This window comes from Bacillus sp. AFS031507 (assembly GCF_002584635.1).
In the GTDB taxonomy this organism is placed as follows: Bacteria; Bacillota; Bacilli; order Bacillales; family Cytobacillaceae; genus Neobacillus.
In genome coordinates, this window is record NZ_NUOW01000011.1 from 1 (window position 1) to 115,343 (window position 115,343).

Genomic DNA, 115,343 nt, shown 5'->3' on the forward strand with positions numbered 1-115,343 from the left:
AGTTTCTTAATTGAAACTAATTTTTTTGTTTGTTTGCACGATTTTGTTTGTTTAGTTTTCAAAGAACAATTCATTGGAACAACTTTTACATCATACCATTTTCTCGCATTCATTGTCAACAACTAATTTACTATTTTTTAAGGAAATATTAATAGTTTCGAAGACAAATTTAATATCTTATCATTACCCAATCGCGTTGTCAATAAGTTTTATAAAATATTCATCATCTCGCTGGCAACTTTTATATCTTAACACCTACAACAAAATAAAACAACTAAAACTTTTCCCAACTTTAAGTTAGTCATCTTTGCGGTTTTATGAGTTGATTAATTTTTTTAATATTATGATAAAATTAGTTATACATTTTTTATAGAAGGGTGCGCGGAAAATTGCTGTCATATATTATAGTAGTTATCGTATTGTTTCTCATTCCAGGTCCAGCTGTTTTACTTACCATTTCTCAAACCGCTCAAGGCGGGAGGAAATCTGGCATCATCACCGGCATCGGGATTGCAGTCGGTGATTTAATCCATACGATTGCGGCCGTGCTCGGACTTTCAGCCATTCTAATGACCTCGGCTCTCGCCTTTGAAATCGTGAAATATCTTGGTGCCGCTTATTTAATCTTTTTAGGGATTAAGTCACTCCTTGAAAAAGCAAAAAAACAAGAACAGCCGGCTCCAAAAAAGAACAACACAGCCACATCGTTTCGCCAGGCCTTGTTAATAGAATTGCTTAATCCCAAAACGGCTCTTTTTTTCTTAGCCTTCTTACCACAGTTCGTTCATAACAATGGGACCCCTGTGGTCATTCAACTACTGATTCTTGGACTCACTTTTGTGTTAATGAGCATATTGTACACCACCTTGCTTGCCTTCCTAACTAGCACCATTGGTAAAAGACTTTTCGCAAACAAGAACAGCCGGCTTGCGCGCTGGCAAGGGAAGGTTGTTGGCTCAATCTATATTGGCTTAGGTGTGAAGTTGGTACTAGAAAATCAAAAATAAAATGGACCTGAACAAGCGGTACAGACCATGTATCGCTTTCCTTATGTACTTAGAGCCTTTTTCTTGATCTTTTCCCAAAAACGCTTGATTCAACGTGATAATATCTTTTGCAACATTAGTAATGAAATAGTCCTCATCCTCTTTAACTGCCCTTCCCGTAACATGCCATTCCTGAGAACCTCGTATACGCTGGACCATGACGCGGATATCAAGAGGACATTCATCAATGCTTGCTAACGGAATCTCCTCTTGGACAATATAGGGTTTTCTTTTAAACTTCTTCTCTATATGTTTTTTAAAATAGGATGAAAGAAATCGATTTTTCTATTTCGTTATATTCGACTATTCCCTCTTCAGACTAGCCCGCATAGGATAAATGGAAACTTGCTTACTAGCAAGCCCTTAAGTGTCTTAAATGTCTATAAATGCGTGATAGTCTACACTATCATCCAATGGAAGGGGCAATTTAATGAAGATACTTGTTACTGGCGGAGCCGGATTTATTGGTTCACATATCGTTGATTTGCTCATCGACGATGGCCATCAAGTAATAGTGATCGATAATTTAACTACTGGAAATAAGGAGTTTATTAACAGGAAGGCAACATTTTATACACTGGATGTATGTTCACCTCAATTAGAAGGAATTTTTTCAAAAGAAAAACCGGAATATGTCATACATCAGGCAGCACAGGTCGACGTAGCCAAATCGATTCAAGACCCCGTTTTTGATGCTCAGACAAATATCCTTGGTACGATTCGATTGTTGGAATGCTGTCAGAAATTCAAGATTAGGAAAATCATCTACGCTTCTTCCTGTGCTGCGTACGGTGAAACGGACGACTCCAGCATTCAAGAGAAGTTTACGACGCAGCCCATTTCCTTTTATGGAATATCCAAGCTTACCCCGGAATTTTATCTTCAACTCTATTCACAATTTTACGGACTTCCCTTTACAATCCTTCGCTACGCCAATGTTTATGGTCCGCGTCAAACTCCAAAAGGCGAAGGCGGTGTTGTTGCTATCTTCATGCAAAAGGCATTAGCAGGGGCGCAATCGGTTATTTATGGGGATGGGGAACAAACAAGAGATTTTGTTTTTGTCAAAGATGTCGCATCTGCCAATTACCTTTCACTAACAAGAGGAACAAATGAAATTATCAACGTTGGCCTTAATCAAAAAACAAGTATTAATAAGCTCCACAAAATCATTTCATCCATGGTTGATAATCCTGTTTCTCCTTTATACCTTCAAAGGCGGAGTGGGGACATCCAATACAGCCAGTTGAATAACGGAAAAGCAAGACAACTATTGGACTGGAAACCTCGCTATGATTTGCTTAGTGGTTTGACAGAGACAAAGAATTTTTATGAGAAAAATCGTACCAATCAAAACTAATTGCCTTTTTTAAAGTAAAGAGAAACAAAATGATAAACAGTAAAGTAACCGTTCTGATCCCCATTTATCATCCAGGTGCCTATATAATAGAAGCATTGTGGCTTCATCTATATTGGCTTAGGTGTGAAGTTGGTGCTGTAAAATCAAAAGGAAATAAGGTATTCAACTGAAAAAGCGATATTATTTAATGTATCGCTTTTCTTATGTGGAATTTTATTATCTCTATCCTGTGATATTATGAATAACTTACCTAGTTCCCTTCCCCACGCTCGGACATATTATAACTTATATAAAAAAAATTCGGAGTTGGTGATCATTTGAAAGTAGTAATATTATGTGGTGGAAAAGGATTAAGAATGAGAGGACTAACAGAAGATGTCCCAAAAGCTTTGGCAAAATTAAATGGTAAGCCAATCATATGGCATATAATGAAGCTTTTTAGTCAGTATAATCATACTCACTTCATATTGCCGCTAGGTTACAAAGGAGACCAAATTAAGGAGTATTTTATGGATTATCCGTGGAGAGATCATAACTTTGAGCTTAATCTTGGTGATAATAAATACCGCTTGTTAAACGAGACTGATTCTTGGAAGGTAACCTGTGTTGATACAGGCCTAGATACGATGACAGGTGCAAGGATTAAATTTGTGGAGAATTATTTAGATGAAGATACCTTTCTTTTGACATATGGAGATGGATTAGCCGATATTAATTTGGAAGAATTAGTAAAGTTCCATAAAGAAAAAGGAAAAGCAGTTACTCTAACTGGAGTTAAAAAGAATAGCCAATATGGAGTTTTAGCAATTGAGAATGGAATAGCAGTAGATTTTACTGAAAAGCCTGTGTTAGATATTACCATAAACGGGGGATTTTTTGTTTGTAATAGGAAGTTTTTTGATTATTTAACTTCAGATCCTAATTGTGTATTGGAGGATGAGCCTTTAAAAAAACTGATAATCGATAGAGAACTTGCCGTATATGAGCATAACGGATTATGGCTTTCTATTGATACCCCCAAGGATTTAGAAGAAGCAAATAAAATCTGGGCATTAAATCAAAGGGGGCAATAACTAACATAATATAACATGATATTTTAAGATTTTAATAAAAAAGGGAGAATGTATATGGTAAGCAGCAATATTTTAGGAAACGGTGGGATTAAGTTATTCCCTAACTTAAAGAAATTGGATTCGGAGATCCAAAGAACAGATAATAATTTTTGTGTAATATCAGGGAAAGAGTATTGCTTGAAAGTAATTGCCCTTCATCATTCTTTACAAAGGCATTGTCAGATTTTCAATCTTTGGATTTGTTGTATGGATAGCTTTACATTTATGCTTATGAAGAAACTTAACTTAAAAAATGTACACCTCTTACAAGTTGAAGTTATTGAGGATGATAATCTTCGCAAAGTCAAACAGGATCGAAAGCCTAATGAGTATTGCTGGACCATCAAAGCCCCGCTAGTGGAATATTTATTAACTACCTATGACATTAAAAAGATGATCTATTGTGATGGAGACTTATATTTTTTCTCTGACCCTGTGTCGATACTAAATGAGTGGGGCGAACATTCTGTTTTTCTATGTCCCCAAAGGGATCTCGATTGGGTAGAACAAAAGTATGGAAGATTCCAGGCAGGCTTAATTGGATTTAAAAAAGATCAATATGGAATGGAAAGCTTGAAATGGTGGAAAAGTCGATGTTTAGAATGGTGTAGCCATGAAGAAAAAAACGGACAATATGGTGATCAAAAATATCTTGATAATTTCCCGCTTTTTTTTCAAAAAGTCAAAATTTCAGAGCATCTAGGAATTGATGCTGCTCCTTGGAACAGTATTTATAATAACAACTATAAGATAACAAAAAATGACCAGAGTATCTTGATCGAAGATGATCCGCTTGTAGTCTTCCACTTTGCCTGTCTTACAATCTATGATAGTGAAAAATTTGATTTATGGTCTCTTGGTAAATTAAAGATTCAGACCACTATTATTAATGAAATCTATGTTCCTTATTTAGACGAAATCAAATCTGTTATGAAGGAAATCAATGCGGTCGAGCCAGATGGGTTAAGTAATTGTTTAAGTAAACAGCCTTATACAGAAGCAAATACATTTTATAACTATACGCCACTAAGAAGAGTAATGGATCAATCTGATGAATACTATAACTTTGCGATAATTCTCAGCAAAGATTTCTTGATTAAAGGACTAACCCTTTACTATTCCTTAAAAAAGAAAATAAACAATTTTCATATGTGGATTTGCTGTATGGACCATGTAAGCTTTGAAATAGTGAATCAGCTAAATCTCACTAATATTTCCATTCTTCAGGTAGAGGAAATTGAAGATGAAGAGCTTCTTAAAGTAAAAAATGAAAGGACCTTACAAGAATATTGCTGGACCATGAAGGCCCCTTTATGCCAGCATATTTTAAGCAACTATGGTGAGGTGGATCATATCATCTATTGTGATAGTGACCTGTATTTCTTTTCAGATCCAAAACCGATCCTTGAACAATGGAACCAATATTCTATTTTTCTGTGTAAACAAAGAGGTTCACAAGAGCTTGAACGGATACACGGACAATATCAAGCTGGGCTAATAGGATTTAAAAAAGAGGAAAACAGCATGAAAATCCTAAACTGGTGGCGGGAAAAGTGTATAGAGCGTTGTTCTTCTATTTATGATAAAAAATATGGAACATGGGGGGATCAGAAATATTTAGATGCAATTCCTCATTTGTTTTCTAATATTAAAGTAAGCGATGACCCAGGGATAAATGCGGCTCCGTGGAATTTAGTCATGATGAATAACTCCTCTGTATCAAAAAAAAAGAAGACAGTAATCGTGGATGATTCTAATCTTATTGTCTATCACTTCGGAAGCATGTTGATGATAAATAAAAAAAATTTCGATTTATGGAAGCTTGAACCATTATCTTTTGATAGTTCTATTATCGAAAACATATATCTTCCTTATATCCTTCAATTAAGGAAGACTTGCCGGAAATTAAAGAAAAAAAACAATTTGAAAAACCTAACTCCATTTTTCGCCTCAATTCCGGATGATTATCAATCAAAAAATCCCTTTTCCATTTAATACCACACTTCATTTATTTTAACAGACTACCCTAATAATTTTCCAAGATATCTTCCGATTGATGTAAAATCACGATGAGAAAGGAACATTATGAATACACTTTCTTTTGAAAATAAAAGAGTTTTAATAACTGGAGGATATGGCTTTATTGGTTCACACTTAATCAGAAGACTGCTTAAAGAAAAAGCCCAGGTGGCTGTGCTGGTACGTGAAACATCTAATCCTTGGCGAATCCAGGATATTTTAAGGGATGTTAAGGTTTTGATAGCCGATATACAAGATGGTGGCGAAGTTTTACATTCAGTTGTCCAATTTGCTCCTCATTATATTTTCCACCTTGCTGCGTACGGAGTCAATTCTCGGCAACAAAACTACATGGATGCACTTCAAATAAATGTACTTGGGACAATAAATATCGTACAAGCAGCAAAAGTGGCTGGCTGTGATAAATTGATTAATCTAGGAAGCAGCTCAGAATATGGTAATAAAAAAGGAGCTATCCATGAGGAAATGGCTTTAAATCCATTAGACATTTATGGAAGCACAAAGGCAGCCGCTTCGATCATCTCCCATCAACTCGCATTGGAAAGCAGGATACCGATTGTTACTTTACGACCATTCGGTGTTTTTGGAGAAGGTGAAGATACCCATAAATTATTTGGTTATATTATCACGAGCTTACTTAAAAACCAAGAAGTAAAGCTTACATCATGTGAACAATTTAGAGATTACTGTTATGTTGGAAATCTAATTGACGGCATGCTCATAGCTGCACATCAGCCTTCTGACCAAAATGAAATATATAATATTGGCAGTGGAGAAATTTATCGATTAAAACATTTTGTTTCCTTGATTTATTATCATATGCAAGCAAATCAAGAACCTGTTTATGCTACCATTCCAGACAGAATTAACGAAAGAAATCCTCTGCCAGATATAACCAAAATAAAAACTCGGCTTAATTGGAACCCCCTAATAACGCTAGAAGAAGGAATAATAAGAACAACCAACTGGTATAAACAAAACCGCGATCTATTTATTTAAACAATTAACTAAAAGAAGGAGAGGGTGACAATGTTAAAAAATGCAGACCTACTATTTAAAGATAAAACTGTTCTAATTACAGGACATACTGGCTTCAAAGGAGCTTGGCTTGCAATCTGGCTGAACGAATTAGGGGCTAATGTAATTGGGTATTCGCTGGACCCTGAAGGTGAAAAGAACCTCTTTGTTTTATCAAAATTAAATAAAAAGATAATAGATATTCGTGGTGACATTAGAGATTATGAAAAATTAAAGAGTGTCTTCGACCAATATAATCCTGAAATTGTTTTTCATTTAGCTGCACAGTCCATTGTGAAATACTCATACGACCATCCAGTCTACACATACGAAGTAAATGTTATGGGGACCTTGAATGTGTTAGAAGCAATACGGAAAAGCGATACAGCCAAAGTAGGAATTATGGTTACTAGTGATAAATGCTATGAGAACAAAGAGTGGGTTTGGGGCTACCGTGAAAATGATGCCATGGGAGGGCATGACCCATATAGTTCAAGTAAAGGATGCTGTGAATTATTAATTTCTTCCTATCGGAATTCATACTTTCCGGTAGAAAATTTTGAAAAACATGGGAAAGTGATTGCTTCTGTTAGGGCTGGAAATGTTATTGGCGGAGGTGATTGGTCCTTAAACAGAATCATTCCAGATAGTATAAGAGCATTAGAATCGCATCAAGATATTGTCATACGATCTCCAAAATCTATCAGGCCGTGGCAGCATGTGATTGAACCACTGGGAGGTTATATCACGCTTGCAGGAAAAATAATTGAAGATGGCCCTCTCTTTTCAACTGCCTGGAACTTTGGACCTGAAACACACAGTATCATTACAGTAGAAGACCTTGTTAATAAAGTACTAATCCATTGGGAAAGTGGAAGATGGGTACCAGAACATAAAAACTCTACTTTACATGAAGCAAAGTTATTAAGCCTGGATATTAGTAAAGTTAAATATGAATTAAACTGGAATCCTAGGTGGGATATTGATATAACAGTAGAAAAAACAATAGAATGGTACAAAAAGTATAAACAGACCAATGTATATAACTTGTGTGTCAAACAAATCAATGAATATTGTCATCTTTAAGAGCTTTTCACCTTGTCTTTTAAATGATGACAACTTTTTTTGTTTAGGCGGTGCCGCCAAACCGCTAGATCCAGCCTTTTTTCTCGGCAATGCCGGAAGCCTCGGTTCGGTTTTTGGCGTCTAACTTGTGGATGATTTCGCAGATGTAGTTGCGGACGGTTCCGGATGATAGGTAGAGTTCGGAGGTCATTTCTAAAACGGTGCCATTATGATTGGAGAGGGCAAGCCCTCCTTCAAAAAGGTGAGGCCAACATAATGATTAGGAATGGTATTGTCATCAAAAAAAGGTGACAAATGTCACCTCTTTCGCGAGAATATTCAAAAAAATTAGATCAAAATATAGACAAAGAAAATAAACTGACAACAATAGTAGTAATTGGCTGGGTCAAGGATATTAACATGGTTATCAACATTAATTACTTCTATATCCACACCATATAAGAAGATATCAACAGATTTCAACCATTTATACACAGATTATGTGGGTAACTTTTTCTTTTCCATAAAGAACTTTCCAATAAGTGAATTTATCCACATATTCCACAGTATTGTCCACAAAACTAACAGATTTACCCACAATCCATCTTTATCTATCCACATATCCCATATGAACTATCCACAATTGTCATTACAAAAGGCCTGGGATCAACTCTAGGCCTTTTGTAATCACTTGCTTGAACTCTCATCGGGATTGGGATTTTCGTAACGTTCAACAATCTCCTTCAGTTCACCCGTGTCCCCTTTTGCATTTATAATCTCAAACAGTTCATTTAAACCTTCACTAATTTTCTCATCATCCTGCTTCATTCACTTTACCTCCTCTTTTATTCATAGGATGACCCTTGAGAAATAAAACTATGTTATTTAACGATAGCTGCCCTTAATTTATTAATCCCAAACTCCAAATACCCCTTTAAACAGGTCAACATATACACCCAGCCTTCTTTATTATCAATCAACTGAGCAACTAACTCATCATCATCTACGCTAAAACCTTCTTCAATCACTTCAATAATGGTACTTGTTTGATCCAATTCTTCCAGAGAAATTGTTACACTATTCCCTTCTCCATCTGTCCCCCACCGGAAGACGATTTTCTTATTTATCTCGACTTCGATGACTTCAATATCGACTTGTGCATCGTATTCTTCATATCTTAATGTGACTGTTTGGCCCTGCTCCCATCTCGAACTTGATGAGAACCAGAAATTTTTGATTTTCGAAGGGTCTACGAAGGCTTCAAATACTTCATTCGCTGGTTTTATTATTTTAAATTTTGTCAGATTGTACATTTCGAAATCATCCCTCTTTTACTATGGTTAATATATGTAATGGTTGTCCTATTGTTTTATTTTATACCTTTTAGTCTATAAAAACATAAAGGCCTGTACCAACTACACTGATACAGGCATTTTTTTTTAATATGATTTCGCTTAGATTTTTAAACCAAACTCGACAACTTTACTATTATGATAGCTTGCTCTAATCATAAACTTGGCTCTCAATTCTTCATCCAGGCAATCTTGCTGTAACAGCGCGTTGTGTCTGTGCTGGATTAAATGATAATAATATTTTCCCTTTAAGAACATTTTCAACACAAAAAATCCTCCTCAATAGTCATTTACATAAATCGACGGAGTTTTCGTGTTCGGTAACTGGCAAGCATCGTCGTTAAACCTTAGCCCCTTTAGTTTTGCGTCACCATTTTTCAATGGCTTTGCCGTTTCGTACGATTTATGTGTTATTAAAAATATATGCAACTGAATAATAAAATAAAAGTGTCTTTGTACCTACACTCACTTAATAGTTAACTTCCTTCTGTCGTTATACCTTGGATCGCTGCCAATTGATTCTACCAAACATATCGATGAAACATCCTTAGATTCACAGCCGTTTTGAAATCATCTTGGACAGAATTTAGAATGACGTTTTAAAGTCTCTAATCCTGTCCATGATGTTTACTGAAGTGAATTTTAAAAAAAAGGAAGTTAACTATGTTAAAAATACGTTTCGTCTTTTTGACTCTTATGGTGTTTGCAATCTCTTTGACCGGCTGCACTGGAAAATTTCATTTTATGCAAGACGATGGAAAATTGGATAACAATTCCTCAACTGGTGCAGGAGGTCAGCAACAGGATGCTAACGTCCCAGTTGGTTCCTCCCCAAAGGTGATCCCTGTTCTTGTTAATAAGGACAATAAACTGCCCGCTAATTATCAGCCAAGTGATTTAATTTACCCTGACATCCCATTTACGTTCGTACAGAAAGCAGAAAAGCGACAAATGAGGGCCGAGGCAGGTGCGGCGATCGAAAAATTATTCGCAGGCGCAAAACAACAGGGTGTGCATCTGTTAGGTGTTTCTGCCTACAGGTCCTATGCTTCCCAAACAGCTTTATTTAATTACTATGTTGATAAAGATGGATACGAAGCAGCCCGAACTTATAGTGCAGTTCCCGGAACGAGCGAGCATGAAACTGGCCTGGCTATTGATGTGACCGGTGGAGATGGAACATGTGCGGCCGAGGACTGCTTCGAAGGAACAAAGGAGGCAAGCTGGCTCCAAGATCATGCAGCAGAGTACGGCTTCATCATCCGCTACCCGAAAGGTAAAGACTCGATCACCGGCTACCAATACGAACCCTGGCACCTGCGCTATGTCGGCAAGGTAATCGCCAAAGAAATCATGAGCCGCGGCATCACACTCGAAGAATACTATAATGCCACAGTTGTGAATAATTAATTGATGTGGTGCTTTTAATGTGGTGTCAGGCACCGTAAAAAGCAGAAGCGCCCGTTTAGCTGGTTTTCGGTGCCTCGATTTTCTGGTGCCTGACACCGAAATGGTTCGCGCATGTGTAAGAGTCAAAAAGGCCCTCACTACAACCGAAGTTGCAGTGAAGGCCTTTTGTATTTATTTCCCTTTTATTTCTAATAATTTCAGTCGAAGATCGTTTTCCATCGAAGCTAGTTCCTGTTCGGCTTGGCGGCGCTTATGGCGGCCTTCCTCTTGGATTCGCATTGTTTCTTCAAGTGTCGTGATTAGGCTTTCCTGAGTTTTCTTTAAGGTTTCAATATCAACGATGCCGCGCTCATTTTCTTTCGCCGTCTCGATTGTATTGGTTTTTAGCATTTCTGCATTTTTCAAAAGGAGTTCATTGGTTGTTTTCGAAACCTGTTTCTGAGCCTCGACTGCATGACGCTGTCGTATTAACGTTAACGCAATCGCCACCTGATTTTTCCATAACGGAATCGCCGTCATAATCGATGATTGGATTTTTTCCACTAGGGCTTGGTTCGTGTTTTGAATCAAGCGAATCTGCGGAGCACTTTGAATGGTAATTTCCCGGCTTAATTTTAAATCATGGAGACGCTTATCTAAGCGATCCGCAAATTGGATCATATCGTTAACTTCTTGAAATTTCATTTGGTCATTGGTTACTTCGGCTGCTTTTTTCAGCTGTGGAATTGTCTTTTCCTGCATTTCTTCAAGCTTGATCTCCCCAGCGGCAATATAGACATTAAGGGCATGGAAGTATTCCTTATTCGTCTCATACAACTGTTCAAGCAATTTAATATCCGACATCAGGACATTTTTGCTGCGATCGAGTTTCACACTGATTCGGTCAATTTGGGCGCCTGTTTTTTGATATTTTGAGAGCACTTCTTGAATCGAACCTGAAATTTTTCCAAACATACGAGCAAATAAGGATGGTTTCCCATCCTTCAAATCATCCGGATTCACTTCATCAAGTCTCTTCATTAAATCACTGATGATTTGCCCGATTTCACCCACATCTTGTTTCTGCACATGCTCTAGCATCGTATGCGAGAAAGATAATAACTTACCTTGGGCTTGGGTACCATATTGAATCATCGACTGATGGTTTGTTGGATCGATTTGTTCAGCAATCTGATACGCCTTTGCGCGATGTTCTTCTGGTATCACATCAATTAATTTAACAGGCCTAGCCTCACTAGTGTGCTGGACCGGATTTTTTGAAAGCTCTAGTTTATCCCCAAACGGGTCTGCAAGGATATCATCTAATAAGTTACCAGCTTTATTGGGTTGGATTGGGTTGTTTTCGTTCATTTTAGCCACCTATTTTCTTCCGGGAATTTAGCGTCCTTTTGCTTATTAAGGGTATGCTTTGCGACATCAATTTCAAAATTCAAGTGATCGATATCATCGGAAATCACTTTATATAAATCCTCTTCCAATACCTTGGTTAGTTCATTTAATGTATGACGTGTTTCAATAAGGGATTGGCCCATTTCCATGTTCTTTTTCGGCTGGGAGGATAAGAAGCTATATTTCTCGGTAAGTTCAACGATTGAATCTAAATGTGAAAAATAAAACTGCTCAGCCTGGTAAAATCGCTTCGGCTCTTTGGTTGTCATCTTGTGTATTTTTTTTGTAATTCTAAGGAGGTCAAGTCTTTGTTTTACGGACGAAATATCACGAATGGTAAAAAGGTTTTTATTTAAGCGATTGATTTTCTGTTTGGCTTCCATTAGGTTTTTCCGAATGTATCGATATTCTTTTCTTGATATCTGATGCTTTTTTAAAAAGCTTCTATTCATAACGATGGAAAGGATTAAATGGGTAAGAATCCCCCCGGTAAGGGCAATGCCCGTTGACGGCCAAAATGCTTGACCCAAAGGAAAAAAGCAGACCAGCCAGGTTACCACTGTTAATGGGACAGCTACAAATGAGCGAAGAAGAAACGACAAAATCGGGTTCATAATAAATCGACTCCTGAGTTAAGACATCTTTATATTCCTACGAATGAATGCAATGGAATGTTTCAATTTCCTCAAAATATAAACCAAAAAGAAAATTATTTCCATTTACTACTTCAACAATACACGAAAAAACTCCTGCCTGCCATAGACCTCAAACGGAAAGAAATCTAGGTCTTGAGACGTATTTTTAGATTGTGTCATATTTTTTGGTTCTTTTATGGTGTGAGTTATGGTGTGAGTTATGGTGTCATTATGGTGTCAGGCACCGCTCGTGGACAATTGCACCATTTGTCCACGCACAGTGGACAATATGTTTTGGGTTTCCATTCTTGTCAAGTGCGATGCCTTTATGAGGAATCCCAATTATCTAGGCTTCTGCCCAAGAGTCTATTAATACGACGCATAGGATAGATACGATAGTGAGGAGAGAGGAGAATATTATGTATAATCCTTATAATATGCCTATAGATTATCAAAGTGGATTGAACCATCTAATTTATAGTAGACAATATCATGGCGGACAGCATCAGCATCACAGTGGCGGGCAACATCATCATGGCGGCGGACAACAGCACAGTGGGCAACATCACTATGGCGGCGGACATCAGCACGGTGGGCAACATCACCATGGCGGCGGACATTCAGGTTTTAATCTTGGATCATTGGGATCTAGCTTGCTTGGGCTTGGCTTAGGTTATTTAGGAGGAGCCGCGCTAGGAAATGGACCTAATCCGGGAGGATATGGGTTTGGCGGCGGTTATGGCGGCCTCCCTGGATACGGTGGATTCGGAGGATACGGCAGCGGTGGCCCCGTTCAGGGATACAACCCTTATGGGCCAGGTGTAGTTGGCGGATTAGGCTATCCTGGTGTGGGCACGCCAGGTTACCCAGGATCAGGACCTAATATGAACATGTACGGACAGTTCCAACCAAACCCTGGTATTAATAGTGGCTATGGGTCATGGTCTCCTAACGAATATGGGATCCCAAGTGTGAATCTAAGTTTGGCACATACTAAATTCAATTCACCTCAAGGATTAAAATACTCATAAATTAATTAATAAAGGGAAGCCCAAATGAGCTTCCCTTTATTAGTATTTGAGTTCCAATCCATACATTACTAGATTAATCCCCCTGTAACCACGTGGGGATAGACACTGAAAGTGAAGGGAATGATTTTAGTAATTAATAGGAACTTGATAGCCTTTATCATGCTTTCTAGCAAAATCCTCTGGATTTGCAACAAGGTATAGGATACCTTCTATAAATCCTATAATTGTAGGAACATATGTCCAGCAGAATAACAAATAAAGAATCCCATACCTGGTCGGCCGAGATAAAATTATGGGTCCCAATACCACCGAGTAGAATACCTAAGATCCCCGCGGTAGTTTTGTTTTTAGTATACCTAGCTGCAAAGACGCCCACTCCCAGAATTATGAATTAGAAAGTTGATATAAGATTAAAGATTAAAAAAGCAGGAAACCATAGAGGCAACCCGCTTTTTAAAAAGATATTATCGTTCATATAGTTCAAGCGGCAGCCCATCCGGGTCCGAGAAGAAGGTGAATTTCTTGTTTGTTACGGGGTCCACACGCACGGCCTCCACATTCACTTGAAACCTTGTCAAATATTGGACCGCATCTTCGATATCATCTACTTCAAAGGCTAGATGTCTCAAACCAGCTGCTTCAGGATAGCTTGGCCGGACAGCTGGTTCCGGAAAGGAAAACAACTCAATCTGATATTGACCATTCACTTCCAAATCCAACTTATAGGAATCTCTTTCCTCTCGGTAAACTTCATTAATAGGCTTCAACCCAAGGATTCGAATATAAAAATCCTTAGATTTTTCATAATCCGAGCAAATCACCGCAATATGATGGATCTTATTTAACTTCATCTATCCACATCCCCCTTAATAATCATCACTCAAACCAAATACCTCTTGTCTGCTCAAATAGACAAGAGGTTCTATTATCAACTTAACCGTCCACCCTACACAGACAAAACCCTAAAAGTGTCCACGGCTGGTGCCTGACACCACATCTTTCCCCCCAATCTATTCGCCAAAATCCGTTGGGCGTTCTCCATTTTCAAAGTGGTGAAGGATGGCTTTGACGATTCGCTCGGAGGCGAACCCATCTCCGTAAGGATTGGAGGCGTGCGCCATTTGGTCATGTGCGGCTTGGTCTGACAACAGCTCATCTGCAAGTTGAAAGATGGTTTTCTCATTGGTTCCAGCCAGTTTTAATGTACCCGCTTCAATTCCTTCGGGGCGCTCGGTGGTATCACGTAAAACTAGCACCGGTACACCCAAAGATGGTGCCTCTTCCTGTACACCGCCTGAATCGGTCAAAATCAGATAGGCCCTTGCGGCAAAGTTATGGAAATCGATCACATCTAAAGGCTCAATCAGATGAATTCTCTCGTTTTCTCCCAGTACTCGATTGGCAATTTCACGAACCACTGGATTCATATGGACCGGATAAACCACCTGAACATCGGCATGCTTTTCGACCACACGGCAAATCGCACGGAACATATTTTCCATTGGTTCTCCCGTGTTTTCCCTTCGATGGGCCGTCATGAGAATTAACCGGTCATTCCCGAGTTTGTCTAAAACCGGATGAGAATAATTCGCTCTCACCGTTGTTTTTAGCGCATCGATGGCCGTATTTCCAGTGATATAAATAGCCTTTTCTCTCTTATTTTCCACCAAAAGGTTTTGCTTCGATTGGACCGTTGGCGAGAAATGGAGATCGGCCAAAACACCTGTCAACTGGCGGTTCATTTCCTCTGGGTACGGGGAATATTTATTATGAGTCCGGAGTCCGGCCTCCACATGACCAATCGGAATCGAGTGATAGAACGCAGCCAAGCTTGCCACAAATGTTGTTGTCGTATCACCATGGACCAGCACAATATCTGGCTTGACGTCGGCAAGAACTTGATTGAGCCCCTCTAAGCTACGCGTCGTAACATCCAGAAGAGATTGCCGTTCCTTCATTATATTTAAGTCATAATCAGGCGTAATTTCAAAAATATGCAACACTTGGTCAAGCATCTCGCGGTGCTGCGCTGTCACCGTCACAATCGGTTTAATTCTATCAGGATATTTCTCTAATTCTTTTACCAAGGGAGCCATTTTAATTGCTTCCGGTCTCGTTCCAAACACAGTCATTACCTTCAATTGATTGTCCATAGAGGCCTCCAACTATATCTTCAGTCCAATATCATTTACATTCACTAAACATGATACCAAAGATTATACATTTATGAAAAAACAATCCTCCCTGTTCTGTCATTAAAATTCCTCAACTATCAATGACGCCTTGTAATTATCTAAAAATTCATATGTACAATATTACTTTTTTCATAAGGGCGAATATATTGCAGAGTAAATTTTTAAAATATCCAACCTAGGAGTGAATTATATTTTGAAAAAAAGGGCCCTTTTTACCATCCCTATCACCTTGCTACTCATCGCAGTAATGGTGGCTTCCATTTTCCTCATCAATCTCAAACCAGCCGCTGGGAAAATCGCTCAAGCCCAAAAGCTCGCTGAATACTCCAAACCGGCAGTCGTTCGAATCATTGATTATGCTGTTGTCCAGTGGCAATTTAATAATCCCAATGATCCCGAAGTCATCGCCATATTGGAACAGCTAAAAAATCAATCCGTAGTGGGCGGCTCAGGTTCAGGGGCGATTATTAGCTCTAACGGCTATATCGTTACCAATGCTCACGTCGTTGAAGCGACTCAACAGGAAGACGAGGATATTGCCAATGCTGCGTTTGAACAACTGGTAACGATCATCGCGGACTATTTTAAGGTAGATTATGAAACAGCCTACAAGTATATGGTCCAGTATACACAATACACTGGAATTGAAAAGGTTCTAAAAGTAATTTTACCAAGTGGGGATGTACTTGATGGCGAGGTTAAAAGCTATGGTGCTCCTATTAATGAAGGAAAAGATGTCGCCGTTCTAAAAATTGAAGGGAAAAACCTGCCGACTCTACCGCTTGGAGATTCTGATAATATCCAGAACCAAGATAATATTTGGGTCAGCGGCTATCCTGCTGCGGCCGATTCTGATTTATTATCGCCAGATTCGTCGTTAGTTTCTTCCATGAATGCAGGCCAAATTTCTGCAACCTCCAAGAAAACCGAACAAGGAAGCCCGGTCATTCAAATTAATGCTGCTGCCACTCATGGGAATAGCGGTGGACCGGTCATCAACGCAAAAGGGGAAATTATTGGCTTGCTCACCTTTAGGGGCGACACAGTCAACGGCCAAGAAGTTCAAGGCTTTAATTTTGCCGTTCCTGTTAATACCGTTAAAGAATTTGTCAACCAAGCGGGCGCAAAAAATGCGAAGAGTGATACGGATAAGCTTTATCAAGAAGGACTTAACCTATACTGGGGCGGCTACTATAAGCATGCGTTAGAAAAATTTGAGGCAGTCCAACGGATTTATCCGAATCATTCCGAAATTAAACAATATATCGCGAACTCCGAGAAAAAGATGGGCAGCAGCAAGACGCTCTGGTCCGATTATGCGACTATCTTCTACATCGTTGATGGTGTTGCCGGATTGCTCATTATTATTCTTCTGTTGTTCACGTTTGCCTTTAGACCGAAACAGCAAGCAGTTGCTGCGGCACCGGCAGCTCCAAACCCAACGCCAATAGCCCCACAGCCAACTGCACCTGAAAATACTCTAACAGACTTAAATAACGATGGAAAAATCGACGTTCAAGATATCCTACTCGCCCTTCAAGAGGCTCAGAAGAAGCAGAAAAAAGACGAGGAATAATGTGGTGCCTGACACCAATATACCTCGATAAAACCTATAGAAAAATGGGATGTAGTTGACACTACGTCCCATTTCTTTAAATAAGAATCCATTTCATTAAGGGAGAGCAGATGTGATGAACTATCTGGACGAATAATTGCCTGCAGCCATGAGGTATGATGAAGCACATTTATCCATTTACGGGTTAATTGGCGGTATGGCCGTTATGGCCCTAAGCCTGTTATTATTTATATAAGGATATGCTGATGGGTGTCAGGCACCCTGTGAATTTTTCACATGGTGCCTGACAACCATCTATTCTATTAGGAGGTGAAGCCAAATGATTTACTTTTTTCTAGTCTTATCCTATTTGATTGGGAGTATCATGTTTGGATTTCTGGTTACGAAAGCTCTCTACTGTAAGGATATTCGCCTTCATGGGAGTGGAAATGTAGGGGCGAGGAACGCAGGACGCCTTCATGGAAAAACGGCCTTTGTATTGATATTTCTAGGGGATGCTCTAAAAGGTGGCCTCGTCATTCTGCTGGCTCGCTATTTTGGATTTTCTGACCCCGTTCAATTTGTTGGTTTAGGCATGGCCATTTTTGGCCATCTGAAACCAATTACCCTGAACTTTAAGGGAGGGAAAGGGATCTCAACTTTTATTGGCGGAATAATTATGTTTGAACCACTGCTTGTTTCCGTTATTATCTTAGCATTTCTAGTACTCTATCCTTTTACAAAGAGCTTCACTTTTTCAGGATTAGGTGCATTCCTGTTCATTCCTCCTTTTCTAATAATCATCGACCATGATTGGATAAGTTGTGCAATTGTATTGTGTATCTTAGTATTCATATTCCTGGCCCATTGGAACAATATCAAGGTAAGACTGAAAAAATAACATCAGATGTCCATGATCCACCCCACACGGACATTTTAGCGATTTTGTCCACGGATGGTACCTGACACCAACTGATGAATTCAACTGATGTCACTAACTGACCTCTGTTCACACTTCATTTAACTGAACAGCTTCCCAAATACTTTGATCTGTTATGGCAGGGCTTGCTTGCAGGTCAGAGATGGTGCGGGCGATACGGATGATTTTGATTTGTGTGCGGTTGCTCCAACTCTTCTTTATAGCGAGTCGTTGCAATGTAGATTGCTGTGTGTCTGTCAATGGGCTTGCCCTTAATAGCATTTCGTAAGGGATTCTGCTATTGCAAACCTCCATTCCATAACGATCATATTGCCTGTTCCTTGCTTCCTCCACTCTCCCCCGGACAATTTTTGAGGACTCTCCTGCCGTTTCAATCGCAGCTGCATTAAAATTAATGGGTCCTAAGGAGAGATTAATATCAAACCGATCCCTGAGCGGACCTGAAAGCCTATTTTGATAGGCGAGTATCTGCTTCTTCGAACAGGTGCAATAATGTGAATTTGACCCTTCATAGCCACATGGGCATGGATTCATTGCCGCTATCAAAATAAACGACGCCGGATATGTAATGGTCGCATGGGTGCGGCTAATCATGATCAACCCATTTTCTAATGGCTGGCGCAGCATATCTAATGTTTTTTTCGAAAACTCACCAATTTCATCGAGAAACAAAACACCATGATGTGCTAACGATATTTCGCCTGGCTTTGGGTATTGTCCGCCCCCGATTATAGAAACACCTGAAGCTGAGTGGTGCGGATTTCGATAGGGAGGCATATTGGAATGAGAAAAGGAATTTTGACTCAATTGATACAAGCTGATTACCTCAAGTAGCGACTCTTTTGTTAATGCTGGTAAAATGGACGGGAAACTTTCAGCTAACATACTTTTCCCACAACCTGGTGGTCCCGTCAGTAAGACATGGTGTTCTCCAGCCGCAGCTACCTCTAAAGCATGTTTCGCTCCTGTATGACCAATAATTTGCTGCATATCCAAAAAAACAGTGTTGGTGAACCGCTCATCATCCTGCTTTTTATTAAAAGGAGGAATCCATTGACCAGAAAGATGTCCAATCGCATCCTGTAAACTAGAAACATAGATGATTTCCAATGGCTTAAGGTCTAATACCGGCAAACCCTCATCAAAAGGCATATAAAGCTTTTGAATCCCCAGCCTCTTTGCCGCAAGTACAGCAGGCAGCATTCCTTCGACAGGCTGAATCGATCCATCCAACGATAATGATCCCAGAAAACCAGTATCCTCGGGGACGATTACCTCCAGTTCATGCAAACTTTGCAGTACAGCAATCGCCATCGGAAAATCAAACATAGAACCGTACTTTTTTTGATCCGCTGGTGATAGATTAATAATGATTTTCTGACCTGACAGGTGATAACCTAAGGTTCGAAGCGCAGCAATGATTCGCTCCTTTGATTCTTTTACAGCCGCATCTGGCAATCCAACAATTTTAAACGAATCGTTCCCTACATAAGAGCCAACCTCGACATGCACCCGGTATCCTTCCATCCCTTTTAAGCCGATACTCGTTACTTTAGCCCACATGTCTCTTCCTCCCTCTTAATCATGTGAATTTTTCCATCTTCCCAAAAGAACCTGTCGGTTGGTAATGCCTTTAAATAATTTTCATAGTGTTGTATTGGTGGGGTGGGAAAATATGAAAGTAGTGTTTTTGGGGCAATCAGAGGGATACTTTCTCCAAAGACATAGGCTCGGCAGCTGCTCCAAGGGTAATCCTCAGGTTTTGCCACCATTCCTGCTGAGTGGGGATTTAAGTGAATATATTTACTCACGTCTATCTCATATTCGGGAGAATTGAGGAGCTCGGCACCATAGCGCTTATCGAATACATGACCGGAGAAATCGTACTTTCTATTAAAATACTTTGCAAATTTGGTGTTGAGATTTTTCATGATAATACTCAAAGGGGTTTTTATCGTTTCGAGCTGTAGGTGGGTATGATTTGTCATCAAGCAGTAGGTGTGAAGGATGAATGGGTAACTTTCTCTTGTTTCTTGAACTATAGCTAGGTACTTCTCAAAATCTTCATCTTCGAAAAATAGCGAACTTTTCCTAATTCCTCTAGTGGTAACATGATACCTTGCGCCTTCAAACCAAGGCCGGACACTGCGAACCATTGCAATCACTCCTTATTTAGTAAATTGATAGAATACAGGTGGGGAATCGAGGTAGAAAATGAGGTCATCCGAAGAGAGCATTCCCCATAAAACAGGAACAGCAAATAGTAACCACTAAAACCTTTCGACACCCTCTCCAAAAATCCTGCACAATTCACCAAAATTCACCTCATTTATATAATTCTAGGTATTAATGACTGTCTATCCAAGAAGGACAAATGTCCACGATCGGTGCCTGACACCATTCTCTAAAAAGATGTATAAAAAGTCTTAGTTTGTAATATTTATTTTGTATGGATTTATAATTCTTATTTTCAATATGGGGGGATGTCTCGCGGTGAGAGTAATTCAATGGCTGGTGGGTGCATTGCTTCTTGTGTATGGGATTTACCTTATTTTTGGAGTGAAGGAGTTCTTTGGAACCTTAGCAATAATCGCTGCTTTTTTTATTTTTCCTAGTTTAGGAAATGGAAGGAAAAGTTCCTACAGCAATGATCATGTACATTATTACGAAAGTGATTCAGACAGAACTGATGTCGAACGCAAATCCGACGGTGACGGGGATTCGAGTGGTGGCGGAGATTCAGGTAGAGACGGCGGCGGCGGTGGAGATTAATCCTCACAGAATGCATCATTGAAAAGACACCCTTGCCTTAGAGACAAGGGTGTCTTTTTTTGAAGACTAAACTACTATCTGCATGGGAATAGCAATCAAATCCAACCAAAGGCATGAAGCAAGAGGTTACTTATTTTTAGTAAAATAATATAAAAACCATACGGCATGATTTTGCTCATCTGTTGCCGCTCTTCGAAATGCCTCTTTTATAGTTGGGTCCGAAGTTCCATCAGCTACTTCCATGTAAAAATCCACCGTTGTTTGCTCATCTTGTAACGCAAATTCCAATCCATTTAAATAAACCCCCGGACATTCCTCCCTGATTTTCGGTTGTGGCTTTCGGCCAGTCAGCCTTGTATAGATCTGATCAAATTGTTGATAATGCTTTGATTCATCTTGGCGAATTTCAAGGATTCGACTTTTCTCCTTCTCATTGGGTGCCAAATTTGCTAACTTTTCGTAACAATTTATGGCATTGTACTCACCATTAATTGCCTTTTCTAGCTCTCTTATCAACTTATTATTTTGTCTATATAAGGCATCGTAGTAATTAGTATATGGGTACATTGTAGAACCTCCCGATTATTCTCATGGATATCCTACGTGTGAGAAGATGACTGGGTGCTTACTATCCATTACTTTTTTGGAAAAGTAAAATGAAAATATCAGCTGTGGTGCCTGACACCGTTTAGTATGGAGCACTTTTAGAAAGAATGGTAAAAGTGCTCCCTTCAAAAATAAGCGGAACTTCTAAACGAAGATCCTGCTATTTTTATTGATATTAGCTTACGAAACTGCTTATGCCTTAGAAACGAGACAAATTTTCAACCCTATTTTAATGATAGTTAAACGGCCAAAAGCTCCCTCAAAAATTTTAAAACGGAGGTTCTTACATGAAAAAGAAGTTATTGGTTTTATCAGCGTTTATAGCATTGCTCCTAAGCGGTTGTTCACTGCTAAATGATGCGAAAGATACGCTCACGTATGTAAATGATGCAAAGGATTACTTAGACAAGGCGACAGCATTTGCAAATGAAGCACCCTCTGTTGCTCAACTTGCCGTTGGAGATAAGCAAAGTGCAGCAGATTTCCAAAACATGCTCCAAGATATGAAACAAGAAATAAATGCATTCAATAAACTTCAAGCCCCAAACGTAGCTGTTGATTTACACCAGCAAATTGTCGACCAAAACAACAAACTTGCAGCCGGAATTGACGTGTATCTAAAACATATGAAGAATGGCTTACTCGATCCTTCTGTCCTTGAAAATACAGAATTATTTCAAAGCGTACAAGATATAACCAATATCCTTAATCAAATCAAAGAGCTTGGGCAATAATAAATTGTCCTCTCGGGTTCTCGTATATCCAAAAAGGCGGTCACATAGAACTTCTACGTGACCGTCTTTTTATATCCATTTATTCAAAATCGATACATTGTTTATAAGACTTGATTACCTATAAAAATAGCTCGCCAGATGTGTTCATAACAAAGAATTTGATGTTATGATAGTACCAATCTTAGAAATTCAAGTTAAAAACGAAAGGAGATTGACTAAGCTATGGCTTCTTTTATAGATGAACGAGCTGGTGTTTTTCATGCGGTTTGTTCGCTGGATTGCCCGGATCAGTGCGGATTACTTTTACATAAGGAAGACGGGAAGATTATCAAAGTGGAAGGCGATCCCGAGCACCCGGTCACCAAAGGTCATATCTGTAACAAAGTTCGGAATATGACGGAACGGATTTATGATGAAAACCGCCTAAAATTCCCGTTGAAACGCATAGGCGCGAAAGGCGAGGGTAAATTTGAACAAATCAGCTGGGAGGAAGCCATCCAGACGATTACTTCCAGTTGGAAAGAGTTGATCGAATCCGATGGACCGGAAAGCATTCTTCCTTACAGCTTTTATGGAAACATGGGCAGGCTTAGTGCCGAGGGAATGGACCGCCGATTCTTCCATCGCCTCGGTGCATCGCGGTTAGATCAAACCATCTGTTCGGCTGCTGGTTCGGTAGGCTATAAATATACGATGGGCGGCAGTTTCGGCATCGACCCAGAGGATACGATCCATTCCAAACTATTCCTTTTTTGGGGTATTAATGCAGCGAGTACTAACATGCATCAAGTCGCGTTAGCTCAAAAAGCCCGCAAACAAAATGGCGCCAAAATCATCGTTATCGATGTTCACAAAAATCAAACTGGTAGATTAGCAGATTGGTTTATTCCGATATTGCCTGGAACCGACAGTGCTCTCGCTTTAGGGATGATGCACATCTTATTTGCTGAAAACCTGGTCAGCCAAGACTTTTTACAAAAATATACCGTCGGATACGAAGAACTGCGCGAACATGTCGACCAGTACGACCCGATCACGGTTTCTACTATCACGGGTGTACCAGTAGAAGATATTTATAAGCTTGCACGAATATATGGCGAAACGTCACCATCCTTTATTCGTATCGGCAATGGACCACAGCATCACGACAATGGCGGGATGTTCGTCCGGACGGTCGCATGCCTTCCTGCCCTCACTGGACAGTGGCTTGTCCAAGGCGGCGGCGCGATCAAAGGAAATTCAGCCTATCTTGCTCCGAATACGGCTCACTTGCAACGACCGGATTTATTAAAAAATAAACATACCCGCGTGATTAACATGAACTTACTCGGTGAGGCATTACTTTCACTAGACCCTTCTGTGAAATCACTTTATGTGTACGGTTCGAATCCTGCCGTGGTCGCACCTGAGTCTACTAAAGTCCGAAATGGGTTAGCGCGGGATGACTTATTTACCGTGGTCCATGATTTATTTTTAACAGAGACAGCCAAATACGCGGATATCGTTTTACCAGCGACATCCTCCTTTGAAAACAAGGACATCTACACATCGTATTGGCATCATTACATTCAACTGCAGCAGCCCGTTATTGCACCATTCGCTGAGTCAAAATCCAATGTCGATGTGTTCAGGCTACTCGCAAAGGAAATGGGCTTTGATGAACCGCTTTTCCAAGAGACAGAGGCAGAAATGATTTCCCAGGCCCTTGATAATCCGCGCAATCCTTATTTGGAAGGAATTAGTTACGAAGCTTTAGTTGAGCAGCAATTCATGAAAGCGAAGGTGAAAGCAATTTTTCCTGGGAACCTGCCAACCCCTAGTGGAAAAATTGAATTATTTTCACAGAAGATGCAAGAGGATGGCTATCCCCCATTGCCAACTTACGTACCATTAGTAAACGACGGGGATCATCCGTATCAGTTTGTTCCTGGCCCGAATCATAATTTCTTAAACTCTACCTTTTCCAACAATCCAAAGCACATCAACTTGGAAAAAGAACCAAAGGTGTATATGAATCATAAGGATGCTTTCACGGCGGGGATTGTAGATGGAGATACGGTCCGTGTCTGGAACGATCGAGGAGAATGCCAGCTAAAAGCGGCTGTCGGAGATCATGTTCTTCCTAGAGTAGTCGTTACACAAGGGCTGTGGGCAGATTCAGCTGACTCAACAAACCAAACAGCAACAAAACAGTTAGTAAACTCCCTCACCCCGGACCGAATCGCCGATATGGGCGGCGGTGCCACCTTCTTTTCCGGACGGGTAAGTGTGGAAAAAATATAAATAGTGCCTGACACCCACAATGGGTGTCAGGCACTCGTCTTACTAGCCTTATAGCCATGCCCGATCATCTCATGGACATTATGGACGGTGACATAGGCGTTTTCATCTACTTCCTTAATAATATTTTTCAGTTGGACGATTTCCTGCTTATTGATGACGATATAAAGGACTTCTCTGTTCTGACCCGTGTAACCGCCTCGTCCGTCAAGAACTGTTAATCCACGCGACATCCGACTGGTGATATTGGCCAAAACCTGTTCAGGAGAATTGGAAATAATCATCACTGCTACCTTTTCATCGAGTCCTTCGACAATGAAATCGATCGCCTTCGCTCCGATGAACACAATCAACAGCGTATACATCGCTTTTTCCAAACCAATGATGAAAATCGAACCAACCACTACTAAAATATCAATAATTAGCATGCCTTTCCCAATGCTCCAACCTAGCAATTGGTTCGCCAATCTCGCTAATATTGTCGATCCTCCCGAGGTCCCTCCCGTCCGGAAAATCAATCCCAACCCAGCTCCGACAAGCAAACCAGCAAAGATTGAGGCTAAAAACGTATCCTCAGTTAATTGATGTCCAATATCCTCGGTTAAAAATAAACATAGCGAGCACGCTGCAATCGAAATCAGCGTATAGACAAACGTTCTTTTTTCAAAAAATTTATAACCGACCACGAGCAACACTGCATTCAATACAAAATTTACGACACCTGGCGACCAATCAAATAAGTAATGAGCAATAATCGTAATCCCTAGAATTCCGCCCTCTGATAGATGATTCGGGATCGTAAAATAATTGACACCTACCGCAAAAATAAGTGATCCTAGCAAAATATATGTAATATCCTTCAACGTTTTCTTCATAAAAAAGAACCCCTTAACGAAATTTATATCCTTATCTTAACCTAGTAAATAATAACCATCAAACTACAAATTAGGCCAAAAATCAAGATAAAAAAATACTTCAAGAACATTAAATTCTCACTTCATTTAATCTATAACAACTGCCGCTCCGCCAGGAACTAAAATAAAAAAAGCCCTGCCTACTTATGTAGACAGAGCTGCCAATTAATATGTTTGTTTCTGATGCCAATTCCACGCATCTGCAATAATTTGTTCCAGATTCCGTTCAGCCTTCCAGCCTAGTTCGCTAAGAATTTTTTGAGAGGAAGCGACAAGCATAGCAGGATCTCCGGCACGGCGGTCAGCCATTTCTACGTTTGCCTCCACACCGGTAACTTTTTCACATGTTTCAATGACTTCCTTAACAGAGTAGCCAAGACCGTTGCCAAGATTATATACCTCAGCCGATTTCTTCCCTGTTAATAACGCCTCAAGTGCGATGATATGGGCACTGGCTAAATCAGTCACGTGGATATAATCGCGAATACAAGTACCATCAGCTGTATCATAATCGGATCCGAAGACAGATACTTTTTCCCGCTGGCCTAACAGTTGTTGAAGGACAATCGGAATTAAATGTGTTTCTGGGTCATGACTCTCGCCAATTACTGCTGATTCGTGGGCTCCTGCTGCATTAAAGTAACGTAAGACCACATAGTTCAATCCATAGGATTTTGAGAAATCAGACAGGATTTGTTCGATCATCAGTTTGGAATGTCCATACGGATTAATCGGTCTGGTTGGAGTTGTTTCATCAATCAACTCCACATCAGGAATTCCATAGGTAGCTGCAGTGGAAGAGAAAATAAAGTTTTTTACGTTGTTTTTCATCATCACTTTTAACAAGGTAAGTGTGGACGCCACGTTATTCTGATAATATTTCAAAGGATCCACAACAGACTCCCCTACCAAACTAAAGGCAGCAAAGTGCATAACCGCCTTGATGGGATAACTTTTGAAGATCATTTGTAAATCTTCTTCATTGCCAAGATCACCTTCGACAAAAACGGCTCGGCTATCAACTGCTGCGCGGTGACCAGTCGATAAGTTATCGAGAACGAGAACCTCTTCTTTTTCTACTAATTCCTTTACAAGATGGCTACCAATGTAACCTGCTCCGCCAACGACGAGAATCATATTCATTTCCCCTTAGCTAGAATTTCAATTACCTTTTTTATTATAGCATTTTGACGAAAAAACGTATATTTTGCGTTAAAGTAGAAAAGTGTCAGGCACCATGTGAATTTTTCACATGGTGCCTGACACCCTGACTGTTAAGCTACTTGGCCATCGTTTTTACGACTTTTTCTCTTTCTATCGGCTTTGAGGACTTTTAAGGATAGGTAAATGCCTGAACCGGTTAGGAAGATCATCGCTAGTGCAACTAGGTCGACCAGCCATTTCACATTGGTCGTGCCGATTTTCCCTTCATGAAGACCTCTAATGATACTTGTGATCGAACTCGCTCCGCCTTCTCCCCCAGGGCCGCCAGCGCCCATGCGTCCAGGGAATTGACCAGTTGCGTTTGTTCCTGTTTGTCCTTGAGTTTGGCCGTTTGTCTGAGTTTGATTGCTAGCAGGATTCTGCGATTGAGTTTGCCCAGTTGTTTGGCTTGAGTTTGTGGTTGCACCTTGTGGGCCTACACCTTGATTAAATTGACCCGGCTGGAAATTGCCTCGATTTCCTTCCATTTGTGTCTGACCGATTAACCACGGCTCGTTCATTAACAAACCCGTAATTGACTCGATTAGGATAAAGATAGAACAAATTAAACCAATCCATAAATGGGCTTTTCTCGTATTTTTCATATAAATTCTCCTCATTTTGTTATATTTTTATAGATACTCTCTTGTAAATTGCCGCTTTGACCTACTAATTTTTTAATAAAATCAAGTTTATTGGTAGCGAAGTGCTTGGATCGGATTCAGTTTGGATGCCTTGTTGGCAGGGAATACGCCGAAGACGACCCCGACCACAAGCGAGAATAGGAACGATGATAGAATCACGGTTGGGGAGTAAGCGATGCTTAAACTCATCAGTGATGAAACAACCTTTCCTAATCCTAATCCGAATAAAATTCCAATCAATCCACCCATTGAGCTTAAGACGACCGCCTCAATTAAGAATTGCAGGAGCACATCACGTCTTTTCGCGCCAATCGCTTTTCTGATTCCAATTTCCTTCGTCCGTTCTGACACGGACACAAGCATAATATTCATGATGCCGATCCCGCCGACAAGCAAGGATATACTTGCAATTCCTCCAAGCATCATCGTCATTGTGTCGGATACTGAACTCATCGTGTCCATCACATCCTGCTGATTCGTTACGCCATAATAGTCACTTTTGCCGGGATACATACTGGCCAGTGACAATTTAACCTCATTCATGACGAAATCCATTTGATCTTCGCTTTTGCCTTGCAAATAAACGGTGCTTATTGTCGTACTGCCAACTAAACGCTGACCCGTGCTTAATGGGACGATGACCACATTATCCCCGCTCTGCCCGAGTGAACTCCCTTTCGAAGCTAATACCCCGACAACTTTGAACGAGGTGCCAGACACCTGGATATATTGGCCAATTGGATTCTCTGTGCCAAAAAATGTCGCAGCGGTATCCGAGCCAAGAACAACAATCTTTTGGCGGTATTCTACGTCCAGATCGGTAATAAAGCGACCTTGACTAACCTTCGCATCACGTACCGTTGAATAAGCGGCGTTTGTTCCTGTTAAGGTAATCTGTGAGGAGGTCCGCTCCTTCTTCACATAAACACGACCCGAAACAACCGGTGCAACAGCTTTGACTCCATCAATATCACTTAACTCATTAATTTTATCCTCGGTTAATTCAATGTCCGTACTATAGGTATTAACGGTCAAAAGGTTCGTTCCCAATTGATTGATTTGACTTGTGACGTTTTTCGCTGACCCTTGCGCAATCGACACCAGCACAATGACAGACGAGACCCCAATAATGATGCCGAGCATCGTCAAGACAGCCCGGAGTTTATTGCTTCGAATACTCCGAAGGGCCATCTTAATAGATTGCATGATTCCCAAGTAGTACACCCCCATTCTCAAAGAGCTGGCCATCCTGAATACTAACCATTCTTCTTGCTTGTTTCGCTATCTCTAGATCATGCGTGATTAAAATAATCGTATGTCCTAATTCATTCAATTCCTTCATTAAAAAGAGAATCTCCTTGCTCGTTTTACTATCCAGTGCTCCTGTTGGTTCATCGGCGAGGAGAATCGCCGGCTGCCCAACAAGCGCTCTCGCAATCGCAACCCTTTGCTGCTGACCCCCTGAAAGTTGGGTCGGAAGATGTCCGGCACGATCCTTCAAGCCCACCTTATCCAATCCGTCTAAAGCGCGCTCGCGCCTTTCACGCGTTGACACACCGGCATATAACAATGGCAATTCTACATTTTCGAGTGCTGTGAGCTTATTTAATAAGTTAAAGTTTTGAAAAATAAACCCAATCTTACCATTACGAATGGTCGCCAAGCTGTTATCGTCCATTTTTCCAATATCTTTGCCATCTAGGTGATAGGTACCCTTATTGGGTCGGTCAAGGCAGCCGAGCATATTCATTAATGTCGATTTTCCCGATCCCGATGGGCCAATAATCGCTAGAAACTCGCCCTTTTGAATTTCTAGTGAAACATCATTGAGAGCATAGACGGTTTCACCGCCAAGTTTATAGGACTTCATCATATTTTTTATCTCAATAATTGGGGTACTCATTAATTGCCACCCTTTCCACTCGTGCTAGTTTGTCCCTGTCCACCACCACTTGGAGGCATTCCACCGCCAGTCATTGCTCCCATTCCGCCCATGCCGCCTTGCATCCTGCCGCTTTGATTGTTAGAAGAACTACTAGTTGCAAGAGCAGGTAATTGAATCGTTTCGCCTGCCGTTACCCCCTCTGTAAGTTCTACATAATCATCAGTCGAAATGCCCGTTTTCACGGTCTTTTGCTGGCTAGTACTGCTTGCAGAACTAGCCTCGGTAGAAGTGGCAGTCACAACAACATACTTCTCATTATTGCTTGTATACACCCCATCCACTGGAACGTAAAGAGCATTTTCCTTACTTTCGGTGAGGATACTTGCTTCTGTACTCATCCCAACCTTTAAGTTTTTAGGTTGATCGATATGAATGGTGACATCAAAAGTGGATGTTCCGTTTGCAGAGGTTCCTTCAGCTGCAATATCCGTTACCTTTCCTGTAAAAGTGGTGTCAGGATAGGCACTCACAGTTATACTAACGGTTTGTTTCTTTTTAATCTTAGTAATGTCTAGTTCATCCACCTGAACCACTGTTTGTAAATCCTCGTAATCAGTAAGATGAGCGATAACCTGTCCATTTGTAACCCGTTCTCCATCAGTAACGGAGACGGTTGTAATCTTACCATCTGCTGGGGCCGTAATCGGGTCACTATCATCTGTGAAGGTAATCAACTCATCTCCCTCACTTACGGTGTCCCCTGCAGAAACTAACACTTCATCAATTTCATCATTATCGACCGTCGATTTAATGTCTTCACTAGTCACTGGTGCAACGGTGCCAGATCCACTAATCTTCACTTCGAGTTTGCCTTGTTGAACAACGGCGGTTCGAGTTTGAGCCGTTGTCTCCGTGCTGACTGTTTTCGATTTATAGTATTGAAACCCAACCAAGCCAATCACCAAAACACTTACGAAAATCCAAATCAACTTTTTCATTCCTATATACTCCTTTTGCTCCCTGCTGCATTACCCCTCCGACACCAGGGAAGTTTTTATTTGATGAGCCTATTATCTTGTCGGTTCCTTAACTTATCCTTAAGAAAAAAATGAAGGGTGTCAGTCACCATGTGAAAATTTCACATGGTGACTGACACCCAGCTTAGAGATGTACAATATTTAAAAATTAAAAAAGCCTTAATTCCTTGTACATAACGGAATTAAGGCTTTTTCATGTTGATTATTCTTAGGCCAATCTAGATAAGGTAACAAGTGTTTGTTTGAGTAATTGTTCCTAATTTACTTTAATGGAGACCGAATTGCTTTTATTACCAGCCTTATCTTTAGAAAAAATTGTCAAGGTAGTACGTTTTTTCTGAGCTTTAATTTTGACTTTGTAATTTCCCTTTGCATCTACAACTGCGTTGCTTACATATGTTTTTCCATTATAAACATAGACAATTGAGCCAATTTCAGCTTTTCCTGTAATAATAGTAGTCTTAGAGGTTACTTTATTTACTGAAGGTTTAGCAGGGGCTGTCTTATCAACAACTTTAACACTCTTTGCAGTGCTTACATTCCCGGCTTCATCCGTCACAGTAACCTTTATTTCTGTTGCCGCATGTTGCTTAGCAATTACAAATTTATAATTGCTATTTTTATCAACAGTGGTACTCTTTTGATATTTTCCATTTACATAAAGCTTAGCCGTTGCATTCGCTTCTGCTTTCCCAGTTACAGATGTTGATTGGTCAGTTACTTGGTTAACTGTTGGAGCCGCAGGAGCTGTGAAATCTGGCATATTTGTAAAGGATGGAAGGCCAGAGATATAGCCAACACCGCCTGTCTTATCAATACCGATTCCTTTTTCCATTGCTTTCTTTAACTCTTCTTTATTAACAGCAGTAATAGCTTTTCCGTCTAATTCATCGCCTGGATGTTGGAAATTACTCATAATATAAGAGAAACCATTACGATCATCGGCAGCGAACAATCCTGTGGATTCTGCTCCCGCTGGGTTTGATAAAACACGTGTTAACTCTTTCGAATCGACATTATAAGCCCAAACAAAGTTGTTCGTATGCTTGCTGCTATCTTCACCAATAAATAATGTCCTCATTTCTTCAGAGTAGCTCAAGTTGTCAGGGCTGGCTACTTTGTCGACATTCGCTGTGTTACCGTAAGCATCAGCAGCTGGAAGATCTTCCCCTACAAGTAAACCGGACATAGATGTAGCTACATATTTACTAAGAATGCCGCGCCCGCTGTTATCTTTTTGACCGCTCTTTAAATCTAATTGATATGTTGCACCGGACTTAATTTTAGGTAATTGCATATCATCCGCAGGATCTTTTCCTGTGCTGTCTTTTTCCATGCTACCACTTTGATCGGAAATAGCGATATACACCTTGTTATCTCTGGCGTTATATGTGACACCTTCCATTTTGTTGAATTCAGTAGTGGCACCAATGTAAGCTGCATAACGGCGTGATTCAAGAAATGCTGCCGCTTTTTCCATACCAGGCTTAAGTTTTACATATTCTGTTTGACCATAGGAATATTGTTTAATCGCTTTAAAACCTGGTTGCGCTGTATCAGACGTTTCAAAGATGTCACTGAATTTAATATCGTTGTCAATGATCGCTTGAATTTCCTTATCATTGGCATGTCCTAGCTTAACCCATTCTAAATTTCCTGAACCGCCATTTTCAGCCCCAGTTTGGACGAATTTAGCAGCGTATAATGTACCAGCTGATAAATCTTTCGCTTTATCGGCTACATACATGAACATACCAGTATTTGCACCGTCATCACCAAAGTAAGCTGTACGATTGTCAGGCATCATTTTCATTAATTCATGAGAGAAGCGGCCAAGACTGTAATGTTTTTCTACTTTTACTTTACCGTTTTTCTTTACTTGGATTTCTGGAACGTAGCCATAGAAATATGGATTTGCTTTTAATTTATCCCCGAAATAAAGCTGTGAAAAGCTTTCAACGGAAGTTCTTGCCGATGACTTCGCGTCAAATTCGTATTTGCGGGCATCTGGCTCATACTCTTCCGATCCTAAATGAGTATTCCATGGCGAGAGGGAACCATTACAAGGAATCCAAAGTCCATTAACATCAGAAAAATCAATTTTCTCAACTTCTTTTGGTGTTAGTTCACCCGTCTTCTTATCTTGGTCTAACGTGGTTAAGGACATGGAAGCAGGAACAATTCCATAAGCAGAATTACCAGCTGCATCTAATGTTTGATATTCATAATGTGTAACCATGTAAAGCTTTCCGTTAATCGGATTTAATAAGCTGTTTGAATCAGGTGCATCCGAAACAAATGGAGTTGGTTTTCCAGGAACACTAGTATCCATGATGGGATCTCCATAATAATCAATCGGTGTACCGGCAGGAATTAATTCACCTTTATTAACTGCGATTTTATCTTCCGATTTAAAAAGTCTTTTGTATGATAGTGGGAACGTTTTTACTTTTCCATTGCTGTATTTTACATCAACAGAGGCGCTTGTATACGTATCTACCATTTGATCGATAGTAGTTGGGGCAGGCATTCCATTAAATTTAACAGAGTCAACCTTGACTTGGCTATTACCTGCAGCAAATGCTGGTGTGACGGCAGGAATGGTTAACGCAAGTGTTAGAGCGACAGCAGCACCTTTTGTTACCATGCTATTCTTATTCATTGGGATCCTCCTATATGAAAGTTTTCTATCATCTACTAAACATTTAATGACTGAGCTAATTTTTAAGGTTCTTAGAAAATAAAAGTAGAAAGGAATGGTTACAATCCTATCTACTTTTATATCAATCTTGTCCATTATAGAAAGATCTTAAAGATCTTTTTGATTACCTTTTTCGTCACGTTCGACTGTCATTTCTGTTACAGGCAGGTAGCCTTGTTCTTTTAATAAATTGTTTTGAACATCATCACTCATCATATAATCGAGGAATGCCTTAGAAAGCTCATCTGGCTCACCTTTTGTATATGAATGTTGATAAGCCCAAACTGGGAATTCACCAGATTGTACATTTTCAGCAGTTGGTTCAACACCATCGATGGCAAGAGGTGTAACAGATTCGTCAGTAAAGTATGAGAATGCTAGGTAACCAATGGCACCGTCAGTTTCATTAATAATCTTTTTAACTGTGTTTGAAGAATCTTCGGTAATTCCTTCAGCAGGTGTTGCACCGTCAAGGGCAAACTTATTGAATACAGCACGAGTTCCTGAAGAGTCCGGACGGTTTACAAGAACGATTTTTTGATCAGCACCGCCAAGTTCTTTCCAGTTTGTGATTTTTCCAGTGAAAACTTTAATTAAATCAGCTTTTTTAATATCTTTAATCCCTACTTTAGGGTTAACAGCAGCAGTCATACCAACAACAGCTACTTTATGGTCAACAAGCTGATCAGCTGGGACACCTTCTTTTTCTTCAGCAAAAACGTCTGAGTTACCAATTTGAACGGATCCTTCAGCAACTTGTGATAAGCCTGTACCAGATCCACCCGCATTTACTTGAATATCAACTTTAGGATTATTAGCCATAAATTCTTCAGCTGCCGCTGCCACTAAAGGCTGCATCGCCGAGGAGCCGGAAATACTTAATGAGCCAGAAAGTTCTTTTGTTTCTTCAGTCTTTGCTTTTTCTTTCTTCGCAGTTCCTTCTGTCTTTTCTGTAGAAGCTGCGCCTCCACAAGCAGCCATAAAAACCATTAACGCAGCTAGCAATGTAAGTAGGCTTAATTTTTTCAAACTTTTCATCTCGTTAAATCCCCCTATGAATTATGTTGTTGTTTACGTGTTTTAGATTAATCCTTTTTTGTTAACTGAGTATTAATGGTTTGTATAGTTTTGTAAAGATATCATGTTGTTTGTAAATTTGAATTGCTAGTTTTCATTCTTTCTTAAAATCTACCTTTCTTTCATTATAATAAAAATATCACCGGCCTTCTTAGGCAGGTGATATTTGCTTTCTAGTATTTTAAGCTGATAACGGGTGCTGCTTAGTCTTTATTTTTCTGACTTTTTCACTCAGCCAATCGTACATAATCGGGATCACCACGAGGCTAATCAGAGTCGAGCTAATCATGCCACCCACGACCACAACACCAAGAGTTTGTGAAATAATCGTATTCCCGTTACCTGAGAAAGCTAAGGGAAGCAAGGTTAAGATTGTAGTTCCTGCAGTCATTAACACGGGTCGAACCCTTGTAGAGGTTCCTTGCAGAATCGCCTGCTTGGGTTCCATCCCTTCTGAAAGGTTACGTTCAATTTTATCGACAAGGACAATTCCGTTGGTGACGACAATACCAGCGAGCATCAATATTCCAATCAATGCGGCCAGATTCCACTCCATTCCGAAGAGGGCCATGCTCCAAACCGATCCTATTAACGCCAAAGGAATGCACACGATGACCGAAACCGGTGCATGCCAGCCGCGAAAAACTGCACTTACAATCATCAGGACTAGCAAAAGAGACAGGGCCAGAACAAGGCTCATCTCAATCACCATTTGCTTGACTTGCTGAGAGATCCCTCCAAGCGAATAGTCAATGCCAGAAGGCAGGTCCAAACCTTTCATTGTTTCATTTACTTGTTTTGTAACTTTTCCAATGTCGCGAGTAATAATATTTCCCGTCACGGCAGCAAATGGACGACCTTCCCGCTCACTGATCACCGTTTGGGTACTGGTCTCCAAGGTTGTAATTTCCGCCAACGACACCTTTGAACCGTCCTTGGCAGTAAACATTTCATGGCCAATTTTTGATAGAATCGTTTTTTCAGGATCCGGGTCACCAGCTGCAACTAGACTTTCCTGATTGTCTAACCGAAGGGCAATTGGGGTAGTCAGGTCACCGGAGGAAACATCCATCCTAACGTCTTTAGGTAAATAGCGATCAATCCGATTAAGAACTTCATCGACATTTATACCCAAGCGTTGAATTTCTTCCTGCTTAAGTGAAAGATAATGTTTCATTGATTTATCGGCATCATTTGCCGCTCCTTCAATACTTAAACCAGGGATCATCTGAAGTTTACTTCTTACCATAATGCTAGCTTTGGCAAGGTTTTGCTGGTCAGCCCCGGTTAAAATGACCTTTAAGCGGGAATCATCTCCAGAAATATTTTGATTAGAAACGGTATAGACGGCAGATGTGGATAATCTGCCAAATTGCTGGCGCATTTTTTTTACAAATGAATCGATGTCGCTTTTATCTTTGATTCCAACTGAAATATTGGCGATATTCTGCTTTTGCATCCAACCGCCGCCTTCATCAAAGACATCATCAAACATCGGTGTAAATGTCGAACCGAGAGTCGAAGTGTAGGTATCTACCTCAGGATCATTTTTTAAGATGGTTTCGATATTTTTTACTTCCGCATCCACATCAGATAGCTGCACACCTTCAGGGAGCTCGACCTGGATGGCTATATCCTTTGAATTTCCTCTTGGAAAAAAGTTAACCGGCAGAAATACGGCTTCTGCTATGGTGATGGCAAAAAGCACCACAGCAAGTCCTACTACCACTTTTCTCCTCAGAAATGCCCAATGAAGAAGGTTTTGCGCCCTTTTCTCCATTTCTACCGACTTATTTATTGGCGATTTCTTCCATAATAAGTGAGCTAACGCTGGGACGACAATAATAGAAACGGCAAGAGATGTCACTAGGGCGATGACAACTGACCAGGCAAATCCAGAAAAAGCCGAACTAATCATCCCTCCGATGATACTAATTGGAAGAAACACAGCAACGGTGGTTGCAGTGGAGGAAACAATCGCTGGGATCATTTCCACTACCCCGCTAGCCAAGTTCCGAGCTGATATCTGTCCGTTGTATTTTTCCATTTGTTTCCTGTACATATTATCGATGACAACGATCGAATCATCTACGACTCGGCCCATCGCAACAATTAATCCAGAAATGGTTAAGATATTCAAACTAACATCCATCGCTTTTAAGATCGCTGTTGCACCAAGAAGGCAAATTGGCAAGGATAAGGCAATAATCAATGTCGACCGGACATTCCTGAAAAATAAAAATACACAGATGATCGAGAACAAAATCCCCAATAACCCCTCTTTAATCAGACCCTTCAAAGCAGCGTTTATGTCTTTTCCTTGGTCCAAAAGAATAGAAAGATCGACTGTTCCTGACTTGATTTCTGGTATTTCTTTAATCCTTTCGTTGATTCGTTCAGTCACATCGGTAATGTTTGAAGAAGGTGTCTTTAAGACATCGAGCAGAACACTCGGCTGCCCTGCTGTTCTAGAAATCGTCTGTAAGTCAACAATACTGCTCTCAATGTCTGCTACTTCCTGTAAACTTACTGTGATCCCCCCGCTAACAGGAATCTTTACACTTTTTAAGTCATCACTATTAAGAGTCCAATCGGTCACACGGATTGGCATGGAGATTTGGCCATCAGGTCCGCCCTTTTCTTTGATGGTTCCCTGCGGCCATTCTGGATGAATGGAAGCAAGAGCATCTTGTACGTCTTTTATGGTTAACCCATATTTTTGGAGGGCATTTGCTTTCAAAGTCAACACGTATCCGGAAGTCCCTGCCCCGGTGACACGTACTTCTCTTACTCCTGGAACACGCTTGATTTCATTGGCCACTTGATCTTGAATAGATGTACGTAATTGATTTTCATCAATTTTTCCGGCATTACTCGTCAAGCTTACTCGCATGACCGGAAAAGAGTTTGTACTGACCCGTGTAATCAACGGAGGTTTCACACCGTCCGGCAAGTTAATTTTATCAACTACCGCCCTCACTTCAGTTTCTGCCTTTTCCATATCGGTGTGGCCTGGAAAATAGAGGCTCGCCATTAAACCGCCATCAAATGAGTTTGTTTCCAGATAATCAAGCTTATCAACAGATCCGACCGCTTCCTCAACCTTTGCGGTAAGGATTTGTTTGACCTGATCAGATTGATATTGATCGGCTTGAATCGTTACCATTAGGGCAGTATTGTTGATCGGAGGTAAGTAATCCCGCTGCATCTGCACAGCAGACATGGCACCCCAGGCGATAATTAGAACCACACATGTCAGGATCAATACGGACCGTTTCATCGATCCTTCAATAAATCGAATCATTATTTAAACCATCCTTTTAAAATAGTAATTTTTATAATTGCAAAAATAAAAGGGTGACTCATAGTGTCTGGTCTCACTGACAGAATACTGTATTAAAAGGGCGAATTTACAGCATTTTATGAATGGTGCCTGACACCCTGCTTTAGGGTCACCCTCCTTACATTATTTAATTATTCTTTTTTTCGCCTGGATAAGGTTTATCACCTTTTGCAGCTTTCCATAGAATCTTGTTCAATTTTTCCGAATCGGCATGGTCAACTCCTGAGAAATCTAGTTTTTTAGATTCTTGAGCCATCGGTGCCGTTTCTCCATTTTTACGATCAAGTGGATAGGTTGGTTCTTCAACCTTAAATGTTGAAAAGTTAGGTTTCTGGGTGAACGAATTGACCATTGGCACCGCTGATGCATCAAACTGTGTCATAGGTTTCATGCCCAAAATCATTTCCATCGTACGAAGCATGGACGTTGTATCATATAATGTGCTGTCTACGCTGCCCGTTTGTGTGTAAGGGCTGATAACAAGTGATGTAGTCCGGTGAGCGTCCACTGAATCCCAACCATTCTGTGCATCATCTTCGGTAACAAAAATAGCAGTATCCTTCCAATAAGAAGAGTTACTAACCATATCGACAAGCTTACCAAGCGCATAATCGTTTTGTGCCACCATGGCTTGTGGGGTTAACTCACCCGGTTTTGTTCCAAGTGTATGGTCGTTAGGCAGGCGAACGATTTGCAGCTGCGGAAGATTGCCGTTATCTTCGTATTGCTTAAATTCTTCAGACCACGCCTCCAAGCGGGTAAGATCCGAAATTTTAAGATTATAGGAAGGGTAGTCAGGGTCAAAATTATTGCCCATGCTAGCTTCAGCTGCTACATATTTTCCTGTATTTTTGTCATAATTGACGAATTCACCATAGCTTCTGAATGATACACCCGAGCGACTTGCATTCGTCCATAAGAATCCCGCTTTTGGATAGGCCGCTTCATTGCCTCCTTCAAAGTCATAGCCGCGGTTACGACCTGAATAGTTTGCAAGCCAGTTTTTCTCTACATAGTCGTTGGACTGTGCAGCGGTAGACCAGTTATGTCCCTGAGCACTGATTTCAGCATTCGCATAAAAATTGTCTAATAAAACGAATTGATCGGCCAGCTTATGAATATTCGGTGTAATATCTTTACCAAATATGGTTAAGCTCGGGTCGCCATTTCCTTTTTCCATATCACCAAATACTTGGTCATACGTACGATTTTCCTTGATAACATAAATGACATGCTTAATCGGTGATTCTAGTCCTTCAAAGCGCGGGATTGGGAATTTTTCGCTTCCACTGAATCCTGTTGGTTTATATACTTCATTATTCTTTTCTACTTGTTTCGTATATTTCTTCAGCTGTTTATCATCCGGAACATCGATAAAAGACATGGTTCCTTTCATCATATTACCGATGTACTGGCCTTCTCGGTTGGAACCAGCACCAAGGCCCTTGGCATTCAAAACCATCAATTTGTCATCATGTAAATAGATACCACTTGGATACCAGGCAGTTGGAATTAACCCCTTCACTTCACCTTTTTGCAGATCAATGACCGCAACGTCGTTATTTCCACCGTTGGTAACGTATAAAGTTTTGCCATCCTCGCTTAATATTAGAGCATTAGGCTGGCTTCCCGCAGGAGCATTTTTATATGGGCTAAGCGAAATGGCTTTGATTTCTTTTTGTTGTTTCGTGTCGATGATTGAAACGGAATCGCTGTCGGAATTGGATACATAGATCATGCCGTTCGCTGCATTTTCAATAATCGCATTCGGATGCAGCCCTACTGGAATGGTGCTTTTGATCGTCAGCGTTTTTGGATCGACCACACTGATGCTGCTTTCACCCCAATTGCTGACATAAAGGGATTTCCCATCATTGCTCATTACAACTGCATACGGATGCTTCCCAACTGCGATAGTTTTTACGATTTGATTTGTGGAAAGGTCAATTTTTGAAACGGAATGATTTAAATTATTCGCAACAAAGAGTGACGTTCCATCCTGTGAAACGGAAATTCCAGCAGGATAAAAGTTTGTTTTGCTGCTATCTTTAAGCATAATTGGAGATTGTTCAGTTAACGTTCCATTTTCAAATCCATAGACACGGATCTTGTTATTCCCTCCTGCTGAGGCATAGACTGTTTTTCCATCGCTGCTAAATGCGACCCCAAAATAGAGGGATTCAGGAGATTTGTATGGGATGGTCTGTACGACCTTCTGGGTGCTAACGTCAACCACTTGAAGCGATTGTTCACCTTGTCCATCATTGGAAACGATAAGATAGCGGTGATCCGGGCTTAATACACCACCCATTGGGAAATCACCAAGCGTCACTTGTTGACCAGACGGAGTAACGGGCCACCCATGAGAGGTAACAGCCGTTCCATCTGCCTTAGGACCGACAAATTGTGTGTAACCTGCATAGGCTGACGTTGAACCTAGAAGCAAAGTAGCCAGCGATGCTGCCAGAATCTTTTTGCGTTTCATAAAAACATCTCCTTATTAATATGTAGTCCTTACACGCTCCATCCTACTCCCGCTTTGTAAATTAGAAGTTACGTAGAGTTAAAGAAATATAAAGAAAAATAGGAAAATTTTAGTATTGTCTTTCTCATTTAGTAGTTTTAACTCAGTCGACATCTGTCTATATGCCCCTGTAAAATAAGTAAAAAAACAAGGTGCCTAAAAGTTTAGGTCACCCTGTTAGCTACTCTTATTAATCCAGTAGAAATTTCGTTTTTACATACGAGTTTCCCAGTTAGAGCATGATTTATTGTAAATTTGGTTACTTTTTTATTATTTCCCTTATTTTCCTGACTCTTGATCAGTTCCGCTGTCTGGGGAACCAGTATCGCCTGAATCTTGATTTTGCTCTGTATCCGCATCTGTTTTTGTATTGCTACAACCTGAGGCAACTCCTACCAACATGAAAGACGCCATTAACACTAACACCCAATTTTTTAGATCCTTCATTTTTTCTTCCTCCTTGATTGTTTCAAATTTTAGTACAATCTCATGATATAAAAATCTGTGAGAAAAAGAAGAAGAATCACTCATTCTTTACATTTATTAACAGAGTATTTACAATTTTCATAACAATTTAGCGAAATATTAAAATAGATTAGTCCATTTCGCCCTTTCTTTATTTCATTCCATCCATTGTTCCTATAATGACATACACCAGCGTTAACCTATTTCACTGCTTTTACAAAATTGACAATAAATTTACATTTAATAAATACAGACTTAATAAACAATCGATATGATATCAATAGTAATAATCAATTCCACAGAAGGAGTTGTGAAAATGTTAGAGATGTTCATTAGATTGGTTATTTTAACTACCTATTGCACTCTTCATTGTCCTTAAACTCTTTATTCGAATAAACAAGAAAAAGCCTCTGCGATTGCAGATGCTTTTTCTTGTTTATTAATTAGCTTGATGGCCAGATAGATTCTGCCCATTCTGGGTGATCGATGAATGGATTGCGGTTGCCTTGAATCGATTCAATGACATCATTTCGATGCTTTTCAAACGCATCCGGCGGATCCATTTTGCTCCATTGCAGAAGAACGGATTTCTTGCCATGGAATGGTGTTGGGTACGTATTCACTTTGTCAGCTAACTCAAGGTTAAGCTCGCCTCCGTCACCTTCGTAGCGGACATCCATGTACATAAGCATTCTAGCAATATCACCCTTTACGCGATTAGGCGGCTCAAATGAATCACTATCATAAAAACATTCAGCACATTCACCTTGAGGGTTACCACCGTTATCAAAATCCAAATGTCCGCGTGTACTATTTACAGATGCGTCAGTTGGTCGTAAATGGTGGATATCCGTTCCAGGTCCAACGCTTGTTCCAAAATCACCATGAGATTTTGCCCAAACATGTTCACGATTCCAGTCGTTTACACCTGAACCAAACGTAGTTTTAGCTTGCGAACGGTTCGTATAAAGCAGGATGACGTTGTTTGGATTGTTTGGATCTTCATCGGTTTTCTTTAACGCTTCTGTTACTTGCGCATACGTTAATTTTGTTTGTGTTTTTATGATATTGTGTAAAGAAAGCTTCAGTTCAGCACCTGTTTTTCCAGCAGCTGCTTGGTAATAAGCTTCCACAGTATTAGCTGGTACAGCCGTTACCGTTATCGTAAATGTTGCACTAACTGTTTTTGTTCCATCATTTGCGGTTACCGTCACATTGACAGTACCTTCTAGTGGAGTTTGAACTGTTAACGATGATCCTTGAACTGTACCAGCAGTTGATGTGTACGTTAAAGCATTGCCATCTGGGTCAGCAAAATAGCCGCTTAAATTCACTGAAACCGGTGTGCCGACTTGAACTGAAACATTTGGCAAAGCTTTAGAAACTACGGGCGCATGATTCACTTTTGGTGGTGATGCGATTGGAGAAGGAAGAACCACTCCGCTCGCATTTGTGAATTTAATGCCAGATGTATCGACGCCGTCTTTCACTGTCCATTTTTGAACCTGCTCGACGCCTCTAATTTGACTGATATTCGCATTATCAATGACTACTTCTTTTACCACTAAGCCGCCAAGATCAATAACTGCACCTGGTGCGGTTGGGCTAAGAATGACCGTAGTAGTCTTTAAGCCTTCGCCAGAAAGCTTCGCGTAAGAACCTTTTATGACAATACCTTCTGTAATGATAGAGTTTGCACTTACAGAAATGTCAGCACCCACATTGTTTACCGTTAACTTCTTCGTTTTGAATCCGTTTAAGTTGTAAACCTTTGTTGATTCTGGTGGTGTCACTGGTGGTAAGACTTCTGCAGCCTTTAATTGCGTTTGAATAATCAATGGGTCATGGTCACTTGCACGGCCATGCTCTTCCATGAAGCCAGAGTTTATGTGCAAGATATCGACCGTTGTATTAGCTGCCATATTGTTGGACACTAAGATTTGGTCTAGTTCTTGTGCATTCCCTTGGTAAGAGTAATTATAACGCTCATTTTCAGGAACAAAGTCAACCATATTAGTCAATTCATTCCCTTTTGCTATTTCTAGCGTTTTCGTGAATTCAAAATCATTAAAATCTCCTAGTAAAACAACGTTTGCGTTTGCATCTTTTGCTTTTACATCTTTAACGAAGTTATTAACAATCGTCGCAATCTTATGACGTTGAATTTCACTGCTTAATACCGGCGGCTGAGTTTTCCCGAATAACGGCGAATCGCCACCCTTAGAGTTGAAATGGTTGGCTACCACGATCACACTTTGGCCTTGGAAATCAAATTGAGCTGCCAGTGGTTTACGGCTTGCATTAAACGCGGCATTTGTTGGATCAATCCGTCCCGGGTTTAATGTCAGTTTCCCATTTTCAAAGCCGACTGCTTGTGTTGAAGTTCCTTTTGGTGCTCCTGCAGTTAAAGAAACGCGATCTTGATTGTAGAGGAAGGCGACACGAATGTTCCCGCCTGGTGCCCCGCCATCTTGATTATTGACTGGTGTGATCTCTGTATAAACATAGGTTGGTCCACCGAGAGCGACGACCTTGTCAATAATTTTTTGCGCACTTTGTGCACCATCTACCGAACCATTATCGGTTTCACCATTGTTATCTTGGACTTCATTTAAGCCGATAATGTCAGGATTTTTCATCTTTGTGACAATCGCATCGGCAATTTTTGTTACCTTTGCATCTGGAGTAGCGGTTGAGAAGTTCTCAACGTTATACGTTCCAATTGTTACCTTGTCTGTTGCTGGTGTAATTTTTGTAGCTGGACGAACGATTGGTGTTTCTGTTAACGTTGGAAGACTTGATTCTTGAGCCATCAATTTATAGTTACTGTAACCGTAGTTCACAACACCCTTAATTGCTCCCCTAAAATAGTCGCCCATTTTTGCACGGTAGGATTTATTGGCTGTTGAGCCATTTCTTACATCAACCCCAATTCGGTCGGGATTCGTGTCAGTTGCTGTAATACGTAAACCGCCAGGATTCACGTTGGTTGAATATGTTCCAGGAACAACCCAAACTAATCCGTCTTTTTGCAGCGCAATAACTTTCCCGTCGTCTACTTGTGCATACATACCTTCAATGCTTTCCCAGAAATCAATTGCATCTTCCTCAGGATCAAAGGCTGCAAATTGGTCATTATCAATGATTTCTGTTGGTGCAATGCGATCTACACCAAGTTTGATTGGTGCTGGTACTGGAGCTGTTCCAATTCTAGTAATCGTTGCAGCTTCGATTTCTGTAATCGTTAAGTCAGTAGTTGTTTTCTCCGCGAAACCTTCGCCGTAGAATTCGGTTACTTTTCCTGATACTTTCACACGGTCACCAATGGATACACCATGTGCTGTTTTAAATACCAAGATCCCGTCTGATGTACTATTATCACCGTCACCCACTAAGTCTTGGATGAAGAAGCGGCTTGTTCCATCAATATAAGTAACGACACCTTCTACATCCGATACTGTTTTACCGTTTAATAGCGAGTTGTGTGATTTGCCTTGGATATCATAGATATGAATTGGGCCATCTTGAATGATATAATCAAAGGTCGCAACCGCACTATTTGTCATTCCTTCTTTGACTGCCACAGCTTTAATCGTTGTTGCCTTACTTATAACAATTGGCTGTGTAAACGCTGGGCTAGTTGTGGTTGGTTCACTGCCATCAAGGGTATAGTGAATCGTTGCCCCAGCTGTACCTGTTGCTACGGTTACTAATGTTCCTGTATTTACCAATCCAGCACCTGGAGTAGCAATAACAGCTTGTACGATGCTTGAATCTTGTAAAATATCGCCTTCGTTCCGTGGAATTATTTGATAGACACCATTAAATGCACTAAGAACTCCGGTAATCGCTTCATAAGTTGTACCTGTAGTTAACATAGTTGAACTTGGTGGACGAACTTGGAAGCTTGTTCCATCCACATCAGTTACTGTGTAGTTTCCACCAGAAAATGCCCCTACTGTTACATTTTTTACTGTTACTAGTTTTGCTTCTTTGCTTTCTTGTAACTGAACCGCAGTTAACACTTCTGCTGCAGGAACTGCTTCTTTCCCAGTAACAATAATATTTTCATGATTGGCTTCAATTTCAAGCAACGTAGAAAATTCCGTTAATTTACCAGATACAGTGATTTTATCGCCTGGTAGAATCGTGGTGCTATTAGTCGGTGTATAAGCCACAATTCCAGCCGTAGCATCTTGGAAATAAATTGCTCTGCCTAGTACGGCGGTAACTACACCGCTAGTTTGAACGTTTGATTGTAACGCAGCTGCTCTAACTTCAGCAATGGTACTTGCTTGTAGAACTGTATAAGCAAAAGTTGCGACATCACTGTTTTCTAAGTTAGCTTTTACAGCAATTGCTTTGATTGTCTTGTCTGCACTAATATCTATTGGTGCTGTGTATTCAATGCTTGCTGCTGTTGGTGTAGTGCCATCAGTTGTGTAGTGAATTTTAGCGTCTGCTGTCGCTGTTGCTAAAGATACTTTTGTTCCAGCTGCCACTGTACCTGCAGCAGGTGAAGTTGTTACGTTAGCAACCTTTGTTTCTACTGGAGTAGACTCACCATCCATGGTGTGGCTGCCAAGGTTTGTAAACACATTAACACCCAAGCTATCCCATTCAGTAACTGGATCAAATGCGTCATTTGGGTTACTATCGCCAGCTGTAACGGAACTTTTGCGGACGATCGTTTGGTCCAATGTTTTGACCGTTGTTCCCCAAGCAGTACCAGGATCAATTCCTACTTGACCGATAACATCAATAATGGTCCCGTTATGTTTTAAAACAACCGCATCATCACCATTCCAGTTGATAATGGTTTTACCAGCGTCCAATAAGTTTGCCTTTGCGACGATAGCCGCATCCGCATCACTACGAGAAATGACAAATGTTGATCCACTTGCAAGTGTTGCAGACGGATCTGAGGATAAAGACATTTTAAAAGTGGTTGTAGTCGCACCATTACTATAATTTTCAAGTGAATATTCGCTTAATTTAACAGCAGCGCCTGTCCCATTGTAGAGCTCAAGTGCCTTGTTAAAGCTGGTGCCTTCAATATATTCAGAGATAAATAGATCAGTGGCCTTAGTGGCTGCGGTGGCAGAGTTAATAGAAAGGTTTGGTAATACTATACTGATAAACATGATTGCCACAAGTATAATATTTAATTTCTTCTTATTTTTTCTAGACAAATCCTTGCACCTCCTAAATGGGTTCGATGATTATTTGGATCTTTTTTAATAGTTGTAAATTCCTCCAGCAGTTGCACTGGAGGAATTTACTAATTAATTATCTTCAAAGATTGTGTCGCCTTCAACTGTTACAGTTGATAACTCAACATTAGTGCCACCTCTTAAGATAAGGTTGCCTTTTACTGTTGCGTATTCAAGTTTTGTAACACCTGTTACATCAACAATAACATTGCCAGTGTATATCTTCGGGCTGGCTTCTGTTCCGCTGAATGTTGCTGCTGGAACTACTTGTGGAGCTACGTTTACAATACGTCCTTCAACTTTTGCAGTAACCATTTTATTTGGCTGTGCTTCAATAAAGTCCCTAAACATTTCCCAATCCACAAAGCCAGGCTCACTTACACGTCCCTCTCCATAAGCTTTAGCAAACATTGAGAATCCGTCTCCACCTTTAGCAGTAAAAATGTTGGTTGCAACAAAATAGTTTTTAGTAAGGTCTAGAGCAGTATAGCTTCCATCTTGACTTTTTACTTCAATTGTTTGAACTTTTTGGCCGACTGGTTTCGTGCTGTCATAAGTGAATTTCAACCCTGAAACTTGTAAGAATCCACCAAATGCAACTGGAGCATCCTTCACACTGTACTCAAGGGCAGCTTTAATTTCATCACCTTTTAAGTCCATGATTCCTAAAGCGTTACCGAATGGTAATACTTTAAATACATCTGCTAATGTAATGTTTCCAGCAGGAAGAGTTGTCCGAACTCCGCCACCATTTTGTAGGGCAATCAACGTGTTAGGATTGATTGTTTTTGCTTTTGCAAGCATACCGTCAGCAACAAAGTTACCAAGGTTAGTTTCTATTGTACGTGCAAGAGGATTCCCACCCTCTAATGTAACAGCAGCTGTACCAACGATAGTAGCTTTCTTCGCATCAATTGCTGGCTTATATTTTGTATTTAAGATGTTTGCTATAGTTGCATCTTCCGCGAACGTAGCAATGTCAAGAAGTTTGCCAGTTGTTTCAGGAACGATTACTTTACCTGCCGCATCAAATGTTACATCCAATGTTCCGAGGTACTTGTTGTATTCGTTGGCTGAAACGATAGCTGTTGGCTCAACGCCTGATGTATCAAAGAAAGGAGCATCAAGCTTAGTATGAGAGTGACCTCCAACAATGACGTCGATTCCTTCAACTGCCCCAGCTAATACTTTGTCATTGTCCCATACTGGTGAGTCATCAAAACCAATGTGTGTTAAAGCAATAATTTTGTTAACGCCTTGTGCTTTTAGGGCATAAACAGATTTTTGTGCCTCTTGGATATAATCTTCGAAAGTAACACCTGCTCCTGGACTAGAAATAGTTGGAGTCTCAGCTGTTGTTAAACCAAAAATACCGATTTTTTCACCATTTACAACTTTGATTATGCCGTTGTAAATTTCGCCGCCCAATGGTCTATCAGTTGTTACATCGTTATGGAAACGGGATTGTAAATTTGCATCATTTGTAAAGTTTACGTTTGAACTTACAAACGGGAAATCTGCTTCTTTTACAAAGTTCGATAATACTTTGGTACCCATATCGAACTCATGGTTACCAAATGTCATTGCATCATAACCTGCTAGTTCCATAAACTCTAAATCTGCTAATCCTTTATACTCATTAAAATACAATGTTCCAGAGAACACGTCTCCAGCATCAAGTAATAATGCTGCAGGTTTTGTGGCACGGACCGACTTAATCGCGGTCATTTTTTTCGCCACATTATCAAGGTTTGCATGGGTGTCATTTGTGTGCATTAAATTCAAAGTGAATTTTGGTTTTGCGATTGTGATCCGTCCTTCAACTTGAGCATTAACCGTTTTGTTTGGCTGCGCTTCAATATAGTCTCTGAACATTTCCCAATCCACAAAGCCTGGCACACTTACACGGCCTTCTGCGTAAGCTTTAGCAAACACTGTGTCGCCGTTGCTGCCTTTAGCAGTAATGATGTTTGTAGCAACAGAATAGTTGTTAGTAAGGTCTAGTGCTGTGTATGTACCATCTTTACCTTTTACTTCAATGGTTTGAACTTTTCCACCAAATGGTTTAGTAGGGTCGTAAGAGAATTTCAAGCCTGAAACTTGCAAGAACCCGCTAAATGCAGCTGGTGCATCCTTCACACTGTACTCAAGAGCTGCTTTGATTTCTTCACCTTTTAAGTCCATGATTCCTAATGTGTTTCCGAATGGTAATACTTTAAATACATCAGCTAATGTAATGTTTCCTGCACGAAGAGTTTTCCGAACTCCGCCGCCATTTTGAAAAGCAATAACAGTGTTAGGGTTGATTGTTTTTGCTTTTGCAAGCATACCGTCAGCAACGAAGTTACCTAGGTTTGTTTCCCCAGTACGTGCAGGATTTCCACCTACTAAATCAACTGCTGCTGTACCAACTACAGTAGCTTTAGCTTTTTTCGCATCAATTGCTGGCTTATATTTTGTGTTTAAGATGCTTGCTACAGCTTTATTCAACCCGTTTACAGACAATGTTTTGTCCAAGTTCGCAGCTGTTCCTGAGGTAGCTACTAGATTACCCTTACTGAAATCCCACTTCGCCAATGATACAGGCTCTGCAGCCGCGCTTACACCAGACGGTAACACAATCGCTAACAGCAAAATAGCAGTTAATGCTAAGCTAATCCACTTTTTCGACCTGTTTACTAATTTATTCACAGATAAATTCCCTCCAAATTTAGATTACTAATCTTTGAAAATCACGAGCAGACTACTAAGCTGTAAAACTCTTACAGCTCCTGACTCTCCCTCACTTTCCATTAGTAAATATTTTACTACCATTATTTTATATTCAAATTTGTCATAATTCTATATATTTCTAGAATCTACAAAATTTTACATAAAATTAACAAAAAGGAACCCGAATTTTAGCTGAATCTTCTTAATGCAAATACCTAGCATTACTGACTCTTCCACAAATTTCACCAAGTTAAAGTGGAAAGCGGTATAATTTTTAAAGCAGATTCTTAAGAAAAATCGAGCAAATATATACCAGTTATTAGATAGTCCTATATAACTAGTTACCTTCACCAAAGGATCATTTGCTCAGGCTAATTGTCAAAAAAAATGAATAATCACTTCACTTTCATTTGAGTTAAAAAGCTTCCTCCTATAAAATCAATAATATGAAATATAAATTTGGAGGCACCCGATGAAATTAAGTAATGAAGAACTCGAAATATTAAAACTGATCGAAGAAAATCACAAAATCTCAGAAGAAACAATTGCCTTAATGGTGATGAGCAGCGAAGAAACCGTAAGAAACACCATAAAAAAATTAGAAGAAGAAAAAGTAATTGTCAGTTACCCGGCCTTAATCGATTGGAGCAAAGTCGAGGGGCAGGAAAATATCATTGCGATGATCGATGTTAAAGTAACACCGAAGCGCGGAGTTGGATTCGATGAGGTCGCCGAAAGAATTTATCGTTTTCCAGAGGTAACATCTCTTTACCTCATGAGTGGTGCCTACGATTTATCGATCACCATTGAAGGTCAAACCATGAATCAAATCGCGTCCTTTGTATCGGAAAAACTATCAACGATTGATAATGTCATTTCAACCACAACCCATTTCATGTTAAAGAAATACAAACATGATGGGGTGATTTTTGGCGGCGGCGATGAGAAAGACAGGAGAATGGTGATTACACCATGAGAAAAGATTACTCCCACTATATATCTGAAACTGCTAGAGAATTACAGCCATCTGGGATCAGGAAATTCTTCGATTTAGCTGCCGGTATGAAAGACGTGATTTCTTTAGGCGTTGGCGAACCAGACTTCATTACGCCTTGGAACATTAGAGAGGCCGCCATTTTATCGCTGGAACAAGGTAATACCGCCTATACCGCGAATCCAGGCTTACTAGAATTGCGGCAGGAGATCTCTAATTATCTCGGAACAAGATTTGCAGTCAATTATGATCCAACAAACCAAATCATCGTAACCGTTGGTGCTAGCCAGGCAATTGATCTTGCCTTTCGTGCGATTTTAAACCAGGGTGATGAAGTACTGATTGTTGAACCAGCGTTTGTTTCTTATGCTCCTTTGGTTTCGATTGCCGGCGGGACACCAATCGCCATTTCTACCTCGCCTGCGAATGGTTTTAAATTAACAGCCGAGCAGCTAGAAGGGGCAATTACAGAAAAAACGAAAGCCATTTTGTTTTGCTCGCCCAACAATCCAACGGGCAGTACCCTAAACAAAGAAGAACTGAAGGAAATTGCCGCAATTGTTGAAAAACATGATTTAATTGTTATTTCCGACGAGATCTATGCGGAATTAACCTATGAAGAAACGTATACAAGCTTCGCAACGATTGAAGGCATGTACGAGCGGACGATTTTAATCAACGGATTTTCAAAAGGCTTTGCGATGACCGGCTGGAGATTAGGCATGCTCGCTGCCCCTAAGGAATTTGTGGAGGTCATGTTGAAAATTTTTCAATATACGACGATGTGTGCTCCGACCATGCTCCAATACGGTGCTATTGAAGCACTAAGGAATACTTTTCATGAAGTAGAAGCGATGAAACGAAGCTATCGAATGAGACGGAACTATGTCGTGCATACCTTGAATAAAATCGGCTTGGACTGTCACACACCTGGGGGAGCCTTTTATGTCTTTCCTTCGATCAAAGCAACTGGCCTCAGTTCCGAACAATTCGCCGAAGAACTACTGATGAAGGAGAAAGTCGCAGTCGTGCCCGGCAATGTGTTTGGAGAAAGTGGAGAAGGTTATATTCGCTGCTCCTACGCAGCCTCCATGCCACAGCTGCAAGAAGCCCTGAAAAGAATCCAGAGATTTATCGAGTCAAAGGGCATCTACGGCGAAAAACGAACAGAAGAAATAAAACTAAACCAATAAATCACATCCTTAAAAGCCCAATTGCTGTATCGTCCACATACAAGCAATTGGCTTTTTTTCATGTTTTAAGTGGTGCCTGACACCAATATTTTATAGGCATATTTTGTTAGTGCCTGACACCGCTTTTTTATGACAGACCTTCCAATCTATGCTAAAATACTCGAGGTAATGGTAAAAAAAGGGGTGAACTATTTGTGGTCCTTTTCAATCAATCTTTTTAATAGAAAGAATAAGAATTCTTCTCCGAATCAAGAGTTTATTCACAGTAACTACGATGTATTATTTGAGCGAATTAAGCTCGTTTCTTATATGTTAATCTCTACTTATCCTTGTTTTTTCATCGTTGATTTTTTCCTGTTTAATAATCTGAGCAGCCCTACATTTAAATTCAATCTTTCTGCCATTCACATCATTGGTCTTATCATCTCCCTTATGTTTCTATTCATTTATCATTTTTATAAAAATATTTCGAAGGGGTTCGTTGTTACTAGTTATATCCTTTTCTATTTATTAATCGGGGCAGCCTCTTCTATTAATAGTCAATTATTTATTGGAAATATATACTCCTATATCATTATTTTATTAGGAGTTGCCGTCTTCTTCCCTGTACAGCCTAGAAACGTATTGATCCTGTTTTTGAGTATACATATATTTTTCATTACAGGTTTATATCTTATCGAACATGAGCACTTCTCATTTTTATCAAAGTTGATTAATTCAACCGGTACCGTCATCATTTCTTTCATGATTGCCCTATCATTCTATTCATTTCGTAAAAATGATTTTTCAAACAAAATGAAACTAAAAAGGAATGAGGAAAATTTCAGACGTCTTTTCAACCTGAATCCGAACCCGATCATCCTTAAAAAGCTAGAGAATGATGAAATTTTGCTGATGAATAAACACGCCATTGAATACTACCAGCTCCAGGGTAACGATATGACTCAAATAGACGGAAAATTCTTGTTTCAAAACATCGGAGAAAAACTCGACATTCTGAAGCGGCTGAAAGAGCAAAAAAGTATAAAAAACTTTTGTGTGGAGCAACAAATCACTCCAGATATCCGGAAATGGGTCATATTGAGTTTAGAATTGATCGATTACTTGGACGAAGCTTGTATCCTGATCGGAATCACTGACATCACCGACCTGAAAAAAAATGAGGAAGAACTCTTTAAACACGCTTCATATGACATGCTTACCGGAGTGTTAAATCGAAGAAGTGGGATGGAATTGCTTAGCAAGCATATGAGCGGCGAGGCAGAATCTCAAGAATTCATTATCTGCTATATTGATATTAACGATTTGAAAATAACCAATGATCTTTTCGGCCACTCAACAGGTGATGACTTAATTAAGACTTGCTGTGACACGATTAACCATCATATTACGAATGTGGATGTCTTATTCCGCCTAGGCGGGGATGAATTTATCATTGTCTTCTTCCAAAAGCAGATGAAGGACGTCCGGCAGCTGGTGAAAAACATTAAGTGTGGGTTCGAGGTTATTAATGTTACCAATCAAAATCCTTATTCAATTTCTGCTTGTTACGGTTTTTATCACTATAAACCTGGAACCGAAATAACGCTTGAAAAAATCCTCGAACTGGCCGACCAGGAGATGTACAGAGAAAAGTTCGTTCACAAAAGTAAAATCATGGGTTCCACTCCCAACCCTTGCTTGGAAAAGACATTTATTTGAGCTTACCAAATTTTTTTATTAGAGAACCACCCGTTCGCTTTGCATATAAGGCACGGGATGGTTCTCTTTTTTAGTCCTCTGAAGTGCATTTTGGTGTCAGGCACCATCATATCTGTTACAAAAATGAAACAAATTAAGAGGAAACTCTTGAATTTTCATCTAAAAGCGAATAATATAGTTTAGGTCTTATTAAAACGTTCGTATTTTGGAGGAACAACTATGTTTAAATTAAAAGAAAATCATACCAATACAAAAACAGAACTGCTTGCAGGGATCACCACCTTTTTTACGATGGTCTATATTGTCGTGGTAAATCCAGTCATTCTTGCCGATGCAGGGGTTCCGTTTGGGCAAGTGTTCACCGCAACCATCATAGCCGCAGTCGTCGCCACACTATGGATGGCGCTTTTCGCAAACTATCCAATCGCCATTGCCCCAGGCATGGGACTTAACGCCTACTTCGCCTATTCTGTTGTCGGCGGCCATCAGGGGATAACCTACCAAACTGCCTTTGCTGCTGTTTTTATTGCTGGTGTTATCTTTGTCATCTTATCGTTAACTCCCCTTAGGGAAAAATTAATTGACGCCATCCCGGAAAACCTTAAACACGGGATTACTGCAGGAATTGGTTTGTTCATTGCCTTTATCGGTCTGCGTCTTACAAAAATCATTACAGCACATCCAACAAACCTTGTCGGTCTCGGCGACCTTCATTCAGCTTCCGCCCTTTTAGCGCTAGCAGGACTGGCGATCACACTTGTATTAATGGCGCTTCGAGTCAACGGGGCGATATTTTTTGGAATGGTGATTACCGGGCTCATCGCTTTCTTTACGGGCCAGCTGGAATTCAGTAAAGGTTTTATGTCGCTGCCCACTCTGCCAGAGGGACTAATTATTGCTAATCCAGTGACAGCACTGACTGACGTAATTCAGCATAGCCTTTATGCTGTTGTCTTCTCTTTCATTCTAGTGACCATTTTCGACACGACGGGTACGATGATTGGTGTCGCCAACCAAGCCGGTTTAATGAAAGGCGGCAAGCTGCCGAGGGCCCGCGAAGCCTTACTTGCCGATTCAATTGGTACGGCAGTCGGGGCAATGTTTGGGACGAGCCCAACAACAGCCTATATTGAATCGTCGTCAGGGGTAGCAGCAGGAGGACGAACTGGTCTAACTTCCCTAACGGTTGCGATCTTGTTCATCCTGTCCGCTTTCTTTGGTCCACTGGTTAGTACGGTTTCCGGGATTTCTGCGATTACCGCACCGGCATTAATCATTGTCGGCAGTCTAATGATGGGAAGCATAGCAAAAATCCGCTGGGACGAGTTAGATGAAGCCTTCCCTGCTTTTTTGACCGTCTTGAGCATGCCGCTCACATCAAGCATCGCAACAGGGATCGCACTTGGTTTCATCAGCTACCCGCTTTTAAAGTTAGTTAAAGGGAAGTGGCGTGAAATCCATCCATTGCTATACGTGTTCGCAGTCCTTTTCTTCATCCAATTAGCATTTTTACAGCATTAAACAATAAAAAGCGGAAGCGCCTGGTTCAGGGGCGACAGGCATAAGACGAGCCGGCGTGAAGGTTGCTTTTTAACCTTCAGGACGGCTTGACTTATGACCCCGAGCCCCTAGGCGCTGGAGCTGGATTCGGAGAACTATCCAAATTTATCTTCAGTAATTTATTCCCATCCAAAAAAGAGTGTCAGGCACCAATTTGGTGCCTGACACTCTTTTTATGTTTCCTATTTTTTAGGAAGATCAAGTGCTTGGTACGCCAGTTGATACTTTCCGCCGTCTGCCACTTCTGAATGGTACAATGCCTTTAGGGCAGTATTTTTCTCAAGCCCGTGTTCTACTTTCAACTCTTTTAAACGTGTATGCAATTCTTTATTATCCTTAATTAGCTGCTGCATTTGTGATTTCAAATACTTCATAAGATGATTAACTCCTTTCAGAAACCAAATCCGTTCCCCAAGTATAGCATTAATCAACTTTATTTAAATAAATCATCCCATATTTATTTTCTCTGACCGTGTCCTTTTTCCTGACTTTTTTCTATATAGAGTGTAATAGGAGGTGGCGGTTTCGGTCACTTAAGACCTCTCTTTCTTACCGAAAGGCTGGTACAATTACATTTTCGGTAACTAAGAGAATCAACCGTTGGTGACATCCTGCATTAATTACTGTGACAAGCACCCGAACCTATTGTCGATACTGACATAGCATGTATATATAATCAATTTTTAGAAATGGAGAGGATGTAATGAAGCTTTATTTAGATCCAGGTCATGGTGGACAAGACCCAGGTGCCCAAGGTCATGGATTAGATGAAAAAGATATGACGTTAGCTATCGCGCTCAAACTACGGTCCATTTTACAAAATGATTATGAAAACATTGACGTGAAAATGAGCAGGAGCAGCGACACCACAAAAAGCTTAAGTCAGCGATCGAGTGAGGCCAATGCATGGGGCGCAGATTTTTTCTTAGCCATTCATATCAATTCCGGACCTAGTACCGCTTTGGGCTATGAAGACTTTATATACAGCGGCTTATCTGACACTTCTAAGACAGCCCAATATCAAGATATCATCCATGCCGAAGTCATGAAAGTGAATCAACTGAAAGATCGCGGCCAGAAAAAGGCTAACTTCCATGTGTTACGTGAATCAAACATGCCAGCACTGCTATCGGAAAATGGATTTATCAGTAACGATCACGACGCCGCATTAATGAAACAGTCTTCTTGGATCCAAAAAGTAGCTCAAGGTCACGCCAACGGAATTGCCAAAGCCTTTGGCCTAAAACGGAAACCAATCAATCAGCCGAAACCAGATTCCGGAACGCTTTTCAAAGTAATTGCCGGTTCATTTAAATCAAAAGAAAATGCGGACGAGCGAGTAGACCAACTCAAGGCAAAAGGAATCGAATCATTCGTAGATACGACAAAAATAGCGGGCGAAACATGGTACCGAGTTCAAGCTGGAGCCTTTTCCAATCGAGAAAATGCCGAAGACCGCTTAGCTGAAGTTAAAAAAGCCGGAATCAACGATGCTTTCCTTGTTGCGGAATAAGCAGGCATTTAATGTGGCATTTATGGTATCACAATTATGGTGTTACATTTATGGTGTCAGGCACCAACCGCGCACACTTGTCCGCCAAGGGAGGACAACCCTCTCGAATGATATTACCCCACAAAAGTCCCCCTAATGACAAATAGATAGGGGGTCTTTTGTAGGGTTTTTCTTCTTTAACTGCTCAGATTGAAGCCATTGGATTGGATTTGCCATAACATATATATGAAACGTATTTTAAATGAAATGGAGGAGTAAGTATGAAGCTATATTTAGACCCTGGTCATGGCGGTGATGATCCCGGAGCCCAAGGGAATGGTCTGGATGAAAAAGATATTACCCTAGCTATTGCGCTTAAAATACGAAATACCATCCTAAAGGATTATGAAAATGTTCAAGTTAAGATGAGTCGTACAAGCGATACCACCAAAAGCTTAGCACAGCGCTCAAGCGAAGCCAACGCCTGGGACGCAGACTTTTTCCTGGCTATTCACATCAATTCTGCTGACAGTTCAGCCCAAGGATATGAGGATTTTATTTACAACGGCGCCTCTAACTCAAGTAGAGCAGCCACAGTCCAAGATATCATTCATGCCGAAGTTATGAAAGTGAATCAGCTAAAAGACCGCGGGCATAAAAAGGCCAATTTCCATGTAATAAGAGAAACAAATATGCCAGCACTCCTAACGGAAAACGGCTTTATCAGTAATAAACATGACGCCCAATTGATGAAAGATTCATCCTGGCAGCAAAAAGTAGCTCAAGGCCATGTCAACGGAATTGCAAAGGCCTTTGGTCTGAAACGCAAAGCAACGATGGAAACACCGAAAACAACAACTACACCGAAATCAACTCAATCTAGTTCAACAACTGTTTACACAGTCTATGTCGGATCATATAAATCCAAAGAAAATGCACAAGACAGGATAGCTGAACTGAAAAAGAAAAACATTAATTCTTCAATTGTTACCACTAAAATATCTGGAGCAACCTGGTACCGAGTGAAAGTAGCAACCTATACGACCAACGCAAATGCAGAAAAACGTCTCAAAGAAATCGAAAAAGCAGGATATAAGGATGCATTCATAATTATTGAAAAAGCCAGTGCAACGACTACTAAATCAGCTACTCAAAAACCAACAACAGCAACAGCAAGACCAGCCACAACCACCAGCAAAGAAACGAATCTGAAAGGCGGCACGAACACGAAACCAGATCCAGCTCCAGCCAACAGTACAAAAGAACTCCCCATCATCGCCGACCCCGGTCAATTTACCATTTTCGGTCCGACCTTCCTAACTCCGGAACAGATGAATCAATTTGTGAAAAAGGTCAATCCTAACGCGCCGGAATTAGGTCAATTTTACCAAACATTAGGAAAATATTACGGCATTAGAGGCGATGTCGCCTTTGCACAAGCCATCCACGAAACAGACTATTTTCGGTTTACCGGAGTCGTCAACCCTGAACAAAACAACTACTCAGGGATAGGAGCAACTGGAGGAGACACTCGCGGAGCAAGCTTTGAAAATCAAGAAGAAGGTGTACTTGCACAACTTCAACACTTGTATGCGTATGCGACAGCGAAGCCACTTCCAGATCAATATCCATTGGTTGATCCCCGCTTTCATCTAGTCGACAGAGGATCTGCTCCAACATGGACCGCTTTAAACGGAAAATGGGCTGTTCCTGGTACAACATACGGGCAATCCATTCTAAATCTCTATGAAAAAATGATCCATTCCGGATAATTAATGGCTAGAGAAGCAGCAACTCCAGCATCTTCCCAGATTGTCTCCCCCATTTTCAATGACATACTTGGATGATTTCCCCAAACGAAAGACCTTTTTTATTTTTAGAAGAGGTCTTTTCCTTTGCCAGATAGTTAATTCCGCCCCCTCGTTCCGGTATATTACCGAAGAAACGAGACCACAATGATATAAAAAGGGAGGTCCACCATGCGCGGAATATATATTTTATTATGGGCAGCAGCAATCTTGATTTTGACCTGTACCGCCGATTTTTCTGAATTAATGGCATCTGGCAAAGTCCGCTTTGAGTGGGTCGGTCATCCAAACTTTTCTGAGTTGCTATTCCCCTTACCGCCCGAGCTCAGCCGCGGCTTCCTGCTTCAAAAATGTGGTCATGCCTTTGCCTTTCTCATTCTAACATTTTTACTGCAAACTAAATTCCATTCAAAAGCATTCATTCTAATTCTAGCAATTGCCTTTGCTTTGCTAACTGAAATCCTCCAATTATATTTCACTCGTGATGGAAGAATGTTTGATATCGGATTCGATCTAATCGGTATTCTTTTTGCATCAGGGACAAGGAGTCTACTTACGGTGCACCAATCAAGGCAAACCGGGTTATAATGGAAGTTATTTATGTTAAAAAAGGCGAAAACCAATTAGTTGGTTAACACCCTTGTTAAAAATTTAAATTCATAGCCTTTATAAAAGGGAAGTTCCAAAATGATCAACCCTCGATTTTGATAATCGGTTTACTTTTAGGATTTAACCATTTAATTACCTTCAATAGATCATTTTCAGAGATAGCCGTGCATCCCAATGTATAACGAGTGTTAATTATATACTAACATTAACACAGAATTTATAATGATTTAAATAGAAAAAAGCAGCCCTCAAAGTGAAGGCCGCATTACAAAACAATTATTCTATCAAAATGGCACTTTTTTATAGTATCTCCTGGTTGTTAGCGGGTGGTCCCTTTGTTGTTCTAAATGACAGCTGACTCTCTCAAGTAAAGCCGCGCAGACAATCGGAGAGACAAAACTCCTTAACCCTTCCGAAATGACAGCTAATTCATAATCCTTTGTATCAAAAACCGTTAATTCCTTCGTGTAATGCTCAGCAAAGCGTTCGACTCTCTCTGTGAGCGGACGGGATTTATCCTCCCCTTTTAGTAGAATAACACTCGTATCTTCCTCCACTAATTCCAATGTACCGTGGAAGAAATCGGACGCATGTACCGGCCGTGTTTTAATCCATTGCATTTCTTCTAAAATACACATGCCATAATAATAGGTTTGACCCCAATCGATACCTGTCCCCGTAAGGATATGGTATGGGGTCTCCTTATGTTTTCGGGCAAACTCGGCAGCCCTAGGTTCAACTACTTCCTTTACTTTTAGAAGTGCACTTGGTAAATGCATCATTTCCTCGACAAATTGTTGATATTGCGGGAATTCATTTCGCTTATACATCAAGCGGAACGCTAGTAAATAGGACTGGATATAAAACGATTCACAGGAGGTATCATCTGCCGCATAATTGACAAAGGTATAATCGGTTAAATTCGCTAACGGTGTAGCAGCATGACCCACTAAGCTAATCGTTGTCGCACCCTTTTCCTTACAGAACGCCGCCGCCTCGACGGTTTCTTTGGTGGTTCCAGACAAAGAAGGCAAAATAACTAATGAATCTTCATCTAGATGTTGATGGTCCATCACTATTAATTCCGGAGCGATTTCCGTAAACACGGGTAAAGTGGAATGAGTTTTTAAAATATATTCAGCCGGGTACATGAGGATAGCCGCTCCGCCAGTACCGACAAAGAATACATTTTTCAAACCTCTTTCCATCACCGAATCAATCGCCTGATCAAATTCATACTTAAGAGACAGTGCTCCATTTTGGATTGCTATATATCTTTCCACATCAAAGTTGAACAAACATCCCACCTCCTAATACGCCATTTTACGGTAATATCTGCGAATCTCTAATGGATGATTTCTTTCCCTTTCAAGGTAAACGCTGATTCTGCCTGTCAGTGCCCAGTTAAGGCATACGGCAAAGTGCTTTCTGAATTCGTCACTAATCCCTTCTAATGGATAATCCTTTGTATCTAAGATGAACAATTCCTTTGTGATATTTTCTGCAAATCTTTCCACACGCTCCACCAATGGGCGAGTTTCATCTTCGCCTTTAAATAGAATGACACTTGTGTCTTCCTCAACCAGTTCCAGCGTTCCGTGGAAGAATTCAGCAGCATGGATGGATTTGGACTTAATCCATTGCATTTCCTCTAAGATACACATGGCGTAGGAATACGTATTCCCCCAAAGGTTCCCCGCCCCAACCAGCATATGGTAATCTGTATTTTTGTGCTTAATAGCGAATTGCTCAGCACGGGCATCGAAATCCTCAAGTGCATGAACGATACCTTGTGGTAAAAGGGCAATTTCTTTGGCAAACTGATCATATTGCGGAAATTCATCATTGTTATGAATAAAACGGAAAGTAAGCAATTGCAAATGAATAAAGAACGTGTCAAAGGAATGCTTTTCATGACCAGTTGAGATGCAATAATCAACGGCTTCAGCCAATGGATTGCCAAGTTCAGCCACTAAACCAATCGTTGTTGCCCCCTTGCTCTTACAGAACTCGGCAGCAGCCACGGTTTCTTTTGTCGTTCCAGTAACAGAAGCAAAGATACAAACCGAATCCTTTGTCAGGTGGCGATTATTCATCACAAGGAGTTCAGCCGCAATCTCAGCATGAACCTCCAGCGATGAATTTGACTTTAAAATATACTCATATGGATACATCATCGCAATCGTCCCACCGGAACCGATCAGAAAAATATTCTTAAAACCTTTAGCCGAAATACCATCCACCACACGTTCAATCTCTTCTCTCTTCGCAAGCGCCTCTTGCCCAACTAACTGTAAATATAAATCAACATCAAATTTCAACATCAAACATTACCTCCAAATTAAAATTAGAATTTTTGGGAACTACAAATTTATAGAAACATTTGGTGCCTGACACCATTCATGGACATTTGTCCTCGTGTCACGAACAATTAGGACCATCCCCCAACTGTCCACCCACAGCGGACAAATAGCTAAAGTGTCTTTCTTTGGTGCCTGACACCAACAATGAATCGCACCAACAATGACTCCAACAATGGTATTAGTAAGGCACCTTCCACATGTATCTTCTGGTGGTTAGTGGGTGGTTGCGGGCTTCGGCTAGTTCTTCGGCGTATTGGCGCAGGACGGTTTGCAGGACGAGTGGTGCGATATAGCCTTTGACACTTTCGGCCACTCCTGTTAGGTCAAATTCCTTCGCATCGAGAACAACTAGTCTCTCGCCATATTGTCGGGTGAATTCCAATGAACGTTCTTCTAATGGACGAGTCTCGTCTAAACCTAACAGCTGAATCACTGAAACGTCTTTATCCAATACTTCAAATGGCCCATGGAAATACTCCCCGGCATGGAGGGCGTGGGAATGAATCCACTGCATTTCCATCAGCAGGCAAATCGCAAACCAGTAGGCAATCCCATAATTGGCGCCGCTCGCCATTGTGTAAATCACCTTTTCATCCTTATAGGACCTAGCAAATTCCTTGGCCGAGGCTAAAAACTTTGCTTTCTCTTTTACAAGTATCTGGTCTAAGTTCTCTAAGGAGGCAACGACCTCAGCAAACTTTTCATTTCCTTCTTTAATAGCCAGAAGGCCGAAAACAAGCTCCAACATCACAGCCTGCGCCTCGTTCACAAACTTCGCTTCTTTTCCATCTTCATAAACAATGACATATTCAGATACTTGGGCAAGCGGTGATTCCGCATCAAAGGTTAATGAAACCGTAATCGCACCTTTTTCCCGTGCGAAGCGGGCTGCCTCGACCGTCTCTGGTGTTTTTCCAAAGTGCGAGCACGAAATCACCAACGATTTCTCATTGAGTTTCCGCGGGTTACGATGCACAAACTCATTGGAACTATAAAGATCAGAATCAATGGTTTCACTTTCACGGTCTAATACGTATTTACTTGCATACATGAGGGAAGAAGAGCCCCCGCAACCTACGAAATAGACACGATCAATCGCCCGTTCTTTAAAAACATCCAAAGCCTTTTGTACGTCAGCTAACATTTGTCATCCTCCTTTATTTATGGACTTTTACGGTTGAAATTTCTTTTTGCGTATATTGGAGCCTTTGATATGTACCAAAACAAATCAAGGCAAAACCACAGATAAAAATACAAGAATACAGCAACACCAAGGACCCAAACCCATCGTATAGCAGCCCGCCCAGAAAAGGGCCGATGGTTCTGCCCACATTAGCTGCACCACTCACTAAACCTTGATACATACCTCTTCTATTGAGGGGTGCCAGTCGATCCGCAATCGCTGGCACGGCCGGAAAAATAAGAATTTCTCCGATTGTCATAATCACCATCCCCGTTACAAACCCGCCATACGACTGGCTGTGTGACAGGAGGGCGAAGGTTAACATAAAGAAGATCACACCGAATAAAAGCTGCCACTTGACCGGACGCTTCAGTCGGGCCATGAACCACTGGATCAAAGGCTGCCCAAACAAGATCAGTAAACCGTTGATGGTCCACAAAGCACTATACGCTGACAACGGAAAACCTAACTGGTGCATATAATTAGAAATACTCGTTTGCCATTGGATATACGTAACCCAACAAAACATAAACCCTAAACAAAGAATGAATAACGAATGGATGCTTTGCTTCGTAGGACGCACTTCTTTTTTTGGCGTCAGGGGCGTATCCTTTTTTACAGTTGCTTCATAAACGGGTTCCCTCTCATCAAGAGCAAACCAAACGATGAAAATAAACAGGAGGTAGGTGAACCCATTCACCCAAAAGACGTATTGAAACGAAAACTGGGCCACGATTCCCCCTAAAGACGTACCTACCGCGACACCAAAGTTTAGAACGAGGTAAATAAGATTGAAGCTTTTTATGCCGCCTTCCTTCCACACCACCCCTGCAAGAGCATAGATGGGAGGAAAGATTGTACCTATACCTAATCCAAGTAGAACCATCGAAAGAATATACATCGGCCATGATAGACCAATTGAGATAATGAAAATAAGACTCGCTGATGTTAGAACCGCTAGGAGAAGCGTTCGTTTCCCGCGGATGCGGTCATACAAATAGCCGCCAAGAAAACTGCCAACAATTTCAGCCCCGGAATGAAGCATTAAAACAAATCCCGCTTCAGATAGCGTTTTGCCCATCCCTTGGGTCATGTAAATGGTATGCAAGGGCCAAAGAAACGCCATCCCTGTTGAATTGACCAACATCGCCAGTAATAAAACTTTTAAATTCCTGGGATAACTCCTCCAAATAGACATAGGATAAAACTCCTTTTATCACTGAACTAGTCACCCAATTCGGAACAATTCCCTCCACTTTTACACTAGAAAGGGTGCAAGACTTCGTAACGATTTTTCAACCGCCTGATTTGGATTTATCAAGTATTGAGAAGAAGTAAACTCCAACGTAAGAGCGCGATTGTAATTGTGGTCACCTAAGGTTTTCATGTATTTTTCCAATGGCAGGCTGCCGTCTCCCCAAGCTAAATGTCCACCCGGGTCCCCATCAATAAAGTGGATATGGACAAAATCCTCGCGTAATTCTTCAAAGTAGCTGGCTAGCGCTTCTCCTTCAACCGCAAGCGGATTGGTATCGACCATTCCCTTCAGAGCAGGTGAATGGATGGAATCGAGCATTTCTTTTAGATCAGGCAAAGTATTAATCAGATTGGACTCGATTTTTTGTAATGGCTCCAAGGCCAGAACACTTCCTTGTTTCTCCGCATAGGCGGTAAGCTGCTCTAATGAATCTTGGGTCCGGCTCCAAGCTTCCCGTCTGCTTTCATTGCGGTACCCCCACCCGGCCGTTACTAACACCATCGGGGCTTCTAATTCAAGCGCGGCATCGATTGACTTTTTAAAGTAAGCCACACTTCTTTCACGAATCGCTGACTCCTTTGCAGCAAGATTAATAGGGTACATACACTGTTCAGGTGTAAAGCAAACGACCTCGAGGTCACGCCGGGCAATCTCTTTCTTAATGGCGCGGATTGCAGTTAACGATAAATCCTCCACATATAGGTGCGGTTCTGCACCCCACAGTTCAATTTTTTCAAACTCATACTTCTCCATCGCATCTAAAAAATAGTCCAGCGGATAGTGCAGATAGTGAAAATTCATCCCAGTTATTTGTGACCGTTTGATTTTTCCCATCCAATACCTCCTACGTAGAATGTTTGTTAACATCCTAATATCTACCAAAATAATCATTTGGTATATACCATTCAAACCAATCGTACAAAATCCAAGTAATTTGAAAGCGAATAGGGAAGGCCAATCAACCTTCCTATTCTGTTCCATCACTTTTCAAAAAATCCATCCATTCAACACAGGACTGACTGGGAAGGAAGATTATCCTTTCACACTGCCAGCAGACAGTCCGCGGACAAATTGCTTTTGGAAAACGATATAGGCAATAATCATCGGCAGCGCTGAAATGGCCAATCCTGCCAATTGAATCCCAAAGTTTGTATTCAACTGGCTTCGCAAATTCATCAGCCCAACTGGAATGGTCCTCAGTGCTGAATCTTCCACAAATACTAACGCGAACATAAATTCATTCCACACGTTCATCCCTGTTAATAAAGCACACGAGGCAATGATCGGTTTACCCATCGGAACAATAATATGCCAATACACCTGCCAAATATTACACCCATCAATAATGGCTGACTCCTCAAGCTCTTTAGAGATGGATAGAAAATAGGACCGCATTAAGAAAATCGCAAACGGCAATTGAAACGCAACATATGGAAGGATTAACGCCCAGTAGGTGTTGTAAAGTCCAACCGCCTGCAGCAATTTGTACAGTGGAATTAAGCTGACCTGCGGTGCCAGCATCAAACCACTTAGGATGAGCAGCAGAAAAATGTTCTGCCCCTTAAACTGAAAACGACTTAACCCAAAGGCGGCCATCGACCCAAGCAGTAACACCGATACGACGGAAGTGACTGTTATGAACACACTGTTTAGGAAAAATTGACCAATCCCTGCATCCCATGCTGCCTGATAATTTCCCCACAGCCATTCCTCTGGCAACGACCAGGTATTCAAGAAGAAATCTGCATTTGATTTTAATCCACTCAGGCCAAGCCAGATAATTGGATAGATGATCACCAATGAAAAGATCCCAAACCACACAAGAACAGCAGATTGGAAAATTCGATCCTTGACCTTCCTGACGGTAAGCTTTGTACTTCCTGTCCCGATTTCTTTCATTTCATTTGTTTTTACTACTGGCGGATTATTTTCCATCGCCCTTACGCCTCCTGTCCTGATTTGCCTATTTTCAGTTGAATTAAGGAGAGGGTTAAGGTTATGACAAAGATAATTGTCCCAATCGTGGATGCATAGCCCATTTCATCATTTCGGAATGCAGCCCGATAAAGCATCGTGCCTAAAACCTCGGTTGAACGACCAGGTCCCCCATTGGTCATCACATACACCTCATCAAAAACCTTGAAGGCACCGATAACCGTAATCACCGTACCGACAAGAATCATTTCCTTCATTTGTGGCAAGGTGATATAAATGAACGTCTTTATCTTAGAAGCGCCATCAATCATTGACGCTTCATAATATTCAAAAGGAATTTTTTGCATGGCAAGCAAGAAAAGCATCGTCATATAACCGGTATACTGCCATTGCGAAACAGCTACAACCGCATAAATCGCCGTCTTACTGTCACCCAGCCAAGATAAGGCCCATTCTGATTGACCGATCGCTTTTAACACCCCGTTCACTAAACCAACTTCTGGATTATAAAGCAGCTGCCATAACAACCCAACAACAGCAATCGAAATAACGGAAGGGATAAAAAAGACGGTCCGGAAAAAGGGCTGAAATCTTCTAATCAATTTATCTTCTAAAACCGCGGCAATAATTAAGCCCAAACCTACCTGAAAAACTAACGAAATAACCGCGTACAGAGAATTATTTTTCAATGCAGTAAAAAAGATTGGATCCTTGAAAAGTCTGCCATAATACTCTAAGCCAACAAATACTCTTCCAGCCTCAAAGGAATTCCACCGAAACAAACTGTTATAAAGATTTAATACGATCGGTAAAAATACAAAAAACAGGATGAAAAGGAGCGCTGGCATAATAAATAGTATAGCGGTTCGACTGCTTCGAAATGTTTTTGTCATCCCCAACTCCTCCTAGGAGGGGGTAAGCAGTTCCCTGCCTACCCTTTCTCAATAATTAAATGTATCGTGTCTTAACTTTGAAAACTGTCTAGCTGTGGCGCTTTCGCTTTTCTTATTCCACTTCACTTTGTACTTGCTTAGCTACTTCTTGAACTTCTTTGATAATTTGTTCTGGGGTTTTTGACCCGTCAAGCAACAGCTGGATATTGGATAAATACACATCTGCTACCTTGGCATGGACGTCTGTGTCGAGCCATTCGGCCATACCTTCCGCCTTCTTCATGTAATCCACACCTTCAGCTACTTCCTTCAGAGCCGTATCCGGGTTAGTGGCCCCATCAATCGGACTTGGCCAGCCAATTTGCTTCACAAGCTTCAAGGCATTTTCTTTACTTGTTAAGAACTTCAAGAATTTAATTGCTTCTTTCGGATGCTTGGTTTTCGAAGAAACGATAAATCCATCCGGTGCACCAGTAATGAAACTTTGACTGCCCTTACCCTCTGCAATGGACGGCATTGGGAAGAAGCCCCAGTTTCCTTTCATATTATTCTCGACCGTTTGGAACTCTTCTAATTCCACATAGAAGATCGCTCCCTTACCAGCTGCAAATAATTGTTGTCCCATATCATGGGAACTAGAATTAACATTCTTCATAAAATAACCCTTTTTATTCAAATCTACTAACATTTGCATCGCCTTCACATAGCCAGTATCGGTGAACTCTCCTGATTTAGGATTATAGTCTTTCATTCTCACATCCTGTGCAACCATCTTTTGGTTTAGACCTGTTAAGTAATGGATCGCTGCCCATGGGCTTTGGTTTCCGAGAATGATCGGTGTTTCTCCGCCCTTTTTCAGGGTTTCCAACACTTGTAAAAATTCATCCCATGTAGTCGGTGCCTGCAGTTGATATTTATCAAAAATCTTCTTGTTGTAAACAAAGAACTTTCCATTGAAGCGAAGAGGAATACCATAATTTTTTTCGTTGGATGTGAAAGGTTGAAGGGATGCCGGAATAAAACTGTCCTTCCAAGCGATATCTTCATTTAAATACGGAGTCAAATCTAAGGCTGCATCAGCACGAACGAATTTTCTGGCAAATTCACCTGACCATGAAAACATAATGTCTGGAACTTCGTTACCGCCTAAAATAACACGGAGTTTGTCTTTAATCGGTTCATCTGCAATCGCTTCCATTTTAATTTTGATATCTGGATTTTCTTTTTCGAATGCTTTGACTACTTCTTCAAAATAAGGAGCGTATTCTGGCTGCGGCCACTTATGCAAAAATTTTAATACGACTTTTCCCGAGTCCTCATTGGTTGAAGAAGAACTAGAACATCCCGTCAGGACGAGCGCGAACACCAACAGTCCTGCTAATAAAACGTTTATTTTCCTTCTCATTTCATTAACCCCCTTATTTTTTAAATGATTAACCAGTTAAAATCCTTACACCTCCCTGCCCTTATTCAATGGTTTATATTTCAATCCCTTTTAGGAGATTAAAAGGGAATCCCATAACCAAAAGCCCCATCAACAAGACATGTTTGTGCCGCAAATTTCGCCCCTTCTTCCAAACTATTTTTCAGGAGGACAGCATCCTGCACATTAGGATTTGCCTTTTTTTCAGAAAGATAATGTAAGATAAACGCGGTAAAAAAGGAATCTCCTGCTCCAAGCGTATCAACCGGTTGCACAAAATGCGGGTCTTGTCGGTAAAACGATTGGCCGTCATAGATCATCGAGCCGCGTGAACCCATCGTGCCCAAAACTAATTGACTCCCAAAGGAATGGACACGTTTTAATAGATTCTTAACTTCCTCGTCGGCCAATTGCCCGCAACTTAGCAAACTGATATCAATATGCTGGCAATTTCTCTCGAGCAACGCATCGGTATAATCACTTGAAAAATCATAGGATACCAGGATTCCGGAATCTTTTAGCTTTTGTAACTCTGAATCCATATCACTATAGATGCTGCTATGGGCAATATCGAAGCTTTTAATATAGGCCAAGTCTTCTGCGCTGAGGACAACCGGATGGTCGCTTTGAACACCACCCCCATTCCCGCCAATAAACACTCGGTCACCGTCCACTAAATCAACCGCGGCAAATCCATTCTCCCCCTCATGCTGTCGGCAATGAGAAATATCAATTTCCAAGCTTTTTAAGGTAGTAATAATATGCTCTGCAGCCCGATCATTGCCGAACACTCCAAGATAGGCCGCTTCAATCCCTAACTGCTTAGCATAGACACTGAAATTCAAAGCATTTCCACCTGGATACATCGTTTTCTTATAAACATATTTATCAACCACATTATCGCCAATGCCGATTACCTTCATGAAAAAACCTCCAATTACTACTAAATGGTATATACCATTTGGTTTATTTTAAAGCTGAAATGATTTTCCTCATTTCAGCTTTAATTCCGAATAAAATTTGACAATGTCACTTCTTGTTAATGAACTAGAGAATTCAATTTCCTTTTCATTTTTATCAAAAGCAACGGATTCTTGTAAGATGCACGGACTCTCAGAACGTATTTTTAACAGCTTGCTCTCACTTTCATCCGACACGGTCACCTGCATGTACTCTTTTGCCATGACAAGGACAATTCCGTACTCTCTTTCTAAAATTTCATACAACGAATCATTTTCCGTAATAATTTCATCAAGCCTTGGACAAAGCTTCTCTGGCAGGAACGATTCTTCAATCGAGATCGGTGTCTCATTAACAAGCCGAAGCCGTTTAATAGCAGTCATCACTTCCCCCGAGGGAAGCTTTAATTTTTGCGCTAAATGAGCGTGGGCTTCCATTTTACGAATGGACAGGATTTGTGTACTCGGAATCAATCCTTTACTCAACATGTTTTTGGTAAAACTGTTAAAGGTAACAAAATCCATCTCAATTTTACTTTGATTGATAAAGGTACCCGCTCCTACACGCCGTTCTACCACACCTTCCCTTTCCAGGATCGACAGGGTATGTCTTGCGGTCATACGGCTAATTTGAAACTGCTCGGCCAATTCCCTTTCCGAAGGAAGTTTATCACCGTGCTTAAGTTTCCCACTCTCAATCTCCTCAAGAATTTTATTCCTTAATTGTTTGTAAAATGGAGTTGCCTCTTCATCTCTTATCATTCTACTCATCTCTAATTTCTCCCATTTATGCAGATATTCAATATCATACATAAAGGATATAGTATTTCTACTTCTTTTGTAAATTTTTGTTTTTGCAGTGGTATATACCATTAAGAATAGAGTTTAGATAATCTTTTTGGAAGTTTGAAAATAGGTATTTTGTAAGCGCTTTAAATACGATGTGTCAGAATACTTAATTAATTTTAGGATAATTCATATCTTTAACCTTGTCAACCGAAGAAATTTCTACAAAATCAGCTATGAGAATACTAATTAAACGTTTGATTAGTTTCACCTTAAGCCTTGTCAAGGCTAGGAATCTCCCTCCAACTGCCTAAGTATATTGTCGAGGATTGTCCAGCTATTTCACCGAATATACCTAAGGCATGTCCCTTTAGCATTGAAAAAGAGAGCATGAATCACCTCTCTTTGATCTAAATCACTGATTATAATCCCACATAATCCTCCACTCACCTTTTTCTTTTACTACAAAGACCTCTTGCTTTAAATCAAAATTTCCATATTTCCCTTTATAGGTTTGGGTGACAGGAACCTTGTATACATTTTTCAGCAAAGGTCCTGTTTTAGATATCTTCCACTTTTTCACTTCTTCAGGCTTGCCGATTGTATAGGTGAAGGTTTCCACCCCAAAATGGTTCATAAACACATGGGCACGATCCTGGATGTAGTTTCCTTTAGTGAACTTTTCCTTCATAGCAGAATGAAATAGATTCCATGAATTCGCGAAATCACCGTCAGCTTCATACCTATAAAACTCGTCGACCATTTCCTTTGCCTGATTGCTAGGAGAAAAGAAAGCAAACTTCATTGCTAGAAAAATTGTTAAGCTACTAACAATCAAAACGATACCAATAATCATACCTTTGGAAGGTCCATATTTTTTAGCCATGGTTATCTCCTTATGTTCCAAGCTTTATATCTAAAAATATGTCTCACCATGTCCAAATAGTATTTTGAATTGATTTGGATGTGTAAAATCTCCCCTGATTCGAGGACCTTGGCCTCACCCGCCCCATATAAAATCACTCTTCCTCTAACCGATTCTATTGAGCTTTCTTAAAGTCCATTGATTTTTTAGAGAAATCAGCCAGCCTTAGGATAAACGTCCGTCCCGTTTCCTTTTCCAATACTTCAAAAGCACTTATACCAAATTCATTAGAAAACAATTGCCTGCTTATATCAAAACCACCAATTTCCACTGCTAACACCATGCTTTCATTAATTGTTAAGCGGTCTTTCCTGTAAAAATGGAAAGAATCCATTCGAATCTGCCCCTCAATATCACATTCTTACTTTTAATCCCTACCAGTACTATTATAGTCACGAGAAAATTGGCAATGATAGTAAAGGAGGTGAAAAAAAGATGACAAACGACCCGAATCTTCGTGGAAATATGATCGATAACGAATGGAATAGTGAAGAGGTTCAAAATGAAATCATGTTCAGCGGAATAATCGACGATGAATGGCTTGAAAACAGACGAACAGATGATGAAGACTATGACTATCAAGATGATGACCATAACGATTACGTATGGTAACCCAGCTCAAAAAGCCACGGAAAGGGTTCCGTGGCTTTTTAACAAACTTATGAAAAAAACCGCTTACTGGCGGATAAGTTACTTTTACTGGCGGATATGCCTTTTTACTAGCGGATAACTTAATTATACTGGCGGATAAGAAAATGTTACTGTCCAAGATGTATTAAAACTCCATAAGTCTCCTCTACATCAGATCGCAGCCACAATACAAATAAGGCCGGAATCCCGGCCTCATTTTTCTATCGATTATCCACTTTCTCCGGATAAAGATCATGGTTCATTAAACGGAAATTTGCCATCTCCTCGTACTTAGTTCCCGGCTTCCCATAGTTACACCATGGGTCAATTGAAATCCCGCCGCGTGGAGTAAACTTCCCCCAAACCTCAATGTATCTTGGGTCAAGCAGCTTAATTAAATCATTCATGATGATATTCACACAATCCTCATGGAAATCTCCATGATTCCTGAAACTGAAAAGATATAACTTCAATGACTTACTCTCAACAATCTTTTGATCCGGTACATACGAAATATACATCGTCGCAAAATCCGGCTGGCGCGTCAACGGACATAAACTAGTGAACTCCGGGCAATTAAATTTCACGAAATAATCACGATCCGGATGAAGATTATCGACCGCCTCCAATACCTCTGGAGCATATTCAAATGAATAGGTAGTCCCTTGATTACCTAATAAAGTTAAATCCTTTAAACCTTCTTCATGGCTTCTGCCAGACATACAAAAACCCCCTTGTAATCTGTCCCGACACTTCACTAGAGTAGAGTTTCCCATAGCAGCTCTATTTCTCAAACTAAAAGGATCCCACAAAAAAGCCACGTCCAGTATGGACATGGCCTAAAGTCATGTATCCATAGTTTTTTATAGAGGGTATCAGCTATGAACCTCTCCCGCAAGTACGGGCATTCTCATCTTCATATCATATAGAACACCACAACATTCGTCAATGGCAGATCAAGGCAATTTCACAACCTCTTTTTTTTAGAAGGAACCCAACATGGTGACTGAACAAAAGCTGTCCCTTGACCTCGCCTTCCCGTTTTTTAATTAGTTCTCTCGCCAAGGTGAATTTTTGCAGCGCTGGTGCCTGACACCATGTGGTATAATAAAAAATATTTGCCACGACTTTCGGGATGCGAAAGTTTTATTTTTATAGAAAAGACCTGTTACAGGGTATAGGGGGATATGATGAAACAACAAGAAATAGGGTCACGATCAATTGGGCTGCCGCTGACCATTTCAATCATTGCCATCTCATTTTCGGCTATATTTGTCAAATGGTCAGACGCACCGGCCTCGATTTTGAGTATGTACCGGATGTGGTTTGCTAGTATCTTAATGGTTCCCATCGTCTGGAAAAAACGCAGTGAATTTAATAATATCATGAAAAAAGATTGGTTCTTTTTATTTTTTTCAGGCTTCTTTTTAGCCTTGCACTTTGTCCTTTGGTTCGGGTCCTTGAAATTAACAACCGTCGCAAGCTCGACCATCATCCTTGCCTTACAGCCGATAGTCTCCTTGCTTGGAGGCTTTCTCCTATTCAAGGAACGAACCACCTTGTCCGCATTGATGACCATGGGTATTGCCATTATCGGAGCAATGATGATTGGCTGGGGGGATTTCGGTTTAAGCAACGATGCAATCATGGGGGACCTGCTGTCGTTTTTCAGTGTCATCTCAGTGGTTGGTTACTTATTAATCGGTCAGACGATCGTCAAAAAGGTATCACATTGGCTTTATAGCTTTTGCGTATTTTTCTCGGCTTCAATTATTCTTACCATCTATAACCTTACAACAGGAGTTTCCTTAACTGGATATCCTGCCAAGGAATGGGGCATCTTCTTGTTACTCGCCACCGTTCCAACGGTCAGTCACGTGATCAATAACTGGCTTTTAAACTACGTCAATGCGACAACGATCTCGATGAGTATTTTAGGCGAACCCGTCGGCGCCACGATTCTAGCGGTCCTATTATTAAATGAACATCTCGTCAGCTGGCAAATTGTCGGCGGCCTGCTCGTCCTGCTCGGTGTCTTCTTCTTTTTAAGTCAGCAGCAAAAACCACTGCCACAAACGGTAAAAGAAGGTACTTTTAATTAGCATTTAAGAGAACAATAATACAGAAAAAAGGGACTAAGATTAGTCCCTTTTTGTATAAATGTATTCGGCGATCAATCACATTAAAATATTCATTTAATACCCTTTTACCTCATCCTGTTTTAGAAAACTCTTGATCGTTTCTACGGATAATCCAAGTTCCTTTGCTTCCAAAATTAGCGCAAACCATTCCTTATCAATAACCGAAACATCACTTTCTGAAACATTCATATTCTTCCTCCTAAAATGCTCTCCGTTTTCAATTATCCATTTATCTATTAAATAGTCTATACTGCTCAATATAAGCTATTATATCTAGTACTTTTATAACAGTGTGTTGGATTCTGTCGTATTTATAAAATTTTCCCAACTATTATCTGCTGGATTATTCCAAATTATCACAAATTACTACACTAGCCTTCTTAGAAATTAAGATAACCAAATCTTGAACATACGAAAAAGGGCGGCTTCAAAAGACATGAATATGCCTCTTGAAGCCGCCCCTTAGAAGAATTTATTTGCCTGAGTTTCCTTTCGGGATCGTCACGGCAGCCGTACCTCTAGTCGTATTTCCTGCGACCCACAATTTCAGCGGGTCAATTAAACCTTCTGCCTACCCAACGATTTTCCCAATTTTCACAGCTTCCAAGTTGGGAAATCCGTTTCTTTTTGTTTTTCATACTCTTTCATTCTTGAGTAAGAGTTTGATAGTTTTGATAAAATGTATCCTTGAGGGCTTGTTATTTCGATTTGTTTGCTTAACTCTTGAATTTTTATATTCGTAAACATGTTAGACACTTGAGCTAAATTTTCAATCGTGTCCATTAATTCAGGGTTATCATTGTAATTGCTTTTGGCGATATAGTAAATATAATCAAGTTTGTTCCTTATGTGCTTTAGCGTCTCGAGATCAAATTGTTCAGTCATTACATCACCCCTTATCTTAAAGCATATGGAACAAAAGGTGATTTGGAACAAAATCCAAAAATAAATTTTAGTGAAAAAAAATAAAGGTTGGCATCTTAAATAAAAATCAATGAAATCGACATAACGGATGGCATTAAATGAGTTTGGACTTAAAATAGAAAAGCAGAAGTGGAACCCTAGGGTTAACTTCTGCTTTTTGATGTTCATTTAAGCTGTGACTTTTGCTTTTTCGTGATCTGGACCTTTTTTGCTCATTTTTGTGATGAAAGGAACCACCCAACGGTCTAAACCGATTCTTCCAGCGTTATAACCAGCTGTTAAGATGATGAAGCCAAGGAAAATGTCTCTAGGGTTATGAGATACTGTACCGGCTAAGAAGAAGCTAAAGTTCATTACTAAACCAAAGAACATTGCAGTTGTTGTTAAGCAGCCTAAGATTAAGCCTAAGCCGATTAGTGTTTCGCCCCAAGGGACGATGACGTTAAACACATCCACGTTTGGTAAGGCAAAGTGTTTTAAGAAGTCAACATACCATCCAAATACGACTGCACCATCTGGACCTTTTACTGGGTTCGCGATAGCTCCTTTTAAGAATCCAGCCGCATCGAAGCCGCCTGTTAATTTATGAAAACCTGCTGTAAACCAAGAATAGCCAAGGTATAAACGTAAGACAGTTAAGATAGCGGCAGCGATTTTATTTTCTCTTAAAAATTTGTTAATCATAATTCATTCCGCCTTTCAATTTTTGTTTGTTCTTTATGATTACACTATATTCCCTTTTTCTGTTAAACAACATAGGTATAGTGACAAGTTCACAGTTTGTTAAAAATGTTATGACGAACTGTTGAACAGCAATAAGTAATCCATCATATCTGCAGTCATTGCTTTCGAACCATTCCCTTTTATTTGTCATATAGTAAGTTATTAAAATGCAAAGGATGTTCATCCATGTCAGAATTTCCAGTTCCAGTGAAGATTGATACAGTCAGTGGCGGGATTGTTCAATTTGGCAATTCGTTGTTCATTTCTCCTAAGAGCGCCTCGAAAAACACACAGGGCTCAGGCTCAATAAATACAGGGTTTCATGTCACAACTATTACTGGTCAAAGTACAACCACTTCGGTCAATGCGGATGTACTTGATCAACCCATCGTTCAGGATAACTAAGCAAAAAGACGACTCGGAAGCCCGAATCGTCTTTCTTTAAATAGAACAGTTAAGCACTTACTTTTGCTTTTTTCGTGATCAGTTTCTATTTTTCCAGCTGATTAACAACTGAGATCGTTTATTTCAGAATCTGGTGAGAAAATCCCACCGAGATATTCGGCGTGTTCGAGATATTGCTGCACAAAGTCTTTTAATGTCATCGGGATACCCGTATCTTCTAACCAATAATCATAACTAATCGCCAAAGTCTTTTTGATCATGTCATTTTCTAGCCAGTTAGGGGCTAATTTATGCTCAAGACCGGCAAGGACTTGAGCAATTTCTTGAATTGTGGTTATGTTTATCACCTTCTTAGAAAAAAGTTATATCACCTTTTTTCTAGTATATGTGATTATCGGCAAAAAAAATTCTAAAACCACTCCATTTCTTATAGTTTGCAGTCGGTGTCACATTCCTTCTACTTCTCACCGAGTTCGGTGCTTAGACGCAAAATTATATGATGAAACATGTTGATCTATACCAAACAGGCTTGGAGTTTTCCTCCAAGCCTGTTTTTTCTATTAACTTATATCTAATGCAATACTCTTGCTGCAGTTGTAAATTTAGCCGGATTATACGTAGCAATTTTCACAACATCACCCGTTTGCGGGGCATGTATATATTTCCCGCCTCCAATATATATGCCGACATGATAGGCAGGGTTACCCCTAAATACTAAATCACCTTTCTGTACATCATACGGGGAAATTCTGGTTCCAACATCTTGTTGGTCACGGGATACCCTTGGAAGACTAATCCCAACATATCGGTACACATATTGCGTGAACCCTGAGCAGTCAAACCCGCTTGGAGATGACCCGCCCCAAACGTATGGAACGCCCAAATATTGTTTAGCGGCTGCTATTAACGCATTTGCCGTGTCAGAGTTAGTTGCTTGAATTGTCGGCGAACCGGAAGCTGATGGGCTCTTTACCGAAGACTGTGGTGCCTGTTGTCTTGGCCTTTTTGGTGCTTCTTGCTGTGTGTGTTGCTGCGTTTGTTGCTGTGTTTGTTGCTGTGTTTGTTGCTGTGTTTGTTGCTGTGCCTCTTCTTGTGCTAGTTGCCGTGCTTCTTCCTGTGCTTGTTGCTGTGCCTCTTCTTGTGCTTGTTGCCGTGCTTCTTCCTGTGCTTGTTGTTGTGCCTTTTCTTGCGCTTCTTGACGTGCCTTCTCTTGTGCTTCTAGGCGAGCTTTATCTTGTGCATTTTTTTGAGTTTGTTGTTTAACTAGTTCCGTTTGTTGTTGCTTTAAGGCGCTTTTTGAATCTGCCAATACCTGATTCATTTCTACCTTATCAGCTTCAACATTCTTTTGTTCCGAAGCTAATTCAGCCTGACTCTTTTTTAATTGGGTTAATTCATTTTCGAGCTTTTGCTCTGCTGCATTTAAGGTTGCTTCTTTTTTAGCTAGAGCCTTCATTATATCTGTATTACTTTCAAGAATTTGCATAACGGCAGTAGATCGAGTTAATAACTGAGAAAAATCTTCTGAAGAAATGATAAATTCTGCGTAAGTGATAATGGACTGTTTCCCTTGTGCCTGCATGGTTCTTAGTCTTGTAGAATAGTAGTCTTTGTTCGTTTCTAAGTCTTTTCTTGCTCTTTCAATTTCAGTCTTTGTTTCTTCCATTTGACCTTGTTGTGCTTTAATATCATCGTTTAGTTGTTTGCTTTTTTCCATTCCTATAATAATACGATTGTCTAGTTGTTGTATCTTTGTTTCTATCTCTTCAATTTGTCCTGCTGTCTTGTTGATTTGTCCTTTTGTCTGATTGATTTGTCCTTGAGTAACAGGTGGACTTGCAAAAACAGGGGTTGCTTGCACGATCGTAGTAAAAAGAGCAACCGATAGCGTAAATATTAATGTTTTCCGTTTCAAACTATAATCACCTTTTCTTAGAGAAAATTATTCCAATTCATATAATTATAGTTTAAGTTTGTTAGAGAATAATAACAATGGAACTGGACAGAATGTAATAAATTTGTAATGTTATGTAGAAACTTCATAGAAAGCGTCGAATATAGAACCTAGTTTTCGTGAGAGTATGTTAACTTTCGTCATTTTCCAATATTATAGAAGAAACTTGAGAGAATAAACGAGTTGGTACGGAAATGTCCACAAAAAAAGCCTCGAAGAATAGAGACTTCGAGGCTTGTTCTGGATTTACTTTTTCATCCAACCCGGTTTTCCGAATCCTTCAAATTGTTCATCGATTACTTTTTCAAATTCCTCAGACTCGACAACAGCTTTTATATCTTTTGCAAATTGAGCATCTTTGTTTTCTGTTTTCACCGCTACAACATTGCGATAAGGATCGAGCATATTCTCAAGCGCTAGCGCTTTAAGCAAGTCCATTTTAGCAGCAAGAGCGAAGTTTCCAGGTACAGCGGCTATGTCAGCACTATCGACAGAACGAGGCAACTGACCTGCTTCAATCGGCTGAAACTTCAAGTTTTTCTTATTTTCAGTAATATCCTTCTCAGACACTTTAATCGGGTCTGCCTTTTCATTAATTTTAATCAAACCTTCATCATGGAGCGTATTCAAGGCCCGAGCGGCATTCGTCGGATCATTTGGAAGGGTAACTGTTGACCCATCCTTCACCTCAGCAAGCGATTTATAAGTGTTTGAATAAAGGCCCATAGGTGCCGTTGGGACAGAAATCAACGCGGATAAATCCATGTTATTTTCCTTCGCAAAACTTGAAAGGTAAATCGAGTTTTGGAAGAGGTTTGCGTGAATATCACCATTATCTAGCGCTTTGTCTGGTTGAATATAATCACTAAATTCAACAATCTCTACTTTGTAGCCCTTTTCTTCTAATCCTGGTACAATCGCTTTCTTCAACATATCACTATACGGACCAGCTGTAGCCCCCAATTTAATATTCTTTGAATCAGCGCTTTTCTTATCGTTGTTTCCTGAGCTGCCACAAGCAGCTAAAGCTCCTAAGACTACTAGCAATATAAATGATAAAAACAATTTTTTCATGACTATTTCCCTCTCTCTTTTTATCTTTTATCAAAAACTTTGGCGAGAAAATCGCCAAGAAACTGAACAAACTGAACTAAAACAATTAATATAATCACAGTGGCAATCATAATGGTATTGTCGTATCGATAGTAACCAAACCGAATGGCCAAATCACCAATTCCACCGCCGCCAACGGTCCCTGCCATCGCCGAAAATCCAATTAAACTAATCAGTGTTAAGGTAATACCTGAGATAATTCCTGACCTTGCTTCAAGGAGCAGGACATCTTTAATAATCATTAACGGCGTAGCGCCGGCAGCTATCGCGGCTTCAATGACCCCTTTATCAATCTCCCTTAATGCATTCTCGACAATTCGGGCAAAAAAAGGAATCGAAGCTACAGAAAGCGAAACACTCGCAGCAGTTGGTCCAATTGTTGTACCCACTAGAAAATTGGTTAAGGGAATTAACGCCACCAATAAAATAATAAAAGGAATGGAGCGGACTAAATTAACAACAAAGCCCATGCAAAGTTGGATGACGCGATTTTGCAAAAACAAGCCTTTGTCGGTCACGTATAATAGAATCCCTACTGGCAAGCCAATGACTATCGCGATTACCAATGAGATGAGGATCATATAAATCGTTTGTAAAAATGCTGTATTAATATCAGGAATTAGTTCCAAAAGATGCTGAAAATCAAAGCCCATCACGTAACACCTCCACTTGCGCTGCCCGGTCTTCGATATACTGAAGTGCTGCTTTCACGTCTTCCTTTTGTCCCTTCAATTCCATAATAAAGATGCCTAGTGGCAATTCTTGAATATATTCAATCGATCCATGCAGGAAGTTCCCTTTTACGTTACATTGCTGGAGCATATCGGAAATAACGCCCTCTCCAGCGACTTTCCCCTTAAACATGACCTTGATAATCGGTCCTTCACAATTATTTAAAATGGTCTCCGGAACGTCAAAGGAAACAACACTGTCGATAAATTCTTTGGTCAGTTCTGCCTGAGGGTTGGCAAATATATCATATACCGCTCCCTCTTCAATGACCTTTCCTTCTTGCATAATCGCCATTCGATTACAAATTTCCTTGACAACATTCATCTCATGCGTGATTAAAACTATCGTAATATCGAGTTCTTTGTTAATTTTTTTCAATAAATTTAAGATCGATTTTGTCGTGGTTGGATCCAGGGCTGATGTTGCTTCATCACATAATAGTACCTTCGGATTATTAGCCAGCGCTCGTGCAATCCCTACCCGTTGTTTTTGTCCACCGCTCAGTTGGGAAGGATAAACATCCCTTTTATCCCCAAGACCCACCGTTGCAAGCAGTTCTTCCACCCGTTCTTTGATTTGGTTCTTTGGATAGTTGGCCGCTTTCAAGGAAAACACGATATTCTCAAACACCGTTTTTTGACTGATTAAATAAAAGTGTTGAAAAATCATCCCTATTTTTAATCGTGATAAGCGTAGATTCTCCCCCTTTAGTGAAGTAAGGTCAATACCATCAACAGTAATACTCCCTGATGTTGGTCGCTCCAACAGATTAATACAGCGCAAGAGCGAACTTTTTCCTGCACCTGAATAGCCGACAATTCCATAAATTCCGCCTCTTTGAACGGTTAACGAAACATCATCCACACCTTTTACCGTGCCATTTTTCGTATTGTAAACTTTCGAAAGATTCTGAATCTCAATCATACGATTACCTCTTTTTTAAAATGCAATATTTTGGATATAAAAAAATGCCCCTCTCAACTGAAAGGGACATCGAAATACAAGTGGATATTTCGACTTATCTTTCAGAATGATCGTCATTCTGCAGGAATTGGCACCTTCCCTGTAATGGGGGTTGCCGGACGTCATAGGGCCTAGTCCCTCAGTCGCTCTCGATAAGTTTCATCATTAAATTAAGATATTTAAGATATTACCAATCTATTTCAATCTTGTCAATCATCTGAAAATAGTATTCTAACATAATATGGATTTCCATTCCCATAAAATCAATCTAAATAGTTGGATTAACTATACTATACTCAACTATACTAGTCTATTCTATTTTTATTTTACCTGCATCTCATTCCGACCAGCCAAAAAAAAAGACAAGAGCAACTTTGCCCTCATCCGACGTTTACACTTTTCCACTTTATACATTAGCTGTGCGGAGGTCTGAACCACATATCTACTACACAAAAGTCTGTGTAGAATTATTTCTACTAAATCGATACACCGCAATCAAGAAAAACGCAGCAGCAAAGGCGAATAGAATCATGAAATTTAAATACAACCCGCTAAATTCATTTCCTTCCTGAAGCTTCGTTAACGTATCCAATGTCCAGCGCTGCGGCAGGAAATTAGCAATTTTCTGTAACGATTTCGGCATCACTTCCACCGGCCAGAAGCAGCCGGAAAGCATGACGGTCGGAGTGATAATTAAATTTTGCAAGGCGCCAGCGGCACTGCGGCTGTTTGAAAAAGAAACAATCATTAATGAGATCCCTACGGAAATCAATGAAAATAGCATCATGACGAACGCCGCTGACCAAAAGGACATATTGATGCCAATATCAAAGATACTTTTCATAATCGTTAACGTGATCAGCACCTGTATCGTCATCACAATCATGTTGACCATGACATTGGAGAAGATATACTTCCTGGAATTAATCGGTGTTGATAATAACCGAAAATAGGTGCGGTTTTCTTTTTCTAAAAGGATGATCTCGGACATATTGCAGGCCGACATCAGCATGATCATAATCAGGAAGCCAATCGTTTGGTTGGTCATAAACTTGTTTTTTGAAGAACCTTCTAAAGCATTTGTGGTCAGCTTATAATCTGTTTGCTGGTAATCCTGATACATCTGCTCAAAAGTCTGTTGATTACCGCCCGCAACATAACTGATCGTCGCAATATTATCGATATACTGATGTAAATAAGATTTCACGTATGCGGTAATTGCTGCACCCTTGATCGAGGTCAGTTGGATATGGTCAGGCTCCCCAGCCAAGACACTGTCAGAATATCCTTCTTCAAAGGTAATTACACTATCTAGATCGCCAGACGAGATTTGATCTTGAACATCAGCCGTGGTAATCTTGGAAATTTCCACATTCTCTAATCTTTTTAAAAATTGGATTGTATCCGTAGTAATCTCGCTAGGGTCCTGATTAACAATTCCAACATGAAGGATTGTTTTTTGATCGCCGCCATAGACGAGCAAGGAGATAAAAATCCCGATTAACGGCATACATAGATACATAATAATGTTTTTCTTTTTTCGAAACGTCACACGTAACGTGTTCTGAATTAACCAGAGGATATCCTTCATTATAGCCCCTCCCGTCTTTGCAAAGATATGATCGCCACGAGTAAAAATAAGAGCGCCCCGCCAAGATTGATCGTTAGCGCTGGAATAGCTGCCGCAAAGTCATTCGCATAAATAATCTTTGTCAGCGCTGTATTCATCCAGGTTAGCGGCGAAAGCTCAGTAATCAGCTTGAAAATGCCTTCTGGGTTGTCAATTTTAAAATAAGCTCCGCCAAAAAAGGACGATAACTGCACAAACAGCATGATGATCACTCTCGGACCTGCACTTGTTTTTGACAGGAAGCTGACGCCAATCCCCATGCTGACCGCAAACACGACTTCTGTTAGCAGAACAAGGAATACCAATCCAAGATGTTCGCCCCAGTTGGCTTTGAAAATAAGCTTGCTAAACAGGATGACGAGCAGGATACAGATGCTATTACTAACGAGACTCCCGAGTACTTTCCCGATGAAAATTTCACTTTTTCGTACTGGAGAAGCAATCAGGCGGTCCGCTGTCTTGCGAACTCTTTCGCTTACGATTAACGAGCTTGACGACATCGCACCGTAAAGAACAATCATCGTTGTGATGACAATTGCATAGTAATCTATCGATCCCGGCTGTTTATCGGGAAGCAGCGAAGTTTCCTTAATGAAATCCGCCGGCTTTTCACGCGTGAAGGCACTTTCCAGCTTTTCCGGAGCCACCTTCATGACTTCAGAAGCAATATTGTATTGATCGACAAAGGAGGCGAGCATCCCTTGCAGAATATTTCCTTCAATACTGGTCCCATTATTGACATAGAGCTGAATCCCTTTATCGGTTACTTCTATATAACCATCATAGTTACCTTGCTTCACTTCTTTTTCGCCATCGCTATGTTCAGTTGCTTTTTTAAAATGAAGCCCTGATTTTTCGGCCTCAGTGATAAAGTGAGGAAAGTACTCACCCTTCGTTGTATCTTTATATAAGACATCGATATCATCGACGCGCAGACTGGTCGTAAACGTGTTCGATAGTGCTGTTCCAAGGACGAGCATTAACACAATTGGGAAGGCTAACATAAAAAACAAGGTTCGGGTATCTCGGAAGTCTGTTTTAATACCCTTCCACGCGATATTGAGTATGTTCAAAGTGAGTCCCCCCTTATTGGTCACGTAGATTTCTACCCGTTAATGTTAAAAATACTGTTTCCAGGTTCGGTGCTTTTTCTTGTAAGGAGCGGATTTCGATCTGGCTGCTCATAAAATGCTCGATGATTTTGTTTAAGTTATTGACGCCCGTATCTGAGTTGATTTTAATCAAGTTTTCATCGACTGAAACAGCTTCGACCCCGTTTATTTCTTTAATCGATTCCAGGTTCACCTTTTCCGTTGATTTAACCTCAATCCAGACATCTTTTGTATTGGTAATGATCGACTTCAGTTGCTCCTGCGTTCCTTCAGCAATGATTTTCCCATGATCAATGATTGCAATCCGAGAACAGATCTCTTCGACTTCCTCCATATAGTGGCTCGTGTAAATAATCGTGCAGCCCATTTCATTCAGCCGTTTTACTGATGTAAGGATATAGTTCCGGGACTGTGGGTCAATCCCGACCGTTGGTTCATCCATAATGATGAGCTTTGGCCGGTGGGCTATTGCACAAGCAATATTTAGGCGGCGCTTCATCCCACCTGAAAAACTTTTCGGATAGCTTTTATGTTTATCCTGTAGGCCGACGAAATCAAGGGCCTCCTCGACTCGTTCATTTAATTCGGCACCACGCAGACCGTAAAGTCCAGCAAAGAATTTTACATTTTCATAAGCCGTCATATCCTCATAGATCGCCAAATCCTGCGGCACCATGCCAATATTCATTTTCGCAAATCGGCTGTATTTAGCACTATTTTTTCCGAGTATGCTAATCGTTCCATCATTGCTGCGCAGCAGGCCGGCAATCATGTTGATCGTCGTACTTTTTCCAGCTCCATTGGCGCCCAGAAAACCAAATATTTCTCCCTCCGCAACAGATAAACTCATATTATCAACTGCGATAAAGTCAGCGAATTTTTTCGTTAAGTTGTTAATTTCTAAAACGTTCATCCTCTCACCCCTAAATCGTTTGTCTGTTTCCAGTATATAGAAAAAGAATGAACGCGCATAAGTGCAATCGTTCATTCTTTTCACATGAGATTATTCATATTGTGAGCGTGAGATTCTCATCACCCCAGCGGCAGGAGCGTAGTGACGGAAAAACCATCGCTGCTGTCGACAATTATTTTTCCATGGACAGATGCCGTCCGCTCCTCCATTCCGATGATACCTAGGCCTTTTTTAATCATAGCTGTTCCCGCACCATTATCCTTCACTTCAACTCTGACCAATTTGTTTAAAACCTTTAGATCGACGGAAACATGTGTTGCATGTGAATATTTCATCGCGTTCGTCAGCGCCTCTGTGACATTTTCATGGATGATTTTCCATTGAATCGGCGCGATAATATCTAAATTGCCTTCATGGGTGAGGACGGTTTTTATCTGTTGTTTGGCGTTAAAATCATCGATTAGTAGCTTCAAGCGGTGAATCCCCACTTGTTCCGTGGGGGGCTTCATATTTTTTAGGGTCAGGCGGATGTTTTCGATCCCCTCTTTCGAAATGTTGATCGCATTTTGGAGGAGCTCGGTTGCTTTTTGAGGATCGGTCTCCATTAATCGTTTGGACGCTTCCATCTGAAAAAGCGCACCGGTCATCGAGTGGCCAATTTTATCATGAATCTCCTGTGAAATTCGGTTGCGTTCCTCTAATTTAAAGGTGTATTCGGACTGCCGTATGTATTCGGTATTTTCATTGATATTCTTCGTTAACTTCTGGAGTTTTTTTCGCATCGTATCGATTTGCGCTTCATTTTTTACCAGTCTATCGCTATAGATAGTCGTGAGCGAAAGTATCATAAAAGAAAGACACGCCACTAAACCGTATAGGGGCTTCAACGATTCATTCATATACAAGATAGGAAGCAAGGAAAGAATCAGTAGCGTTATTTTTTTATCAAAAAAACCAGCGGCCAATTCCACAATCGATAAAGGCAGGAGCAAACTAAACAAGGGATCCACGAAGAGATAGGCTCCTGTTGTAATAGCGATGGACACCATATGCAGTATCCTTTTGATGGTGTTATTTTTTATTATATAAAGCGTAATATTTGCACAAAAATACACGAGAAAGGCGAGGACAATCCAGGAGATATGGCTGATATTGGTTTGTACTGCAAGGTAAGCAATATACACTAACAAAAGCAGCTTCGTAAAAATGATCCAAAACTCCATTTTAGTCTACTTTCCCCGTCAGAAAGTAAATCGCGATTTGTGTGCGGTGCTCAAGTTCGGTCTTGCCTAAAATAGACGTGATGTAATTGGCTACTGTCCCCTCAGAGATAAATAATTCCTTGGAGATCGCTTTATTGGAATACCCCTTCGCAATCAAGGACATGATTTCACGTTCCCGCTCGGTAAATCCTGTGAGATCGATTTTTGTTTCTGTTTCTTTGTTTGCCGCTTTTAAATTCGACTTTATTTTTTCTAAAATAACATCCTGAATGATGCTGTTTCCGTGGAACACACTCTTCAACGCATCACGGATTTGTTCGGGGTCATTGTTTTTTAATAGATAGCCCTTGGCCCCATTTTTAATGGCATCGAGGATGTATTCATCATCATCAAATGTCGTTAATATGATTGGCTTGGTGTTCGTTGTTTCGGTAATCACCTTCGTGGCTTCCACCCCGTTCATATTAGGCATGCGAACATCGAGCAGGGCAATGTCGACTTCATGCTTTTGACAGTAATCGACTGCCTCTTTTCCATCACTGACGGTGTCCAGCACTTCAAATTCCCCGTAGGTAGATAGAATGATTTTCAGACCTTCTCGAATAAATGAGTTATCATCCGCAATTATGACTTTAATTTTCATAAGTTTAGGAGCCACTTCCTTATTTTTACTCTCTATACCTGCCATTATAGCAAGAAACCTGGAGGAAGATGCATGTCAAATCAAGTGGCGGATTTCATAAATGTGTTCATCCGCCCATTCATTGGACTTTATCATGCATACAGTACAAAAGGTAACCATGTTCAAGGGTAACCAAAAGGACGATTTGTTATCGACAAAAAAGGAGATGTATTTGTATGATGGGAGGACATTTCGGTGGTCACCATGGAGGGTACGACGGCGGGCATCACGATGGACACCATGGGGGCTATCACGACTTTGGGCATCATGATGGACACCATGGAGGCTATCACGACTTTGGGCATCATGATGGACACCATGGGGGCTATCACGGAGGCTACCATGGAGGGTATCACGGTGGGTATCACGGAGGCTACCCTGGCTATGGTGGCTATGGCGCTCCATTTGTCGGAGGATTGTTAGGCGGTCTAACGGTCGGTGCATTGTCCTCTGGCGGAGGTTATCCATACCCAGTCCCTTATCCTGCCCCATACCCAGCATCCTATCCGGCACCTGTACCATATCCAACCAGATATCCATATGGAGGGTATCCCTATTAGCAGTTGAGTAAGAAACTGATTTAATGAGGTGGAACTGACACTAGGTCAGTTCCTTTTGAGCCTAAAAATAAAGCGTAGAAGGCCTCCTCAAAGGACTTTTACGCTTTTTCTCTATGAGAGAGTTATCATGATATACTGCATGGTATCTAGTGCCTTTTCTTTCAAACTTAATTATTATGAATATATTGGATAAATATAATAAGTAATTAAGCAGATATTTTCTCTAGTAAACCCATTTGTAAGTTGATTAATTTATCAAGCCTTTCACTTAGTCTTACCGTTTCACTTGAGGTAAAACCTTTGGATAGCCCCACTGAAATCATTGTTTTTCTTAGATGTTCGATTTTGGTAAATAGATCGTCGTTAGTCATCATCAGAAACTCCTTATTTTGAACTTGTACTAAGTGTACCAATTGTAAGCGAATACAATAAAATAGTTTTCGTCATCAAATATCGACACTTTTTACTATCTTCATAATGTTTATGACATTTATTTTTATAGTGACACTCGGAATATGTTGAATACTGCATTTTGCCATGGAAAAAAGTTCATTTTTTGGACACAAAGATACATAAAGTCAATGGATGATGAATTTCAGAAATAGCATCCTGTTCTACAAGCACTAGAATGAATATTATTTTTGTATCTGAATACATAAATAAGAAGAGCGTAAAAAAACTGTTTCTTCAATAATACTTATGGTGAAACGGAGGTTTTTAGATGAAAAGGTGGTTGACTGTTTTTTCTGCCAGTCTATTGCTGCTCCTGAGTGGGTGTTCTTATTTAAACACGGCATCTGACACGCTTGATTATGTAAAGGAAGCCACAAGCTACGCAGCAACCCTAGACAATTTTGCCGCTGAAACTCCTCCACTTATCAAACATGTTTTAAACAACCAAGCAGAAGCAAATGAACTCAAGGCACAACTCCAACAGATGAAAAATAAGATACAATCCTTTAATACTCTTGATGTCCCGGAAACGGTAAAGGGATTCCATCAGGAAATTATTGAACAAAATAACCTCTTAACTCAACAAATTGACCTCTACTTAAAGGATCTCAACGACGGTAAACTTAACCCATCAACCCTCGATAACAGCAAACTACTTCAACCCGTAGAAGAAATCACAACCATTATCGTGCAAATCCAAAAGCTCGGGGCGCAAGTGAACGAAACACTTGGTGCCTGACACCAACAAAAGACGAGATTTTTCCTCTCGTCTTCTTTCTCACTTTAACGCTTTAAACTTATAACAGAGCGGAGGTCAGGCACCCGGTATTATGCCCCATTTATCCTTGTCATCCCGAGTGCGTTATTTTCCCAGATGATCTTTTCTATGGTTTCCCACTGCTGTTCTTCACAACGAATCATGAGGACTATTTCTGATCTAATGTTTTTTGCTCCACCTTTACTTTTTTTCACAAGTAACAATTTAATCAAAAATCCTAGTAGTAAACCGCTCACTGCCCCAATAATTCCCCATATAATCGGACCCCATTTTAATACATAGCCGTAAATGGCCCCAAGTAGCATGAAACAGGTTCCTAACATGGCGGCAGCATCAAAAAGACTCATCCCGTCAGCCCTATGAATCGTATCAAATAATTTTCGCGGTTCAGATCTTTTATCGAGCGGGGCCGCTAATATCTTATCATTTGAAATTCCGTTTTGTTCCAAGGCTGTGATAGCTAACTCAATAAAAATGCTATTCTCGAAAGTGACAATGACAAACAATGGACAAACACTCACTTTCTACAAAGGGTAAAGGAAATCTTTACTTTGATATTTTTTTCGCAAATATTTGGACATTTCTTTTTCAAACAGTTTGTTGTGTTCAATCGTTAAAACATAAGAATCGTAAATGATGAAAAAATAAATAGAGGGGAAATAAAGGGTCCATTGCATATTTAGTTCATTTATAGCTTTTGTAAACTCCCCAACCATTGAGTAGTTAATCGCTTTAGGAATATGTCCCAAATAACATATGGCTACCGCATAAACAAATATAAAGAATCCTGTAATCACATGATGGAGATACAGATGACCTAAACCAGGAAATAAGGCTGACCAGATGAGAGCTATTGACGGTTTTCGTTTATCCAAGTAATTGACATCAAATGTTCCCATTTGCATGATCAAGACCTGAGCGTCCTCTCGGTCAGCTAATATATACTGCTTGTTTAAATCAACGGTTGTCCGATAACTATCCCAAATTCCAAACATATAAATAGCCAGATAGAGAATCAGCCACCGATTATCCAATACGTCTTTTGCTTTTTCAAATTCACCCAATAAGGTATATAAAATTCCGAGGTTTACTTTTGCCCGATCATTAATAAATGTCTCCCAGAGAATGAGAATATACCCAGCCGCGTAACGATGCTGCATGATATGCCCAAACCCTGGATAGGAAAAGGAAAAAAAGGCTGAAATCCATGGGTTTTTTAAATGCAGCTGTCCTGTTGAAAATTGGGATAAATACGACCTTTGTCTTCGAAACGGAGGTATTTGATTCAATAGTAAGTTCTTCTCCTTTAAAGATGTACGTCTTCGTTTATCGTTTGCAAATTATGGGATAAATATCCCCGTCAGGTATTATTAGTCAATCAGCCACAATCCATGTAAAATAGTTTAAAGATAATGAAATGTAGAGGTGAATGCGGATGGTTTGGAAAATTAGTAGTTCCATTAAAGAACAGGTAGATCGCTTTGGGGTGATCATAGAAAAGGTCATTGTCCCAAATGGAGAGGAAAAGAACTTCTCCTATTTAGATTTTGCAAAGGGCGTATGTATCTTGCCAATCACGGCGGATAAAGAGATTATCTGTATAAAACAATATCGACATGCGATAAAGAGTTGGCAATGGGAACTTCCTGCCGGGATGATTGATAAAGAAAATGATGCTCCACTAGAAACCGCGAAAAGAGAGCTTGAGGAGGAAACAGGAAATAAAGCGGAATATTGGCTGGATTTAGGAAGCTTTTATCCTTCTCCTGGTTCAACAAGCGAGGAAATCTATTTATTTGCAGCAACAGGCCTCATCGCTACAGAGCAACGATTGGAAAACAGTGAACAAATTGAGTTACATAAGCTAACCATGGAAGAAGTAATGACCTTAATTATTAACGGCGAATTCAAGCATGGTGCTGGCCTCGCCGCGATATTACGATATATGTTAATGACGGAGAATAATTGATGTAGGTTATGGATGGTAATAAGAGGACGATTTAGTTGGCTAAAGGCCATTTGTGTTACGTGACCGTAATCTCTGATATTCCTTGGCTTCGGGCACGTAGAATCTCCCCACATTACCCCAAAACTCAATAGATTTTTCTCCAAAGCATATAAATAAGAAGTAACACCAGTTGGTTGTTACTTCTTTCAATGTTATATTGTTTTTTCACCCTTTACCCCATTAATAGAGTAGCTGACGGTTATTTCTGAGTTCAAGGAATGGGAAACGGAACAGTATTTGTCCTTCGACAATTGAATCGCCCGGATTACCTTATCTTCAGGTAATTCTCCTTCTAATGCATAATGAATGTTAATCGTTGTAAAGCGCTTAGGATGATCTTCGGCACGTTCGCCTTTAACATCCATATGAAAAGCCGATGGCTCTAAGCGCATTTTATTCAGGATCGAAATAATATCGATCCCTGTACAACCTGCCACCGCCTGTAGCAGCAGTTCCGTCGGTCTTGGGCCCGAATTCTCTCCTCCGACTTCTGGAGCGGCATCCATCGTAAATTCATGTCCAGAAGGAGTAACCCCCGCAAACGCCATTTTCTCTTTCCAGTTAATTGTTAATTCCATACTCATTCCCCTTTCACTTTTATATTCTTACCCATTTATTACTTCCTTATTTTACATGATCATTTACCGTTTTAACCTTTAGTCGACTGGGGGGCAGACCCCATTGCCCCTACAAAGTTAATCTCTAACTTTCCGTCCTGATTGGTAATTTCAATGACTTTTTCCTCAAAAAAGTATGGGGCATCATATTTATCTTGTTTCTTGATCGTTGCATAATTGTTTTTCGCGGTGAGAACTGGGAAAACTACATTTGTTTTCTTACCTCCACCGTTCTGCACAATTTCCACTTCAGCCATTAACATGACCTGTTTACTAGCGATGGCAAAAAACAGCCTACCGATCTCTCTTCCGTTTTCAGTGATTTTCACATGCTGTAGTATCGAGATAACACACACAATAATATCGTTAACTTGTTCATTGGATAAGCCATTTAATTGGCAATCAACCAGCACTTGATTGATGCCATTTTTTATTTCCTTGAATGAAAATACCTCTTCTATCTTAAGAGCCGTTTTTGCGAGATTAGCAAACTTATTTCTTGTCTCGCAAAGATACTCCGTGATAACCCCAGGCTTCGTACCTCGGCTCACAACAAAGCCCGCCAGCTCCTGAAGACAGCTATTGCCATTGCTGTTATTGCTAATAAGGATTAAAAAGGCGTATACATCCTTCTCATCCAAGCGATTATCCAATAATTTTTCATAGTAATAATTAATTAATGTCCGTTCTTTTCTATCCATTTTATGACCCCTAAATTTAATGTTTTTCGAAACCCAAGTATTTTCCCAACTCCTATTGTACAATTTTTCACAATGAAATACAGGGCAAATAAAAAAGACAAAACGGAGAGTCCAAGGGCTCACCATTTTGTCTTATCAAAATCTTTCAAGTAATTCGATGATTACTTTGTATGTAGATGAAGTATCCATGTAAGCGTATCGGCCTTTACCGTTCCAGAAATTACCTCTTTGGATGACGGGATAGCCCAGGTCCTCCAGCAATTTCACTTTTTCCTCGATATCATTAACCACAAAGGAAATATGATGAACACCTTCTCCTTGTGTTTCGAGGTGCTTTTTCCAAGTGCTTGGTGAATCACCCGGCTCAATTAATTCAAGTTGAAGTAGAGGGGTATTAATAAACATATATTTCGAGTCAGCTTCAGTTGGCTTTCCTTCAAAAATAACCTGAGTTAGCTCACTCGGACCTGATTGAATCACTGGAGGTTTTTCCACGCCCAGTAACTTGCAATACGCCTCGGCAGCGGCATCCAAATCTTTTACGACAATTGCCAACTGCTCGACTTTATTGGTTCCTAATAAAGGGGTAAAGATATCTGTGGTAGGGGCCGTATCTCTCGGAACAGCACTTTCTAGGAGTTCCAATAGTGTCTTATGACTTTTTAACGTATCCACATAAACATATCTTCCATCACTAGACGTAAATTCCCCGCTCTGAAGCAATGGGTAACCGTTCTCCTCAAAAATAGGAAGTTTCTCTTGAATAGCATCTATATCAAAGGCGATATGATGAATTCCTTCCCCAACAGTATCCAAAAATTCACGCATCGTCCCAGGTTCTTGGTTGGGTTCAATCAATTCGATTTGCACAGTCGGCGTGTTCATAAATACTAGTTTACTCCGAGAAGCACTTGGCTGACCGCGAAAGACTACTTTAGAAACTTCACGTTCTCCTGTTAAGAACCAATTGGGTCTCGGGATGCCAAGAAGTTTCGAAAATGCTTCCGATGCCTGCTCAATATCACGAACAACAAATGCAATTTGATTAATGACGTTATTTCCAGCTAACGGCTTTTTTTCCGTCAATGATTCGGTCAATTAAATTCACCTCAATTAGTAATTCGGATACAAATCAACCAAGCCCGCGAACACCTAATCCTCCATCGCTTGAAATCACTTCACCCGTAATAGCACGTGCCTGTTCCGAAGCAAGAAGTAGATAGGCCCCTACATGATCTTCAGACTTCATCGCAATTTGTAACGGGTTCCGTTTTTTTATGCTTTTCTCTTTCGTCTCATTATCGACCATTTTTACAAAAGACTGCAGTGGTGGAATAACATGTAATGCTGTTAACGTTCCACCAGGCGCCACCGCGTTCACCCGGATTTCTGGTGCTAATTCAAACGCCAGTTGGCGCATTAGTCCAATTTGAGCATGCTTGCTTGCTGTATACCAAACCCCGCCGCCATCCGGATAGAACCCGGCACTTGAGACAGTGAAAATCATATTCCCTGCTGTTTTTTTAAGTTCCGCAGTGACCGCTTTTGCCCCATTAAAATATCCTTTTACATTAATATTGAACAGGAGGTCATAGGCATCAGACATGGCTTCCGGTGTGACGGTTTCAAATTTGGCAAATCCATCGAATACACCTGCATTGGCCACAAAGACATCTAACTTTCCAAATGTTTCCACAGCCCTTTGCACTGCTCGTACATGATCATCATAGATCGAAACGTCGCCTTCAATGCATTGAACCTGTTCACCATATTGCTGTTTGAGCTCATTTAATCCTGCTGCAGACCGATCAAGGATGGTCACAACGGCACCCTCTTTTACAAATGCCTCGGTGACAGCCCTTCCAATTCCGGAGGCACCTCCGGTCAAATAAATTGATTTCCCACTTAGCTGAGCCATCAAGGTGCTCCTTTCTACTTTGGCTTCTATACAAATATAGCCAGATTTCTAGTATTTAAAGTCGTTTGATCTACAATGAATACGCGCTTAGAAAGCTTCCATTCCCCGTCAACATACGTGAATTCATCCTGACGTTCACCTGAAATTAAATCGTGATGAATATCGGTACTTCGGCTGCGATAAATCGTCAAATAGCTGTTAACAACCGTTGTTTCATTGGGAACATACTCAAGAAGGCGAACATTATTGACTGACCTTCGTGTACGAGACGGCGGGATTTCCGCCCAGGCATAATCTGTTTTTAAACGGTCCACGCGAATTTTCAATAATTCAATGTCATCATCAAAAGCAAACATATCGAAGGAATAATCGGGACGTTCAATCCCTTCCTTATTAACCCTTACCGGCATTTGATAAGAAATGTCTGGGTGCAGCAAACTAAACCAGCCATCAAAATCAATATCATCGAGAAACTTCGCTTCCCTGTATAACCATTGCTCCATTTCAAAGGTTGCAAGCATCTTCTCTAAACTCATCATGACTCCTCCAATCTTTTTTTGTAGGCGCTTTCTCTCTTCAAAAAATAAAACCTTAAGAAGTCATGAGATCGAGCCAATAACGATAAAAGTTCCTTTGATTGGCCTCGGTGAATTTATCATCAAAAACGACACCCGGTCCAATAAAATCTTCCACAGGCTTTCGATGTAAGCCCATCGTATAATTAAAGGTCAGCTGCTTCACTAATGGCATCGTCCCGGAGGCTGCAGCAGTAATATCGGTAAATACCTCTGTGTCATCTTGTTCAAAGATTCCTGACGGGCTGAAGGTTAAAACAAACGACTCACGAGAACGTCTTTTCCAATCGGCTGAAGTATTTTTCTCCACTAAAAACCAAGTGATCACTTCCATTTTATCGACACCAACCGGCCGCCATAGACGAACCGAAGTATTCGAAATCAACTGGCCTTTTACCTTCGTATGAGAAATTAAGAAAGATAGATTGGGAAAAATATTGCCAATCATATTTTTTAGATTAGACAACACGTCATACTGCTCTGCTGTTAAATTAGACTTATATTCTTCTTTAAGTTCCTCTGGAAAGGCAAAATCAGGATTAGGCGTGCCTAGATTTAAGCCATGCCCCTTGTCAGTATGAATTTGATAACCCTTTTTGGAATAGGTAGCACTTGGGACCATTCCCAATTTGACAATCGAGCCATGCGTAACCATGGTATGATACGAATCACCCACAAAGTTATCCGCGCCAATTTTCCAGTTCGAATGAATAATAAATCGTTGCGGCGGCCCCAATACTTCCATTTCCGCCCGGCCTGCCAAAATATCGAGATACCATTTAAAATCGCCTAAGAAATCTTCTAATGGTTCAGCCTCGTCATTCCACGTCCCGAACATAAGACCCTTGTAGGTTTCGATTCTAACATGATGAAGCCCTAAACCAGATTTATCAAATTCCTCACCATAAATATCTTTTTGCAGAGGTACCCCAACACAATCCCCATTGTTTTTAAAATTAAACCCATGATACGGGCAAGTAAATAAAGATTTATTTCCTGCATCCGCTCGGCAAAGCTTCATGCCGCGGTGGGTACACATATTATAGAGACAGCGAATTTCACCATCAGCGCCTCGTGTAATAATGACGGAATAACCAGCAACATCTCTTGTAATGAAATCATTTTTATTGGGAATTTCTGATTCATGACCAACAAATATCCATGTCTTTAAAAACACCTTTTTATGTTCAAGATCATAGATTTTTGGATCTCCTAATAGAGAGGCAGGAATCGCGCCTATTTCTGGCTGAACGGATTCACTTAAGTATTCAACAACATCATTTTGCGACATGTCTTCTAGATTTATGTTTGTTTTAACCATCAACTATTCCCCCTAACACTATTTTTCTTATACTTTTTCCAGAGAATGAGATCAAAAATCTTCGGGTTTCTCCTGTTTTCTTCCATATATAATTTTAACACTTATCCCATTTTAATGACCGCATCTTTATTTTTCAATGCGGACAGCACACTTAATGCAGCCAAATAACTTGTTTTGGGATTATTAGGCATCGGATCATTTTCCACTTTTAGTAATAATGTTCCGAAAGACCCTGTTGCCTCAATCGAATGACTATTTTTCCTCACCGCTGGATCGGAAATAATTTTCACACCTGTTTGCTCTGGTCCGAGGCCCGCCAAAGACAAGATGATCGATACATTAATATTTTTCGGGAACAATTCAATCGCTTCAGCCGCAGAGCCCTCGAACATCACTTTTTCTTGATCGGCAGGAGCACCAGGCAATGCTTGTGGCGGTTTCCTAGTTGTAATCGAAACAGATTCTAGTTCGCCGATCGATTTCGCCGCTTTTAGAACATCTAATCCACCAATGGCACCTGATGGTAAATAAATTTTTGTACTGCTTTCTTGACATATTCTTTCTAGATTTTGAAAAAAATCCACATCGGCTAAGGCGCCAATACTGCTTAACACTAAATCTTTACCGCTTGCTAAGATCGCCGTCGCATAATCTTTCACTACTTGAATGGTCGCCGCTTCAACAACAAGGTCAATATTAGACTGGATAAGTGATTGAATATCCGAATAGTTCTCTACTGCAAACTCAGTAGCAAGCTCCCCGGCTGCCTGCTGATTCCGTGTATAAATACCTACAATTTTACCACCTGAAAGAAGACCCTCAATATTGATGCTTTGAAGGAGGAACTTTCCAATATTTCCTCCGCCAATTAATCCTATTCTCATCTGATGCCCTCCTTCTTAGTTGGCCAAACCGTATGAATCAGCAAAATATTCGAGTCCGCAATGTCTCGTTTCACGGGACAAGCCGCTTTCTTTTTGGCCAGGAAAATCAAGATGGAGATCCTGGAAAACCGTATGATTATTATAAAAGACGGCGCCTGCTTCTAATCGATCAGCTAATTTCACGGCGAGCAATTCATCCTCCGTCCAAACAGACGCTCTTAACCCGAATTCACTGTCATTAGCGAGCCGCACTACTTCATCTACATCTGAAAACGGTAAGATCGGAATAACCGGGCCAAATTGTTCGGCACGAACGATTTCACTCTGTTGGTCCACACCAGTAATGATCGTCGGCATAATAAAATAACCTTGTTCCCACGATTCCGGATCTAACTGAATTCCTCCAGTAATGACATTTGCTCCTGATTCACTTGCTCGATTGATCAGGCCATTTACATAGTCATATTGGGATTTGTTATTTAATGGACCCATTTCAGCATCCGGTTGAATCCCATTCCCAACCCGAATACGCCTAAATTCCTTCGTTAATTTTTCAATGACTTCCTCATATCTGGATTCGTGAACATAGATCCTTTTGATGGCGGAGCACACTTGCCCTGCCGCGCGAAGAACCCCGAAACGGAGACGTTTGATTGCTTCGTCATCCAACTTAGCATCAGCAAGAAGAATTGCTGCATCATTCCCGCCCAGCTCCATATACAGTTTCTTTACTGTCCCAGCAGCAGCACGCATAATTTCTTTGCCTGTTTCCGTACTGCCGACGAACGCAATCGTACGGACGCGCGGATCAGAACAAAGCGCATCACCAATCACACCGCCAGAACCGGTGACAACATTGATAACCCCATCTGGAAAATAGGAAGCTACCACTTTCAAGAACGTCATGATCGTTAATGGACAGCTGGTTGCTGGCTTAACGACCACCGTATTTCCTGTCAACACAGCGGGAATGACTCGTTTAAAGGTAAGAATCAGCGGTGAATTCCAGGGAGAGATGATAGCTGCAACCCCGCGCGGACGCTTGCGGATTTGCACCTTTTGACCTCCAGGCAAACTTTCAGGTTTCCACCATTCTAGCAATTCTTCTGCCCCTTGTTTCATAATATCGACTACTCGAAGCAAATCCTTTTTCGCTTCAACTAGGACCTTGCCATTCTCGCGAACTAACAAACTGACATTCTCTTCTACGATTGCTTTAATCTCATCAGCTGCGAGCCTCATCCGGTTTGCCCGATCCTTTATGTCACTTTGCGACCAGCTTTCATAGACTTTAGCAGCCGTTCCCACCGCTTGATCTACATCCGCTTTTGAACATAAGGCAACTTCACCGACCACTTCACTCGTATGTGCTGGATTGGTGACATTGGCTGTTCTTTCCGCTTGAAGCCACTGCCCGCCAATCAGGTATTTTCCTGAAACAAATGGATGTGTTGAAATCACACTAATTCCTCCCTATAACTTTTTCGGTTTGAAAGCATCTGCTGCACCTGGAGGACCTCCAAAGGGTTTCGCCATTGGTCCGACCGCTTCCATGTCAACCACAATCATCGTTGGCTTTTTACCAGCAACGGCCTTTTCCAGTTCAGTGACAAATTCTGTGGCTGAACCGATCCGTGAGGCATCAAATCCCATCGATTGCGCTAGTAGCACAAAGTCAGGGCTCATTAAATCAACGGCAACTTGCCGACCATAGGCCGCACTTTGAATATTTCGAAGCACCCCGTAACCCGCATCATCAAACAGGACCACAATCAACGGTAGTTTTTCCTGGGCCGCAGTGGCCATTTCACCGACATTGACCATAAATCCGCCATCGCCTGCCATCAGCACAACCGGACGATCCTTAAAAGCCATTTGCGCACCAATCGCTGTTGGCAGCCCTTGGCCAATCCCGCCGCCGGACGCATGAATCGATGTCCTAGGTTGATAGATTTCAAATAAGCGGCTTCCCCACACATTCGCCTGAACGGTTACATCCCGGACTAAAATCGTGTTTTCTGGTAACACGTTTCGCATCCCATCGAGGATTTGCTCATAAGGACCCAGTGTTGCTCGTAACTGTGTCCGCAATTCTTCCCGAACGGACTGTACTTCATCTAGATAGGCAGGATCTGGAACGATTGATTTCTGTGATAATGCCTGATTTAATCCTTGTAAAATTTGTTTCGCATCGCCTACTAATCCATAGGTCGCTTCATAGTTACGATTAATCGCCTGCCAATCCGCGTCAATCGAGATATGTTCTTTTGGAACAGGGACTTTCCAATTGGCTGTTTCATTCCCTCTAAAGCGAACCCCAATACTGATCAACAGGTCTGAATCTTTCAGTAGGTTTTTCGTTAATTCATTCGCAGCAAAGTGACCGATACATTGTGAATGATTTTCAGGAATGCTTCCTTTTCCAGATTGGCTGGTAATCACGGCCGCCCCAATCGTTTCTGCCAACGCGGTAACCTCATTTGAGGCGCCAGAGGTAATCACTCCTCCTCCTGCCCAAATGACCGGCCGGCGAGCATGACTAATTTTGGCTAATGCCTCTTCAGGAATGGATGGAATGGTTTGATTGGTTGGAGCTATTAAACTGATATCCTCAATCGGATGATTAGGGATAATGGCTGATTGAAAATCAATGGGGATTTCAAGTGTTACTGGTCCTGCCGGATAGGCAAACGCATCTTGTATGGCTTGCCGGACGACGGCAGCTGCCTGCTCTGGTCTTCTTAAGCGAACTGCTTTTTTACAAGACCCTTCCATCATCGACAACTGGTCTTTACATTCATGGATATATCCTCTGCCCGTTCCTAGGTAAGGGGAAGCCACCTCACCGGTAAGATGAAGAACTGGTACACCTGCGGCCCATGCTTCAATTAACGAACCTGCCGCATTTCCGGCACCTGTTCCCGTACTCGTAATCACGACTCCCAATTTACCCGTGGCTCTGGCATAGCCATCTGCCATATTTGCCGCGCCGCTCTCACCGCGGGAACAGACTAAATGAATGCTTCCTTCCCGGAGAATCGCATCATAGATCGGCATATTGTGTATACTGACAATTCCAAACGCTGTTTCCACTCCAGCACGGACAAGTTCTTTTACAACTGCATCTGCTGTGGTATATTCCATCTGATTTTGTTCGCTCATCATTCATTCCTGCCTTTATCAGTAATTAAAGCGCTTTACCCAGCGCTCCAGCTGTTTCAATGGTTGAACCCGCTACATAACTTGCTTTGCTTGATGCTAAAAATAAAATCACACTCGCCACTTCTTCTGCTTCGCCAACTCTCCCTAAAGGGATATTTCGCTTTTTGGCTAAGTCAGAATAATAGTCTTCTGCGTTCATATCTGGGGCATTATTCAATCTTCTTCGCTCCCATTGATCGGTACGAATCAACCCTAAGCTCACTGAGTTGACTAAAATATTATCGGAAGCAAGCTCTTGCGATAGAGTCTTACTTAAATTCAATAATCCGGCTCTTGTTGCCGCCGTCGCAATCATATGTCTTTCCGGCTCTTTCGCTAATGTAGCATTGATATTTATGATGCGGCCGCCGCCATTCTTAACCAAATAAGGATGAACTGCCTTCACCGCATAAATGATGGCAAAGTATTTCAATTGGATTTGCTGCTCCCATTGTTCATCCGTCACATCAAAAAAGTAACCCATGACACTTTGTCCAGCAGCATTCACAAGGATATCAATCCCGCCAAAGTGTGTGGCTGTCCCGATGATAAACGAGTTAACATCATCCTTATTAGTCACGTCACAGGTTGCTGCAAAAATCGAATCGGCTGGTCCAAATTTCAGCAGGTGATCATAGGCTTTTTCTTTCCGCTCGCTATTTCTGCCGCAAACCGCGACGCGGGCACCTTCCTGAAGAAACATTTCTGCCGTCTTTAAGCCAACTCCAGAGGTTCCTCCCATGATGACCGCTACTTTACCCTTTAATCCTAAATCCATCCTGACACCCCTTTTCGTCAAACCAATGCTTTAACATCTACCCAGCCTGGGTCTGGCTCGCCGCCCATTGCTGCCCGTGTTTCCGGTTTTGGAGGGCCGGCAATTCCCCATTGGTCCATTAAATGTGGCACTCGCTTCCAGACACGCGCTCTCCATTCTGACTCATCTTCAATCGTTTCCAAATAACAGGTATACTCCATCACAAACTTCCCTGGATCTTGGAAGTAACAAAAAACATTGTTTCCAGGACCGTGGCGTCCTGGGCCCCAAATCTCTTGATAGCCTGCTTTTCTGACATTACTGATTCCTCGCATCACTTCATCCACCGTATCCACTTCGTAGGCAATATGATTAACGGAGGCGTGAGCATCCTGATTGAAGGCAATCGAGTGGTGTTTCCTGTTACAGCGTAAGAAGGACATTTGGTGCTCACTCCAGTCGGTCACCTTAAACCCTAGTACATTCGTATAAAAATCAGTAATCATATCAAGGTCTTTCGTATTCATTACGACATGGTTCAGTTTGACTGGATCGACATTTTTCTTGTTCCAAATCGAGGTATGGATTTCCACCCAAGCTGATAATTCGATACAGCGATTTTCTGGATCGACAAAACGCAACCCATAACCTTTTCCTTCCTCATCCAAATAACCAGGTGGGGAAACAATCTTCACACCTTTTGAAGCAAGGATTTCTGCCGCTCTGTCGACTGCGTTTTTATCCACCATACCGAACGCAATATGGTGCAGCCCTCTTTTTTCTCCTGCATGCAAGCTTAATATATGGTTTTCTGGGCCGGCCCCGCGAAAGTAAACAGACTGTTCATCTTGAGAAACCTTATCCAAGCCCCATATTTTCTCATAAAATTCAGCTTGTTCCTTGAGAACGGGGGTAATTAAGCTAATATGCCTTAAATGTGTGATTCCTAACATCCTGCTACCTCCATTTTTTCGTTTAAAGTTAACAAGGATGATCCCGCATGAAAATAAGAGGACCATCCCTGTCAACGAACAAATTCTTAAGTTTCAGGGAGTATGTTTGCTGAGAAACATCTGCCTATTGAAAAATTATTTTCCGGTAATAATTGCTTCTCTCTCTTTAGCCCGCTTAAGACGAAGTTCCTCTAATGCGCTACCTTTTGGATAAGTCGGTAAATTCGGCTTAACAGCACCCAGCATAACGAGCATTAATGCCTCTTCATCGCTATCATTGCGCAGTCCGCGATAGACGCCTGGAGGAGAGCTGATACAATCCCTTTCATTTAAGACGATTTCATGGACTTCACTTTCACCCTCTTCTTGGATGAGTGCAGTCACACTGCCTTTTAAGATAAAGAAAACTTCCTCCACATCATCATGTAAATGAAGTGGTCCTTTACACCCTGCTGGTAAAACCATGGTGCTTAATGTGAAGTGTTCTGCAGCAATCACATTTGCATCATTATTAGCAGTGGCACCGCGGCCGATATATCTCATCTGTGCTCTACGATAAGCTGGGTCCACTTCTTCCTGAAACTTCAACACGTTGAAATCTAATGAGCGATCCTTTAACCTCGCCACATATTTTTTCTCAAACGCTTCTACTGAAAACTTTTCCTCAGACATTTACAACACTCCTTCTTGAATACGTTTTATATATAAAACGATGTTTTCTTTATAAACTAATATTAATTCCAAATACTATAATTGTCAATTATAAATATTGAAAATATTTAATATATAAAACTATGTTTTATATGAGAAACAATATAGCCTACTAACATATTATAAAATCACCTGTTGAGGAGGTAGATTCTCAATCTTTAGCTCTGCTGCTTCCCTTTTCAATGTAAATAGATACGCAATGAACCCAAGCGTAGCTGCGATAATCAACATCACAATGGAAGGTCCAAAGTCCCCACCGGCAATATCAACCATCCAACCCATAATATAGCTTGAAAACCCGCCAAGAATGTTAGTAAATCCCATCAACCCGGCAGCACGTCCGGCTGTTTCAGGCGTAGAGAATTTAACCATAAATAAATTACTTAAATGGAATACGCCGCCTTGTGTTCCCATTGCTAAGCCCATGCATACCCCGGCCATAACTGGCTGCGGAGAAAGAATGGCCGCAGTTAAAAATGATGCCGTCAAAAGAAATAGGATCGTCGCAAGTAAACCAGGACGCTTGGTTTTATCCGCTAGAAATCCGCAAATTAATACGAATCCTAAAGCAAACAGCCAAGATAAAGAGGTGATTCCAGTCATAGCCTCCCTTGTGAAACCTTTCGCTCCGACTAAATAAGTAGGCAGCCAAATACTAATACCGAAAAATAAAAATGACGACACTAACATACCGAACCAGACAATCCAATAACGATAGTCTTGAACAAAGCTTTGTTTTTTCGTTGATACTTTAGAATCTGACTGTCGAATATACGCTAATTCCCTTTGATCTAGTCGTGGATGTTCTTCAGGTGTATCGCGAGTAAGGAAGATAAACATAGGAAGAACGATTAAAATATTAAATGCTGCTAAAGCGAAAAAGGCGGCTTGCCAATGGAAGGTGGCAATAACAAGCGTTAAGATAATCGCTCCACTAGCAGGTCCTAAATAGTTTCCTACCAGCCATGAGGATTGTGCCCGCCCAAGTTCACGCTGATTAAACCAGTTTGAGATAAATTTTCCGCAAATCGGAATCATCATCCCCTCACCAATACCAAGAATGACACGGCTCAAGATAAACATCTCGTAGGAAGTAGATAACCCGCCAATAATCATGGTAATAGCCCATACAATAAGACCGAAGATACCTGTCTTCCTTGCTCCAAGCTTGTCAATGATAAATCCCCAAAATATATTGGATAAGGCATAAGCTATGGTAAAGATAAATGTAATCATCCCAATTTTTGCATTCTTATCTGCACCTGTTAATCCCAGATCATTTAAGAAACCTTGATCCGTTTGGATAATTGAAATACCTAATTTATCAATTTGTCCAAAAAACCAAAAAAAGAAAATAGGCATAGCAATATAAATCCAACGTTTATTCGTTCTCAGCATTAAAGAGCCCCCTTTTGATTTTAATCAAGTGAATGCGCTTCCAGAAGATTTAATTATTAAATATATATAATACTTCAAACGCCCAAACGGACTCTTATCACTCCTTTTTTTATTTTTCGCAGCAAGGAATAAGTTTTATATACAAAACATAGTTTCCTGCTAAGTTTATTTTAAAGTTTTGAGAATATTACGTCAACAAAAATCATTCATTTTGTTTCACAAAATAAAATTAGTTTTATATATAAAACTAAACAACAAAAAAAACTTGCGAAAATTCGCAAGCTTTCTAGTTCATTTTTGAGTGGCGGCCCATAAATCCAGATAATATTTCGGAAACTTCCAGCACTTTAGGTAAGGCAATTTTTTCAATAAATTCTTGATTGAAGGTAGCTTCTGTGGCGACCACATTAATCGCTGCCATCACTTGACCCGTTCGCTCAAATATGGGAGCAGCAACCGATTGAATTCCATGATGGAATTCACCCTTGGTAATCGCATATCCCTTTTGCCGAATCGTAGCTAATTCTTGTTGAAAATCCATGTAATCTGTTTGCGTTCTTTCCGTATATGGTTTTAAATTAGAGCCAAATAATATTTGGTTTAATTTTTCTTGGGGTTGATAGGCCAGCTGTACTTTTCCATTAGCGATCGCATGGGCGGGCAGTCTCAAGCCAATATTCACATTAACTGCCGAGACTCCTCGGACTGGCGCACTGCCAACATAGACAACTTCTTGACCATCCAAAATCGATAAATGACAAGATGCCCCAGTTTCATCCCTTAATTTTTCTAAATATGGCTGCGCAATTTCAGGGAGTTTTAAGGTACTTAAATAGGCAAAGCCTAATTCCAACACCTTTGGGGTTAAACTGTAGCGCTTCGTATGTTCATCTTGATAGAGATATCCAAGTGTTTGAAGTGTATACAATAACCGGAACGGAACCGTTCGACTTACATCCAGTTCTTTCGCGATTTCAACCAAGGATAATGTGGGGCGCTCTTCACTAAATAGCTTTAAAATTTCCAATCCTCGCACTAAGGCATTGGCATTATATCGTTCCTTTTCATCTTTTGCCATAAGCATATCACCATCTCATTGTTATTAATTTTCATATACTACAATCATATCAAAGTTTATGCAAAGAAGGGCAATCTCTTCTTGATTTATACTTTCACCAATGAGGTCAGAAAGTCTAGAACGATTGCATTAAAGTTATTGGGATCTTCTTGATAACATAAATGACCAGTCCTAGGGATGGTAACAAATGTTGAATCCTTTATTGTCTCATGAAAAATCTGCGACTCACTAACTGGTGTTACTCTATCTAATTCTCCGCAAATAACAAGGGTAGGTGTAGTGATCGAAGATAGAATATCCATTTGATTTAAAGAAAAAAGTGAATAGGCGACAGAGCGGAATCCCATCGGTCTGATTTGCGAATAGATTCTTTCTGCCTCTTTCTTTATTTCCAGATCTGGCTGCGGTGAAAGGAGTTCCTTTACGCGAAGCTTCGCCAGTTCTGCCGGCTCTACTGTTTCAATGTTATGTAGACGATTTTTTAATTTCCGATCATTCTCTTCTTTACTTAGTGCCGCTGCCCCTCTTGTTGCATCTGAAATAATTAACGCATCAACCATTTCGGGAAAGCGGTAACTAAAATCGAGTGCAATCGCCGACCCCATTGAATGTCCTAGCAGCGTGACAGATTCATAGTTTAATTTTTCGATAAATTCTTTTAAAACGTCAGCAAATTGCTTAAATTCCCTAAATTCCACTTTTGGATCAGAACTTTTTCCATACCCAGGTGCATCCCATGCAATCAGCGTGAATTGATTGGATAATCCCTTTAATTGCTTTTTCCATGATTGAGAGTTGTTCCCCATTCCATGTAAGATAATTAGTGGGGCACCCTCTCCTTCGATTTCATAATGGATCTGTAAATCTTCCACTTGTAAAAAAGGCATATTCTCCTCCTGTTCGTTTTATAAGTAAAACATTGTTTTATATTTTCTATAATAAAACAACTGCAGGATAAGTCAACCGAATTTTCAGAAGTTCCTGAAATCTTTTTAACGGCTTCAAAATCCCATGGACGATATTAATGAAGTATAGTTTCAACCAAAAAAGCCCTTGTAGGGCTTTTTTAAGTTACGACTAATCGTATTTTCTTAGAAACAGATTGTGGCTCCAACGATGATTAACAAGATAAACAATACAACGATTAAGGCAAATCCGCCCCCGTAGCCGATACCACCGTAGCCATAGCCACAACAACCACCAAATCCACCATATCCAAACATTTTATACCCCTCCTTAGACTTATTCCCTACAATTTATGTTAAGAAATAAGAATCGGAAGGGCTCTTTCCCTAGGATTTTTATAAGGACAAACAAATTTCTATTTCATATAGAAAATGTAGGCTCCCCAGCCAACTATACTTAATTTAATTATCTCTCCCTGGTTTGTAGTAATATGGATCGCCTTTATGTTCCTTCATTTCATTATTGTCTATAAATAACTTTCCATCTTCTAAAAAAGTTGCTAATAGAACATTCTCTACTTTTTCACCCGATTTTTCGAGCTCGTCAATTAGCCAACCACGGTCTAATTGCAGATATTTTAAATTATGGTAAACAATTTGACCGTCCATGATCAGTGGAATAGGAAGATATTCTCTCTTTACATGTAAATTTAAATCATTAGGTTGAACTGGTCGGTATTCCGACTTGGGGATAACACTAATACTTCCTGTTTCCTCCATCACTGCAATGGCAATGTTTTGAGTATCAGTGTACCCTTGTACTCTTAAATATGACAATAACTCAATTATTGTCATACGCACCTTTTTCAGCCCTTTTCGATCGATATCCCCGTTATGAATTAATACCGTTGGACTTTCATAAAGAATCCATCTTAATTTATTATGTAAGGATAAACGTATAAAGATTTTATATAGAATGACTGTGATTCCAGCATAGGTAATAGCCATTCCCATACTTTTAACCTCTATAGGGGTACTGATGATATTGGTTAGGACAAGAATATACAATAAATCGAAACTGTGCATTTGAGCTACAGCTTTTTTTCCAGTCAGCCTTAAAAACAAATATCCTACCACAAAAACCAAAAATGCCTGGTAAATTGCTTCCAAATTTGCATCTCTCCTTATAAATCCTATCAAACGCCGTAACGGAACTAAAGTTATCTATAGTATTAGAAGTTTCATTCCTGTCTAAACCTCTTAAGGATGGTTGCAATACATATCGCGATCTCCGATTTCGTCTCGGACACTTTGGAAACGGCAATTCACCATAGAAAAAGAGAGGCCCATTGCCTCTCCTTTATCACCGTATATTGTTGAAGTATAATCAGCATGGTTTGCGTGAGACATATCCCAGCTTATTTTTTTGAAAGTCCCTCCACATCAACAAATGGAGTGGCTCCGCCTGTTACACTTGGCAAGCGGCCATCCCATTTTTCTAAAGCCTTTTCTTGGACTTCAATTTGCTTTAATTGGATTAATTCCGCCGTTACCTCTTGTTTTTTCAATCGTAAGGCTTCAGCCTCTGCACCAGCTTGAGCAATTTTCTGCTCGGCCTCGATTTTGATTCTTTCGAGATCTCTTTTTGCACGTAACGCATTTTGTTCCGCGGTTTGTTTCGATTCAATTGCTTTATTGAATTCTTCACTAAAAGCAAATTCTTTGATATTGATATCTTCAAGAATCATATAATATTTAGTTAATTTACTTGCGAGCATATCTTTCACTTTTGCGGATACTTCCGGTCGTTTGGAAATTAATTCTTCCGCTGTGTACTGGGCGGTGATTGCCTTTAGTGATTCGGCAATTGCTGGGTCAACGATGCGGGTACGATAATCCAAGCCGATTTCTTGATAGAGCTTATTCACCGCATCTGGATCAGCAGAATAGTTTACGGCCACCATGGCGGTGACCATTTGCAGATCCTTTGAGGCAGCTGTTTGCGAACTTTCTTCTTTTTGGACCCGGACTTCAATGGGTTGAACGGTTTGAATAAACGGAATCTTAAAATGAAATCCTTCCGTTAAAATCGTCGGTTTAACGGCCCCTAATTGTAACAGAACTCCTCTATATCCAGAATCAACGGATGTACTCGAAAAAAAGCCAACCACGATAATAACCAGCGCAATGATTCCACTTACTATAGATTTCGTATAGTACATTTTGATCCCCCCTTTAAGATAACCTTATGAAAATATTTCCAGATTTATACAGAGGGGCAAGCAAAGAACTATTGAAATGTTAGCCGCGATTAATTATTTTATAATTTTCTATCCATCATTTAAAAAGCTCTTTCAATGAACCATACTAGTCCAAATGCTAATATAGCTACTGAGGTTCCAGGGATGACCCATTTAATTGGTTTAAAGGTTAATTTCTTGATCCACAAAATTAGCGGATATGCTAAGGAAACGATTATTAATTGACCTATTTCAATTCCTAAATTAAAGGATACAAGGGACGTAACCATATGGTTTGTGTCTAATCTCATTTCCGCTAAGATTCCTGCAAAACCGAATCCATGGATTAATCCAAAACCAAAAGCAAGCCATGGCTGGTGTTTTGAGTCCTTATTAAAAATATTAATGAGTGCAACGTAAATAATGCTTAATGCGATAGCAGACTCTACAAATCTACTTGGTAGATGAATGATATCGAAAGTTGCCAATGCTAATGTGATACTATGGGCAATCGTAAAGGCTGTTACTAAGGATAAAATGTGACGAATTGTTTTTGCCCCAAAAAGCAAACTAATAACAAACAGGATATGATCATAACCTGTGAAAATATGTTCTAATCCAAGAACTAAAAACTGTTTCGCATTCTGTAAGAAACTTACTTCTCCAATCTCTAATTCTCTTGATTCGAATGTAAGAATTTTTTCTTGCTGTTTCCCATCCATTTTAATGGTGGCAAAGTTCGCATGGCTTGGGTCAGAATCATCCAAAAACATATTATATTGGACTACTAGTTTTTCTGGTTTATGCTCGGTTTTATACGCCAAGTTAATAACCGCAAAAGGACGCTCCTTTATCATCTCTACATCTGTTTTTACCACGCTACCTTCAATCAGTTCGCTGTCTGTATAAAGTTTTATATGGGAATTAATATATTGCTGCACAACCTTGTGGTCAATTAACTGCTTTTGATCCGTTTCCTTATTCAGTGCATGCCCTAGTTCTTCCAAATCGAGCTTCAATTCATAATCCAATGATTTCTCTTTGACTTCAATGGTGGAAAAACCTTCACTATTATTGGTATGAGCAGATGCCGAGGGAGGAAGGAAAGAACTTAATGAAAGAAAGATGAGCAAAATAGGGAACCATAACTTTTTCACTATATCCACGTCCATTTCTATGTTTTTTCAATGTTGTCTCACCAAGATAATGGAAAGACGAGGAGTTTTTATGCCCCTCGTCAAGTTTCCATTTGTCCTAATTATTTACTAGTGTTGATGAAAATTGGATTTGAGTAGAACCAAAGATCAGTCCATGGGTTCTCGCCTTTTGGATCTGCTACTGGTTCTAATTGGTCTGTATTCGTGCCACGCAAGCGAATATAGCTATCATTATCCACATCTTTTAATGTATAGGAAATGGTGATATATTCACCGTCTTGTTTCCAGTCACTTTCCGTGAAACGTTTCACGACTTTTGTTGTAGGATTAGCAGCAGTTGAACGGTCTTCCACTTTTCCCTTTACAACACCCATAATTAAGTCTACACGTTTTACATTTGGCTTATCGCCATGAGAGTTCGCAGCATTTGGATCTTTCAGGCGAATCGTTACCGTTACATCGCTAGATTTCTTCCCTGGAAGAGTTAGAGTTTCACCAAATGATGCTGTATTTCCTTTCGCCTCAGCATGCATTGGAGTTTTGCCTACAGCTTGTGCTTTAGCATCTAGTTCTGAGATAAGGTCACCAGTTGTAACGAATACATGACCATTACGAAGGTTTTCCATTATATCTTTGTAGTTTTTCTCTGCTTTTACGTAAGTTTTCGAATACTCACCAGGCCAGAAGTCGCTGCCTCCATCACGCCAGTTGACGTGTGAGTCAGAAGTAGAAGTTACCCACCAATGTCTTCCTTCACCTAGCATTGAATCCCAAAAGCCTCCAACTTTAGCCGTCATTTGATCGAATCCGCCCATTGTCGGATAATTTCCGTATCCACCACGAGTACCACTAGGATCGATAGACCCATCTGGATTGATCGCACCCGCTTGATGGCCTGGAGCACCCTCCATACCTACAGAAACATTCGGTGCTGTATCATTCCAATTACGGAATTCCTGTGGTGTATCCTGCCCCCACTTTGCATCCCCGCTTGCAGAACGAGAAGGATGGTTGGCAAAAAGAACAGGTTGTTCTTCTAGTCCTTTCATATAGTTAAGAGCATCTATCATGTTAGACTCAGTATTTCTGCTGCCATCATTCGGATATGGTTCACGAGTATTAAACTTGCTTTCAATGTCATAAAGTGTTTGCGATTCATTATCCCCATTTGGAATAATTAATGAACTATGATCGGCAGATGGTGTATCGAACTCCATTCCGTAGAATTGAAGAACTTCAGGTACTGCTTGACGAGATTTCAATAATTCAGGATATGCTTGTTCTAAATTCACTTTAGAATGGTTCGGACCGCCGTGATCCGTTGTGACCATCCAATCAAGTCCGTACTTTCTGGCATTTGTCGCATTTTTTACAGTTGGATAAATGGCATCTCCACCTCGAATTGCCGTTGGAGGGTTTGTAGAATTGTCCCAGCCTACACTCCACTCGCTATGTATATGGTGATCACCTGCAAGCCAAGTAGCGTCTTTCTTTTTCACATCTTCTTTTGAGAATGCTTGTGCTTCCGCTTTTTGATTACCACCCTGATTAAATAAGGTTTGGGTTGTAAAAGCAGTGGTTGCGAGAACAGTCGTTGCGATTAAAGGAATAGCCTTCTTAAAACGAGATTTCATGTTTACTTGCCCCCTTTTATATTATTCAACAGTTATAATAGTAATTTAGTTGTGTTGTAGGGAGATGGATATTCAGTAAATTTATTGTAAATTTTGATAACATTTCTTTTATCTCGATACCACATAAAGAGCCCTGGGAGTGCGGCATAAAAATTACTCCTTTTAGATTTACCTAAACATCAGGTAGTCTTTCAAAGACCAATTAATCTTAGGAAATAATGAATACCAATCATCCCCAAAAGAACGACGAAAGCTACTTTTCCTTTCGGCAGGTTTTTCGATTTCTTCCACAGCAGTTCATAAAATGTAACGTAACCCATGGTTCCAATTGTCATTCCCATCATGACAGTGTTCCATTTTAATAAATCCCATCTCATATTTAGTCCCATAAAGATATTCAGGCCAATCACTATCGATAGTGTTGAGCAAAAAATTGTAAACAATCCATTTTTCATTTTTGTAATTGGTATTAATGACATAAGAATCATACCTTCGGGGATATGGTGGAGAATAAAAGCTGCCAAAAGTCCAAAGTTTATCAGTTGACCCTGTTGGAGGCTAATTCCAAACGTGACCCCCGTAGGGATGCTATGTATGATTAATGCTATAAATAAAAGATAAAGCGTCTCTTGATCACCTTGATAAAGATAAGATTTATTATGTAAGAAAACTTCCATTGTTATCATGATAAAGATACCGATTGATATGCCCGTAAAAATACCGATGGTTTGATAATGGCTAAATACTTCAGGAAGTAAATCAAATGCAAACATCCCTGTTAACATTCCTCCGCAAAGGATTTGTAAGTAAAAAGAGTTCTTATTTAAGAAATGAATCATAAGTCGAATGGAGGATCCACCCAAAAACATAGCACCAAAAATAAGCAATGTTACCAAACTGCTTAACCTTATTTCTTCAATCATAAAGATCCTCCCTATACAATCCGTTTTTGCTTAAAAAATTTTTCTTACTAACATATGATATTTAGCTGTATTTTAGGCTTAAAAGCAATGATTGGGACAATCTCCTAGTTAGTCGGTTAACATTTAGAAATGATATTATCTTGGGTTATTTGTTGGACGTTTAAGCACGTACTTTCTAAAGGCAACAAAAAAGCAGCCAATAATATGGCTACCATCTTTTATATATTCCTGTATTAAATTATTCTTGTAATTTATGATTTGATTTCTGTTATTATCCAGCAATTTTTGAAGCGATTTTTACGTTTTAAAATTTAAATGGACAAAGAGAACATCAAACCCATATATAAAACAATGATAAAAGTCACACCAAGTGCTACTGCTAATATAGGTCTTTTCTGTTTAAAACTGAACAAAATCATTAACAAAAATAGCATTGAAAGAATAACTAACAATAGCGATTGGAATGAAGGTGCTAAATGCACTTGTAAGGTTGAAAGGATATTTTTCCCCCATAACCATTCCACCCACTTCGATGCACCCTCCGACTTCACGGTAAATTCAACTTCATGTGGTGGGGATAACGTTCCCATCACAGCCGTGAAATAAAAAACGAATAAAAGAATCACGCTTTCCCCTCTTATCCATGGTCTAGGATTGAAGGATGAAATCTTTAATGATTTTCTTGAAAGTACACCATTTATAAAGGCAAAAACTAAAACAGGGATTATACTAATATGCTTTAAAAGCAGCATTTGTCCATAAGGCAAAACCCAAGCCTTTACATAGTCCTTTGGTTCAACCAAAAATAACATCAGATAGATACCACTTAAAAGAATGATGATTAAACATAAAACTGCAAATGGAGTAAACCACCTTAAAAATTTAGACCAATTTGTCTCCTCTTTTGAGAACCAGGCAACATTAATCAGTATGCCTGTCCATAATGTAACTAATAAAAAATGAATGCTGTGAGATAATAACCCAGCCCAAAATGACAGTGAAGCAACATGACTTGAATACCCAACAGTTAGTATCATTAACAATAATAATAATGATTGTATATATTTTGAGCCATTTAGCAAAATCGTTAAATATAAACATGTTGCTATTAAACCTATTAAGATCCAAGCTTTGCCCACTTGAAAGTCTAACAAAACAGATTTCGTTGCTAGTGCAAGACCTATACCATCCTGAAAATAGGAAACGGTTTGAATAATGGGTCCTAACGAAAAGATAATCAGTCCAAGTGTAGAAAGCAGTAAAACTGGTTTCGGAATATTTATTTTGGGCTTATTGGCTTCTGGTACAAATTGTAACGCCACATGTCCAACAAGGATGGAATACAATAAATAACTTCCGAATTCTGTAATAGGAATTACGAACCCCATTCTTAACGCTTCCTTCTAAATAACAGGAATAGACCGATGATAAAAATTACGAGTACCACTACAATAATAATTGTGTTCAAATTAGATGTCTTATCCGTCGATTCACTATTAGTTTTTTCCTGTTTGGTATTCTCTTTTTTAGGTTCTTCTTTTTTGGGAGTAACTGGCTGTTTTGTTTCAGCTTTTGGTTCCTCCTTAACTTCTTTTTGTACAGTGAATGGAATTTCACCTGTTATGGGGTGACCGTCCTCACCAGCAATACTCCATTTAATCGTATAGGAGCCATTTTCTATCGGTGTTGATAATGTACCTATTAATTGATTTTCTTTTGGTGTAACACTTACTAAGGGTCCTTCTTGCCCATCTTTTACCAAAGTCATGGTGCTTAAGGATTCAATCTTACCTTCATATGTAAGAACGATTTCTTTTAGATCCTCTTTAACTATTTGATTTGCAGCAGGATTGGATGAAGTTAATTCTGTATGTGCACTTGCGATTGTTGGAATCATCACCAACATACTAATTAGTAAGAAAAGTAATTTTTTCATCTTGTATTTCCTTTCTTCATAGCCACTATTTTTCTATACATTCTTTTTATCATAACATTTGTTTCTTGTATTAATTTGTATTGATTTTCAACAATTTTGTGAACATCATAAAAATCCAATCCTATATCCGTACCGAGAAATTTAAGAATTGGACAAAGGCTTCACATATATCATCGTGTTTCAAAAAAATTTACCCTCATCATTCAAATATCTATTTGATTATTAGTATATAAAAAGGTATTCCAATGGTCAAACAATTATTTGAATGTTTTAATAAAAACTTATATTTGGTTATTGACAATAAGTTTGTCTTTGTCATAGAGTATTGCCAAGGACAAATAAATTTGCACGAAGGAAACTTTTTAAGAGGAGGTCAAAGAATGGCGGAAAATAAAATTTCTAGACGAGATATTTTAAAAATGGGAACTACTGGAGCACTAGGGATTGCAGGCAGTATTTATTTAAATAAAGTGGCACCCTTTTCAGATGTAGTTCATGCAGAGAATCATGCTTCCAATCACAATAGTCATTCTGCAAATCACACCAATAAGTATGATTCTTCAAAAACAGAGGGTTATAAGATGGCTAAACGTCTTTTAACCGAATTTGATTATGGAAAAGCAACAAAACTTTCAGACGGTCGGACTTTACGTGAATATGAAGTTGTAGCGATTGACAAGGAAATTGAAATTGCAAATGGAATTAAATTTCCAGGCTGGACTTATAACGGAACCGTTCCAGGTCCAACATTCCGCTGTACCGAAGGCGATCTTCTACGATTTCATTTTACAAACAGTGGGAGTCATCCACACTCTATTCATTTTCATGGGATTCACCCACCAGACATGGATGGATTAGATCCTATCGCTCCAGGTCAATCATTTACGTATGAATTTGAAGCAAATCCATATGGATTACAACTTTATCATTGCCATGTTCTACCGCTACGACGACATATTCATAAAGGGTTATACGGTAATTTTATTATAGATCCAAAAACTCCAAGGGAACCTGCACTAGAATTAAATATGGTCATGAATGCTTTTGATTTAGATTTAGACGGTGCAAACGAATTTTATACGGTGAATGGGTACGCTTTTGCCTTTATGAATCATCCAATTAAAATCAAGAAGGATGAACTTGTCCGCATCTATTTGAGCAATTTAACCGAGTTTGACTTACTAAACTCCTTCCATTTACACGCAAATTATTTTACCTATATTCCAACTGGTAGAAACGACAATCCGACTCAATTTACTGATACCATCATGCAATGCCAAGGGGAACGTGGAATCATTGAAGTTCGCTTTCCGTACAAGGGAAAATATATGTTTCACGCTCATGTTAGTGAGTTTGCAGAACTTGGCTGGATGGGATTCTTTGAGGTTGAATAGAAAGGAGTGATCATCATGTTTATGAAATCAAAGTGGTTAATTACAGGTCTTATTCCACTTGTTCTGTTACTGCTTGTATTGGGGTGGGTATTTAAAAATGGGGCTGGAGTGGAACGAGATCCTGCTGCTCCAATAGAGGTTCTAAATGTTGAACAGATTAAAATTGTACCTTCAGGATTTGAGCTAGATGTCAGTAATACTGGCCCAGAGACATTGACCATATCTCAAGTGATTGTGGATGATTCTGTATGGAATTTTTCAATAACTCCTGATTCAACACTTAAACGATTTGAAGATGGAAAGGTGACGATTAAGTATCCATGGGTAGAAGGTGATCCTCATACAATTCTATTAATATCTGAAAATGGGATAATAACAGAAGCTGTTATTGATGCAGCCACCTTAACTCCCGAATTTTCATGGGATAATGTGTTGAACTACGGATTTATTGGCTTCTATGTAGGAATTGTTCCCATTACATTAGGATTACTATGGTTCCCATTTATGAAACGTTTGAAAAAAAGCTGGATTAATGCCATTCTTGCTCTCACAGTTGGCCTCCTGCTATTCTTATTTTTTGGTACGTTATTTGATGGATTTGAAATAGGAGCAGAAGCACCGTCAGTATTCCAAGGCAACATGGTTGTGATTATATGTACAGTTCTTTCATTTCTTTTACTGGTTGGATTTGATCAATATCAAAACCAAAGACAAAAACGAACGGGTTATTCTCCACTGGGAATTTCATTATTGATGGCAACAGGAATTGGTCTTCATAATTTTGGTGAAGGATTGGCTATAGGCTCATCATTTGCACTGGGTGAAGCTGCATTGGGTACATTTTTAGTAATCGGATTTACTCTGCATAATATTACTGAAGGGATTGGGATTGCTGCACCATTACTGAAGAGTAAGCCAAAGATTACCCAATTTGTGTTATTAGGCACGATTGCAGGTGCCCCTGCGATATTGGGAACTTGGTTCGGAGGGTTTATTTTTTCACCAATTTGGGGTGCAGTATTTTTAGGTGTTGGTGCAGGTGCCATTTTACAGGTAATATTCGTTATTTCCAAAATGCTGATGGAAGAACACAAAAAGAATAATGAACCAGTTGTATCATGGATGAATTTTACTGGATTTACGCTTGGAATATTAATCATGTATTTTACGGCTTTTTTCGTAAAATAATCTGGAGGAATTTGAAATGGCTAATATAGGAATTGGTGGTGCATTATTGATATTTGTGATTGCCTTAATTGTTTTTGGGCCGAAAAAACTCCCAGAGCTCGGTCGTGCCGTAGGATCTACACTTAGAGAATTTAAACAGTCAACAAAGGGCATAATGGATGATGACCACGATAAAGAGAAGAAATAAATTTACGAGGTGGCTCATCGATTAAGACGATGTACCACCTTTTTTGATGTATTACTTTTTATTCTAGAAATTACTCTTCCTTTGCTGCTTCGTTTACTCGCTTCTTGAAATCGTCATAGGTGTTCCCTTCAAATTTCACACCATTAATAAAAATCGAAGGGGTACTTGTAATACTTAACTTATTAGCTGCACTCATATCTTTTTCCCATGCCTCTTTTGATTGGTCATTTTTAAAGGCATTAACCACTCTTTTCACCTCTGCTTCAGAGACAATTTCGCTTAAAGTGTCCTTAAGAAAAGAATCTGAATATATATCCATTTGCTCTGCTTCAGTATCATCAGGCTGTTTTTCATATAATAGTTCATGGAACTTCCAAAACTTTTCATTTCCCAGTTCCTTAAAGACGTTTTCTGCAAATTTTGCAGAACGAGTAGAATCCACATTGATAAACGAATAATTCATGAAATAAAACGAAGCTTTTCCTGTATCGATAAAATCCTTTTCGATATTCGGGAGAAGTGTGTCATTAAAATTTTTACAATAAGGACATTTATAATCACCAAATTCAACTATTTTTACTGGGGCAGACTTCTCTCCTAAAAATGGTTGTCCCTCATAGTCTATTGCTTCTTTTTTAGCCGTATTTGATAAAAAAATTATACCGACTAGACAAACAGCTATTAAACCAATCACCCAGAATATAAATTTAGATGATTGATTTTTCGATTTTTTTGTTTTTTTGTTTCCTGAAAACATCTATTCACCCTCTATTTAAACTTTTAATCTCTCTATGAATTTACATCTTTATTGTGGTTTTTTAGATAACAATTTTGAATCAAGAGAAAGAGCAGAAGTTGAATTTAGGAATATATATACTGCCATGACCGCAAAGGCAAGATCCAATTCAAACCCCGCACCTTGTCCATTTCCCATGAAACCTGCTGCCAATTTTACTTTCCAAATGGCTCCAATCATGATGAATACAAAGAGAGCTGCGATATATCGTATTCCAAATCCAATTGTTAACAACAGACCCCCTACTAATTCAATAATGGCGACTATGTACCCAACAAAACCTGGAATTCCTAAACTATCAAACCAACCTATAGTATTTTCAATCCCATTTTGAAACTTTGAAACACCATGAATAAAGAATGATAACCCTAAAAATAACCTTAGAATTAGTGTCCCGACTTCTGATTTTTTCAATTTACTTTCTCCTTTCAAAATCTAAATGTCTTTAATTCCACACTACAAATCGTAGTGTTAAAAGGTAACATATTCTCCCTTTTACATGAAATAACTTAATTAACACTACCTATTGTAGTGTAAACTGTTGTAAATGGTCAAGAGATAATAATTTTCTACAACTTAATCTATT

At 40.2% G+C, this 115,343-nt stretch carries 109 protein-coding genes, 2 pseudogenes and 3 riboswitches; of the genes and pseudogenes, 31 read left to right on the forward strand and 80 right to left on the reverse strand.

What is annotated here, in order from left to right:
* The first annotated feature begins 389 nt into the window (after positions 1-389).
* Positions 390-1,007 (forward strand): LysE family translocator, encoded by a 618-nt coding sequence (locus COE25_RS10535; protein ID WP_098932616.1) that lies wholly within the window; start codon positions 390-392, stop codon positions 1,005-1,007.
* Here the strand turns inward: COE25_RS10535 and COE25_RS32265 are convergent.
* Entirely contained in the window at positions 990-1,295 is a 306-nt protein-coding gene (locus tag COE25_RS32265; protein ID WP_373605350.1) for a YheC/YheD family protein, read from the reverse strand. The genes COE25_RS10535 and COE25_RS32265 overlap by 18 nt on opposite strands.
* Before the next feature lie 181 nt (positions 1,296-1,476).
* Between COE25_RS32265 and COE25_RS10545 the strand changes: the two genes are divergently transcribed.
* The 6 genes from COE25_RS10545 to rfbG all read left to right on the forward strand — a co-directional run bounded on the left by COE25_RS10545 (position 1,477) and on the right by rfbG (position 7,661).
* Positions 1,477-2,406: an NAD-dependent epimerase/dehydratase family protein gene (locus COE25_RS10545; RefSeq protein ID WP_098932618.1), complete on the forward strand. Its 930-nt coding sequence runs from the start codon at positions 1,477-1,479 to the stop codon at positions 2,404-2,406.
* 29 nt (positions 2,407-2,435) lie between these two features.
* Positions 2,436-2,576, forward strand: a complete 141-nt coding sequence (locus COE25_RS30690) for a hypothetical protein (RefSeq protein WP_179195956.1) — start codon at positions 2,436-2,438, stop codon at positions 2,574-2,576.
* A 147-nt stretch (positions 2,577-2,723) separates the two neighbouring features.
* A complete protein-coding gene (locus COE25_RS10550) occupies positions 2,724-3,479 on the forward strand; it encodes a sugar phosphate nucleotidyltransferase (protein ID WP_098932619.1) in 756 nt (251 codons plus the stop codon).
* A 54-nt stretch (positions 3,480-3,533) separates the two neighbouring features.
* Positions 3,534-5,513, forward strand: a complete 1,980-nt coding sequence (locus tag COE25_RS10555; RefSeq protein ID WP_098932620.1) for a glycosyltransferase — start codon at positions 3,534-3,536, stop codon at positions 5,511-5,513.
* A 90-nt stretch (positions 5,514-5,603) separates the two neighbouring features.
* Positions 5,604-6,557: an NAD-dependent epimerase/dehydratase family protein gene (locus tag COE25_RS10560; protein WP_088089676.1), complete on the forward strand. Its 954-nt coding sequence runs from the start codon at positions 5,604-5,606 to the stop codon at positions 6,555-6,557.
* A gap of 30 nt (positions 6,558-6,587) precedes the next feature.
* Positions 6,588-7,661, forward strand: coding sequence for a CDP-glucose 4,6-dehydratase (gene rfbG / locus COE25_RS10565; protein ID WP_088089677.1), 1,074 nt, complete (start codon positions 6,588-6,590; stop codon positions 7,659-7,661).
* Positions 7,662-7,725: 64 nt separating this feature from the next.
* Here rfbG and COE25_RS10570 read toward each other — a convergent pair.
* The 4 genes and pseudogenes from COE25_RS10570 to COE25_RS30700 form a co-directional block, all read right to left on the reverse strand.
* A pseudogene (locus tag COE25_RS10570) lies at positions 7,726-7,848 on the reverse strand (DNA-binding response regulator); the annotation flags it as partial.
* A 479-nt stretch (positions 7,849-8,327) separates the two neighbouring features.
* Positions 8,328-8,468, reverse strand: a complete 141-nt coding sequence (locus COE25_RS30695; RefSeq protein WP_180247480.1) for a hypothetical protein — start codon at positions 8,466-8,468, stop codon at positions 8,328-8,330.
* 53 nt (positions 8,469-8,521) lie between these two features.
* Positions 8,522-8,953 carry an SRPBCC family protein gene (locus COE25_RS10575; protein ID WP_098932621.1) on the reverse strand — a complete coding sequence of 144 codons (432 nt, stop codon included), beginning with the start codon at positions 8,951-8,953 and terminating at the stop codon, positions 8,522-8,524.
* 141 nt (positions 8,954-9,094) lie between these two features.
* Positions 9,095-9,259 (reverse strand): hypothetical protein, encoded by a 165-nt coding sequence (locus tag COE25_RS30700; protein ID WP_179195958.1) that lies wholly within the window; start codon positions 9,257-9,259, stop codon positions 9,095-9,097.
* A 49-nt stretch (positions 9,260-9,308) separates the two neighbouring features.
* A riboswitch (cyclic di-GMP riboswitch) is annotated at positions 9,309-9,393 on the reverse strand.
* 313 nt (positions 9,394-9,706) lie between these two features.
* Here COE25_RS30700 and COE25_RS10580 point away from each other — a divergent pair.
* A complete protein-coding gene (locus tag COE25_RS10580) occupies positions 9,707-10,402 on the forward strand; it encodes a M15 family metallopeptidase (RefSeq protein WP_306572521.1) in 696 nt (231 codons plus the stop codon).
* Positions 10,403-10,573: 171 nt separating this feature from the next.
* Here the strand turns inward: COE25_RS10580 and COE25_RS10585 are convergent, their stop codons facing one another.
* Complete coding sequence (locus tag COE25_RS10585) at positions 10,574-11,752, reverse strand: toxic anion resistance protein (protein ID WP_098932622.1); 1,179 nt, start codon at positions 11,750-11,752, stop codon at positions 10,574-10,576.
* The gene (locus COE25_RS10590; protein WP_098932623.1) at positions 11,749-12,405 is read right to left on the reverse strand and encodes a 5-bromo-4-chloroindolyl phosphate hydrolysis family protein; all 657 of its coding nucleotides are present in this window, start codon (positions 12,403-12,405) and stop codon (positions 11,749-11,751) included. The genes COE25_RS10585 and COE25_RS10590 overlap by 4 nt, the downstream gene beginning before the upstream one ends.
* 440 nt (positions 12,406-12,845) lie before the next feature.
* On the opposite strand from COE25_RS10590, the gene COE25_RS10595 reads away from it, so the two are divergent.
* Positions 12,846-13,457 (forward strand): hypothetical protein, encoded by a 612-nt coding sequence (locus tag COE25_RS10595; protein ID WP_098932624.1) that lies wholly within the window; start codon positions 12,846-12,848, stop codon positions 13,455-13,457.
* A gap of 464 nt (positions 13,458-13,921) precedes the next feature.
* Here the strand turns inward: COE25_RS10595 and gloA2 are convergent, their stop codons facing one another.
* Together gloA2 and wecB are read right to left on the reverse strand one after the other, a co-directional pair.
* On the reverse strand, positions 13,922-14,308 hold the full coding sequence (gene gloA2 / locus COE25_RS10600) for an SMU1112c/YaeR family gloxylase I-like metalloprotein (protein ID WP_098932625.1): 387 nt from the start codon (positions 14,306-14,308) through the stop codon (positions 13,922-13,924).
* A 159-nt stretch (positions 14,309-14,467) separates the two neighbouring features.
* Positions 14,468-15,610 carry a non-hydrolyzing UDP-N-acetylglucosamine 2-epimerase gene (wecB, locus tag COE25_RS10605; RefSeq protein ID WP_088089684.1) on the reverse strand — a complete coding sequence of 381 codons (1,143 nt, stop codon included), beginning with the start codon at positions 15,608-15,610 and terminating at the stop codon, positions 14,468-14,470.
* A 235-nt stretch (positions 15,611-15,845) separates the two neighbouring features.
* On the opposite strand from wecB, the gene COE25_RS10610 reads away from it, so the two are divergent.
* From COE25_RS10610 to COE25_RS10615, 3 genes and pseudogenes are all read left to right on the forward strand, one after another.
* A complete protein-coding gene (locus COE25_RS10610; protein WP_088089685.1) occupies positions 15,846-17,228 on the forward strand; it encodes a S1C family serine protease in 1,383 nt (460 codons plus the stop codon).
* 136 nt (positions 17,229-17,364) lie between these two features.
* A pseudogene (locus tag COE25_RS31535) lies at positions 17,365-17,463 on the forward strand (zinc transporter ZupT); the annotation flags it as partial.
* 84 nt (positions 17,464-17,547) lie between these two features.
* On the forward strand, positions 17,548-18,108 hold the full coding sequence (locus COE25_RS10615; protein ID WP_098932626.1) for a glycerol-3-phosphate acyltransferase: 561 nt from the start codon (positions 17,548-17,550) through the stop codon (positions 18,106-18,108).
* Between the two features lie 108 nt (positions 18,109-18,216).
* Here the strand turns inward: COE25_RS10615 and COE25_RS10620 are convergent, their stop codons facing one another.
* Together COE25_RS10620 and COE25_RS10625 are read right to left on the reverse strand one after the other, a co-directional pair.
* Positions 18,217-19,710, reverse strand: coding sequence for a YifB family Mg chelatase-like AAA ATPase (locus COE25_RS10620; protein WP_098932627.1), 1,494 nt, complete (start codon positions 19,708-19,710; stop codon positions 18,217-18,219).
* On the reverse strand, positions 19,695-20,303 hold the full coding sequence (locus COE25_RS10625) for a transposase (RefSeq protein WP_088089688.1): 609 nt from the start codon (positions 20,301-20,303) through the stop codon (positions 19,695-19,697). The genes COE25_RS10620 and COE25_RS10625 overlap by 16 nt, the downstream gene beginning before the upstream one ends.
* A 337-nt stretch (positions 20,304-20,640) precedes the next feature.
* Between COE25_RS10625 and COE25_RS10630 the strand changes: the two genes are divergently transcribed.
* Positions 20,641-20,919 carry a hypothetical protein gene (locus COE25_RS10630; protein ID WP_098932628.1) on the forward strand — a complete coding sequence of 93 codons (279 nt, stop codon included), beginning with the start codon at positions 20,641-20,643 and terminating at the stop codon, positions 20,917-20,919.
* Positions 20,920-21,045: 126 nt separating this feature from the next.
* Here the strand turns inward: COE25_RS10630 and COE25_RS10635 are convergent, their stop codons facing one another.
* Entirely contained in the window at positions 21,046-21,486 is a 441-nt protein-coding gene (locus tag COE25_RS10635) for a ferritin family protein (RefSeq protein WP_098932629.1), read from the reverse strand.
* 326 nt (positions 21,487-21,812) lie between these two features.
* On the opposite strand from COE25_RS10635, the gene COE25_RS10640 reads away from it, so the two are divergent.
* Positions 21,813-22,259 carry a DUF6376 family protein gene (locus COE25_RS10640; RefSeq protein ID WP_088089691.1) on the forward strand — a complete coding sequence of 149 codons (447 nt, stop codon included), beginning with the start codon at positions 21,813-21,815 and terminating at the stop codon, positions 22,257-22,259.
* A gap of 222 nt (positions 22,260-22,481) precedes the next feature.
* Positions 22,482-24,542: a molybdopterin oxidoreductase family protein gene (locus tag COE25_RS10645; protein WP_098932630.1), complete on the forward strand. Its 2,061-nt coding sequence runs from the start codon at positions 22,482-22,484 to the stop codon at positions 24,540-24,542.
* A 26-nt stretch (positions 24,543-24,568) separates the two neighbouring features.
* Here COE25_RS10645 and COE25_RS10650 read toward each other — a convergent pair whose 3' ends face one another.
* The 13 genes from COE25_RS10650 to COE25_RS10705 form a co-directional block, all read right to left on the reverse strand.
* A complete protein-coding gene (locus COE25_RS10650; protein ID WP_088089693.1) occupies positions 24,569-25,414 on the reverse strand; it encodes a YitT family protein in 846 nt (281 codons plus the stop codon).
* 204 nt (positions 25,415-25,618) lie between these two features.
* The gene (galE, locus tag COE25_RS10655) at positions 25,619-26,590 is read right to left on the reverse strand and encodes a UDP-glucose 4-epimerase GalE (RefSeq protein WP_098932631.1); all 972 of its coding nucleotides are present in this window, start codon (positions 26,588-26,590) and stop codon (positions 25,619-25,621) included.
* A gap of 137 nt (positions 26,591-26,727) precedes the next feature.
* Positions 26,728-27,261, reverse strand: a complete 534-nt coding sequence (locus tag COE25_RS10660; protein ID WP_088089695.1) for a PepSY-associated TM helix domain-containing protein — start codon at positions 27,259-27,261, stop codon at positions 26,728-26,730.
* A gap of 87 nt (positions 27,262-27,348) precedes the next feature.
* A complete protein-coding gene (locus tag COE25_RS10665) occupies positions 27,349-28,515 on the reverse strand; it encodes an ABC transporter permease (protein WP_088089696.1) in 1,167 nt (388 codons plus the stop codon).
* Positions 28,493-29,203: an ABC transporter ATP-binding protein gene (locus COE25_RS10670; RefSeq protein ID WP_098932632.1), complete on the reverse strand. Its 711-nt coding sequence runs from the start codon at positions 29,201-29,203 to the stop codon at positions 28,493-28,495. The genes COE25_RS10665 and COE25_RS10670 overlap by 23 nt, the downstream gene beginning before the upstream one ends.
* Positions 29,203-30,183, reverse strand: coding sequence for an efflux RND transporter periplasmic adaptor subunit (locus tag COE25_RS10675; RefSeq protein WP_098932633.1), 981 nt, complete (start codon positions 30,181-30,183; stop codon positions 29,203-29,205). Before COE25_RS10675 ends, COE25_RS10670 begins: the two co-directional genes overlap by 1 nt.
* Before the next feature lie 295 nt (positions 30,184-30,478).
* The gene (locus COE25_RS10680; protein WP_142354468.1) at positions 30,479-32,884 is read right to left on the reverse strand and encodes an Ig-like domain-containing protein; all 2,406 of its coding nucleotides are present in this window, start codon (positions 32,882-32,884) and stop codon (positions 30,479-30,481) included.
* 147 nt (positions 32,885-33,031) lie between these two features.
* The gene (locus COE25_RS10685) at positions 33,032-33,961 is read right to left on the reverse strand and encodes a phosphate ABC transporter substrate-binding protein (RefSeq protein ID WP_098932634.1); all 930 of its coding nucleotides are present in this window, start codon (positions 33,959-33,961) and stop codon (positions 33,032-33,034) included.
* Positions 33,962-34,181: 220 nt separating this feature from the next.
* Positions 34,182-37,304 (reverse strand): efflux RND transporter permease subunit, encoded by a 3,123-nt coding sequence (locus COE25_RS10690; protein WP_098932635.1) that lies wholly within the window; start codon positions 37,302-37,304, stop codon positions 34,182-34,184.
* A 166-nt stretch (positions 37,305-37,470) separates the two neighbouring features.
* Entirely contained in the window at positions 37,471-39,828 is a 2,358-nt protein-coding gene (locus COE25_RS10695; protein ID WP_098932636.1) for a bifunctional YncE family protein/alkaline phosphatase family protein, read from the reverse strand.
* 318 nt (positions 39,829-40,146) lie between these two features.
* Positions 40,147-40,314, reverse strand: coding sequence for a hypothetical protein (locus COE25_RS30705; RefSeq protein ID WP_179195959.1), 168 nt, complete (start codon positions 40,312-40,314; stop codon positions 40,147-40,149).
* Between the two features lie 461 nt (positions 40,315-40,775).
* A complete protein-coding gene (locus tag COE25_RS10700; RefSeq protein WP_098932637.1) occupies positions 40,776-45,524 on the reverse strand; it encodes an endonuclease in 4,749 nt (1,582 codons plus the stop codon).
* A 93-nt stretch (positions 45,525-45,617) separates the two neighbouring features.
* Positions 45,618-48,236 carry a 5'-nucleotidase C-terminal domain-containing protein gene (locus COE25_RS10705; RefSeq protein WP_257208768.1) on the reverse strand — a complete coding sequence of 873 codons (2,619 nt, stop codon included), beginning with the start codon at positions 48,234-48,236 and terminating at the stop codon, positions 45,618-45,620.
* A 493-nt stretch (positions 48,237-48,729) separates the two neighbouring features.
* On the opposite strand from COE25_RS10705, the gene COE25_RS10710 reads away from it, so the two are divergent.
* The 4 genes from COE25_RS10710 to COE25_RS10725 all read left to right on the forward strand — a co-directional run bounded on the left by COE25_RS10710 (position 48,730) and on the right by COE25_RS10725 (position 53,666).
* Positions 48,730-49,233 carry an Lrp/AsnC family transcriptional regulator gene (locus COE25_RS10710; protein WP_088089703.1) on the forward strand — a complete coding sequence of 168 codons (504 nt, stop codon included), beginning with the start codon at positions 48,730-48,732 and terminating at the stop codon, positions 49,231-49,233.
* Entirely contained in the window at positions 49,230-50,444 is a 1,215-nt protein-coding gene (locus COE25_RS10715; RefSeq protein ID WP_098932638.1) for an aminotransferase, read from the forward strand. Before COE25_RS10710 ends, COE25_RS10715 begins: the two co-directional genes overlap by 4 nt.
* 192 nt (positions 50,445-50,636) lie before the next feature.
* Positions 50,637-52,145 (forward strand): sensor domain-containing diguanylate cyclase, encoded by a 1,509-nt coding sequence (locus tag COE25_RS10720; protein ID WP_180247481.1) that lies wholly within the window; start codon positions 50,637-50,639, stop codon positions 52,143-52,145.
* 219 nt (positions 52,146-52,364) lie between these two features.
* Positions 52,365-53,666: an NCS2 family permease gene (locus COE25_RS10725; protein WP_098932640.1), complete on the forward strand. Its 1,302-nt coding sequence runs from the start codon at positions 52,365-52,367 to the stop codon at positions 53,664-53,666.
* Positions 53,667-53,887: 221 nt separating this feature from the next.
* Here the strand turns inward: COE25_RS10725 and COE25_RS10730 are convergent, their stop codons facing one another.
* Positions 53,888-54,079 (reverse strand): hypothetical protein, encoded by a 192-nt coding sequence (locus tag COE25_RS10730; RefSeq protein ID WP_088089707.1) that lies wholly within the window; start codon positions 54,077-54,079, stop codon positions 53,888-53,890.
* A gap of 329 nt (positions 54,080-54,408) precedes the next feature.
* Between COE25_RS10730 and COE25_RS10735 the strand changes: the two genes are divergently transcribed.
* The 3 genes from COE25_RS10735 (at position 54,409) to COE25_RS10745 (ending at position 57,593) form a co-directional block, all read left to right on the forward strand.
* Positions 54,409-55,218, forward strand: a complete 810-nt coding sequence (locus COE25_RS10735) for an N-acetylmuramoyl-L-alanine amidase (protein ID WP_098932641.1) — start codon at positions 54,409-54,411, stop codon at positions 55,216-55,218.
* A 260-nt stretch (positions 55,219-55,478) separates the two neighbouring features.
* A complete protein-coding gene (locus COE25_RS10740; RefSeq protein ID WP_098932642.1) occupies positions 55,479-56,969 on the forward strand; it encodes an N-acetylmuramoyl-L-alanine amidase in 1,491 nt (496 codons plus the stop codon).
* Between the two features lie 207 nt (positions 56,970-57,176).
* Entirely contained in the window at positions 57,177-57,593 is a 417-nt protein-coding gene (locus tag COE25_RS10745; protein ID WP_098932643.1) for a VanZ family protein, read from the forward strand.
* 305 nt (positions 57,594-57,898) lie between these two features.
* Here the strand turns inward: COE25_RS10745 and COE25_RS10750 are convergent, their stop codons facing one another.
* The 12 genes from COE25_RS10750 to COE25_RS10805 form a co-directional block, all read right to left on the reverse strand.
* Positions 57,899-58,912: an SIS domain-containing protein gene (locus tag COE25_RS10750; RefSeq protein ID WP_098932644.1), complete on the reverse strand. Its 1,014-nt coding sequence runs from the start codon at positions 58,910-58,912 to the stop codon at positions 57,899-57,901.
* A gap of 12 nt (positions 58,913-58,924) precedes the next feature.
* Entirely contained in the window at positions 58,925-59,938 is a 1,014-nt protein-coding gene (locus tag COE25_RS10755; RefSeq protein WP_098932645.1) for an SIS domain-containing protein, read from the reverse strand.
* A gap of 217 nt (positions 59,939-60,155) precedes the next feature.
* Complete coding sequence (locus COE25_RS10760; RefSeq protein ID WP_098932646.1) at positions 60,156-61,121, reverse strand: SIS domain-containing protein; 966 nt, start codon at positions 61,119-61,121, stop codon at positions 60,156-60,158.
* A 13-nt stretch (positions 61,122-61,134) separates the two neighbouring features.
* A complete protein-coding gene (locus COE25_RS10765) occupies positions 61,135-62,358 on the reverse strand; it encodes an MDR family MFS transporter (protein ID WP_098932647.1) in 1,224 nt (407 codons plus the stop codon).
* A 60-nt stretch (positions 62,359-62,418) separates the two neighbouring features.
* Positions 62,419-63,252 (reverse strand): TIM barrel protein, encoded by an 834-nt coding sequence (locus COE25_RS10770; RefSeq protein ID WP_180247482.1) that lies wholly within the window; start codon positions 63,250-63,252, stop codon positions 62,419-62,421.
* 198 nt (positions 63,253-63,450) lie between these two features.
* The gene (locus COE25_RS10775) at positions 63,451-64,353 is read right to left on the reverse strand and encodes a carbohydrate ABC transporter permease (protein ID WP_251033365.1); all 903 of its coding nucleotides are present in this window, start codon (positions 64,351-64,353) and stop codon (positions 63,451-63,453) included.
* Between the two features lie 5 nt (positions 64,354-64,358).
* Positions 64,359-65,246 (reverse strand): carbohydrate ABC transporter permease, encoded by an 888-nt coding sequence (locus COE25_RS10780; RefSeq protein ID WP_098932649.1) that lies wholly within the window; start codon positions 65,244-65,246, stop codon positions 64,359-64,361.
* Between the two features lie 112 nt (positions 65,247-65,358).
* Positions 65,359-66,651 (reverse strand): ABC transporter substrate-binding protein, encoded by a 1,293-nt coding sequence (locus COE25_RS10785; RefSeq protein ID WP_098932650.1) that lies wholly within the window; start codon positions 66,649-66,651, stop codon positions 65,359-65,361.
* Between the two features lie 98 nt (positions 66,652-66,749).
* Positions 66,750-67,625: a fructoselysine 6-kinase gene (locus tag COE25_RS10790; RefSeq protein WP_306572524.1), complete on the reverse strand. Its 876-nt coding sequence runs from the start codon at positions 67,623-67,625 to the stop codon at positions 66,750-66,752.
* Between the two features lie 36 nt (positions 67,626-67,661).
* On the reverse strand, positions 67,662-68,399 hold the full coding sequence (locus COE25_RS10795) for a GntR family transcriptional regulator (RefSeq protein WP_098932652.1): 738 nt from the start codon (positions 68,397-68,399) through the stop codon (positions 67,662-67,664).
* Positions 68,400-68,829: 430 nt separating this feature from the next.
* Positions 68,830-69,300: a hypothetical protein gene (locus tag COE25_RS10800; RefSeq protein ID WP_098932653.1), complete on the reverse strand. Its 471-nt coding sequence runs from the start codon at positions 69,298-69,300 to the stop codon at positions 68,830-68,832.
* Positions 69,301-69,454: 154 nt separating this feature from the next.
* Positions 69,455-69,673: a hypothetical protein gene (locus COE25_RS10805; RefSeq protein WP_098932654.1), complete on the reverse strand. Its 219-nt coding sequence runs from the start codon at positions 69,671-69,673 to the stop codon at positions 69,455-69,457.
* Between the two features lie 101 nt (positions 69,674-69,774).
* Between COE25_RS10805 and COE25_RS30715 the strand changes: the two genes are divergently transcribed.
* Complete coding sequence (locus COE25_RS30715) at positions 69,775-69,951, forward strand: hypothetical protein (protein WP_180247483.1); 177 nt, start codon at positions 69,775-69,777, stop codon at positions 69,949-69,951.
* 239 nt (positions 69,952-70,190) lie between these two features.
* Here the strand turns inward: COE25_RS30715 and queF are convergent, their stop codons facing one another.
* Positions 70,191-70,691: a preQ(1) synthase gene (gene queF / locus COE25_RS10810; RefSeq protein WP_088089713.1), complete on the reverse strand. Its 501-nt coding sequence runs from the start codon at positions 70,689-70,691 to the stop codon at positions 70,191-70,193.
* Between the two features lie 127 nt (positions 70,692-70,818).
* Positions 70,819-70,865: riboswitch (PreQ1 riboswitch) on the reverse strand.
* A 294-nt stretch (positions 70,866-71,159) separates the two neighbouring features.
* On the opposite strand from queF, the gene COE25_RS10815 reads away from it, so the two are divergent.
* Entirely contained in the window at positions 71,160-72,071 is a 912-nt protein-coding gene (locus COE25_RS10815; protein WP_088089714.1) for a DMT family transporter, read from the forward strand.
* Positions 72,072-72,164: 93 nt separating this feature from the next.
* On the opposite strand, the gene COE25_RS10820 is transcribed toward COE25_RS10815, so the two are convergent.
* The 3 genes from COE25_RS10820 to COE25_RS10830 all read right to left on the reverse strand — a co-directional run bounded on the left by COE25_RS10820 (position 72,165) and on the right by COE25_RS10830 (position 73,718).
* Positions 72,165-72,299, reverse strand: coding sequence for an anti-repressor SinI family protein (locus tag COE25_RS10820; protein WP_088089715.1), 135 nt, complete (start codon positions 72,297-72,299; stop codon positions 72,165-72,167).
* 405 nt (positions 72,300-72,704) lie between these two features.
* A complete protein-coding gene (locus COE25_RS10825) occupies positions 72,705-72,995 on the reverse strand; it encodes a hypothetical protein (protein WP_098932655.1) in 291 nt (96 codons plus the stop codon).
* Between the two features lie 207 nt (positions 72,996-73,202).
* Positions 73,203-73,718: a DoxX family protein gene (locus tag COE25_RS10830; protein WP_098932656.1), complete on the reverse strand. Its 516-nt coding sequence runs from the start codon at positions 73,716-73,718 to the stop codon at positions 73,203-73,205.
* A gap of 225 nt (positions 73,719-73,943) precedes the next feature.
* Between COE25_RS10830 and COE25_RS10840 the strand changes: the two genes are divergently transcribed.
* Positions 73,944-74,162, forward strand: a complete 219-nt coding sequence (locus COE25_RS10840; RefSeq protein WP_098932658.1) for a spore germination protein — start codon at positions 73,944-73,946, stop codon at positions 74,160-74,162.
* A 101-nt stretch (positions 74,163-74,263) separates the two neighbouring features.
* Here the strand turns inward: COE25_RS10840 and COE25_RS10845 are convergent, their stop codons facing one another.
* The 10 genes from COE25_RS10845 to COE25_RS10890 form a co-directional block, all read right to left on the reverse strand.
* Complete coding sequence (locus COE25_RS10845; protein ID WP_098932659.1) at positions 74,264-74,509, reverse strand: hypothetical protein; 246 nt, start codon at positions 74,507-74,509, stop codon at positions 74,264-74,266.
* Positions 74,510-74,733: 224 nt separating this feature from the next.
* Positions 74,734-76,077 carry a C40 family peptidase gene (locus tag COE25_RS10850; protein WP_098932660.1) on the reverse strand — a complete coding sequence of 448 codons (1,344 nt, stop codon included), beginning with the start codon at positions 76,075-76,077 and terminating at the stop codon, positions 74,734-74,736.
* A gap of 285 nt (positions 76,078-76,362) precedes the next feature.
* Positions 76,363-77,190 carry a MetQ/NlpA family ABC transporter substrate-binding protein gene (locus COE25_RS10855; protein WP_098932661.1) on the reverse strand — a complete coding sequence of 276 codons (828 nt, stop codon included), beginning with the start codon at positions 77,188-77,190 and terminating at the stop codon, positions 76,363-76,365.
* A 20-nt stretch (positions 77,191-77,210) separates the two neighbouring features.
* Positions 77,211-77,882, reverse strand: a complete 672-nt coding sequence (locus COE25_RS10860; RefSeq protein ID WP_088089722.1) for a methionine ABC transporter permease — start codon at positions 77,880-77,882, stop codon at positions 77,211-77,213.
* A complete protein-coding gene (locus COE25_RS10865) occupies positions 77,872-78,885 on the reverse strand; it encodes a methionine ABC transporter ATP-binding protein (RefSeq protein WP_088089723.1) in 1,014 nt (337 codons plus the stop codon). Before COE25_RS10865 ends, COE25_RS10860 begins: the two co-directional genes overlap by 11 nt.
* 91 nt (positions 78,886-78,976) lie before the next feature.
* Positions 78,977-79,083, reverse strand: a riboswitch (SAM riboswitch).
* Positions 79,084-79,369: 286 nt separating this feature from the next.
* Positions 79,370-80,515, reverse strand: a complete 1,146-nt coding sequence (locus COE25_RS10870) for an ABC transporter permease (protein WP_098932662.1) — start codon at positions 80,513-80,515, stop codon at positions 79,370-79,372.
* Positions 80,515-81,627: an ABC transporter permease gene (locus tag COE25_RS10875; RefSeq protein WP_098932663.1), complete on the reverse strand. Its 1,113-nt coding sequence runs from the start codon at positions 81,625-81,627 to the stop codon at positions 80,515-80,517. Before COE25_RS10875 ends, COE25_RS10870 begins: the two co-directional genes overlap by 1 nt.
* A 13-nt stretch (positions 81,628-81,640) precedes the next feature.
* On the reverse strand, positions 81,641-82,579 hold the full coding sequence (locus tag COE25_RS10880; RefSeq protein WP_098932664.1) for an ABC transporter ATP-binding protein: 939 nt from the start codon (positions 82,577-82,579) through the stop codon (positions 81,641-81,643).
* A gap of 119 nt (positions 82,580-82,698) precedes the next feature.
* Positions 82,699-83,802, reverse strand: a complete 1,104-nt coding sequence (locus COE25_RS10885) for a sensor histidine kinase (protein WP_098932665.1) — start codon at positions 83,800-83,802, stop codon at positions 82,699-82,701.
* A 1-nt stretch (position 83,803) separates the two neighbouring features.
* The gene (locus COE25_RS10890) at positions 83,804-84,445 is read right to left on the reverse strand and encodes a response regulator (RefSeq protein WP_098932725.1); all 642 of its coding nucleotides are present in this window, start codon (positions 84,443-84,445) and stop codon (positions 83,804-83,806) included.
* A gap of 215 nt (positions 84,446-84,660) precedes the next feature.
* Here COE25_RS10890 and COE25_RS10895 point away from each other — a divergent pair, with 215 nt between their 5' ends.
* Positions 84,661-85,044 (forward strand): hypothetical protein, encoded by a 384-nt coding sequence (locus COE25_RS10895; RefSeq protein ID WP_257208769.1) that lies wholly within the window; start codon positions 84,661-84,663, stop codon positions 85,042-85,044.
* 206 nt (positions 85,045-85,250) lie between these two features.
* Here the strand turns inward: COE25_RS10895 and COE25_RS10900 are convergent, their stop codons facing one another.
* Positions 85,251-85,418, reverse strand: coding sequence for an aspartyl-phosphate phosphatase Spo0E family protein (locus tag COE25_RS10900; RefSeq protein ID WP_088089728.1), 168 nt, complete (start codon positions 85,416-85,418; stop codon positions 85,251-85,253).
* A gap of 347 nt (positions 85,419-85,765) precedes the next feature.
* On the opposite strand from COE25_RS10900, the gene COE25_RS10905 reads away from it, so the two are divergent.
* Positions 85,766-86,236: a DUF6376 family protein gene (locus tag COE25_RS10905; protein WP_098932666.1), complete on the forward strand. Its 471-nt coding sequence runs from the start codon at positions 85,766-85,768 to the stop codon at positions 86,234-86,236.
* An 89-nt stretch (positions 86,237-86,325) separates the two neighbouring features.
* Here COE25_RS10905 and COE25_RS10910 read toward each other — a convergent pair whose 3' ends face one another.
* Positions 86,326-86,781, reverse strand: coding sequence for a hypothetical protein (locus tag COE25_RS10910; RefSeq protein ID WP_098932667.1), 456 nt, complete (start codon positions 86,779-86,781; stop codon positions 86,326-86,328).
* Positions 86,782-86,799: 18 nt separating this feature from the next.
* A complete protein-coding gene (locus COE25_RS10915; protein WP_098932668.1) occupies positions 86,800-87,564 on the reverse strand; it encodes a hypothetical protein in 765 nt (254 codons plus the stop codon).
* A gap of 146 nt (positions 87,565-87,710) precedes the next feature.
* Here COE25_RS10915 and COE25_RS10920 point away from each other — a divergent pair, with 146 nt between their 5' ends.
* Positions 87,711-88,244: an NUDIX hydrolase gene (locus tag COE25_RS10920; protein ID WP_098932669.1), complete on the forward strand. Its 534-nt coding sequence runs from the start codon at positions 87,711-87,713 to the stop codon at positions 88,242-88,244.
* A 191-nt stretch (positions 88,245-88,435) separates the two neighbouring features.
* Here COE25_RS10920 and COE25_RS10925 read toward each other — a convergent pair whose 3' ends face one another.
* The 23 genes from COE25_RS10925 to COE25_RS11035 all read right to left on the reverse strand — a co-directional run bounded on the left by COE25_RS10925 (position 88,436) and on the right by COE25_RS11035 (position 111,192).
* On the reverse strand, positions 88,436-88,861 hold the full coding sequence (locus COE25_RS10925) for an OsmC family protein (protein ID WP_098932670.1): 426 nt from the start codon (positions 88,859-88,861) through the stop codon (positions 88,436-88,438).
* A gap of 71 nt (positions 88,862-88,932) precedes the next feature.
* Positions 88,933-89,601: a hypothetical protein gene (locus tag COE25_RS10930; RefSeq protein WP_098932671.1), complete on the reverse strand. Its 669-nt coding sequence runs from the start codon at positions 89,599-89,601 to the stop codon at positions 88,933-88,935.
* Between the two features lie 135 nt (positions 89,602-89,736).
* The gene (locus COE25_RS10935; protein WP_098932672.1) at positions 89,737-90,699 is read right to left on the reverse strand and encodes a VOC family protein; all 963 of its coding nucleotides are present in this window, start codon (positions 90,697-90,699) and stop codon (positions 89,737-89,739) included.
* A gap of 34 nt (positions 90,700-90,733) precedes the next feature.
* Positions 90,734-91,519, reverse strand: coding sequence for an SDR family NAD(P)-dependent oxidoreductase (locus tag COE25_RS10940; RefSeq protein WP_098932673.1), 786 nt, complete (start codon positions 91,517-91,519; stop codon positions 90,734-90,736).
* 26 nt (positions 91,520-91,545) lie between these two features.
* Positions 91,546-92,058 carry an aromatic-ring-hydroxylating dioxygenase subunit beta gene (locus COE25_RS10945; RefSeq protein WP_257208770.1) on the reverse strand — a complete coding sequence of 171 codons (513 nt, stop codon included), beginning with the start codon at positions 92,056-92,058 and terminating at the stop codon, positions 91,546-91,548.
* 52 nt (positions 92,059-92,110) lie between these two features.
* The gene (locus COE25_RS10950; RefSeq protein ID WP_098932675.1) at positions 92,111-93,415 is read right to left on the reverse strand and encodes an aromatic ring-hydroxylating oxygenase subunit alpha; all 1,305 of its coding nucleotides are present in this window, start codon (positions 93,413-93,415) and stop codon (positions 92,111-92,113) included.
* A 101-nt stretch (positions 93,416-93,516) separates the two neighbouring features.
* Positions 93,517-94,299, reverse strand: a complete 783-nt coding sequence (gene nadX, locus COE25_RS10955) for an aspartate dehydrogenase (protein ID WP_088089738.1) — start codon at positions 94,297-94,299, stop codon at positions 93,517-93,519.
* Between the two features lie 15 nt (positions 94,300-94,314).
* Complete coding sequence (locus tag COE25_RS10960; protein WP_098932676.1) at positions 94,315-95,760, reverse strand: aldehyde dehydrogenase family protein; 1,446 nt, start codon at positions 95,758-95,760, stop codon at positions 94,315-94,317.
* A gap of 12 nt (positions 95,761-95,772) precedes the next feature.
* A complete protein-coding gene (locus COE25_RS10965) occupies positions 95,773-97,461 on the reverse strand; it encodes a thiamine pyrophosphate-binding protein (RefSeq protein WP_098932677.1) in 1,689 nt (562 codons plus the stop codon).
* A gap of 25 nt (positions 97,462-97,486) precedes the next feature.
* The gene (locus COE25_RS10970; RefSeq protein ID WP_088089741.1) at positions 97,487-98,278 is read right to left on the reverse strand and encodes an SDR family oxidoreductase; all 792 of its coding nucleotides are present in this window, start codon (positions 98,276-98,278) and stop codon (positions 97,487-97,489) included.
* Positions 98,279-98,295: 17 nt separating this feature from the next.
* Positions 98,296-99,210 carry a VOC family protein gene (locus COE25_RS10975; RefSeq protein ID WP_088089742.1) on the reverse strand — a complete coding sequence of 305 codons (915 nt, stop codon included), beginning with the start codon at positions 99,208-99,210 and terminating at the stop codon, positions 98,296-98,298.
* 135 nt (positions 99,211-99,345) lie between these two features.
* Positions 99,346-99,882, reverse strand: coding sequence for a cupin domain-containing protein (locus COE25_RS10980; protein ID WP_088089743.1), 537 nt, complete (start codon positions 99,880-99,882; stop codon positions 99,346-99,348).
* 159 nt (positions 99,883-100,041) lie between these two features.
* The gene (locus tag COE25_RS10985) at positions 100,042-101,319 is read right to left on the reverse strand and encodes an MFS transporter (RefSeq protein WP_088089744.1); all 1,278 of its coding nucleotides are present in this window, start codon (positions 101,317-101,319) and stop codon (positions 100,042-100,044) included.
* 286 nt (positions 101,320-101,605) lie between these two features.
* A complete protein-coding gene (locus tag COE25_RS10990) occupies positions 101,606-102,397 on the reverse strand; it encodes an IclR family transcriptional regulator (RefSeq protein WP_088089745.1) in 792 nt (263 codons plus the stop codon).
* An 86-nt stretch (positions 102,398-102,483) separates the two neighbouring features.
* The gene (locus COE25_RS10995) at positions 102,484-103,284 is read right to left on the reverse strand and encodes an alpha/beta fold hydrolase (RefSeq protein ID WP_098932678.1); all 801 of its coding nucleotides are present in this window, start codon (positions 103,282-103,284) and stop codon (positions 102,484-102,486) included.
* 204 nt (positions 103,285-103,488) lie between these two features.
* Entirely contained in the window at positions 103,489-103,620 is a 132-nt protein-coding gene (locus tag COE25_RS11000; RefSeq protein WP_088089746.1) for a YjcZ family sporulation protein, read from the reverse strand.
* Between the two features lie 144 nt (positions 103,621-103,764).
* Positions 103,765-104,472 carry a DUF421 domain-containing protein gene (locus COE25_RS11005; protein WP_257208772.1) on the reverse strand — a complete coding sequence of 236 codons (708 nt, stop codon included), beginning with the start codon at positions 104,470-104,472 and terminating at the stop codon, positions 103,765-103,767.
* 248 nt (positions 104,473-104,720) lie between these two features.
* The gene (locus COE25_RS11010; RefSeq protein WP_088089747.1) at positions 104,721-105,524 is read right to left on the reverse strand and encodes a prohibitin family protein; all 804 of its coding nucleotides are present in this window, start codon (positions 105,522-105,524) and stop codon (positions 104,721-104,723) included.
* A 119-nt stretch (positions 105,525-105,643) separates the two neighbouring features.
* Positions 105,644-106,699, reverse strand: a complete 1,056-nt coding sequence (locus COE25_RS11015) for a HupE/UreJ family protein (protein ID WP_257208773.1) — start codon at positions 106,697-106,699, stop codon at positions 105,644-105,646.
* A 101-nt stretch (positions 106,700-106,800) separates the two neighbouring features.
* Complete coding sequence (locus tag COE25_RS11020; protein WP_098932680.1) at positions 106,801-108,333, reverse strand: CehA/McbA family metallohydrolase domain-containing protein; 1,533 nt, start codon at positions 108,331-108,333, stop codon at positions 106,801-106,803.
* Between the two features lie 191 nt (positions 108,334-108,524).
* Positions 108,525-109,256, reverse strand: coding sequence for a ZIP family metal transporter (locus tag COE25_RS11025; protein WP_098932681.1), 732 nt, complete (start codon positions 109,254-109,256; stop codon positions 108,525-108,527).
* 311 nt (positions 109,257-109,567) lie between these two features.
* A complete protein-coding gene (locus COE25_RS11030; protein ID WP_098932682.1) occupies positions 109,568-110,644 on the reverse strand; it encodes a copper resistance D family protein in 1,077 nt (358 codons plus the stop codon).
* Positions 110,645-110,646: 2 nt separating this feature from the next.
* On the reverse strand, positions 110,647-111,192 hold the full coding sequence (locus COE25_RS11035; protein ID WP_098932683.1) for a copper resistance CopC family protein: 546 nt from the start codon (positions 111,190-111,192) through the stop codon (positions 110,647-110,649).
* A 380-nt stretch (positions 111,193-111,572) separates the two neighbouring features.
* Here COE25_RS11035 and COE25_RS11040 point away from each other — a divergent pair, with 380 nt between their 5' ends.
* Genes COE25_RS11040 through COE25_RS11050 form a run of 3 tightly spaced genes read left to right on the forward strand, consistent with a single transcriptional unit; the run spans position 111,573 to position 113,961 of the window.
* The gene (locus tag COE25_RS11040) at positions 111,573-112,586 is read left to right on the forward strand and encodes a multicopper oxidase domain-containing protein (RefSeq protein ID WP_098932684.1); all 1,014 of its coding nucleotides are present in this window, start codon (positions 111,573-111,575) and stop codon (positions 112,584-112,586) included.
* 21 nt (positions 112,587-112,607) lie between these two features.
* On the forward strand, positions 112,608-113,774 hold the full coding sequence (locus COE25_RS11045; protein ID WP_098932727.1) for a ZIP family metal transporter: 1,167 nt from the start codon (positions 112,608-112,610) through the stop codon (positions 113,772-113,774).
* A 16-nt stretch (positions 113,775-113,790) separates the two neighbouring features.
* Positions 113,791-113,961 carry a twin-arginine translocase TatA/TatE family subunit gene (locus COE25_RS11050; RefSeq protein ID WP_088089754.1) on the forward strand — a complete coding sequence of 57 codons (171 nt, stop codon included), beginning with the start codon at positions 113,791-113,793 and terminating at the stop codon, positions 113,959-113,961.
* 70 nt (positions 113,962-114,031) lie between these two features.
* Here COE25_RS11050 and COE25_RS11055 read toward each other — a convergent pair whose 3' ends face one another.
* The gene (locus COE25_RS11055; RefSeq protein ID WP_098932685.1) at positions 114,032-114,718 is read right to left on the reverse strand and encodes a DsbA family protein; all 687 of its coding nucleotides are present in this window, start codon (positions 114,716-114,718) and stop codon (positions 114,032-114,034) included.
* Between the two features lie 48 nt (positions 114,719-114,766).
* Positions 114,767-115,171 (reverse strand): DoxX family protein, encoded by a 405-nt coding sequence (locus COE25_RS11060; RefSeq protein WP_098932686.1) that lies wholly within the window; start codon positions 115,169-115,171, stop codon positions 114,767-114,769.
* Between the last annotated feature and the right edge of the window lie 172 nt (positions 115,172-115,343).

What these genes read in the sequence shown, in the direction of transcription:
- COE25_RS10965 (WP_098932677.1), bottom strand. Translation starts at nt 97,461, where the DNA reads ATGAGCGAACAAAATCAGATGGAATATACCACAGCAGATGCAGTTGTA.
- COE25_RS10890 (WP_098932725.1), bottom strand. Translation starts at nt 84,445, where the DNA reads ATGAAAATTAAAGTCATAATTGCGGATGATAACTCATTTATTCGAGAA.
- COE25_RS10995 (WP_098932678.1), bottom strand. Translation starts at nt 103,284, where the DNA reads ATGCCTTTTTTACAAGTGGAAGATTTACAGATCCATTATGAAATCGAA.
- COE25_RS10785 (WP_098932650.1), bottom strand. Translation starts at nt 66,651, where the DNA reads ATGAGAAGGAAAATAAACGTTTTATTAGCAGGACTGTTGGTGTTCGCG.
- COE25_RS11025 (WP_098932681.1), bottom strand. Translation starts at nt 109,256, where the DNA reads ATGATTGAAGAAATAAGGTTAAGCAGTTTGGTAACATTGCTTATTTTT.
- COE25_RS10695 (WP_098932636.1), bottom strand. Translation starts at nt 39,828, where the DNA reads ATGAAACGCAAAAAGATTCTGGCAGCATCGCTGGCTACTTTGCTTCTA.
- COE25_RS30715 (WP_180247483.1), top strand. Translation starts at nt 69,775, where the DNA reads ATGACAAACGACCCGAATCTTCGTGGAAATATGATCGATAACGAATGG.
- COE25_RS30695 (WP_180247480.1), bottom strand. Translation starts at nt 8,468, where the DNA reads ATGAAGCAGGATGATGAGAAAATTAGTGAAGGTTTAAATGAACTGTTT.
- COE25_RS10780 (WP_098932649.1), bottom strand. Translation starts at nt 65,246, where the DNA reads ATGACAAAAACATTTCGAAGCAGTCGAACCGCTATACTATTTATTATG.
- COE25_RS10975 (WP_088089742.1), bottom strand. Translation starts at nt 99,210, where the DNA reads ATGTTAGGAATCACACATTTAAGGCATATTAGCTTAATTACCCCCGTT.
- COE25_RS10820 (WP_088089715.1), bottom strand. Translation starts at nt 72,299, where the DNA reads ATGAATGTTTCAGAAAGTGATGTTTCGGTTATTGATAAGGAATGGTTT.
- COE25_RS10555 (WP_098932620.1), top strand. Translation starts at nt 3,534, where the DNA reads ATGGTAAGCAGCAATATTTTAGGAAACGGTGGGATTAAGTTATTCCCT.
- COE25_RS10990 (WP_088089745.1), bottom strand. Translation starts at nt 102,397, where the DNA reads ATGGCAAAAGATGAAAAGGAACGATATAATGCCAATGCCTTAGTGCGA.
- COE25_RS10865 (WP_088089723.1), bottom strand. Translation starts at nt 78,885, where the DNA reads ATGATTGAGATTCAGAATCTTTCGAAAGTTTACAATACGAAAAATGGC.
- queF (WP_088089713.1), bottom strand. Translation starts at nt 70,691, where the DNA reads ATGTCTGGCAGAAGCCATGAAGAAGGTTTAAAGGATTTAACTTTATTA.
- COE25_RS10735 (WP_098932641.1), top strand. Translation starts at nt 54,409, where the DNA reads ATGAAGCTTTATTTAGATCCAGGTCATGGTGGACAAGACCCAGGTGCC.
- COE25_RS11040 (WP_098932684.1), top strand. Translation starts at nt 111,573, where the DNA reads ATGGCGGAAAATAAAATTTCTAGACGAGATATTTTAAAAATGGGAACT.
- COE25_RS10770 (WP_180247482.1), bottom strand. Translation starts at nt 63,252, where the DNA reads ATGGGAAAAATCAAACGGTCACAAATAACTGGGATGAATTTTCACTAT.
- COE25_RS10730 (WP_088089707.1), bottom strand. Translation starts at nt 54,079, where the DNA reads ATGAAGTATTTGAAATCACAAATGCAGCAGCTAATTAAGGATAATAAA.
- COE25_RS11045 (WP_098932727.1), top strand. Translation starts at nt 112,608, where the DNA reads ATGAAATCAAAGTGGTTAATTACAGGTCTTATTCCACTTGTTCTGTTA.
- COE25_RS11055 (WP_098932685.1), bottom strand. Translation starts at nt 114,718, where the DNA reads ATGTTTTCAGGAAACAAAAAAACAAAAAAATCGAAAAATCAATCATCT.
- COE25_RS10685 (WP_098932634.1), bottom strand. Translation starts at nt 33,961, where the DNA reads ATGAAAAGTTTGAAAAAATTAAGCCTACTTACATTGCTAGCTGCGTTA.
- COE25_RS10715 (WP_098932638.1), top strand. Translation starts at nt 49,230, where the DNA reads ATGAGAAAAGATTACTCCCACTATATATCTGAAACTGCTAGAGAATTA.
- COE25_RS10745 (WP_098932643.1), top strand. Translation starts at nt 57,177, where the DNA reads ATGCGCGGAATATATATTTTATTATGGGCAGCAGCAATCTTGATTTTG.
- COE25_RS10560 (WP_088089676.1), top strand. Translation starts at nt 5,604, where the DNA reads ATGAATACACTTTCTTTTGAAAATAAAAGAGTTTTAATAACTGGAGGA.
- COE25_RS10940 (WP_098932673.1), bottom strand. Translation starts at nt 91,519, where the DNA reads ATGGCTCAGCTAAGTGGGAAATCAATTTATTTGACCGGAGGTGCCTCC.
- COE25_RS10815 (WP_088089714.1), top strand. Translation starts at nt 71,160, where the DNA reads ATGAAACAACAAGAAATAGGGTCACGATCAATTGGGCTGCCGCTGACC.
- COE25_RS10660 (WP_088089695.1), bottom strand. Translation starts at nt 27,261, where the DNA reads ATGAAAAATACGAGAAAAGCCCATTTATGGATTGGTTTAATTTGTTCT.
- COE25_RS10860 (WP_088089722.1), bottom strand. Translation starts at nt 77,882, where the DNA reads ATGGGCTTTGATTTTCAGCATCTTTTGGAACTAATTCCTGATATTAAT.
- COE25_RS10575 (WP_098932621.1), bottom strand. Translation starts at nt 8,953, where the DNA reads ATGTACAATCTGACAAAATTTAAAATAATAAAACCAGCGAATGAAGTA.
- COE25_RS11035 (WP_098932683.1), bottom strand. Translation starts at nt 111,192, where the DNA reads ATGAAAAAATTACTTTTCTTACTAATTAGTATGTTGGTGATGATTCCA.
- COE25_RS10800 (WP_098932653.1), bottom strand. Translation starts at nt 69,300, where the DNA reads ATGGCTAAAAAATATGGACCTTCCAAAGGTATGATTATTGGTATCGTT.
- COE25_RS10930 (WP_098932671.1), bottom strand. Translation starts at nt 89,601, where the DNA reads ATGGATAGAAAAGAACGGACATTAATTAATTATTACTATGAAAAATTA.
- COE25_RS10710 (WP_088089703.1), top strand. Translation starts at nt 48,730, where the DNA reads ATGAAATTAAGTAATGAAGAACTCGAAATATTAAAACTGATCGAAGAA.
- COE25_RS11010 (WP_088089747.1), bottom strand. Translation starts at nt 105,524, where the DNA reads ATGTACTATACGAAATCTATAGTAAGTGGAATCATTGCGCTGGTTATT.
- COE25_RS11050 (WP_088089754.1), top strand. Translation starts at nt 113,791, where the DNA reads ATGGCTAATATAGGAATTGGTGGTGCATTATTGATATTTGTGATTGCC.
- COE25_RS10900 (WP_088089728.1), bottom strand. Translation starts at nt 85,418, where the DNA reads ATGATGACTAACGACGATCTATTTACCAAAATCGAACATCTAAGAAAA.
- COE25_RS10755 (WP_098932645.1), bottom strand. Translation starts at nt 59,938, where the DNA reads ATGTTGAAATTTGATGTTGATTTATATTTACAGTTAGTTGGGCAAGAG.
- COE25_RS10675 (WP_098932633.1), bottom strand. Translation starts at nt 30,183, where the DNA reads ATGAAAAAGTTGATTTGGATTTTCGTAAGTGTTTTGGTGATTGGCTTG.
- COE25_RS10760 (WP_098932646.1), bottom strand. Translation starts at nt 61,121, where the DNA reads ATGTTAGCTGACGTACAAAAGGCTTTGGATGTTTTTAAAGAACGGGCG.
- COE25_RS10725 (WP_098932640.1), top strand. Translation starts at nt 52,365, where the DNA reads ATGTTTAAATTAAAAGAAAATCATACCAATACAAAAACAGAACTGCTT.
- COE25_RS10885 (WP_098932665.1), bottom strand. Translation starts at nt 83,802, where the DNA reads ATGGAGTTTTGGATCATTTTTACGAAGCTGCTTTTGTTAGTGTATATT.
- COE25_RS10645 (WP_098932630.1), top strand. Translation starts at nt 22,482, where the DNA reads ATGGCTTCTTTTATAGATGAACGAGCTGGTGTTTTTCATGCGGTTTGT.
- COE25_RS10590 (WP_098932623.1), bottom strand. Translation starts at nt 12,405, where the DNA reads ATGAACCCGATTTTGTCGTTTCTTCTTCGCTCATTTGTAGCTGTCCCA.
- COE25_RS10765 (WP_098932647.1), bottom strand. Translation starts at nt 62,358, where the DNA reads ATGTCTATTTGGAGGAGTTATCCCAGGAATTTAAAAGTTTTATTACTG.
- COE25_RS11020 (WP_098932680.1), bottom strand. Translation starts at nt 108,333, where the DNA reads ATGAAATCTCGTTTTAAGAAGGCTATTCCTTTAATCGCAACGACTGTT.
- COE25_RS10830 (WP_098932656.1), bottom strand. Translation starts at nt 73,718, where the DNA reads ATGATTAACAAATTTTTAAGAGAAAATAAAATCGCTGCCGCTATCTTA.
- COE25_RS11000 (WP_088089746.1), bottom strand. Translation starts at nt 103,620, where the DNA reads ATGTTTGGATATGGTGGATTTGGTGGTTGTTGTGGCTATGGCTACGGT.
- wecB (WP_088089684.1), bottom strand. Translation starts at nt 15,610, where the DNA reads ATGGACAATCAATTGAAGGTAATGACTGTGTTTGGAACGAGACCGGAA.
- COE25_RS10840 (WP_098932658.1), top strand. Translation starts at nt 73,944, where the DNA reads ATGTCAGAATTTCCAGTTCCAGTGAAGATTGATACAGTCAGTGGCGGG.
- nadX (WP_088089738.1), bottom strand. Translation starts at nt 94,299, where the DNA reads ATGAGAATAGGATTAATTGGCGGAGGAAATATTGGAAAGTTCCTCCTT.
- COE25_RS30705 (WP_179195959.1), bottom strand. Translation starts at nt 40,314, where the DNA reads ATGAAGGATCTAAAAAATTGGGTGTTAGTGTTAATGGCGTCTTTCATG.
- COE25_RS10880 (WP_098932664.1), bottom strand. Translation starts at nt 82,579, where the DNA reads ATGAACGTTTTAGAAATTAACAACTTAACGAAAAAATTCGCTGACTTT.
- COE25_RS10945 (WP_257208770.1), bottom strand. Translation starts at nt 92,058, where the DNA reads ATGATGAGTTTAGAGAAGATGCTTGCAACCTTTGAAATGGAGCAATGG.
- COE25_RS10650 (WP_088089693.1), bottom strand. Translation starts at nt 25,414, where the DNA reads ATGAAGAAAACGTTGAAGGATATTACATATATTTTGCTAGGATCACTT.
- COE25_RS10920 (WP_098932669.1), top strand. Translation starts at nt 87,711, where the DNA reads ATGGTTTGGAAAATTAGTAGTTCCATTAAAGAACAGGTAGATCGCTTT.
- COE25_RS30690 (WP_179195956.1), top strand. Translation starts at nt 2,436, where the DNA reads ATGATAAACAGTAAAGTAACCGTTCTGATCCCCATTTATCATCCAGGT.
- COE25_RS10595 (WP_098932624.1), top strand. Translation starts at nt 12,846, where the DNA reads ATGTATAATCCTTATAATATGCCTATAGATTATCAAAGTGGATTGAAC.
- COE25_RS10690 (WP_098932635.1), bottom strand. Translation starts at nt 37,304, where the DNA reads ATGATTCGATTTATTGAAGGATCGATGAAACGGTCCGTATTGATCCTG.
- COE25_RS10855 (WP_098932661.1), bottom strand. Translation starts at nt 77,190, where the DNA reads ATGAAAAAATTGTTTTTATCATTTATATTGCTAGTAGTCTTAGGAGCT.
- COE25_RS10635 (WP_098932629.1), bottom strand. Translation starts at nt 21,486, where the DNA reads ATGTACCCATATACTAATTACTACGATGCCTTATATAGACAAAATAAT.
- COE25_RS10775 (WP_251033365.1), bottom strand. Translation starts at nt 64,353, where the DNA reads ATGGAAAATAATCCGCCAGTAGTAAAAACAAATGAAATGAAAGAAATC.
- COE25_RS10985 (WP_088089744.1), bottom strand. Translation starts at nt 101,319, where the DNA reads ATGCTGAGAACGAATAAACGTTGGATTTATATTGCTATGCCTATTTTC.
- COE25_RS10895 (WP_257208769.1), top strand. Translation starts at nt 84,661, where the DNA reads ATGATGGGAGGACATTTCGGTGGTCACCATGGAGGGTACGACGGCGGG.
- COE25_RS10615 (WP_098932626.1), top strand. Translation starts at nt 17,548, where the DNA reads ATGATTTACTTTTTTCTAGTCTTATCCTATTTGATTGGGAGTATCATG.
- COE25_RS10625 (WP_088089688.1), bottom strand. Translation starts at nt 20,303, where the DNA reads ATGGTTCGCAGTGTCCGGCCTTGGTTTGAAGGCGCAAGGTATCATGTT.
- COE25_RS10795 (WP_098932652.1), bottom strand. Translation starts at nt 68,399, where the DNA reads ATGAGTAGAATGATAAGAGATGAAGAGGCAACTCCATTTTACAAACAA.
- COE25_RS10805 (WP_098932654.1), bottom strand. Translation starts at nt 69,673, where the DNA reads ATGGATTCTTTCCATTTTTACAGGAAAGACCGCTTAACAATTAATGAA.
- COE25_RS10980 (WP_088089743.1), bottom strand. Translation starts at nt 99,882, where the DNA reads ATGTCTGAGGAAAAGTTTTCAGTAGAAGCGTTTGAGAAAAAATATGTG.
- COE25_RS10680 (WP_142354468.1), bottom strand. Translation starts at nt 32,884, where the DNA reads ATGAATAAGAATAGCATGGTAACAAAAGGTGCTGCTGTCGCTCTAACA.
- galE (WP_098932631.1), bottom strand. Translation starts at nt 26,590, where the DNA reads ATGATTCTCGTCGTTGGCGGAGCAGGTTACATTGGTAGCCATCTTGTA.
- COE25_RS10640 (WP_088089691.1), top strand. Translation starts at nt 21,813, where the DNA reads ATGAAAAAGAAGTTATTGGTTTTATCAGCGTTTATAGCATTGCTCCTA.
- COE25_RS10740 (WP_098932642.1), top strand. Translation starts at nt 55,479, where the DNA reads ATGAAGCTATATTTAGACCCTGGTCATGGCGGTGATGATCCCGGAGCC.
- COE25_RS10670 (WP_098932632.1), bottom strand. Translation starts at nt 29,203, where the DNA reads ATGAGTACCCCAATTATTGAGATAAAAAATATGATGAAGTCCTATAAA.
- COE25_RS10970 (WP_088089741.1), bottom strand. Translation starts at nt 98,278, where the DNA reads ATGGATTTAGGATTAAAGGGTAAAGTAGCGGTCATCATGGGAGGAACC.
- COE25_RS11030 (WP_098932682.1), bottom strand. Translation starts at nt 110,644, where the DNA reads ATGGGGTTCGTAATTCCTATTACAGAATTCGGAAGTTATTTATTGTAT.
- COE25_RS10825 (WP_098932655.1), bottom strand. Translation starts at nt 72,995, where the DNA reads ATGACTGAACAATTTGATCTCGAGACGCTAAAGCACATAAGGAACAAA.
- rfbG (WP_088089677.1), top strand. Translation starts at nt 6,588, where the DNA reads ATGTTAAAAAATGCAGACCTACTATTTAAAGATAAAACTGTTCTAATT.
- COE25_RS10905 (WP_098932666.1), top strand. Translation starts at nt 85,766, where the DNA reads ATGAAAAGGTGGTTGACTGTTTTTTCTGCCAGTCTATTGCTGCTCCTG.
- COE25_RS10620 (WP_098932627.1), bottom strand. Translation starts at nt 19,710, where the DNA reads ATGTGGGCTAAAGTAACGAGTATCGGCTTAAAAGGGATGGAAGGATAC.
- COE25_RS10870 (WP_098932662.1), bottom strand. Translation starts at nt 80,515, where the DNA reads ATGAAGGATATCCTCTGGTTAATTCAGAACACGTTACGTGTGACGTTT.
- COE25_RS10545 (WP_098932618.1), top strand. Translation starts at nt 1,477, where the DNA reads ATGAAGATACTTGTTACTGGCGGAGCCGGATTTATTGGTTCACATATC.
- COE25_RS10925 (WP_098932670.1), bottom strand. Translation starts at nt 88,861, where the DNA reads ATGGAATTAACAATTAACTGGAAAGAGAAAATGGCGTTTGCGGGGGTT.
- COE25_RS10585 (WP_098932622.1), bottom strand. Translation starts at nt 11,752, where the DNA reads ATGAACGAAAACAACCCAATCCAACCCAATAAAGCTGGTAACTTATTA.
- gloA2 (WP_098932625.1), bottom strand. Translation starts at nt 14,308, where the DNA reads ATGAAGTTAAATAAGATCCATCATATTGCGGTGATTTGCTCGGATTAT.
- COE25_RS10950 (WP_098932675.1), bottom strand. Translation starts at nt 93,415, where the DNA reads ATGGTTAAAACAAACATAAATCTAGAAGACATGTCGCAAAATGATGTT.